General features: G+C 58.9%; 99 protein-coding genes, 2 tRNA genes, 1 pseudogene and 1 riboswitch (2 of these 103 cut by a window edge). Of the genes and pseudogenes, 36 read left to right on the top strand and 66 right to left on the bottom strand.

Annotated features, from left to right (window positions below):
- The 5 genes from AC1EJ1_RS02065 to AC1EJ1_RS02045 form a co-directional block, all read right to left on the bottom strand.
- Positions 1–61: the start of an ABC transporter substrate-binding protein gene (locus AC1EJ1_RS02065; RefSeq protein WP_285014818.1), read on the bottom strand. 1,268 nt of this gene lie to the left of the window's left edge; 61 of the gene's 1,329 nt are visible here — the first part of the coding sequence; the start codon lies at positions 59–61; its stop codon lies off the left edge, out of view.
- A gap of 512 nt (positions 62–573) precedes the next feature.
- Positions 574–646, bottom strand: a tRNA-Arg gene (locus AC1EJ1_RS02060).
- 188 nt (positions 647–834) lie between these two features.
- Positions 835–1,764 (bottom strand): universal stress protein, encoded by a 930-nt coding sequence (locus tag AC1EJ1_RS02055; protein ID WP_092648820.1) that lies wholly within the window; start codon positions 1,762–1,764, stop codon positions 835–837.
- A 188-nt stretch (positions 1,765–1,952) separates the two neighbouring features.
- On the bottom strand, positions 1,953–2,621 hold the full coding sequence (locus AC1EJ1_RS02050) for a C40 family peptidase (RefSeq protein ID WP_257590309.1): 669 nt from the start codon (positions 2,619–2,621) through the stop codon (positions 1,953–1,955).
- A gap of 110 nt (positions 2,622–2,731) precedes the next feature.
- A riboswitch (cyclic di-AMP (ydaO/yuaA leader) is annotated at positions 2,732–2,903 on the bottom strand.
- Between the two features lie 96 nt (positions 2,904–2,999).
- Positions 3,000–3,689 carry a metal-dependent transcriptional regulator gene (locus AC1EJ1_RS02045; protein WP_092649147.1) on the bottom strand — a complete coding sequence of 230 codons (690 nt, stop codon included), beginning with the start codon at positions 3,687–3,689 and terminating at the stop codon, positions 3,000–3,002.
- Between the two features lie 262 nt (positions 3,690–3,951).
- Between AC1EJ1_RS02045 and serC the strand changes: the two genes are divergently transcribed.
- Positions 3,952–5,109 carry a phosphoserine transaminase gene (gene serC, locus AC1EJ1_RS02040; RefSeq protein ID WP_285014823.1) on the top strand — a complete coding sequence of 386 codons (1,158 nt, stop codon included), beginning with the start codon at positions 3,952–3,954 and terminating at the stop codon, positions 5,107–5,109.
- Positions 5,110–5,125: 16 nt separating this feature from the next.
- Here serC and AC1EJ1_RS02035 read toward each other — a convergent pair whose 3' ends face one another.
- From AC1EJ1_RS02035 to AC1EJ1_RS02020, 4 genes are all read right to left on the bottom strand, one after another.
- A complete protein-coding gene (locus tag AC1EJ1_RS02035) occupies positions 5,126–6,442 on the bottom strand; it encodes an MFS transporter (protein ID WP_092648822.1) in 1,317 nt (438 codons plus the stop codon).
- Between the two features lie 30 nt (positions 6,443–6,472).
- A complete protein-coding gene (locus tag AC1EJ1_RS02030) occupies positions 6,473–7,846 on the bottom strand; it encodes an NCS2 family permease (protein ID WP_257590441.1) in 1,374 nt (457 codons plus the stop codon).
- A 225-nt stretch (positions 7,847–8,071) separates the two neighbouring features.
- Positions 8,072–8,884 carry a DUF3027 domain-containing protein gene (locus AC1EJ1_RS02025; RefSeq protein ID WP_092648824.1) on the bottom strand — a complete coding sequence of 271 codons (813 nt, stop codon included), beginning with the start codon at positions 8,882–8,884 and terminating at the stop codon, positions 8,072–8,074.
- Positions 8,877–9,254 (bottom strand): cold-shock protein, encoded by a 378-nt coding sequence (locus AC1EJ1_RS02020; RefSeq protein ID WP_058237249.1) that lies wholly within the window; start codon positions 9,252–9,254, stop codon positions 8,877–8,879. The genes AC1EJ1_RS02025 and AC1EJ1_RS02020 overlap by 8 nt, the downstream gene beginning before the upstream one ends.
- A gap of 271 nt (positions 9,255–9,525) precedes the next feature.
- On the opposite strand from AC1EJ1_RS02020, the gene AC1EJ1_RS02015 reads away from it, so the two are divergent.
- Positions 9,526–11,601 carry a hypothetical protein gene (locus AC1EJ1_RS02015; RefSeq protein WP_480295267.1) on the top strand — a complete coding sequence of 692 codons (2,076 nt, stop codon included), beginning with the start codon at positions 9,526–9,528 and terminating at the stop codon, positions 11,599–11,601.
- A gap of 101 nt (positions 11,602–11,702) precedes the next feature.
- Here the strand turns inward: AC1EJ1_RS02015 and AC1EJ1_RS02010 are convergent, their stop codons facing one another.
- Positions 11,703–12,809, bottom strand: a complete 1,107-nt coding sequence (locus AC1EJ1_RS02010) for an alpha/beta fold hydrolase (RefSeq protein WP_480295266.1) — start codon at positions 12,807–12,809, stop codon at positions 11,703–11,705.
- A gap of 139 nt (positions 12,810–12,948) precedes the next feature.
- Between AC1EJ1_RS02010 and AC1EJ1_RS02005 the strand changes: the two genes are divergently transcribed.
- Complete coding sequence (locus tag AC1EJ1_RS02005) at positions 12,949–13,665, top strand: PspA/IM30 family protein (RefSeq protein ID WP_070727629.1); 717 nt, start codon at positions 12,949–12,951, stop codon at positions 13,663–13,665.
- 138 nt (positions 13,666–13,803) lie between these two features.
- Entirely contained in the window at positions 13,804–14,367 is a 564-nt protein-coding gene (locus AC1EJ1_RS02000) for an NYN domain-containing protein (RefSeq protein ID WP_058237253.1), read from the top strand.
- Between the two features lie 692 nt (positions 14,368–15,059).
- Here AC1EJ1_RS02000 and AC1EJ1_RS01995 read toward each other — a convergent pair.
- Positions 15,060–16,808: a glycerol-3-phosphate dehydrogenase/oxidase gene (locus AC1EJ1_RS01995; protein WP_058237254.1), complete on the bottom strand. Its 1,749-nt coding sequence runs from the start codon at positions 16,806–16,808 to the stop codon at positions 15,060–15,062.
- Positions 16,809–17,041: 233 nt separating this feature from the next.
- On the opposite strand from AC1EJ1_RS01995, the gene AC1EJ1_RS01990 reads away from it, so the two are divergent.
- A complete protein-coding gene (locus AC1EJ1_RS01990; RefSeq protein WP_480295292.1) occupies positions 17,042–17,980 on the top strand; it encodes a sugar-binding transcriptional regulator in 939 nt (312 codons plus the stop codon).
- Here the strand turns inward: AC1EJ1_RS01990 and AC1EJ1_RS01985 are convergent.
- The 7 genes from AC1EJ1_RS01985 to AC1EJ1_RS01955 form a co-directional block, all read right to left on the bottom strand.
- The gene (locus AC1EJ1_RS01985; protein ID WP_480295265.1) at positions 17,977–18,993 is read right to left on the bottom strand and encodes an ADP-ribosylglycohydrolase family protein; all 1,017 of its coding nucleotides are present in this window, start codon (positions 18,991–18,993) and stop codon (positions 17,977–17,979) included. The two genes, AC1EJ1_RS01990 and AC1EJ1_RS01985, sit on opposite strands and share 4 nt — an antisense overlap.
- Before the next feature lie 501 nt (positions 18,994–19,494).
- Positions 19,495–21,102 (bottom strand): lysine--tRNA ligase, encoded by a 1,608-nt coding sequence (gene lysS, locus AC1EJ1_RS01980; RefSeq protein ID WP_082628583.1) that lies wholly within the window; start codon positions 21,100–21,102, stop codon positions 19,495–19,497.
- Positions 21,103–21,112: 10 nt separating this feature from the next.
- A complete protein-coding gene (gene panD / locus AC1EJ1_RS01975; RefSeq protein ID WP_371935775.1) occupies positions 21,113–21,637 on the bottom strand; it encodes an aspartate 1-decarboxylase in 525 nt (174 codons plus the stop codon).
- A complete protein-coding gene (gene panC, locus AC1EJ1_RS01970; protein WP_058237255.1) occupies positions 21,630–22,544 on the bottom strand; it encodes a pantoate--beta-alanine ligase in 915 nt (304 codons plus the stop codon). The genes panD and panC overlap by 8 nt, the downstream gene beginning before the upstream one ends.
- 145 nt (positions 22,545–22,689) lie before the next feature.
- Entirely contained in the window at positions 22,690–23,679 is a 990-nt protein-coding gene (locus AC1EJ1_RS01965) for a Rossmann-like and DUF2520 domain-containing protein (protein ID WP_285014830.1), read from the bottom strand.
- An 11-nt stretch (positions 23,680–23,690) separates the two neighbouring features.
- On the bottom strand, positions 23,691–25,610 hold the full coding sequence (locus tag AC1EJ1_RS01960) for a PH domain-containing protein (protein WP_154955712.1): 1,920 nt from the start codon (positions 25,608–25,610) through the stop codon (positions 23,691–23,693).
- Between the two features lie 5 nt (positions 25,611–25,615).
- Positions 25,616–26,098: a PH domain-containing protein gene (locus AC1EJ1_RS01955; RefSeq protein WP_058237886.1), complete on the bottom strand. Its 483-nt coding sequence runs from the start codon at positions 26,096–26,098 to the stop codon at positions 25,616–25,618.
- 125 nt (positions 26,099–26,223) lie between these two features.
- Between AC1EJ1_RS01955 and AC1EJ1_RS01950 the strand changes: the two genes are divergently transcribed.
- The 4 genes from AC1EJ1_RS01950 to AC1EJ1_RS01935 all read left to right on the top strand — a co-directional run bounded on the left by AC1EJ1_RS01950 (position 26,224) and on the right by AC1EJ1_RS01935 (position 30,123).
- Positions 26,224–26,946 carry a response regulator transcription factor gene (locus AC1EJ1_RS01950; RefSeq protein ID WP_058237257.1) on the top strand — a complete coding sequence of 241 codons (723 nt, stop codon included), beginning with the start codon at positions 26,224–26,226 and terminating at the stop codon, positions 26,944–26,946.
- A gap of 59 nt (positions 26,947–27,005) precedes the next feature.
- Entirely contained in the window at positions 27,006–28,448 is a 1,443-nt protein-coding gene (locus tag AC1EJ1_RS01945; protein ID WP_285015084.1) for a sensor histidine kinase, read from the top strand.
- A gap of 132 nt (positions 28,449–28,580) precedes the next feature.
- Positions 28,581–29,615 carry an HD domain-containing protein gene (locus tag AC1EJ1_RS01940; protein ID WP_285014834.1) on the top strand — a complete coding sequence of 345 codons (1,035 nt, stop codon included), beginning with the start codon at positions 28,581–28,583 and terminating at the stop codon, positions 29,613–29,615.
- 220 nt (positions 29,616–29,835) lie between these two features.
- Complete coding sequence (locus AC1EJ1_RS01935; RefSeq protein WP_058237260.1) at positions 29,836–30,123, top strand: WXG100 family type VII secretion target; 288 nt, start codon at positions 29,836–29,838, stop codon at positions 30,121–30,123.
- Between the two features lie 126 nt (positions 30,124–30,249).
- Here AC1EJ1_RS01935 and groL read toward each other — a convergent pair whose 3' ends face one another.
- The 3 genes from groL to AC1EJ1_RS01920 all read right to left on the bottom strand — a co-directional run bounded on the left by groL (position 30,250) and on the right by AC1EJ1_RS01920 (position 33,890).
- Positions 30,250–31,872, bottom strand: a complete 1,623-nt coding sequence (gene groL, locus AC1EJ1_RS01930) for a chaperonin GroEL (RefSeq protein WP_058237261.1) — start codon at positions 31,870–31,872, stop codon at positions 30,250–30,252.
- A 289-nt stretch (positions 31,873–32,161) separates the two neighbouring features.
- Positions 32,162–33,238, bottom strand: a complete 1,077-nt coding sequence (locus tag AC1EJ1_RS01925) for a glutathione S-transferase C-terminal domain-containing protein (RefSeq protein ID WP_092648832.1) — start codon at positions 33,236–33,238, stop codon at positions 32,162–32,164.
- 28 nt (positions 33,239–33,266) lie between these two features.
- Entirely contained in the window at positions 33,267–33,890 is a 624-nt protein-coding gene (locus AC1EJ1_RS01920; protein ID WP_480295264.1) for a LytR C-terminal domain-containing protein, read from the bottom strand.
- A 146-nt stretch (positions 33,891–34,036) separates the two neighbouring features.
- Here AC1EJ1_RS01920 and AC1EJ1_RS01915 point away from each other — a divergent pair, with 146 nt between their 5' ends.
- Both AC1EJ1_RS01915 and AC1EJ1_RS01910 read left to right on the top strand, forming a co-directional pair.
- Positions 34,037–34,732, top strand: a complete 696-nt coding sequence (locus tag AC1EJ1_RS01915; RefSeq protein ID WP_480295263.1) for a uracil-DNA glycosylase — start codon at positions 34,037–34,039, stop codon at positions 34,730–34,732.
- Between the two features lie 489 nt (positions 34,733–35,221).
- Entirely contained in the window at positions 35,222–35,614 is a 393-nt protein-coding gene (locus AC1EJ1_RS01910; RefSeq protein ID WP_480295262.1) for a hypothetical protein, read from the top strand.
- A gap of 498 nt (positions 35,615–36,112) precedes the next feature.
- On the opposite strand, the gene AC1EJ1_RS01905 is transcribed toward AC1EJ1_RS01910, so the two are convergent.
- From AC1EJ1_RS01905 to AC1EJ1_RS01895, 3 genes are all read right to left on the bottom strand, one after another.
- Positions 36,113–36,188 (bottom strand) — tRNA-Thr (locus AC1EJ1_RS01905).
- Positions 36,189–36,296: 108 nt separating this feature from the next.
- Positions 36,297–37,103 (bottom strand): DsbA family protein, encoded by an 807-nt coding sequence (locus AC1EJ1_RS01900; protein WP_285014846.1) that lies wholly within the window; start codon positions 37,101–37,103, stop codon positions 36,297–36,299.
- A 134-nt stretch (positions 37,104–37,237) separates the two neighbouring features.
- Complete coding sequence (locus AC1EJ1_RS01895; RefSeq protein ID WP_480295261.1) at positions 37,238–39,208, bottom strand: serine/threonine-protein kinase; 1,971 nt, start codon at positions 39,206–39,208, stop codon at positions 37,238–37,240.
- 367 nt (positions 39,209–39,575) lie between these two features.
- On the opposite strand from AC1EJ1_RS01895, the gene AC1EJ1_RS01890 reads away from it, so the two are divergent.
- Together AC1EJ1_RS01890 and AC1EJ1_RS01885 are read left to right on the top strand one after the other, a co-directional pair.
- Complete coding sequence (locus AC1EJ1_RS01890; protein WP_285014849.1) at positions 39,576–40,730, top strand: ABC transporter ATP-binding protein; 1,155 nt, start codon at positions 39,576–39,578, stop codon at positions 40,728–40,730.
- Between the two features lie 752 nt (positions 40,731–41,482).
- A complete protein-coding gene (locus tag AC1EJ1_RS01885) occupies positions 41,483–44,413 on the top strand; it encodes a Cna B-type domain-containing protein (protein WP_480295260.1) in 2,931 nt (976 codons plus the stop codon).
- A gap of 133 nt (positions 44,414–44,546) precedes the next feature.
- On the opposite strand, the gene AC1EJ1_RS01880 is transcribed toward AC1EJ1_RS01885, so the two are convergent.
- Positions 44,547–44,840 (bottom strand): putative quinol monooxygenase, encoded by a 294-nt coding sequence (locus AC1EJ1_RS01880; RefSeq protein WP_285014852.1) that lies wholly within the window; start codon positions 44,838–44,840, stop codon positions 44,547–44,549.
- A 149-nt stretch (positions 44,841–44,989) separates the two neighbouring features.
- Here AC1EJ1_RS01880 and AC1EJ1_RS01875 point away from each other — a divergent pair, with 149 nt between their 5' ends.
- From AC1EJ1_RS01875 to AC1EJ1_RS01860, 4 genes are all read left to right on the top strand, one after another.
- Positions 44,990–46,075 (top strand): SGNH/GDSL hydrolase family protein, encoded by a 1,086-nt coding sequence (locus tag AC1EJ1_RS01875; protein ID WP_480295259.1) that lies wholly within the window; start codon positions 44,990–44,992, stop codon positions 46,073–46,075.
- Between the two features lie 157 nt (positions 46,076–46,232).
- Positions 46,233–47,498: a DUF4032 domain-containing protein gene (locus AC1EJ1_RS01870; protein ID WP_257525571.1), complete on the top strand. Its 1,266-nt coding sequence runs from the start codon at positions 46,233–46,235 to the stop codon at positions 47,496–47,498.
- A 46-nt stretch (positions 47,499–47,544) separates the two neighbouring features.
- The gene (locus AC1EJ1_RS01865) at positions 47,545–48,345 is read left to right on the top strand and encodes a glycerophosphodiester phosphodiesterase family protein (protein ID WP_480295258.1); all 801 of its coding nucleotides are present in this window, start codon (positions 47,545–47,547) and stop codon (positions 48,343–48,345) included.
- Positions 48,251–50,467: a glycoside hydrolase family 127 protein gene (locus AC1EJ1_RS01860; RefSeq protein WP_480295257.1), complete on the top strand. Its 2,217-nt coding sequence runs from the start codon at positions 48,251–48,253 to the stop codon at positions 50,465–50,467. Before AC1EJ1_RS01865 ends, AC1EJ1_RS01860 begins: the two co-directional genes overlap by 95 nt.
- 57 nt (positions 50,468–50,524) lie before the next feature.
- Here the strand turns inward: AC1EJ1_RS01860 and AC1EJ1_RS01855 are convergent, their stop codons facing one another.
- The 4 genes from AC1EJ1_RS01855 to AC1EJ1_RS01840 all read right to left on the bottom strand — a co-directional run bounded on the left by AC1EJ1_RS01855 (position 50,525) and on the right by AC1EJ1_RS01840 (position 54,061).
- Positions 50,525–51,832 (bottom strand): hypothetical protein, encoded by a 1,308-nt coding sequence (locus tag AC1EJ1_RS01855; protein WP_480295256.1) that lies wholly within the window; start codon positions 51,830–51,832, stop codon positions 50,525–50,527.
- A gap of 214 nt (positions 51,833–52,046) precedes the next feature.
- Positions 52,047–53,072: a class II fructose-bisphosphate aldolase gene (gene fbaA, locus AC1EJ1_RS01850; RefSeq protein WP_285014864.1), complete on the bottom strand. Its 1,026-nt coding sequence runs from the start codon at positions 53,070–53,072 to the stop codon at positions 52,047–52,049.
- 138 nt (positions 53,073–53,210) lie between these two features.
- Positions 53,211–53,855, bottom strand: a complete 645-nt coding sequence (locus tag AC1EJ1_RS01845; RefSeq protein ID WP_480295255.1) for a TrmH family RNA methyltransferase — start codon at positions 53,853–53,855, stop codon at positions 53,211–53,213.
- A 5-nt stretch (positions 53,856–53,860) separates the two neighbouring features.
- Complete coding sequence (locus AC1EJ1_RS01840) at positions 53,861–54,061, bottom strand: hypothetical protein (RefSeq protein WP_285014870.1); 201 nt, start codon at positions 54,059–54,061, stop codon at positions 53,861–53,863.
- On the opposite strand from AC1EJ1_RS01840, the gene AC1EJ1_RS01835 reads away from it, so the two are divergent.
- Positions 54,060–54,884 carry an HAD-IIA family hydrolase gene (locus tag AC1EJ1_RS01835; RefSeq protein ID WP_058237281.1) on the top strand — a complete coding sequence of 275 codons (825 nt, stop codon included), beginning with the start codon at positions 54,060–54,062 and terminating at the stop codon, positions 54,882–54,884. The genes AC1EJ1_RS01840 and AC1EJ1_RS01835 overlap by 2 nt on opposite strands.
- A gap of 93 nt (positions 54,885–54,977) precedes the next feature.
- Here the strand turns inward: AC1EJ1_RS01835 and pyrE are convergent, their stop codons facing one another.
- From pyrE to AC1EJ1_RS01810, 5 genes are all read right to left on the bottom strand, one after another.
- Positions 54,978–55,544, bottom strand: a complete 567-nt coding sequence (pyrE, locus tag AC1EJ1_RS01830) for an orotate phosphoribosyltransferase (protein WP_480295254.1) — start codon at positions 55,542–55,544, stop codon at positions 54,978–54,980.
- 152 nt (positions 55,545–55,696) lie between these two features.
- Positions 55,697–56,542: a carbohydrate ABC transporter permease gene (locus AC1EJ1_RS01825; protein ID WP_058237283.1), complete on the bottom strand. Its 846-nt coding sequence runs from the start codon at positions 56,540–56,542 to the stop codon at positions 55,697–55,699.
- Positions 56,539–57,618 (bottom strand): carbohydrate ABC transporter permease, encoded by a 1,080-nt coding sequence (locus AC1EJ1_RS01820; RefSeq protein ID WP_070727678.1) that lies wholly within the window; start codon positions 57,616–57,618, stop codon positions 56,539–56,541. The genes AC1EJ1_RS01825 and AC1EJ1_RS01820 overlap by 4 nt, the downstream gene beginning before the upstream one ends.
- A gap of 77 nt (positions 57,619–57,695) precedes the next feature.
- Positions 57,696–59,018, bottom strand: a complete 1,323-nt coding sequence (locus AC1EJ1_RS01815; RefSeq protein ID WP_070727680.1) for an ABC transporter substrate-binding protein — start codon at positions 59,016–59,018, stop codon at positions 57,696–57,698.
- Between the two features lie 215 nt (positions 59,019–59,233).
- Positions 59,234–60,013, bottom strand: a complete 780-nt coding sequence (locus AC1EJ1_RS01810) for an SDR family NAD(P)-dependent oxidoreductase (RefSeq protein ID WP_070727946.1) — start codon at positions 60,011–60,013, stop codon at positions 59,234–59,236.
- Positions 60,014–60,119: 106 nt separating this feature from the next.
- Between AC1EJ1_RS01810 and AC1EJ1_RS01805 the strand changes: the two genes are divergently transcribed.
- Entirely contained in the window at positions 60,120–61,007 is an 888-nt protein-coding gene (locus AC1EJ1_RS01805) for an exodeoxyribonuclease III (RefSeq protein ID WP_285014873.1), read from the top strand.
- Between the two features lie 133 nt (positions 61,008–61,140).
- Here the strand turns inward: AC1EJ1_RS01805 and AC1EJ1_RS01800 are convergent, their stop codons facing one another.
- The 9 genes from AC1EJ1_RS01800 to dnaK all read right to left on the bottom strand — a co-directional run bounded on the left by AC1EJ1_RS01800 (position 61,141) and on the right by dnaK (position 72,435).
- Complete coding sequence (locus AC1EJ1_RS01800) at positions 61,141–61,935, bottom strand: serine hydrolase domain-containing protein (RefSeq protein ID WP_285015087.1); 795 nt, start codon at positions 61,933–61,935, stop codon at positions 61,141–61,143.
- 21 nt (positions 61,936–61,956) lie between these two features.
- The gene (locus AC1EJ1_RS01795) at positions 61,957–62,697 is read right to left on the bottom strand and encodes a TetR/AcrR family transcriptional regulator (protein WP_285014876.1); all 741 of its coding nucleotides are present in this window, start codon (positions 62,695–62,697) and stop codon (positions 61,957–61,959) included.
- A gap of 197 nt (positions 62,698–62,894) precedes the next feature.
- The gene (clpB, locus tag AC1EJ1_RS01790) at positions 62,895–65,594 is read right to left on the bottom strand and encodes an ATP-dependent chaperone ClpB (RefSeq protein ID WP_480295253.1); all 2,700 of its coding nucleotides are present in this window, start codon (positions 65,592–65,594) and stop codon (positions 62,895–62,897) included.
- A 149-nt stretch (positions 65,595–65,743) separates the two neighbouring features.
- On the bottom strand, positions 65,744–66,490 hold the full coding sequence (locus tag AC1EJ1_RS01785; protein ID WP_058237289.1) for a type 1 glutamine amidotransferase: 747 nt from the start codon (positions 66,488–66,490) through the stop codon (positions 65,744–65,746).
- A complete protein-coding gene (locus AC1EJ1_RS01780) occupies positions 66,483–67,847 on the bottom strand; it encodes a MurT ligase domain-containing protein (RefSeq protein ID WP_480295252.1) in 1,365 nt (454 codons plus the stop codon). The genes AC1EJ1_RS01785 and AC1EJ1_RS01780 overlap by 8 nt, the downstream gene beginning before the upstream one ends.
- 172 nt (positions 67,848–68,019) lie before the next feature.
- A complete protein-coding gene (locus tag AC1EJ1_RS01775) occupies positions 68,020–68,553 on the bottom strand; it encodes a heat shock protein transcriptional repressor HspR (RefSeq protein WP_058237290.1) in 534 nt (177 codons plus the stop codon).
- Positions 68,554–68,556: 3 nt separating this feature from the next.
- Positions 68,557–69,609: a DnaJ C-terminal domain-containing protein gene (locus tag AC1EJ1_RS01770; RefSeq protein WP_480295251.1), complete on the bottom strand. Its 1,053-nt coding sequence runs from the start codon at positions 69,607–69,609 to the stop codon at positions 68,557–68,559.
- 79 nt (positions 69,610–69,688) lie between these two features.
- The gene (locus AC1EJ1_RS01765) at positions 69,689–70,555 is read right to left on the bottom strand and encodes a nucleotide exchange factor GrpE (protein WP_480295250.1); all 867 of its coding nucleotides are present in this window, start codon (positions 70,553–70,555) and stop codon (positions 69,689–69,691) included.
- The gene (gene dnaK / locus AC1EJ1_RS01760; protein ID WP_480295249.1) at positions 70,552–72,435 is read right to left on the bottom strand and encodes a molecular chaperone DnaK; all 1,884 of its coding nucleotides are present in this window, start codon (positions 72,433–72,435) and stop codon (positions 70,552–70,554) included. Before dnaK ends, AC1EJ1_RS01765 begins: the two co-directional genes overlap by 4 nt.
- Before the next feature lie 213 nt (positions 72,436–72,648).
- Between dnaK and AC1EJ1_RS01755 the strand changes: the two genes are divergently transcribed.
- The 3 genes from AC1EJ1_RS01755 (at position 72,649) to AC1EJ1_RS01745 (ending at position 75,505) form a co-directional block, all read left to right on the top strand.
- The gene (locus AC1EJ1_RS01755) at positions 72,649–73,800 is read left to right on the top strand and encodes an RsmD family RNA methyltransferase (protein ID WP_480295248.1); all 1,152 of its coding nucleotides are present in this window, start codon (positions 72,649–72,651) and stop codon (positions 73,798–73,800) included.
- Between the two features lie 315 nt (positions 73,801–74,115).
- A complete protein-coding gene (locus AC1EJ1_RS01750; RefSeq protein ID WP_285014895.1) occupies positions 74,116–74,898 on the top strand; it encodes a CPBP family intramembrane glutamic endopeptidase in 783 nt (260 codons plus the stop codon).
- Positions 74,899–75,049: 151 nt separating this feature from the next.
- Complete coding sequence (locus AC1EJ1_RS01745) at positions 75,050–75,505, top strand: GNAT family N-acetyltransferase (RefSeq protein WP_285014897.1); 456 nt, start codon at positions 75,050–75,052, stop codon at positions 75,503–75,505.
- A 33-nt stretch (positions 75,506–75,538) separates the two neighbouring features.
- On the opposite strand, the gene AC1EJ1_RS01740 is transcribed toward AC1EJ1_RS01745, so the two are convergent.
- Positions 75,539–76,066 carry a MarR family winged helix-turn-helix transcriptional regulator gene (locus AC1EJ1_RS01740; protein ID WP_285014899.1) on the bottom strand — a complete coding sequence of 176 codons (528 nt, stop codon included), beginning with the start codon at positions 76,064–76,066 and terminating at the stop codon, positions 75,539–75,541.
- Between the two features lie 6 nt (positions 76,067–76,072).
- On the opposite strand from AC1EJ1_RS01740, the gene AC1EJ1_RS01735 reads away from it, so the two are divergent.
- A complete protein-coding gene (locus AC1EJ1_RS01735) occupies positions 76,073–77,383 on the top strand; it encodes a M18 family aminopeptidase (protein WP_285014901.1) in 1,311 nt (436 codons plus the stop codon).
- Positions 77,384–77,700: 317 nt separating this feature from the next.
- On the opposite strand, the gene AC1EJ1_RS01730 is transcribed toward AC1EJ1_RS01735, so the two are convergent.
- The 3 genes from AC1EJ1_RS01730 to AC1EJ1_RS01720 all read right to left on the bottom strand — a co-directional run bounded on the left by AC1EJ1_RS01730 (position 77,701) and on the right by AC1EJ1_RS01720 (position 79,407).
- Positions 77,701–78,138: an Ohr family peroxiredoxin gene (locus tag AC1EJ1_RS01730; RefSeq protein WP_285014904.1), complete on the bottom strand. Its 438-nt coding sequence runs from the start codon at positions 78,136–78,138 to the stop codon at positions 77,701–77,703.
- A gap of 238 nt (positions 78,139–78,376) precedes the next feature.
- Positions 78,377–78,901 (bottom strand): NUDIX hydrolase, encoded by a 525-nt coding sequence (locus tag AC1EJ1_RS01725; RefSeq protein WP_285014908.1) that lies wholly within the window; start codon positions 78,899–78,901, stop codon positions 78,377–78,379.
- 29 nt (positions 78,902–78,930) lie between these two features.
- On the bottom strand, positions 78,931–79,407 hold the full coding sequence (locus AC1EJ1_RS01720; protein WP_480295247.1) for a ribose-5-phosphate isomerase: 477 nt from the start codon (positions 79,405–79,407) through the stop codon (positions 78,931–78,933).
- 177 nt (positions 79,408–79,584) lie between these two features.
- Between AC1EJ1_RS01720 and AC1EJ1_RS01715 the strand changes: the two genes are divergently transcribed.
- Positions 79,585–80,055, top strand: a complete 471-nt coding sequence (locus AC1EJ1_RS01715; RefSeq protein ID WP_082628591.1) for an RNA-binding S4 domain-containing protein — start codon at positions 79,585–79,587, stop codon at positions 80,053–80,055.
- 34 nt (positions 80,056–80,089) lie between these two features.
- Here the strand turns inward: AC1EJ1_RS01715 and AC1EJ1_RS01710 are convergent, their stop codons facing one another.
- A complete protein-coding gene (locus tag AC1EJ1_RS01710; RefSeq protein ID WP_285014917.1) occupies positions 80,090–80,851 on the bottom strand; it encodes a hypothetical protein in 762 nt (253 codons plus the stop codon).
- A 142-nt stretch (positions 80,852–80,993) separates the two neighbouring features.
- On the opposite strand from AC1EJ1_RS01710, the gene AC1EJ1_RS01705 reads away from it, so the two are divergent.
- The 4 genes from AC1EJ1_RS01705 to AC1EJ1_RS01690 all read left to right on the top strand — a co-directional run bounded on the left by AC1EJ1_RS01705 (position 80,994) and on the right by AC1EJ1_RS01690 (position 86,647).
- Positions 80,994–82,823, top strand: a complete 1,830-nt coding sequence (locus tag AC1EJ1_RS01705; protein ID WP_285014921.1) for an ABC transporter ATP-binding protein — start codon at positions 80,994–80,996, stop codon at positions 82,821–82,823.
- Positions 82,820–84,883 carry an ABC transporter ATP-binding protein gene (locus AC1EJ1_RS01700; protein WP_285014924.1) on the top strand — a complete coding sequence of 688 codons (2,064 nt, stop codon included), beginning with the start codon at positions 82,820–82,822 and terminating at the stop codon, positions 84,881–84,883. The genes AC1EJ1_RS01705 and AC1EJ1_RS01700 overlap by 4 nt, the downstream gene beginning before the upstream one ends.
- Positions 84,884–84,968: 85 nt before the next feature.
- Positions 84,969–85,847: an aldo/keto reductase gene (locus AC1EJ1_RS01695; protein WP_285014927.1), complete on the top strand. Its 879-nt coding sequence runs from the start codon at positions 84,969–84,971 to the stop codon at positions 85,845–85,847.
- Positions 85,844–86,647: an LmeA family phospholipid-binding protein gene (locus AC1EJ1_RS01690; RefSeq protein WP_285014929.1), complete on the top strand. Its 804-nt coding sequence runs from the start codon at positions 85,844–85,846 to the stop codon at positions 86,645–86,647. The genes AC1EJ1_RS01695 and AC1EJ1_RS01690 overlap by 4 nt, the downstream gene beginning before the upstream one ends.
- A gap of 171 nt (positions 86,648–86,818) precedes the next feature.
- Here the strand turns inward: AC1EJ1_RS01690 and AC1EJ1_RS01685 are convergent, their stop codons facing one another.
- On the bottom strand, positions 86,819–87,277 hold the full coding sequence (locus AC1EJ1_RS01685; RefSeq protein ID WP_285014932.1) for an Hsp20/alpha crystallin family protein: 459 nt from the start codon (positions 87,275–87,277) through the stop codon (positions 86,819–86,821).
- 208 nt (positions 87,278–87,485) lie between these two features.
- Here AC1EJ1_RS01685 and AC1EJ1_RS01680 point away from each other — a divergent pair, with 208 nt between their 5' ends.
- Positions 87,486–88,016 (top strand): ACT domain-containing protein, encoded by a 531-nt coding sequence (locus AC1EJ1_RS01680; RefSeq protein WP_285014935.1) that lies wholly within the window; start codon positions 87,486–87,488, stop codon positions 88,014–88,016.
- Here the strand turns inward: AC1EJ1_RS01680 and AC1EJ1_RS01675 are convergent.
- Complete coding sequence (locus AC1EJ1_RS01675) at positions 88,013–89,221, bottom strand: oxidoreductase (protein WP_285014936.1); 1,209 nt, start codon at positions 89,219–89,221, stop codon at positions 88,013–88,015. The genes AC1EJ1_RS01680 and AC1EJ1_RS01675 overlap by 4 nt on opposite strands.
- Before the next feature lie 224 nt (positions 89,222–89,445).
- On the opposite strand from AC1EJ1_RS01675, the gene AC1EJ1_RS01670 reads away from it, so the two are divergent.
- Both AC1EJ1_RS01670 and AC1EJ1_RS01665 read left to right on the top strand, forming a co-directional pair.
- Positions 89,446–90,771 carry a DUF4921 family protein gene (locus AC1EJ1_RS01670; RefSeq protein ID WP_070727727.1) on the top strand — a complete coding sequence of 442 codons (1,326 nt, stop codon included), beginning with the start codon at positions 89,446–89,448 and terminating at the stop codon, positions 90,769–90,771.
- A 367-nt stretch (positions 90,772–91,138) separates the two neighbouring features.
- On the top strand, positions 91,139–91,294 hold the full coding sequence (locus AC1EJ1_RS01665; protein WP_480295246.1) for a hypothetical protein: 156 nt from the start codon (positions 91,139–91,141) through the stop codon (positions 91,292–91,294).
- Positions 91,295–92,220: 926 nt separating this feature from the next.
- On the opposite strand, the gene AC1EJ1_RS01660 is transcribed toward AC1EJ1_RS01665, so the two are convergent.
- Complete coding sequence (locus AC1EJ1_RS01660) at positions 92,221–93,780, bottom strand: type 2 periplasmic-binding domain-containing protein (RefSeq protein WP_480295245.1); 1,560 nt, start codon at positions 93,778–93,780, stop codon at positions 92,221–92,223.
- A 214-nt stretch (positions 93,781–93,994) separates the two neighbouring features.
- Here AC1EJ1_RS01660 and AC1EJ1_RS01655 point away from each other — a divergent pair, with 214 nt between their 5' ends.
- Together AC1EJ1_RS01655 and AC1EJ1_RS01650 are read left to right on the top strand one after the other, a co-directional pair.
- Positions 93,995–94,243, top strand: coding sequence for a DUF4235 domain-containing protein (locus tag AC1EJ1_RS01655; RefSeq protein WP_058237309.1), 249 nt, complete (start codon positions 93,995–93,997; stop codon positions 94,241–94,243).
- A gap of 71 nt (positions 94,244–94,314) precedes the next feature.
- Complete coding sequence (locus AC1EJ1_RS01650; protein WP_480295244.1) at positions 94,315–96,051, top strand: phosphoenolpyruvate--protein phosphotransferase; 1,737 nt, start codon at positions 94,315–94,317, stop codon at positions 96,049–96,051.
- On the opposite strand, the gene AC1EJ1_RS01645 is transcribed toward AC1EJ1_RS01650, so the two are convergent.
- The 3 genes and pseudogenes from AC1EJ1_RS01645 to AC1EJ1_RS01635 form a co-directional block, all read right to left on the bottom strand.
- Positions 95,973–98,390, bottom strand: coding sequence for an AAA family ATPase (locus AC1EJ1_RS01645; RefSeq protein WP_480295243.1), 2,418 nt, complete (start codon positions 98,388–98,390; stop codon positions 95,973–95,975). The two genes, AC1EJ1_RS01650 and AC1EJ1_RS01645, sit on opposite strands and share 79 nt — an antisense overlap.
- Before the next feature lie 12 nt (positions 98,391–98,402).
- A complete protein-coding gene (locus tag AC1EJ1_RS01640; RefSeq protein ID WP_480293880.1) occupies positions 98,403–98,816 on the bottom strand; it encodes a sterol carrier family protein in 414 nt (137 codons plus the stop codon).
- Between the two features lie 42 nt (positions 98,817–98,858).
- Positions 98,859–99,065: pseudogene (locus tag AC1EJ1_RS01635) on the bottom strand (NAD(P)H-dependent oxidoreductase); the annotation flags it as partial.
- A 157-nt stretch (positions 99,066–99,222) separates the two neighbouring features.
- On the opposite strand from AC1EJ1_RS01635, the gene AC1EJ1_RS01630 reads away from it, so the two are divergent.
- Together AC1EJ1_RS01630 and AC1EJ1_RS01625 are read left to right on the top strand one after the other, a co-directional pair.
- Complete coding sequence (locus AC1EJ1_RS01630; RefSeq protein WP_480295242.1) at positions 99,223–100,272, top strand: zinc-binding dehydrogenase; 1,050 nt, start codon at positions 99,223–99,225, stop codon at positions 100,270–100,272.
- A gap of 457 nt (positions 100,273–100,729) precedes the next feature.
- The gene (locus AC1EJ1_RS01625) at positions 100,730–101,479 is read left to right on the top strand and encodes a GntR family transcriptional regulator (protein WP_480295241.1); all 750 of its coding nucleotides are present in this window, start codon (positions 100,730–100,732) and stop codon (positions 101,477–101,479) included.
- A 93-nt stretch (positions 101,480–101,572) separates the two neighbouring features.
- Here the strand turns inward: AC1EJ1_RS01625 and purL are convergent, their stop codons facing one another.
- From purL to AC1EJ1_RS01595, 6 genes are all read right to left on the bottom strand, one after another.
- Positions 101,573–103,972: a phosphoribosylformylglycinamidine synthase subunit PurL gene (gene purL, locus AC1EJ1_RS01620; protein WP_480295240.1), complete on the bottom strand. Its 2,400-nt coding sequence runs from the start codon at positions 103,970–103,972 to the stop codon at positions 101,573–101,575.
- Between the two features lie 156 nt (positions 103,973–104,128).
- A complete protein-coding gene (purQ, locus tag AC1EJ1_RS01615) occupies positions 104,129–104,875 on the bottom strand; it encodes a phosphoribosylformylglycinamidine synthase subunit PurQ (RefSeq protein ID WP_480295239.1) in 747 nt (248 codons plus the stop codon).
- Positions 104,872–105,150, bottom strand: coding sequence for a phosphoribosylformylglycinamidine synthase subunit PurS (locus AC1EJ1_RS01610; RefSeq protein WP_058237317.1), 279 nt, complete (start codon positions 105,148–105,150; stop codon positions 104,872–104,874). Before AC1EJ1_RS01610 ends, purQ begins: the two co-directional genes overlap by 4 nt.
- Positions 105,151–105,208: 58 nt before the next feature.
- Positions 105,209–106,108, bottom strand: coding sequence for a phosphoribosylaminoimidazolesuccinocarboxamide synthase (locus AC1EJ1_RS01605; protein ID WP_480295238.1), 900 nt, complete (start codon positions 106,106–106,108; stop codon positions 105,209–105,211).
- Between the two features lie 46 nt (positions 106,109–106,154).
- Positions 106,155–107,492 carry a phosphoribosylamine--glycine ligase gene (gene purD, locus AC1EJ1_RS01600; RefSeq protein ID WP_480295237.1) on the bottom strand — a complete coding sequence of 446 codons (1,338 nt, stop codon included), beginning with the start codon at positions 107,490–107,492 and terminating at the stop codon, positions 106,155–106,157.
- Between the two features lie 164 nt (positions 107,493–107,656).
- On the bottom strand, positions 107,657–107,869 hold the full coding sequence (locus AC1EJ1_RS01595; protein ID WP_480295236.1) for a hypothetical protein: 213 nt from the start codon (positions 107,867–107,869) through the stop codon (positions 107,657–107,659).
- A gap of 712 nt (positions 107,870–108,581) precedes the next feature.
- Here AC1EJ1_RS01595 and AC1EJ1_RS01590 point away from each other — a divergent pair.
- Positions 108,582–109,604 carry a LacI family DNA-binding transcriptional regulator gene (locus AC1EJ1_RS01590; RefSeq protein WP_480295235.1) on the top strand — a complete coding sequence of 341 codons (1,023 nt, stop codon included), beginning with the start codon at positions 108,582–108,584 and terminating at the stop codon, positions 109,602–109,604.
- Positions 109,605–109,617: 13 nt separating this feature from the next.
- Here the strand turns inward: AC1EJ1_RS01590 and AC1EJ1_RS01585 are convergent, their stop codons facing one another.
- From AC1EJ1_RS01585 to AC1EJ1_RS01560, 6 genes are all read right to left on the bottom strand, one after another.
- On the bottom strand, positions 109,618–110,538 hold the full coding sequence (locus AC1EJ1_RS01585) for a ribokinase (RefSeq protein ID WP_480295234.1): 921 nt from the start codon (positions 110,536–110,538) through the stop codon (positions 109,618–109,620).
- 7 nt (positions 110,539–110,545) lie between these two features.
- Positions 110,546–111,157 (bottom strand): carbohydrate ABC transporter permease, encoded by a 612-nt coding sequence (locus AC1EJ1_RS01580; RefSeq protein WP_480295233.1) that lies wholly within the window; start codon positions 111,155–111,157, stop codon positions 110,546–110,548.
- Positions 111,158–111,398: 241 nt separating this feature from the next.
- The gene (locus AC1EJ1_RS01575; protein WP_480295232.1) at positions 111,399–112,346 is read right to left on the bottom strand and encodes a carbohydrate ABC transporter permease; all 948 of its coding nucleotides are present in this window, start codon (positions 112,344–112,346) and stop codon (positions 111,399–111,401) included.
- Positions 112,339–113,646, bottom strand: coding sequence for an ABC transporter substrate-binding protein (locus AC1EJ1_RS01570; RefSeq protein ID WP_480295291.1), 1,308 nt, complete (start codon positions 113,644–113,646; stop codon positions 112,339–112,341). Before AC1EJ1_RS01570 ends, AC1EJ1_RS01575 begins: the two co-directional genes overlap by 8 nt.
- 16 nt (positions 113,647–113,662) lie before the next feature.
- Positions 113,663–114,616, bottom strand: a complete 954-nt coding sequence (locus AC1EJ1_RS01565; RefSeq protein ID WP_480295231.1) for a nucleoside hydrolase — start codon at positions 114,614–114,616, stop codon at positions 113,663–113,665.
- A 562-nt stretch (positions 114,617–115,178) separates the two neighbouring features.
- Positions 115,179–115,343: the final stretch of a tetratricopeptide repeat protein gene (locus tag AC1EJ1_RS01560; RefSeq protein ID WP_480295230.1), read on the bottom strand. 1,038 nt of this gene lie beyond the right edge of the window; 165 of the gene's 1,203 nt are visible here — the last part of the coding sequence; the start codon falls outside the window, past its right edge; the stop codon is at positions 115,179–115,181.

Here is a 115,343-nt window from a genome sequence, read left to right as displayed (position 1 = left end):
AAGCAAAGGCACCAACTGTCAAAAGCGACACTGGCACAGAAAAACTTCTCGATACACGCATTCTGTAGGATCCTCCCTATCTACGTATCTATTTGGTAGCGTTACCAGCCGGAGAACTCAGCGAAGATTTAAGTCAATAAGCCACTACTGCGTGACCTTAATGAATCGATTTTGAGTTCTACTGCTAAAAGAATGCTAGCTCACGTGCCTTCATAAACCAAATTGACCGAATGGTCTAAACTCTTGGCGTAAGGATCAGGCTTGCAAACCCCTAGCCCTTTGTAACCGCATGCATCAACACTATTTCACTTCACACAGCTGGCTTCAGCCGCAACTCTTCTGTTCACCATCTTGTTCATAATCAAGAGTGACCTCACAACAGTGAGAAAGTACCCGTAGCAGAACAGGCGCCAATCCAAGGAGCACGCGCTACGCGCTCCACATTTTCTGCACAACTCTGGCCGTGGGCGCTTAAAAGAGCAGGGGACGAAGCACTACGAAATGTCCCCAGCAACAAGCTCACGCCCCAAAGCTAAGGTCGCCTCCGTGGCAGAAAATTCCCAGAGCATTTTGTGCCCCCGAGACGATTCGAACGTCCGACACCCGCTTTAGGAGAGCGGTGCTCTATCCCCTGAGCTACGAGGGCAGTGCGCCAAGGCGCAAGGAATAGAGTATCACCCTCGTTTTGGTTCGCCACATCGCGGCCGCATGCGACTTAGGTCGTCTCAGCTACCTTGCCGCGCTCAGCACTGGCTAGCGCACTACCGTCATCTGTATTGAGACGCTCGGAACTGACCAGCGGCACGCTAGGTACCGTGCGCCGCTCCGAACTGACTAGCGGCGCTCCCAAGTGCCTTGCGGCGCGGGTGAGTCATCTGTGCGTTCAGAGGGGACGATCATGACCGGGCAGGTTGAATGGCCCAGAACCGTCTGAGAAGTCGATCCCAGCAAGACCCCTGCAAACCCACCGCGCCCACGTGTTCCCACAACCACTAAGTCAACGGCTGTTGAGAACTCGATGAGAAGCGACGCGGGCGATCCGTCCAACGCGTGACGCGCCACATGGATGTCACGGCCAGCCAGCGCAGAATCAATCGCCATGTTCAGTCCCTGACGCACGTCGGCCAGCAGCGCTTCGCGGTCAATTGACGTCGGCATCCACGCCATCATCGAGTTGCCCTGCGCGATCGGTACCGCCGAAATTGCCGTCAGTTCAGCATCCCACGCTTCAGCTTCATCAATGGAGCGCTTCAAGGCGGCAGAGGCAACCTCGGAGCCATCACTGCCGACCACGATTCGCTCCACAGGGGTGAACGACTTGCCGCTGGTATGGCGCGGCACGACAACCACAGGGCACTTCGCGTGAGCCGGCAAGGCGCTGGAAACTGTTCCCAGCAGTCGATCGGCAAACCCGCCACCGCCGCGCGACCCGACAACGATCATGTCCACTTCTTTGGACATGTCAACCAGGACGCCTGCAGGATCCCCCGGCTCAATCGAACTGGAAACGTGGATGTCTCCCTGCTTCTTCGCATGTTCGACAGCTTCATCGACGACAGTTTGTGCCCCACGCTTGAGAGCTTCGTCGTCCAGCATGGCGTACCCGCCGTCGAGGGCGGCCGCAGAATACGAGGCAAGCGCATAGGTACAGATCACATGGACTCGCGCACCCGTTCGAACCGCGCGGTCACTCGCCCACTTCACAGCAGCCAGAGACTCAGTGGAACCATCCGTTCCGACGAGGATAACTTCCTTGGACCCCATATTGTCCTCCTTCATGAAGTGTTACCACCATTGTGCCTTGAAGTTGGCCTTTGTGGGGCGAATAGAGATCGAAACGGCGTAAAACGATTCCTGCTCGCATGAAAACGTGGGCCTCACCTTACGGTGAGACCCACGCGTGACAATCAGGTCAGAGCCCGCATCCAAGGAGCCCTGCCGCCTTGCTGAGGTCAGTGAGCGACGCGGATGAACTCGTAGCTTCCCCACAGACCCTGGACCTTGGTAACGGATCCAGGTGTGGTGGCTTCGATAACCATTCCGTTTCCGGCGTAGATGCCGACGTGGCCGTATGCGTGCCACACGAGGTCACCAGGCTGAGCTTCCGATGCAGGAACCGACACGCCGGCCGCTCCCTGCGCTCCGGAGGTGCGGGGAATGGAAATGCCCGCCAGGCCGTAGACGTACTGTGTGAAGCCCGAGCAGTCGAATCCAGCCGGTGAGGAACCACCGTAGACGTAGGGCACACCCAGCAGAGACATGGCGATCGAAACGATATCGCCAGAAGCAGCGTTCACTGCGATCGGAGCCTGCTCACCGTCGGTAAGTTCCGCGCGCGCCTCATCGCGGTTGGCGGCCTCCATCCCGTCAGCTTCTTCAGTAGCTGGCGCTGCCTCTTCAGAGGCTGCTGCCGTGACTGCAGCTTCGTCACCGATCAGGTCAGATGCTTTCCAAGCGATGTTCGGAACGCTCAGGGTCGGTGCTGCTTTTTCAGTGCCAGCAGTAATGCCTTTGACGTGAGTGGAAGGCGCGTCAGCACCTTCCGGGGTTGCCTGAGCGGTGCCGACAACAGCAGCGGTCAAAGCAAGACCCGTCACGGAAACAAAAGCTGTCCCACGCACGGGCTGAAGGGTAACCGACGACACGGCATCAGTAATCGGTGTCAAGGGTGTCAAAGGGCGGCATGCCTTGCGATGCCGCAGAACGGTTTTCGTTCGTTTCACTTCTTTTAAAATCTCCACTTATTCGCTTACGAGGTCAGCTGTCGGGTTCGGACTGGAGTGTCCGGTCCACTTTGGGACTTCACCCCAAGATCGCCAGGCGATCACGTCAGGTTTTGGGTCCCCCGCGCCAAACAGGTGCTTCCCACGCTCACCATTGTTTGGCTTAAGCGGATGGTGTGTGGGTGGATGCGTCGCAACCAAGAGATACATTAGCGCGTCTACCCCTCAAATGTCACGCAATGATAACGGTGATGTACGCAATTATTTGCAGCACCCCTACTTGCGTTCCATCGCAAAGAACAGATGCGGGACGAAAGCCACATCCAGCCGAAGGAAATGAGCGTCCTCACCCTCGTCGCTGAGCGCCCGAATCAGGACATCTCCCGTCTTCTCATCAGCCACGGCAACCGCCATGACCGTGGGAAACAGGCCGAGTTCTTCGAAGCGTGCCAGCACATCAACCTCTGCCTGGATGGGTTCACCAATGCGTGCAATGGGAGCTACAACACGTTCCGATTCTCTGAGCGCAACCTCCACGGACACTTCCGGACGGTCAATCTCAATACCCGGAAGAGGGTTGCCATACGGATCCGTCTGTGGGACACCTAACAGTTTGACCAGGCGCGCTTCGACCTGTTCGGACATCACGTGTTCCCATCGGCATGCTTCCTCGTGGACGTCCGCCCACCCCAGACCGATGATGTCGAGGAGGAGGCGCTCAGCGAGACGATGCTTGCGCATCACTTCCCGGGCCCGGTACCATCCGTCTCGCGTCAGTTCAAGGCGTCGATCCCCCAACACGTGCAGCAAACCATCGCGCTCCATGCGCGACACCGTCTGTGAAACAGTAGGGCCGGAGTGACCGAGCCGGTCGACGATCCGGGCACGCAGAGGTGTGACCCCATCTTCTTCCAATTCAAAGATGGCCTTGAGGTACATCTCCGTCGTGTCGATGAGCTCTCCCACTGTGTCCTCCATCCCCATTTCGTGACGTGGTATTAGCCACAACGTTAATGACTTTAGTGTCGAACAGTGAAAAACGCCGCAGATAGCTGCAGAACGCCGAAAAGTCAAGGTGCCTGCCGGCCGCTGTAAACGCTCGTATTCGGAAGGCGGGCGTTGCCTTATTCGCGGCGGTGCGCATGCAGCGCAGATGCTACGACGGCACGAGTGTCCACCCCGCCAAGGCTGGCACCCTCGAGCCTGAAAAGGGACTACCTTGGGGGCTATGACAGATCAGTTGGACGCTCAGTGCCCTCGCATTCCTGACACGCTCTTGCCTCACGATGGCCGGTTCGGTTGCGGCCCGTCGAAGATTCGCACCCAGCAGCTCGACGCGTTGATGCGTCCACTCATCATGGGAACGTCTCACCGTCGGCAGCCTGTCCGCTCCATAGTGGCATCGATCCGCAGTGGGCTACGCGATCTGTTCTCCCTGCCCGAAGGGTGGGAGGTCGCCCTCGGCAATGGTGGATCCACAACATTTTGGGCCGTCGCTACAACCTCACTGATTCGCAGGCGCAGCGCCCACGCCGTTTTCGGCGAGTTTGGCTCAAAGTTTGCTGACGAGGCCGCCCGCGCGCCCCACCTTGCCGCACCCCTGATTGTGAAAAGTGAGCCTGGCACGGTGGCCACACTCATTGACGAGGGTGCCGTCGTCCATGATTCAGGGGAACCGATCGACGTTGCGGCATACCCGCATCACGAGACTTCCACTGGTGCTCTCAGCCCGCTGTATCGGGTCAACGTTGATGACTGTCTGACCGTTGTGGACGCCACGTCGATCGCCGGTGGTGTACGCGTCGATCTGAACAATGTGGACGTCTACTATTTCAGCCCTCAGAAGTGTTTTGGCTCCGACGGAGGCCTGTGGGTCGCGCTGCTCTCCCCTGCGGCTCAGGAGCGCGCCGAAAGGTTGCACGGCGATGATGCACGCTGGATGCCGCAGATCCTGGATCTGTCAATCGCATGCAGGAATTCGAGCAAGGATCAGACGCTGAATACTCCTGCCATCGCCACGCTCATCATGCTGGATCAGCAGATTCAGTGGATGCTGGCCGGTGGCGGCCTGCAGGTGATGGAAGCTCGCTGCCTCGAATCTTCGGACGTGCTGTACCAGTGGGCGGATGCGCACTCGCACCTGACGCCGTTCGTCTCCAATGCTCAGTGGCGCTCCCCCGTTGTTGTCACGGTGGACTGTGACGACACCGTCGATGCGGCGCGCGTATGCCGGATTCTGCGTGCCAACGGGGTTGTCGATGTCGAACCGTACCGTAAGCTCGGGCGCAATCAGCTGCGCATCGGTACATTCCCCTCGGTGGAAAGCCGGGACGTTCGCGCACTCACACAGTGCGTGGACTGGGTGATCGACAATACCCTCGCCTAGCGCCTGAACCAGGTCGCTATCCACCTTCGGATGCGCGTCGGGTGGCCTCGGCCGCATCCTGAACGGCCCTGGCGCGTTCAACAGGGCCGACCGCTTCGAGCGGGTGGAATGACCAGTGCAGTCGGACGCGGATTTCCCAGTGGATAATCGCCCACACGCCGGCTGCAATAGCGATCAGGAGGGAGAAGATTCCTCCGATCAGGATTGACCAGCGGGCACCGAACTGCTGCCCTATCCAGCCGATCAGCGGGGCTCCCAGCGGAGTGGATCCCATGAAGATCATCGAGTACAGTGCCATGACCCGTCCGCGCATCTCCTCAGCAGTGGAGATCTGGATGGCGGCATTGGCCGCGGTAATCATGGTGAGCATCGCCAGGCCAGTCGGAATCGAAATGAGAGCGAACGACCAGTAGTTGGGTGCAAGTCCCAGAATGATTTCAACCAGTCCGAATGCTGCTGCAGCCAGAACAATCAGGCGAAGGCGCGGTACGCGTCGACGTGCTGCGATAAGGGCGCCGGTCAGCGCTCCGATCGCCATGAAGGAACCAAGAATTCCGTAGTCGCCGGCCTGACGGTGGTAGACCTCTGTGGCCATCATGGCGGAGGTCATCTGGAAGTTCATGCCAAGGGCTGACACCACGGACACGACGATGAGGATCAGGATGATGTCTGGGCGCGAGCGCACGTAGGCGAGACCTTCGCGGATCTGACCCTTCTCGCGCTTGACGTGGCGCTGAGCGTTCAACTCATCTGTGCGCATCAGTGCCAGCGCAATCACAGGCGCCGCAAACAACGCACCGTTGATGATGAAGACCCAGCCCGGACCCACCCAATCAATGACCAGGCCAGATAGTGCCGGTCCGATGAGGCGGGCCGAGTTGAAAGCAGTTGAATTCAGTCCCACTGCGTTCGGCAGTGATTCAGCGGGAACAAGTTCGGACACGAATGCCTGGCGGGCAGGTGAATCGAGGGTCGATCCGATTCCACCGATCAGGGCCAGCACGTAGACGTGCCACAGTTGGGCGGTGCCCGTCAGCACGAGGGCACCCAGGATCAGCCCGAGAGCCGCAGTCAAGACCTGCATGGCCTGAATGAGGTGTCTGCGGTTGAGGCGGTCTGCCAGGACACCGGCCCATGGTGACAGCACCAGCAGTGGTATGAACTGCAGTGCTGTCACCACGCCGACCTGGAACCCTTCGTTATCCGTCAGGACGGTGAGAACCAGCCAGTCCTGAGCCACACGCTGCATCCACGTACCGGTCGAGGCAATGATGTTGCCGATGAACCAGTAGCGGAAGTTGGTATAGCGCAGCGAGTGGAAGGTCCGGGACACCTGACGAACTACTCCTTAAAGGTTGAGCGTTCAGCCAAGCAGTGCGCGCTGAATCGGGCCCAAGGCGAAGTAGGCCACGAACAGAATCGACACGACCCACATGAGCGGGTGAATCCTGCGTGCTTTGCCGATCGCTATTTGAATGGCTGTGTAAGCGATGAATCCAACGCCGATACCTACCGAAATCGAGTAGGCGAACGGCATGAAGGCAATCGTCAAGAATGCCGGAATCGCTATTTCGGGCTTGTGCCACTCCATGTCGGTGACCTGCACCATCATGAGGAACCCGACGAAGACCAGAGCCGTTGAGGCAGCCTCGGTCGGCACCAGGTTGACGATCGGTGCAAGGAAGGTCGAGACGAGGAACAGACATCCCGTCACTACCGATGCTAGACCAGTTCGTGCGCCTTCGCCCACGCCGGCCGCTGATTCGATGAAGGACGTGTTCGAGGAGACGCCACCCATACCGCCAGCCATTGCTGAAACGGAGTCGATGAGCAGAATCTGCTTGGATCGCGGCGGGTTGCCCTTTTCGTCCAGCAGGTCACCCTCGGCGCCCACGGCCACCATCGTTCCCATCGTGTCGAAGAAGTCAGCCAGCATCAGCGAGAAGACCAGCAGAATCACTGCGAGGGGTCCCAGCTTGCCGAATGCGCCGAACATGTCGACCTGGAAGAGGGAGGAGAACTGAGGAAAAGCCACCGGTGCGCCATCGATTTCAGGAACTGACTGTCCCCAGCCGGTCGGGTTTTCGTCGGACTTCTGCCCGATCTTCACGAACGCCTGGATGATGATGGCCAGAACGGTCGATGAGAGGATGCCGATCAGGATGGCGCCACGCACCTTGCGCACGTACAGGATGATCGTCAGGAACAGGCCAAAGACGAAGATTACTGCGGGCCACCCGTCGAGGGAGCCGTCAACACCGAGCTGGACGGGTGTTCCGCCCGGACGGATGATGCCGGCGTTCAGCAGACCGACAAAAGCGATGAACAGACCGATGCCCACAGAAATAGCGGTCTTCAACTGGCGCGGAACCGCCTTGAAGACCGCTTCCCTGAAGCCTGTCAGCACCAGGATCGTGATGAGGATACCTTCCCACACGATCAGGCCCATTGCTTCCTGGAAGGTCAGACCTGATGCGCCGACCAGGGTGAATGCCACCATAGCGTTCAACCCCATGCCTGCTGCCAGGCCCAACGGGTAGTTGGCGACGACACCCATCAGGACGGTCATGATGCCTGCGACAAGCGCGGTGCCGGCGGCGACTGCCTGGGTCGAGATGTTCTCAGGAAGAGCTGACGACAAGATGATCGGGTTAATCACCAGGATGTAGGCCATCGAGAAGAAGGTGACGAAGCCGCCGCGGATTTCCCGGCCCACCGTGGAACCACGTTCAGTGATGTGGAAGAAACGATCGAGACCGTTTTGTGCAACACCGCTGCTTGCAGAACGCTGTGACTGAGCTGCGGCGTTTTTCTGATTCTTTACACTGTGATTGCGCGCATTGTTGCGCTGCTTGGAATTTTTGGAGCTCACCTGAAAATGGTGCCCCGCTCGACATGACTTTTTCAAGCTGGGTAGCGCTGAAAGAGACCGATATAACGCCGCGCCACCTCGTCAGGCACCTTAAGGCCTCGTCACGGGCACAAATTGACGAGGGAGACCTGCCTGGTTCGCCTGCCCCAGCTCGACCGTTTCCACTCCAAAATCGTTGACGTGAGATGGGCGCACAGGCCACTGAGTTTTCCGATTCGGTGTATCGGTTTCCGAGTGTGCACCACACGCATGGTCGAGGCTGACAACCTTTCCATCGTCCTGAGCCCACTCATTGGCACACACACCAAATACTGTGCGGAACTCCCCTGGCAGCTTCACCAGGAATCCACAGGTCGAACACGGATTTTTCGCCAGGCGGCCTCGTGCCGGACCCTGCTGAGAGTGGTACCAGCGTTCACTGGCACTGCGACGGCCCTCGGTTGAAAGGACGCGCGCACGGCCCAGGCCAAGTTCACGCGTCGTCGGCAGGTCTGGATTCTCCCCGGCGTCCTCGTAGGACTGATCGAGGCGCTCATCATCTGCGCGATACGGCAGGACATCTGAGCGTGAAAGGTCGTCGGGAGTCAGACGCTCAGCCCACGGCACCCACGGCGGTGCAAGCAGCGAGTCGTCACCGGGGATAAGGTCGACTTCGCAGATCGTTGCTTTGCGTCCACGCGGAACGCGGGCAACTGTCACTGCCCATGTCCACCCGCGGTAACCGGGATCGAGGTTGTCGAACAGATGGGTGAGCAAGCGGTCACCGTCAACGCGGATGCCGACGTGTTCACCAACTGTGCCGGGGCGTGCGACGTCTTCAGCGGCTTGGCGCGCAATCTCAACCGCGCCTTCCAGCACGACGTCTTTCTTGCGACTCCTGGGTCGCGTTGTCTTTTCAGGCATCGAAATCCTCTGCGACAGCTTGCAGCATTTTGGCTACCTGTCGCGCATTTTCTGGGTAGTGGCCACGTCGAAGTGAGTTCGACGCGTCATCGAGCAGTTTGATGAGGTCCTCAACAACGGGAACCATGGCTTGGGGACGGCGACGGTGCGCTTTTGCGATGGAGTGAGCTTCCTTAATGACGCGCACGGAAAGAGCCTGGGGCCCTTTACGTCCGTCAGCAACCGAGTACTCAACGCGGGTTCCTGATTTGAGCGTAGGTGTCTCGGGTGGCAGCGCAGAGGCATGGAGGAAAACCTCAACTCCATCGTCTCCACCAATGAAGCCGAAGCCACGGTCAGCATCGAAGAACTTCACTTTGCCGGTCGGCACGATCGCGCTCCTTTTAAAGTAGAGTCCCTCAGGGCAGCTGTGCCGCCCTTCGGGGTCGGTGTGCGCGCCGCGGTGGCGCGCATGTGTCCTGTCTATGATAAGCCGGGAACCTGTCCCGGGCGATTCTCCAGGCTGTTTTTCGCCAGCCGCGCAGCGAGGCGACCGACGGACACCCTCATAAATCTATCGAAGAAACGTCGAAAACAGTAGGCTATCAAGAGAAAGAATTATGCCGACATTCTGATGAAGCGGCAACCCGTGAGGAGCAGCGATGAAGACGTTGAAACGAGCATGGATGCTGGCGATCGGGTTGATTGCCGCTTGCGTGATTGCCTCACCTTCGTGGGCAGTATCTCCCGATGAGCTGGATTTTGAGTCAGGATCGTGGGTGGTGGATCCGTCTTCGATGCTCTCGCCAGATCAGCACTCCACCCTGCAAGAACGTGCATCTGCGGCGCAGAGCGACGGCCACCCGGTGCTTTTTGCCGCTATCTCCTCATTTGATTCACTTTCTCCTGAAGACTGGTGTGAGGACGCCCTCGACAATTTCATCGACGCGACCGGGCAGGACAAAGCGAGCCTGTACGTGCTGGCCTTGGATGACCAGCTTCAGGGCATGTGCGGGCATTCCGAAGCCAACTCAAACCTGTCTGCAGCATTCGACGCGGCAACTGACGTCATCAATCAGGGCAGTGGGGCCATTACGAGCGATGAGTTCGTCGCCGCAAGTACCGCGGTTGCTGATGCCTTGACCAGGTCGGGTGCACTGTCACCGTCAGATTCCTCGTCAGGCTCGCCGTCGCAGTCCGGGTCGGGCACCTCGTTCTGGGCGATCGCGGTGGTGATCGCGGGTTTTCCCGTGCTGTTCATTGCCCTGTATTGGCTCAGGCGCCGCAACAGGCCGCAGCAGAGGCAGCAGGGGCAGCAGGGTGCGCGTGGTCAGTATGCGGATATGAGCACCGAGGAGCTGGTATCGCTGGCGGGTCAACGCCTGCTCGCCGCTGACGAAACTGTTCGCAGTGCCACCGATGAGCTGTCGTATTCTCGCGCCCAGTTTGGTCGCAACCGCACTCAGGACTACGACGAGGCGATCCGCCGCGCGCGCAAGACTGTAGACGCTCAATTCGCGAATCAGCAGAAACTGCTCGAATCAGATGACGAGGGCACGAAGCGACAAGCCGCATTGACTATCCTCCAGGCGCTCGAAGAAGCGATGGGGCCACTCGCTCAACAGCACGACGAGTTCGCTGTGATGCGTGAGAAAGAGGCCAGCGCTGATGAGCGTGAACGCGCTGTTCGCGAACGCATCAACCAGATCGAAGGCAATATTCGCGTTGCCGAGGGTGAATTGCGCACCCTGACGGCTGCATATTCGCACACGATGATCGCCTCGCTGCTCGACAACCCTGAGCAGGCGCGCACCTTGATCGAATCGGCTCGCACTTCTGCCGATGAGGCTCACGGACTGTTGAATACGGACCGCGGGCGCGCCAACCAGCTTCTCGATATTGCCGAGCGCGCGCTGGGTCTTGCGCAGGTGCAGGTTGACGCGATTTTGAAGGCGCAGGAAAATGTGGCGCATGCTGCGGACAATCTGTCACGCGCGATTGCCTCGATCAGCTCGGATCTTGCGGACGTGACGAAGTTGGGTGCCGACCAGGAGGCCTTTGCGCCGATGCTTGCCGATGCGCATGAGGCGGTGGATAAGGGCAGGCTGGCGCTGAAGAAGCAGGCGGATCCGCTGGAAGCCCTGGAGTCGCTGCATCTGGCAGAAAGTGCACTCGACGCCGCGTTGGATCCATTGCGCTCCCAGGCTGAGCAGAGCGAGCGCGCAATTGAGCGTGCCCACAAGCAGCTGTCCAGTGCACGACTTTGGGTTGAGCGTGCGCGTCAATTTGTGCGCTCCTCGGGCGCTTATTCGCCTGAGGATGCTCGCTCAGCTCTCGCCCGTGCCGAAGAAGCCTTGCGGCGCGCTGAAGAGCTGGTTGACTCCGACCCCGCTCAATCCGAGGAAGCGTCCAAGACTGCCTATCAGGCGGCGCATCAGGCCATCGAGGCGAGTAAGTGTGGCAATCAGGATAATCTCTTCGATTCCGATTCGTTGCTGAGCAATCCCTTCTTGTGGACCCTGTTCGGCTCCACCCTGGGTTCTAACCGCGGCGGAGGCTACTGGGGCGGTTCCGGTTCACGCTACGGTGGCGGAAAGTTTACGCGTCGCGGCGGTGTGGGTGGCTCTGTCGGTGGCAGTTTCACGCGTCGTGGCTCTAGCGGCCTCGGCGGAGGATTCGGCGGCGGCTTCAGTCGCGGCGGTTTTGGTGGGAGCTTTGGCGGCGGCTTTAGCCGCTGACGTCTTGGCAGCGCCTTTGGCGGCGATTTCAGCCGCTGGCCCCTCCGGTTCACTGACGACACCGGCTCGCTGGCAGGGAGCCTTCCTGGCGCGCGATTCACTTACTCGCTCGAGCCAGCCGGGCCTTCAGCCACGTCACCGCCCACTCGCGTCGACCAGTGATTTCCTCCCCCCTTACCACTGGCCTCTATGCGCGCGATAAACGGGAGGACCGCATCAAAGTAACCCTGCGGCCGCGAGCGCCGCACATTGTGCACTCCGCCGTGCACGATCACGCATTCCACACACCGGTTGCCGATTTGGCGCAGGATCTCCATCCCCTCGAGCCCGACCCGCGATTCACCCACAACATCGCCAGTGACAACCAGGGTCGGCACCTTCAGTCCTGCCATGACTTCTTCCCATTTGATTTCGGGCGCGACGACTCCCGTCTGAAGAAGCCGCGGGTCACACTGCTGGCTCGCCCACAGACCCGGTAAAATCTCACTGCTCGGCGCGGACCCTGCCGCCAGCTCACGCGTCAGTGCACCGACCAGGTCATTCGCAGTTTCTTGAATCTTAGCTGCGCGCAGTTTCCCTCGTTCATGAAGTTCTTCCAGCGAGCGCGTCCCAAAACGTGCGGGGTCTTCAGCCACGACTGCGTCCACCAGGTCCGGTCTGCGCAGCGCGACTGCCGCCGCCGTCGCTGCTCCCATCGAATGCCCGATCAGGATTGTTCGCGGCCCACGATTTGTGCCCGAGGGGGACGCTGCTTGGTGAAAGATCTGGTGCGAGGGAGATCGTCTGCACGCCCGGTCCCGTTCGATCGCGTTCACAACATCGTCGATCAGCTGGTCGCCTGCTCGCGCAAGTTGATCGTCACTCCAGCGAGGCGATAAACCGTGTCCCCTGGCATCCAAGGCGATAATGCGACGCGAAGGATGCGCCAAGCGAAGCTGAAGGTCGGCCATCGCACCGGCGCAGCTCGTGATGCCGTGGAGCAGGTAGATCGTGGTGGGGGCCGAGGGATTGCCGGTTTCAATGCGCGCGAGCGGCTGGCTGTCTTCATCTGAGTGCTCAGGTGCACCAACCGTGGGTGAGGGCGCGCCCCAGCTGGGAGCGCCGTTCGCAGGTGCGGGCGCACCCTGGTCAGGTGTACCCCGGTCAAGAGCATCGTTCTTCGGTATGGGTGAGCCCTGGTCAGAGTCACGTGTGTGCCTGCTCAGCATTTCTTGCCCCTTCCATGGCATCGCTGAGAGCCGAAAAGTAACTGAGTTGTCGTCGTCACCAGGCAGCGGATGCCACAGATCTATAGTATTGAATCGAAGCGTGAGACGAATCACGCCATGAGATACGGGAGGAGCCCCGATGGCAGAGAAGCAGACAATTCTAGGACGGATGGCACAGCTGGCGAAAGCCAACATTAACGCTTTGCTGGATCGTGCCGAAGACCCCCAAAAGATGCTTGATCAGCTGATTCGCGACTACACCAACTCGATTGCGGAAGCTGAGAATGCTGTCGCACAAACAGTTGGAAACCTGCGTCTGGCCGAACGCGACCATGAGCAGGACACCAAGCTTGCTGCTGACTGGGGTCAGAAGGCGGCTGCTGCCTCGAACAAGGCTGATCAGGAACGCGAAGCTGGCAACCAGGAGGAAGCCGACCGCTGGGACAAGCTCGCGCGAGTCGCAATCGGCAAGCAGATCCAGTTCGAGAACGAAGCCAAGCAGGCTGAGCCGATGATCGCCTCGCAGACCGAGGTTGTCAACAAGCTCAAGGACGGCCTGGCTGTCATGAAGGACAAGCTGTCTGAGCTGAAGTCGAAGCGCGATTCTCTGGTCGCTCGTCAGCGCACCGCCGAAGCACAGACGAAGGTCAACGATGCGCTTGGCACAATCAACGTGCTGGATCCGACGTCTGAATTGTCACGCTACGAGGATCGCGTCCGCCGCGCCGAGGCGCTCGCTCAGGGCAAGATGGAAGTCGCATCCTCCAGCATTGAGGACCAGTTCGCAGAGCTGGAAACCGATTCGTCGCAGATTGAGATCGAGCAGCGTCTGGCTGCATTGAAGAAGCACGAGTAGTTCGCCGCGTGCACGCCGAGATTCTTCAAACGTCCCATCACCTCTATTGTGATGGGACGTTTTATATGTTGAACTTTTAAAAGACTGAGTATGAAAACACGTTTCCTTTCTGAAACGCCTGGGACTAATCTGTAATCCATGGATGAAATAACATATTTAGTCGTCGATGGCGAAAACATAGATGCAACATTAGGTATGTCAGTTCTGGAACGCCGCCCTAATCCGGAGGAACGTCCCCGCTGGGACCGCGTTCTCGATGCAGCGACCCACACATGGAGTCAGCCAACGAAAGGATTGTTCTTCCTCAACGGCTCCAATGGGCACCTCCCGATGGGTTTCATACAGGCTCTGACCGCCATGAATTACACACCAATCCCTCTGGCGTGCGAGTCCCCCACCGTCAAGGTTGTCGACGTCGGCATTCAAAAAACCCTGTCAGCCATCGCAGAACTCGATGGCGCCTCAGTGATCCTGGCGAGCCATGACGGAGACTTTGTCCCGCAGGTCCGCGAGCTCCTGTCAATGGGGCGCAAGGTCGCGATCGTGTGCTTCAAGGAGTTCCTTTCCGCCCAGCTCCAGGAGCTTGTTGACGAGGGACTTGAGGTGCTCGACCTCGAGCATGACCTCGACGCTTTCCAGGTGGTGCTTCCTCGGCTTCAGATCATCGATCTGGAGGCTTTCGACCCCTTCGCATTCCTGTAAGCCCCTCCCTCAACGCTTTTCGGAAGCAGCACCTTTCCGATGCACTCGTGCCGCGATGGCATGCTGGCGTGGTTGTGCTACAGGCTCGGCTTTCTCAGTGACCAAACCCGCGTGAGGAGTCCCAGATCAGATAGCTCGCAGTGCCCGCTGTCCGCTCACCGCGAGCCTCGTGCACCATGCCCTAGATCTGTCTTTCGCACATACACGATCCCCTGGATCTACCCCTCACACATGCACATACCCCTAGATTCTCCCTGTTTTTTGCACGATCCCCTAGATCTAACGCCCCGTCATTGTGCCGCGTTCCTCAAAACGCAGGTCACAAGACATTCCAATTTTCGAGGGATGTCCTGTCCTCTGTTGATCTAGGGGGTTGTGCACAAATCCTCCTAAGATTTAGGGGTTCGTGCAGGAGAGCATTCAGGATCTAGGGGTTCGTACACGAAAGAGGTTAAGACCTAGGGCATTGTGCAGCGAGCGGTACATGGCCTGATCAACGGAGCACCCACGACAGGCCCAACGAGCAACCGGTCAAGATAGTGCGGACTCGTGGCGACAACCGGTCAAGGTCTTACGAGGCCACGCTATCCGGGGTAAAGCGTGAGGGTGCATCATCCCCGAGCCTCCGCGCAACGCGCCGTTAGCCAAGCGGGGCGACGCGGCGTTGACCGGGGACAAAGCTGAGTGCTGATTCAGCCCTGGACGTCAGGAGCAACGTCCTTGAAGGGCCGGATCGGTTCTACCTGCTCGCGGACGGCCTGCGCTTGCTTCTCATCCCAGATGCCTTCAGCTTCACGCTCAGCATCGCATCGCGCCTGATACGACGCCTTCTCACGCGCGGTCGTTTCTTCATCCCAATCCAGCATTGCAGCCGCGATCTGAGCCACCGCATCCAGGGATTCCACTCCGCGATCCTTGTGCTCATAGTGGATGCGGGTACGACGTGTCAGCAGGTCCTCGATGTGCAGGGCTCCCTCGTACGCAATGCCGAATGCAATTTCCGCCCTGAGATATTCAGGCGCGCCGGGCAACTCGTCTCCGAGAGAAGGATCCTCCTTAATCATTGACAGCACCAACTCGATATCGGCCCCGTATCGATCCAGGAGATCTTCGACGTGGTCGACGCTTAGACCAGACTCTTGCGCCAATTTCTTGCGGGATTCCCACATCGCGAAGTAGCCGTTCGCTCCCTCGAGCGGTGTCTTTTCTGTGACGCACGGCTTGTTCTTCGCCCCAGAGCCGAGCGCAAAGTCCACTGCGTCCTGCGCCATCTGGCGATACGACGTCAGCTTGCCTCCCGCGATCACCGTCAGCCCAGGAGCGGCTTCCGTCACCGTATGTTCACGCGACACTTTCGTGGACTTGGTTTCGTCATTGTCGAGGGTTCCGGGTTGAAGCAGCGGACGCAGACCGGCATACGTGCCGATAATGTCGTCACGCGTCAGCGGGGTCGCCAGCACCGAGTTGGCATGTTCAAGCAGGTAGTCGATATCCTCCCTGTCGGCAACAGGTTCGAGGCGATCCTCATGGTAGGCGGTGTCTGTCGTGCCGATGATCCAGTACCGCTTCCACGGAATAATGAAAAGCACGGATTTCTCGGTACGCAGGAAGATACCGACTTTCGACTTGATCGCATCTTTGGGCACCACGATGTGAATACCTTTCGATGCCAGAACTTTCAGTCCCCCGCCGGTGTGCGCCAGCGACTGCGTTTTCTCAGTCCACACGCCCGTCGCATTGATGACGCTACGGGCTTTGATATGCAAGTCTTCGCCAGTTTCGAGGTCCACCACATGCGCCCCTCGAACCCGGCCGGAGGAATCCTGATCAAGTTCCTGAACCTGAACCCGGTTGGCAGCCAGCGCACCGTAACGCACCGCCGTGCGCACAAGCGTCACCACCAGGCGCGCATCATCTACACGCGCGTCGTAGTAGACGATCGATCCTGTTAACGCATCGGGTTTGATGGCGGGCGCCAGCTTCAGGGACCCTTTCTTCGAGTAATGCTTCTGGATCGGAACAGACCCGCGGTGCGCAAACTGGGCCAGTACGTCGTACATCCCGACACCGATAGCCGAATACGTGCGCTCAATGACCGGAATCTTCAACGGCCACAAGAACGGCTGCGCCTTCACCAGGTGAGGAGCGTTCTGCGTCAGCAGCAGACCGCGTTCCCGCAAGGATTCGTTCACGAGTTTGAAGTCGAGTTGGTACAGGTAGCGCAACCCGCCGTGCACCAGTTTCGAGGAGCGCGACGAGGTACCCGAGGCCCAGTCCTGCGCTTCCACGATTCCCACCCGCAGGCCACGCGTGGCGGCGTCAACGGCGATACCTGCTCCTGTCACTCCGCCACCGATGACGAGTACATCCAGCTCGGGGCCTGACGCCATTTCCTGCAGGGCATCGTGTCGGGCTGTGGGTGATAGAACTGGGATACTCATCTGCGTCTCCATCGATCGTGTTGTTGGACCGTACTTCTTTATCGCGACATTTAGTCGCGCTGCCTGCTCGCGCTAATCGATCACGCTCTTAGACGCGCTTCTCGATCGTGCTTGACGAGTTGTTGCCTTCATTATCTCAGAAATGCACGTCTACCCAAAGGTGTTGGGCATTTGTGCATGAGAGACTGGGAGTCGTGAGCAAACGTGATGAGCTGGCACTGCAAGCGGCCGTTCTGTACTACATCCGCGAAGAAAAGATGGAGGCGATAGCCTCCCAATTGAACATGTCGCGCTCGTCGGTTTCACGCCTGCTGTCCTACGCCAAAGAGGTGGGACTGGTACGCATCCAGGTGCAGGACCTGGCCGGTGCGCGCACCGACCTGGAACGCGAAATTGCGCAGGCGTTCCACGTCAACGCAGTCGTCGTCCCTGTTTCATCCGTAGACACCCCTGTCGCCACGCTTGAATCGGTGGCGCAGGTGGCCGCGGCGCAGCTCGCCAACTTGATGCAACCTGGCGCCACGCTTGGAATCGCCTGGGGCAATACAACGGCAGAAGTCACGCGCCACTTGGCCAGGACTCCCCTGCCCAACGTCACGGTCGTCCAGCTCAACGGGGCCGGTAATGCGGCACAGTCAGGTGTCCCGTACGCGGGTTCAATCATGTCGCGCGCTGCTGAAGCGTTTGGTGGCCAGACGGTCTACTTCCCCGTCCCCGCGTTCTTCGACTATGCCGACACTAAAGAGGCACTGTGGCGCGAACGCTCAATTCGCCAGGTCCTGACGACGATCGAGTCGTCAACCGTGGCACTGTTCGGTGTGGGTTCGCTCGACGCAGCGCTCCCCTCGCACGTGTATTCGGGCGGATATCTTGACGCCACCGAACTTCACGCAGCACGCGCCGACGGAGTAGTGGGCGACGTCTGTACGGTACTGATCCGCGAAGACGGCTCAACGAATATGGAGCTCAACCATCGAGCATCCGGTCCCATGCCCGACGTATTGCGGCGCATCCCCGTGCGGCTGTGCGTCGTTTCTGGCATCTCGAAAGCGATTCCCCTGCTGGGAGCGTTGCGTGCCGGGGTGATGACGCACTTGGTGGTCGACTCCGAAGCGGCACGCGCACTGCTCAACCGGATGAACCGCGAGCACGGTCAGCGATCGTCTCGCTAACGGGCCCGCTCACGCACGTCAAGCAATTCGAGCGCGGGGGTTGCCACATCGATGCCTGACACGCTCATCACCTGCTCGATGACGGTGTTCGGGAAGACACTGACACCGCATGTCGCACCCAGCATTGCGCCGGTGATCGCGCCGATTGTGTCCGTGTCCCCTCCAATATTGGCAGCCTGGATCAGAGCTTTATAGGGCTGCTGCGCGTAGCGGCGCGTTAACGCGAATGCCGCCGGAACAGCTTCATTGGATTCGACGGATGTTCCCACCATTTCGCGCAGCCAGGTTGCGAAGTCTTCCTCGTTCCTCTTGCGGGCATGATTATGGGCGTACTGCGTGCGTGCGACGACGCTGGCTCGCGGACTCCAGTGTCCGGGCGAACCCAGTCGGTCGATTTCGGTCAGCGCAAGTTCAAGTGCTGACAGGGTATCCAACCCGTTGATCCCCAGGCTGACGACTCCGGCGACGAGCGCAGCACTTTCAAAACCCTGCGTCGTATTGTGCGTCACCATGCATGATTCGCGCACTACGCGCGTGAACGCTTCGGCCTCGCGCATGTCGATGGCTATGCCCACCGGCGCCACCCGCATCGCGGCGCCGTTGGTCGTGCCTTCCGTTCCAGTGGTGCCGTATTCGGCGCCGGCACGGATTTCTTCGAGTGCACTCTTGGTGGAGGGGCCGAGCAGGTCGAGGGATCCTCGCGCTCTCATCGTGTCTTCCCACGCGAGCAGGCGGTGCGCCAGTTCAAGCGAATCAATGTGCCCGTCACCGTCGATCAACAGGGAGGCAACCAGGAGGGCCTGTTCGGTGTCGTCGGTGACATGGCCAGCTTTCATGGAGGGCGCGATGGGCTGCGTCGGGCTCGCATCGACGAGGCCGTCCACACGGATGTACGCCTGATGAATCTCCTCATGGCTCATCGATTGCGTGGGCATGCCGAGCGCATCACCGAGAGCAAGTCCAGTCAGAGCGCCGATCGCCCGATCCGCTTTGAGCGCTTGCGTTTGCTTCACGAAGTTCGTCACGAATTACTGCCTTAGTGGTTCTGCGTCGTTTTATTGATGTACGAGGGCATCTTTGGGCGCTGCCACATGAAAGCACATGGGAGCCAGCAGGTGCCTTTCGTTTAATGTAAACACAGAACCTGCATGTTGGCTGAGAAGTTTCGGAGCGTAGGGCTCGTGAGCAGATACGGCCGGCATATATGTGTCCTGCCAGGCAGATGCGCTCAACAGGCGAAAGTCACTGCCAAGCGGGCACGGTCGACGGGCGAAAGTCGCCGGTAAGCAAGTACGTCCAGCAGGTAAATGCCACTAGCAAGCAGTACCCGTATTTGAGCTCCACTGCTTGCGCCTGCGCAGTCGATTGGTCTGCACCGCGGCATCAGGCTGTGAGCAGCGCTGCCATCATCGATCCAACAATGAGCAGTCGCTTCTGGCTCGCCCGGCTCCGATTCATCATGGTCGTGTCCTTCTCATCGATGCAGTGTGGTGGTGCAGGCAGCTCGTAGCGGATCAGATCTTCTTGACCAGCGGGAACGTGATGGTTTCTCTGATTCCCTGCCCCGTCAGAGCCATGAGCAGGCGATCCAGCCCCATTCCCATGCCGCCCGACGGAGGCATGCCGTATTCCATGGCCATCAGGAAGTCCTCGTCCAGCACCATAGCTTCCGGGTCGCCTTCAGCAGCGGCGAGTGCCTGGGCTTCGAAGCGCTGGCGTTGGATCACGGGGTCGACCAGTTCCGAATAGGCTGTGGCCAGTTCAAACCCTCGCACATACAGATCCCACTTTTCCACCACGCCGGGCTTTGAGCGGTGTCCTCGTACCAGCGGTGAGGAATCTTCCGGGAAGTCGCGCACGAAAGTCGGTGCCCACAGACTGTCCCCCACGGTCTTTTCAAAAATGACTTCCGCAATCTTGCCATTGACGTAGTGGTCGGGGATCTCTTCGCCCAGATCCGTTGCGATGCGCACCAAATCCTCGCGAGAAGTCTGCGGGCTGATCGCGGTTCCGACCGCATCCGAAATCGAGTCATACAGGCTGATCGACTCCCACGATCCCGACAGGTCGTAGGTCGAACCGTCGGGCAGGGTGACGACTTCGGTTCCCAGTGCGTCGCGCGCGGCTTTCTGAATGAAATCACGGGTACGCGTGGCCATCGTGTCGTAGGTTCCGTACGCTTCGTACGCTTCCAGCATTGTGAATTCAGGTGAGTGCGACGAGTCAGCGCCTTCATTGCGGAAGTTACGGTTGATCTCGAAGACCTTGTCAACACCACCGACAACTGCGCGCTTGAGATACAGCTCAGGGGCGATACGCAGGTACAACTCCGTGTCGTAGGCATTCATGTGTGTTGAGAACGGGCGTGCTGCCGCACCGCCGTGCAGGACCTGCAGCATCGGCGTCTCAATTTCGATGAACCCTGCGTCATGGAAGTAGTCGCGCAGTGAACGCACAACGTTGGCTCGCATGCGCACCATCTCGCGAGCTGCGGGGCGCACGATCATGTCGAGGTAGCGGCGGCGCACGCGCATGTCCTCCGACAGCGCCATTTCCGTGCCGTCTTCAGCGGTGTAGGTCTTGGGAAGTGGACGCAGTGCCTTGGATGCGATCTTCCATGCGGGGGCATCCTCGCCCTCCCCCGGCTCTGCCATAATCGACAGTTCTCCGCGCCTGGATGAAATCACTCGCCCGTGGACGAAGAGGTGGTCTCCCAGGTCAACCTCGGACTTGTAGGTTGCGAGCGAGTCCGGTCCGACGGAGGCGGCGGACAGCATCACCTGGATGCGCACACCTGCGCCGTCCTGCAAGGTGGCGAAGCAAAGCTTTCCGCCGTTGCGCATCAGCATCACACGGCCGGCGATTCCCACCACATCGTCGGTTTCTTCACCGGCTTCCAGATGTCCATACGCCTCGCGCACCTGAGCGATGGTCGACGTGATCGGCAGTTCAACCGGGTAGGGCTGCTTCCCCTCGTCCAGCATGGTTTGACGTTTACCTGCACGGATCCGCATCTGTTCAGGCGCGTCGTCACGGCCCTGTCCCGCTTCCTTTCGAGGAGCGTTTGAGTCGTTGTGTCCGGCCGGTTTCTGGGGCGTTAGTTCTTCACTCACGTGTGCCATGGTATCTGTTTCAGTCTTTCTTCGAAAAACGAGGGAGGCCTCCACTGTCTTCGTTCATACCTGAACTGTGCAGGTCCAGCTCGCGGGCGCGTTCGGAGTCTTCGGGCACGCGACCAGGATGAGCGCCGCATTCCACGATGTGATTGTCGCGGTCAACGAAGACCACATGAGGCTGCCAGGATTCCAGTCGTGATTCTGGAACGGACACGTACGCCATGATAATGACCAGGTCCCCCACGCCGATTTTTCGGGCTGCGGCACCGTTAAGCTGCACCACGCCCGAACCGGCCGGCCCGGCGATGGTGTACGTCGTCAACCGCTCACCGTTATTGATATCGACGATATCCACCTGCTGGCCTTCACGGATGTCGGCTGCTTCCAGCAGATCCGCATCAATCGTCACCGACCCGACATAGTGCAGGTCGGCATCGGTGACGCGCGCACGATGAATCTTGCCGCATATCATCGGGCGGTACACTTCCGCGGGCGAGCTGGCCGCGCGCGGGCCCATCGCTGGTGCGCTCTGGTCAGTCATTGGCATCCCCCGAGGCGCCCTTTGGGCGGTCAATGATCGTATTGTCGATCAGGCGGGTCGACCCCACGCGCGCTGCCAGCAGCACATATGCGCGGTCGGGCCACTGATCGGTGGTGGGCACCGTTACTCCTGACTGGTCAGAGTCTGCGAGCGCCACGATCTGAAAAGTCGCTTCGTCTGTCAATGCCACATAGTCACGCTCCACGCCTTCGGCTTCGTCGAGCACCTGCGCTGCAGCTTCCACGACTGCGCTGGGCGAGTCACCCTCGTTGGCACGTTGATGAGCGGTGCGCAGGGCGCGCGACAATGTCAACGCGCGTTCACGTTCCTCATCCGAGAGGTACTGGTTGCGGCTGGAAAGTGCCAGGCCGTCTGTATCGCGCGCAATCGGCACGCCTTCGATGCGCACCGGCACGTCGAGTTCGTCCATCAGGTTGCGTACCATCGCGAGCTGTTGCGCGTCCTTTTGGCCAAACAGCGCAACATCGGGGCGGACGCGCTGGATGACCTTGGTGACGACAAGCGCCACGCCAGCCAGGTGCGTGGGCCGGGTCTTGCCTTCCAGAACGCGCGCGATTGGCCCCGGATCAATGGTCACGGCGGGTTCGTGCGGATACACGTCATCGGGCGTCGGGGCGTACACCACGTCCACATCAAGGCCACTGAGCTTGGCGAGGTCGGCGTCAAATGTGCGCGGGTAGGCGTCAAAGTCTTCACCGGGTGCAAACTGCGTCGGATTAACAAAAATCGACACGATCACGTGATCTGCCAGTTCCTTGCCGCGCCGAACGAGCGACAGGTGTCCTTCGTGCAGGGCGCCCATCGTCATGACCAGTGCGCGCGTGCCCGTCAATTGTGCCAGCGCATCATGTAGTTCGGCGCGAGTATGTGCAACGATCGGGGTCATCGTTTCAGCCTCCTTCAGACCCTTCTATTGTTCCCCCGTTTGAGCCTGCTTCCCACCACAATTGGTGCGCAACTGGTCACGATTGACGAGGCTGGCGCACGCGCCGCTGATCGCACGCGACATTGAAGGTGCTGGGGCGAAGCGGTTATGACTCCATCAGGGCGGTGCGCAGCTCGTCGGCTGCGCGTTGGGACAGACGGCCACTGCGCGTGAGCATCGTGATCGTTGCCTGCGCCATATCTGCGTAGTTGTCGGCAGAATCGGTCAGCCGCGCGCCTGCCTGCTCGTTGTCCTCGGCGGCCAGGCGCGCAGCTTTGTGGAGTGCGGTGATGTGTGCGCCGACAGTTCCTGAATCGGCGCGCACGATCGGGCCGGTCAACCCCTGATCTCCTTCGGTCAGTGCGCGATCCAGCGCAGCTTCGACCAGGGGTCGCAGGTACGTGCCGGACTGTTCGACTCCGGCAGCTTCCAGCATGCGTCGGGCGTGCACGATCAGTGTGACGAGGTGGTTGGCACCATGCGCAAGTGCCGCGTGATATAAGGTGCGGTCGTTTTCCTGTACGATCACGGGTTCTCCACCCAACTCCACCACCAGTGCCTGCGCAATCGGCACCAGCGCAGCAGGCGAGGTCACGGCGAATGGTGTGCCCACCAGGCGGGACACATCGATGGACGTGCCGGTGAACGTCATTGCCGGATGCAGTGCGATCGGCAGTGCGCCTGCCTGTTGGGCTTTGTTCAAGATGGCGACGCCGTGCGTTCCGCACGTGTGCGCGACGATCTGGCCAGGACGGAACGCTCCCAGATCTGCCAGTCCGCTCACCAGTGGTTCGATCGCATCGTCAGGGATGGCGATGAGGACCAGGTCGGCGGCGGAGATGACGTCAGGAATATCCATGATCGGCACTCCCGGCAGCATGACCTCTGCACGTTCGCGCGCCTGGGGTGACGACGCATTCACCGCGACGATATCGTGACCGGCTGCACGCAGCGCGGATCCCAGGGGAGGACCGACATGCCCCATCCCAATGATTCCGATATGGAGCTGGTCAGGGCGCGGACGACGCGACGGTTCGCCCGCATGCTCATGCGCGCTGCGCCTCGGGCGCTCATGCGCGTCGTGCAAGGGATTCACAAGTGTTTACCCTACCGCTCGTCAGAGCCCGCTGCGGGCAAGGCGCCGGCAGCAGGTGCACTAGCTGCGGGCGGGGCGTCAGTGTCAGCTCCAGCTGCGGGCGAAACATCCTCAGGTGAATCCTCGTAAGCATTGGCACTGTGTTCAATCTGCTCGGCAACCTTCGGATCGGACACTGACTGGGCCACGCGACGCATCCAGCGTTCAGGCGGCTCATGGTCACGGCGAAGTCGCCCTCGTTCCATCAGGGTTGCAACCATCGTGGTGGCGAATTCCAGGTCAAGATGGTGAGCAGCAATCGGTGCCTGACCGTTGACCAGTTTCGGATTGACCACAGCGAGCTTGCGTCTGCGCAACCACGGCCCCTGGTAGATGCTCACAGACTGGAAACGCTCATAGGGCATGATCGTCAAGGTGTGAGTGACGCGCCCATCGCGCACCGCCATCACCCGTTCGGTCAAAGCCGAGCCGCGCCTGCGCCAGACAATCGGATCCATGACTTTTGAGCGCTCCGGGTTGGGCACAAAGTAGCGGCTGGAACTGCGGTTATCCCCATGCAGGCCGTCGTGGATCAGGGCGAGGGGGTCATCCACACCCAGGTCCTGGATCACCATCCACACAGCCAGTTCAGCTTCTTCGCGCGTGCCGACCGGGAGCAGCACGTAGGAGGCGTCAGCCATTTCCGATCCGTTGGAAGAATTGCCTGCGTAGCCGGCCATCGAGACGGTGACGCGGTACCAGTCTTTGGTGCGCCACAGGAAGGGTTGCGTGATGCGCACGGAGTGGACGCGTCGCGGCGGAATGGTTTGGGAACGCGTCGAAGTCAGGCCCTTGCGAATACGGATGCCCGAAGCTGAGATGCCTGCGCGGAAGTCAAACGCGCCGGCAAAACGGCTCCACACAACACTGCCGATGGGCAGAATACCGACGATGATCGGGATGAAACCTGACACGCCTGCCAGCCCCTCCGTCAGTATCAAGGCGATCATGCCGATCATGGCGGCCAGGAACACCAGGAAGGAGATAATCAGGCCAACCGACATGAACAATGAGGCAATGAGACGTCCAGATGGCACACGGAAGACTTCATTTTCCTGTGCCTCCGGAGCAGGAGCACCAGTGCCGATACTGTCACTTACGGCGACCTGTTCACCGAAGTCAACGTCGGGAGCTTCCGCGGCAGCTTCACGTGCCTGACGCGCCAGTGCAGCGGATGCTGATCCGGATGTGACACCCGCAGCCAGTGCGAGGATTTCGGCGCGCAGATTGTGGAGTGTTTCAGTTTTCAGGTAACCGAACTCCAGGTTCGAATGTGACCCGCCTGCCACTTCGATGGTGACTTTGCCCAGACCGAAAATCCTGCCAAGCAGAGGCTGGACGATGTCAACCGCCTGGATTTTTTCCAGTCGGGCGTGGCGTTGTACTCGGAAGATGATGCCCGACCGGTACCAGACGGCTTCATCTGTGAGAGCGTAGGCTGTGCGCTTCCACGCACAATAGGAGTACACGCCCACCAGCACCGAAAAGAGCGCGATTGCTCCCAGAATGTAGCCCGCGATATGGAGGGCCGGCATGTGGGAGATGACGTCCGAGTCAAGCAGCTCAGAGATCACACCGGTGCCTTGGTAGGCCAGGAATGCCACCAGGGCAGCAAAGAACTGCCACGTGTTGAGGACCGGTGAAATGCGGTGGACTTTACGCCAGCCTTCCTCCGGCAGCGCATTGTCGAGGGCGCTCGCCGTGCGCTTCTTTCGCTCGGACTGTGACGGCGTGTGTGAAGCGGGCAGAGTCGCCCCCGTATGCGGAGTCGATGCAGCGGACGAAGGTGACTGCGAAGGCGAGCATGGCTGTGCGGGCGTCGTTCGCATTGTCGGCTCTACTGGTTCTGTGGGCGCAGGTGCGCCCGATGGGTCTGCGGTCTCGTTGCTCATATCGCTCACAGTCCCGTCAGTTCTTCAGAGCCACGCTTAGCCAGCATGTCGCGCAGCTGGGCTGCCTGGTCGGTCGGCAGGCCATCAATCGAGCCGGCCGTTTCGTTGGACGCTGTGTTGATCTTGATGGACGCAATGCCGTAGTGACGGGCTATCGGCCCCTCGGACACATCGACATACTGGATTCGACCGTAGGGGATAATGCTGAGATTGCGGAACATGATGCCGGAACGGATCATGAATTCGTCGTTGCTGAATGCGAATCCCAGCGCGCGCACCTGCCGCTGGATCAGCCAGATCTGCCAGATGCTGTACGCAATGATGACTCCGGTGCCGATCCACCACCAGGGAAACGACACGATAGCCAGCACTGCGAAGATCAGGGCAAGCGGAATGACGAAGATCAGAACTCCAATTGTGCGCACTCGAGCCAGCGCCGGCGACACCGGCGTAAATGTGATGCCTTCCGGACTCATTGGATCTGTCATCACGGTCTCCCTCATCATTCGTTCAATTTTCATCGTCAATAGTGGCACATCGTTGGGGCGAAGAACATGCTGAACTCTCACGCGTCGTTCAGCCAACTTTCAGGATGAACCGCCACACTAACTGTATGGCTGTTCATATCCCGACTTCATCCGACTCCGCTGAAGCACGTCTGCTCGTCGTCGATGACGAGCCGAATATCCGCGACCTTCTCGCATCATCATTGCGTTTTGCTGGATTCGAAGTGATCGCTGCTGCGGATGGTGCCAGCGCTTTTCACGAGGCCACTCAATCCCACCCTGATCTCATCGTGCTGGATGTGATGCTGCCCGACATGGATGGCTTCACGGTGACGCGGCGTTTACGCGAAGCGGGTATCACGGTTCCGGTCCTGTTCCTGACTGCGCGTGACGATATGCGCGACAAAATCCAGGGGCTGACAGTGGGCGGAGACGACTATGTCACCAAACCTTTCGGCCTGGAGGAAGTCGTCGCTCGCATCCGCGCCATCCTGCGCCGCACTCGCCACAGCGGCGAAGATGACGGCATGCTGCGTGTGGGGGATTTGGAACTGGACGAGGATGCTCACGAGGTTCGCCGCGCGGGCGTCGATATCGAGCTATCCCCCACCGAGTTCAAGCTCTTACGCTACCTGATGATCAACGAGGGGCGCGTCGTCTCCAAGATGCAGATCCTTGATCACGTGTGGGAATACGACTGGGATGGTGAAGCAGCCATCGTTGAGTCGTATATTTCCTACCTGCGTCGCAAATTGTCAGTCGAAGGATCGTCGGGCGAGCTCATCCACACTCGCCGCGGCGTGGGCTACATGCTGAGGGAAGACAGCTGACAGTGCAACCCGTCCAATCTGCCCGGCAGATATGGGAACACCGGCCCCTGTCATCACGCATGGTGATCTTGACAGTGGCCTTGCTGGCCCTCGGCCTGACAATGGCTGGAGCAGCAATGATCGGCCTGCTTCAGCGTCACCTGACCTCACAGATCGACGCGCAACTGGTCTCGTCAGCATCACCCCTGGCCCGGCAATCCCTCACCGAATTGACGAACACCAACGCTTATGTTCCAACCCGATTTTTCATTCGCGCGGTGCACGCCGACGGGCAGACCTGGACCTATACGTCGCCTGAAACCTTAGAGTACTCGGGCACGCCGAATATTCCCGACCTGCTCGAGCCGGGCGAATTTGCCAATACTGAATCCGGGTGGACGCGGCCCGTCACCGTCTCATCGTCACTGCCCGGCTCCACGTGGCGGGCAATGGCGATTCCGCTGGGAGTGCGAGGCAGTCAGGATCCCGTTGGGGTCATGACCATTGCACTTCCACTCACTGACGTCCAGCGCACACTGTCAGACACCGCTTTCTACTTCCTGCTGACCTCCATGATTATCGTCATCGCAGGAGGGACGATCGGCCAGTACCTGGTGCGCAAGTCTCTCAAACCGCTGCGCAATATTGAGGTCGTTGCCGGTCGCATCGCTGCCGGAGACCTGAGTCAGCGCATCCCACCCGAACCGCCAACCACTGAAGTCGGATCGCTGGCATTGTCACTCAACACGATGCTCAGTCAGGTCGAACAGTCATTCCATACGCGCGCCGAGTCTGACCGTAAGATCCGTCGTTTCGTCTCTGACGCGTCACACGAGCTGCGCACTCCTCTTGCCGCCATCCGCGGGTACGGCGAGCTCTATCAGATGGGAGGCGTGCCCGGCAACCAGGTTCCAGAAGTCATCAATCGTATTCACTCCGAGGCCACGCGCATGGGAAACCTCGTGGAGGATCTGCTGACGCTGGCACGAATTGACGAGGGGCGACCTCTTGCCCTGACTCCGGTGGACCTCGTCAAAATTGCTGACAATGCTGCCTCCGACCTTGAGGCGCTCGATCCTACACGCGACATCACCGTCAGGTCACTGTCCGGGCGTAAAGCTCCGATGACGTTGACGGTCAATGTGGACCGTGACCGCATTCAGCAGGTTTTCACGAATCTGGTAGGCAACATCAACCGCTACACGTCCAGCGATACGCCAGTGGAGCTGGCTCTGGGGCTCAACGACGGCATGGCGATCGTGGAATTCCGTGACCACGGTCCCGGCATTGCTGAAGACGAACAAAAACGCGTCTTTGAGCGCTTCTACCGCACTGAGGATTCACGCGCGCGTACGACGGGCGGATCTGGCCTGGGATTGGCGATCGTTGCTTCGATTATTGGGGCGCACAACGGCACCACTGAGCTGAAAACGACCCCTGGTGGCGGCTTGACGGTGCGTATTGAACTGCCCACACATTTGACTGCGGAGGACCTCACAAACGAGGCAGATCAAGGCATGTGAGGCGCTGTGCGCTGGGCGCGCGATGCTATTTCGCCCACACATCCGCCTTTTTTGGGACTCTCGGGTAGGAATATGACACCAAGTGCGGCTACCATAGCTCGGTATCATCCCTTTCAAGGAGTGTGAATCGTCATGGGTGCTGAAGCACCTCAGTGGCTGTTCAGTTCATTTGTCCAGTCGATGGAGGAGTTGGGGGCTACCGCAACGCCCGCTCAACTTGACGCCGAGGCTCGTGAACTCCTCAGCCGGTGGAATGAGCCGGGTCGAACGCTGCACAATGTGCGGCACCTGATCGATGTACTGGCGCATCTCGATGAGCTGTCGGGGTCAACACACGATCCCGATGTTCTTCGTATCGCAGCGTGGTACCACGGTTTGATCCTGAACCGCGCTGTGCAGGCGGCTTTGTGGGGTTCAAGCCCGCAGGCCGTCAGCGCCGAGTGCGCCGAATTGACTCACGAGCACTTGACCGGACTGGGAATCAGCGACGACGTGGCAATGCGGGTTGCCGACCTGATTCGCATGGTCGCCATCCACACCGCCCCGCGTGATGACGTGGACGCGCAGGTCCTGGTGGACGCTGACCTCGCTTCGATCGCTGCCGCGCCACAGGAGTACAAGAAATTCCGTCAGTCGCTGCGTGAAGAATACGAACAAGTCGATGATTTGGCCTACTTGCGTGCCCGCCGGATCGTGGTGCGCCGCCTGCTGGCTCGCGATTCGGTCTTTCACTCCCCTGGCGCTGCTGATTGGGAGTCGCGTGCCCGCGAAAACCTGGAAGCTGAGCTGGCCAAGCTCGATGAAGCAATTCTTGAGAAGGATCCTTCTGATATCTCATCGGCCAGTGACAACACCTCCGGCATCGAAGTGGTGGATGGACCCACAACCGGTCAGTTTGACGATGCGCAAGTAACATCGTCGGGTGCCATCATCATTCGCCGCAAGCATTTGAAGCGGAATAACTGCTCGCAGATGCAGGATGAGGCTGACGACGATGACGTCGAGACGACATCCACCATCCCTGCGCTGGCTCCCGAGGCAGCGGATGGTTACGCGGCGCGCCCCGGTTCCGATGGGGATGACGACTCCGACAACGAAGATGCTTCCTCACTGGAAACAGCTATCGAGACGCTGGATGTGCCCAGCCGCCCCAGTTCTCAGTCCTGAAGACGCTCGTCAGGCTCCCCCTCGACGCGCGTTCACAGGAGGAGGCGTTCTTCCCGCGCGTCCACAGAAAAAAAGCTTTCTCCCCGCGCATCCACAGGAGGAGGTATTCTCTGCGCGCATCCACAGGTTCCAGGCGCGATGTTTTCGAGGGTGGCTGGCCTTCCTACGGTATGTGTGACGAGCCCACCGCGGGTTCGCGCAACCGAAAGGATGATCCCCGATGGCAACATATAACGTCGACTCAGATCTAGTTGCTGCATCTGCGGCCAATATCGGCGCCACCGCCGAACGTATTCGAACAGAAGTGGCATCCATGATGGCTGATCTTCTGGCCCTGCAGGACACATGGACGGGAGTTGCGTCAGCTAATTTCGCTGAGTTGACCGCCTCCTGGCGCGCAACTCAAACGCAGGTTGAATCGTCATTGGATTCGATCAGCACGCAGCTATCCGCTGCTGCCAACGTCTACGCTGATGCCGAGTCGCAGACCGTGTCGTTGTTCGCGTAAGTGACGATGTCGCGAACATGCGAGGAAGCCCCGCCGAGCACGTGTGCTCAACGGGACTTCCTCGCGCTTAACTGGATATGCGGTCAGCGCCTTCCAGTCAATTGGTGTCTGTAGATCAGATGCGGCTTAGTACATTCCGCCCATGTCATCGCCACCGGCAGCGGGCGCTGCTGGCGGTTCTGGCTTGTCGGCCACAACGGCCTCAGTGGTCAGGAACATTCCGGCGATGGATGCTGCGTTCTGCAGTGCGGAACGAGTCACCTTGACCGGGTCGGAGATTCCTTCAGCCATCAGGTCACCGTATTCGCCGCTGTCAGCGTTCAGGCCTTCGCCCGGCTTCATGGAGGACACGCGATCCACCACGACGCCGCCTTCGAGTCCGGCGTTCTCAGCGATCTGCTTGATAGGAGCTGCAACAGCCAGGCGCACAATGCCCACGCCTGTTGCCACGTCACCTTCGACCTTGAGGTCGTCCAGCGCTGCGTGTGCGGCGTGGAGCAGTGCCACACCACCACCGGCCACGATGCCTTCTTCAGAGGCTGCGCGGGCGTTACGGATAGCATCTTCGATGCGGTGCTTACGCTCCTTCAGCTCAACCTCGGTTGCGGCGCCGGACTTGATAACGGCGACACCACCGGAAAGCTTGGCGAGGCGTTCTTGCAGCTTCTCGCGGTCGTAATCGGAATCGGTGTTCTCGATCTCGGTCTTGATCTGGCGGATGCGACCATCGATGGCGTCCTTTTCACCGGCGCCGTCCACAATGGTGGTCTCGTCCTTGGTGACGACAACCTTGCGGGCGCGACCCAGCAGTTCCAGATCGGCGTTCTCGAGGGAAAGGCCAACGGTCTCGGAGATGACCTGACCGCCGGTCAGGATGGCCATATCCTGCAGCATTGCCTTGCGGCGATCGCCAAAGCCGGGAGCCTTGACGGCCACTGACTTGAAGGTTCCGCGGATCTTGTTGACGACCAGTGTAGCCAGCGCTTCACCTTCGATGTCCTCAGCAACAATCAGCAGGGACTTGCCGGACTGCATGACCTTCTCAAGCAGGGGCAGCAGATCCTTGACATTGGAGATCTTGGATTCCATGAGCAGAACGTAAGGGTCCTCAAGGACTGCTTCCTGACGCTCAGTGTCGGTGACGAAGTACGCGGACAGGTAGCCCTTGTCGAAACGCATGCCTTCGGTGGTCTCCAAGGTGGTGTCGAAGGAGTTGGTCTCTTCAACAGTCACAACACCTTCGGCTCCGACCTTTTCGAAAGCTTCAGCGATGAGCTTGCCGATGGCCGGATCATTTGCCGAGATCGACGCGGTTGCAGCGATCTGGTCGGTGGTTTCGATCGGCTTGGCGTCCTTGTGCAGCTGCTCAACGATTGCTTCAACTGCCTGGTCGATGCCGCGCTTGATTCCAATCGGGTTGGCGCCGGCTGCGACGTTACGCAAACCTTCGTGTACGAGTGCCTGGGCAAGAACGGTTGCGGTCGTGGTGCCATCACCGGCGACGTCATCGGTCTTCTTGGCAACTTCCTTCACCAGTTCGGCGCCGATGCGCTCGAACGGATCTTCGAGGTCGATTTCCTTGGCGACAGACACGCCGTCTTTGGTGATCGTGGGAGCTCCCCACTTCTTGTCGAGGACAACGTTGCGGCCCTTGGGGCCAAGCGTGACCTTGACGGTGTCAGCCAGAAGATTCAGACCGCGCTCCATGCCACGGCGCGCTTCCTCATCAAAATGAATGAGCTTGGACATGCTATGTATATTCCTTCCGCATTGCGGATCGTAGGGACGGTGCCCGCGACGGACGATTCCACTGGCAACGTTCTTGTCTCGTTGCCGGTGTAACCTCACCAGCCCTAAGGTCTTTTATCACTCTGCCTTGGCGAGTGCTAATCTAATTTTGGCACTCTCGACCCGAGAGTGCAAGGCGGGCATAGTCGCTCATAGCGAACAGTCATGAAGCGGGTTGTACCGGCGGATAGCCCGTCCAGCGGCCACCTTGCCCGGCAGCTGTGACCGACGGCGCTGAGCTGCGCGTTCTTTAACATTCAGTCAGTGCGGGAGGGCGCTCGTCTTCTCGCACAGGGCCAGGCGCTGTTCCTTGTCCGAACGGTTGGCCGCCCAGCTGCTCGCGATCATGTTCTTCCAGAAGGTACGACAGATCCGGTCCCACAGGGACAACGCGGGTGGGGTTGATTTCCTCGTGCACGATGTAGTAGTGCTCTTTGATCTGTTGGATGTCCACCGTGTCACCGAAACCCGGTGTTTGGAATAGGTCCTGCAGGTAGGCACGCAGTACCGGCATGTCACGGATCATCATCCGATTGGCTTTGAAGTGCCCGAAATAGACTGCATCGAAACGCACAAGGGTGGTGAACAGTCGCACGTCAGCCAGCGTGATGTGGTCACCGACCAGGTAGCGGCGGGAGGTGAGCCGATCACTAACCCAGTCCATTGCGCGCCACAGATCTCGATAGGCGTCCTCGTAGCTGGATTGGTCAGCGGCGAAACCGCACCGATAGACACCGTTGTTGATGTTCGGGTAGACCTCGTCGTTGACGGCTTCGATTTCGTCCACTAACGACTCTGGATACAGGTCCGGAGCGCCGTCACGCTGCACGCCTGACCACTGTGTGCACATGTCGATGGTCATCTGGTTAAAGTCATTGGTCACCACGGCACCACTGGGGACATCCACAATCGCAGGGACGGTGATCCCTTTCGGATAGTCGGGCACGCGCGCAAAGTATGCGTCCTGGAGGCGCTCGATGCCAAGCACCGGATCACGGTCGTCGGGGTACATCCCACTGTAGTTCCATGACCGGGCATCGTGGGTGGGGCCTGCCAGACTCAGTGTCAGAGCGTCCTCCAGACCCATGAGTCGGCGGATGATGACAGCGCGGTGTGCCCACGGGCAAGCTCGGGCGGCCATGAGGCGGTAGCGGCCAGACTCGACCGGCCACAACATGTTCCCCACTTCACGTGCATCGCCTGATCGCGGTTGCGGAGCGGATCCTGGCGGGATCGACGACACAATCCTGTCAGCAATGTAGGCGGTGTCGCGTACGTACGCGCCTTCGGTTGCGGCGTTGTGAGCTTTCTGAGCGTCGTCAGCCATATTTCCGCCTCTTCTTGAGGGGTTCCTCTTATCTGAGCAGGACGACCACGTCGTAGTCACCGACATCATCGAAGTTCTCGCGAACCTCGTCAATTCCCAGGACTCGGGCGATTTCGTGGGCGGATTTTTCGATCTGCGGATCGGCGTAGTACACCACAGAAACGTCGGAGACCCAACCTTCTGCGTTCTCAGCGATAGTTCCGGGGAATCCTGCCTCGTTCAGCGCTGCGGATTTTTCGGCCGCAAGCCCCTCGATACCCGTGCCGTTGAGGACGCCGATCTTGACATGCTTGTCGATGATTTCTTCAGTTGGCTCATCTCCGGACGATTGAGTTTCTTCGCCCGATACCTGTGTGTCGGTTGAGCCAGTTCCCGAAGCTTCTGGCTTCTCATCTGCCTGCTCGCCCGATTGCACATCGCCCGAGGGGGGCGCGGCCGACTGTGCGACCGACTGAGTCGAATCGGACTGTGACGGCGTGATTCCTGCATTGGTGAGGATTCGCGCCAGACCCCATCCGAGCAGCGGGATAACGATGAGAAGAATCAAGAACGGCGCGACTGAGCGCCATTTCGAGGACTGGGCGCGGTGCATACCGACCGGCATATCTTCGCCAGCTCGATCAAATTCATCCTTCGGATACTGTGAGCTCACGCGCTTAGACTATCTGTAACTGTCACTTTTGTGCGACCAATCGGCCGGGTGTCGCATCGACAGCGCCGGTTACGACCGTCTCAACATACCGCTCAGACCGCGGCTCGAGGGGCACCCTCGTCAATAAGACGGGATACGCTAGGTACGTGAGCGAAATTGAAGGCGGCACCGGTCCGCGACCATTGAGTGAGCTGCTTGATCCGGGATGGGCGCGGGCGCTGGCTCCGGTTGAAGAGCGCGTGCATGAGCTTGGACAGATGTTGCGCTCGGAGATTCAATCTGGTCACGGGTACTTTCCAGCCGGACGGGACGTGTTGCGCGCGTTCACATATCCGTTTGATGAGGTCAAGGTGCTCATCGTCGGCCAGGATCCCTATCCGACACCCGGGCACGCCATGGGGCTGTCGTTTTCTGTTGCTCCCGGGGTTCGCCCGCCTCGATCCCTGGAGAATATCTTCACTGAGTTGGTGGAGGATCTGGGTGTGCCTCGTCCGACCAGCGGTGATTTGACTCCCTGGTCACGCGAGGGAGTGTGCCTGCTGAACCGCGCCCTTACTGTGCGCCCTGGCGCGCCGGCTTCGCATCGTGGCCGTGGCTGGGAAGAGGTGACGGATTGTGCGATCGATGCTCTTGTTGGACGAGGGAGGCCTCTGGTCGCTGTTTTATGGGGTCGCGATGCTCAGGGACTGAAGCCGCGACTGGGTGCAACACCTGTGGTGGAGTCTGCTCATCCGTCGCCGCTTTCTGCTCGTCGCGGGTTCTTCGGTTCGCGGCCGTTTTCGCGTGTCAATGCGCTGCTGCAGTCTCAGGGTGCGGAGCCGGTCAACTGGCAGTTGCCGTAGGAATCTTAGGGCCACTCTTTCAGGCGGGACCGCTGGCCGCGGATGCAGATAGCGGCGCAGAGGCCGGCAATCTGAAAGCGGACTTTCGAGGACGGGTTGGTCGCAATTAGGCAGAACTCTGCTCTCACGGCCGTGCTGACCCCTGAAAGTTGGACAGTTATGTGTTCAGTCGTGAGTGCGAGGAGTCAGTTCATTCAAAACGGCAGGAGATACGAGCGCGTCGCTTTTACTCTTTGCTCTTGTCGTATGTTGCGTTGGCGATGTGGAGATTCGCGAGGAAGCGAGGGATCAGACTGAGCCTTTGCCAATTGGCGGAGGCTAGCCCCGTAGCGGCATACCTGATTCGGCAGCATCCCCTGGCAGCCAGCAGTAGCCGCCTTGTATCCACTTCGTACCAGTTCCCGGTCCGGCCTGTGGTAATGTACCGCGGGACGCTGTTGACGCGCCCATACGCATCGTACTAGCAGATAAAGAAACCGAGGACACGCGGTGAAACGTTACGCACTACCACTTCTGACACTTGCAGCAGCTTTGACACTCACTGCGTGTGGCGGAAGCAATGCCGCCGAAGGCGACAAGACAGCGTGCGGGCTGTACAAAGAGGCCGTTGATATCTTCGCCACCATCGAGGATCGCTCGGCGCCGAATGAGGACGCACTGTCGCAGATCACCGACAAGCTCAATAATGCGGAACAAGCAGCGGAAGATCTTCACCTCCAGGACAAGCTCGTGCGGACAAGAAACAACATTGAAAAGTTCGGCGAAACCCAGAATCCTGGCATGCTTGACTCATTTGCCTCCCAGACAACCGGAATTGTCGAAATGTGCCAAGAGCTCGGTGTCACAGTTAAGCTGACTGGGGACCTCCAGCCGCCCAGGTGATCGACACAGGACAGCACTTTGGCGCGTTTCTTAAGGTGTAGTCAAGGCGTCACCAACAAGCGCATCTGCTGTTCACTGCGATAGACGCAATTCCTCTGAAAACGAATGCGTCGAGCATTCAGGGTTAATGCCCGAAATACACCTGTTGAAGCTGCAAATACGGGAACTACCTAAGAAAGCCAACGTCCCGCATACACCACATAGCGGGGATGCCCTCATCGATTCAACGCAATCGGCCACCGATTGGGTCGCGTCGATCACCCCGACACCGCTACGACACGCCTTTTGAGTTCGTAGCCCCGTCACGATGGGCAATCGTGCTGCACCCCTCCGTGTCCATTGTGACAGCGTTCGTCTTACCGTCCACCACGGTGACGCTGATCCAGCACCACCACCAGGCTCACCCTTGCACTCGAGGAATGTTCAGGGGACGGGAGACACCCTCGGCTATATGCACACCAATTATTCGCCGGCCTGACGTCATCCAATTCGAAAGTATGGAGCCACCTGCGAGACTCGAACTCGCGACCGTCCGCTTACAAGGCGGGTGCTCTACCAACTGAGCTAAGGTGGCCAGCTCACATATCTTGCCATGAGCACGCCAGTGAACACCAATCGAATCTATTGAGTGTGAAGAATCCCTCGAGACGACTACTCACCGCTTACGGCAGGCGCGAACCGCTTACTCAGCCATCCCCGAAATAATGTCGGAGGCAAAGTTCTCCAGCGTGAACGGAATAACCTTCGTGCCATCCTTCACGTATTCGGGGGTGCCGTACGAATCGCCGCGACCCGCGAACTTCTTCTCGCCCCATACTTTAGTGGAGTTCGCCAAGTAGGTTTGCACCGCATTGGCGTCGAAGGTCGAGACAACTTCGTCAGGAACTCCCACGGAACGGGCGAGTTCCGCCACCTTGTCAATGGACTGATCCATTGATTTGACGACGCGTGTATCGCCAGACGTCCACTGCTCATTGAAGAAGCCCATCAGCGCGTGGTGGAACGCCACCCAGTGTTCGGGATCCTTCTGTGCAACGATCAGCGATGCTGTGGTCGCGGGTTTCGCGTAGTCCATGCCAACTGTTGTGACGGGCTGGTAGGCAATGTTGAACTTCCCGTCAGTAGCAGCCTGGACGATTTCTTCACCGCCCGCGGTGTCAACCTGCGCACATACGTGGCACGAGTAGTCAAAATAGATCGTCAGCGTCGGCAGGTTGGGATCAGGATCCTCAATGCCGTTGTGGGAGTACACCACCGGCGACGAATCTGCGTAGGGTCCCAGCAGCGCTGCGGCCTCCTCGTCAGGCAGAGCCGAACCTTTCGGGCGATACGTCAGCATCACTGCCGCCACAGCTGCAACCACGGCGACGACAATCAGCACGACCACGCCGATGATGATGACGCGGGTACGCTTTTCCGACTTGAGCTGGGCTTCGCGCATCTCCCGCGCCTTCGTGCGCGTATCACGCGATGATTCTGACTTCGCCATCGGTTATGTGCTCCTCGCTTCGGGCAGATACTGATTTTCACGCAGGATCATTATGACGCGATGACCCACCTGACGCGAACCCAACAGGCCAGAGCATCCACAGCCGCCTTCCTCGAAAACCGCCGTCAGCACATCTAGGAAACCGTCGTCAGCCAGAACGCGACCGGGATCGCCAGGAAAGCCGCACTCAACAGCGCACGCCCCCACCACGGCGGCGACACGGTGCGGAACACGATCGCCATTCCATCACGCACCGATTCAGTAAGCTCGAGGATCCTGAAGCTCATCAGCAGCACCAGTGAGACAGCCATCAGCGCCGTCAGCGGAATCATCTGAGTCGCAACTCCACTGGGATCGGAGAGTACCCCGCCCCATAGCACCAGGTCACCGGGCCATTGAAGGGTTTCCAGAGACATCTCAAGATAATCCCTCAGCACCGTCACAATGGCGATGGCCCACACGATCGCCGCCCATATACATGCGATCACCGAAGCGACGGCTATGCTCAGCACACCGACCACCACCATGATCGGCACTTTGAGAAGTGTCATGGCCGTATCTCCCGGCCCCGGCCCGTTGCGATCCCTCTGCCGGTTGACCTTGCGTTCGCGGAACTGCCCGATCACGCTGAATACCAGGAGGGTTGCGAGCACTGCGACCAGTCCCGACATGCCGTATGCGACAGGCAACAGCGAGAGGGCCGCCATCAGGCAGGTCGACAAGACCCCCGTTCTCTTCAGAGGGGGAGGTCGCCATTCAGGTTCGCCATCGGTTTCCTCGACGTCCCCTTCGCCCGGCTCCGCCAGTTCGAGGGGCGCAGGCTTGTCCACCGTAATTGCCGAGGGTGACTGCGCATCATCCCACGTCGGAAGTTTCTTGAACGACTCGCCACCCTTGTTGACCAGGAAGGGGCCTGCGCTTTGCCACCCTGGTTGCGCCTCATCGGGCGGAAGCGGAGGCACGTCGGTGGGGATGGCAGCCGTCTGGTCGGGAGAAGAAACTGGGTACGGTATCGTGACAGGCGGCTCCCACTGATTGGGCTGCCCGGCAGAGAGCTCTGGCTGGCCGGGTTGCGGTGCGCGATACACGTCAGTGCTCTGAGTCAGAGGCTGGGTGTACGCCTGATTGGTGGTCATATCGGGATACTGTGTTGTCTCAGGCGTGTCGCTCGTGTAGTCGTCCTCGTCAAATGATGAGGGCATGAATGTTGAGCCCAGGTCACCCAGGCTGGACGTGACCAGTGAGCTCCCCGTCCATGTGTCTGAGTACTGATCAGTTTCGTCGTCGCGGCCGGAGCCGTATCCATCGCGAGCGTGCGAATCTGCCGCACCGTTCAGAACGGAGCACAGGCTTTCGAAGCTCATACGGTTGTCGACAGTAGGATCCAGGCATCGTTTCATGGACGATGCCAAGCGAGGAGGCAATCCCGCGATATCCGCATCACCGGCAAGGACGCGCGAAATGATGACGCCGGGTGCTCCGCCTCCAAAAGGTGGTCGGCCGGTCAATGCGTGCAGGATCGTGGCGCTCAGGGACCACCAATCAGCCTGAGGAGTCACCGGACTGCCCGTCATTACTTCCGGTGCGGTGTAGCCCGCAGTGCCGGACACCAGTCCGGTCGCCGTCAGCCGGTCATCCCCATCCCCGACCGCGATACCGAAGTCGATGAGCACGGGGCCGCGTTCGGACAGAATGATGTTCGACGGTTTGATGTCACGGTGAACCACCCCTGCCCCGTGGACACGTTTGAGGATACGGTTCAGTGCTGTGGCCAGGCGCGCCACTTCGCTCAGTTTCATTGTCCCGCTGCGGATGCGCGAGGCGAGGGTTGGGCCGTTCACGTATTCGGTGACAACGAAGGGTTCAGCGGCTTCCGTTTCAACATCGAGGACGCGCACGACGCCGTCTGATCGGATTCGATTGACCGTGGCAGCTTCTCTGCTCAGACGCTGTCGGGCTTCCTCCGTGGCAGCCTGAGCCGGGTGCAGCATTTTCAGGGCGACTTGTGCTCCTCCATCGTCACGAGCCAGCCAGACAGTGCCGGCACCTCCCATGCCCAGACGGCTGACCAGTTCGTAGCCGCCAACGCGTTGCCCGATATCCACATTCTTGAGCGTATCGAATGATGACGCTCTGCAGGACTTAGATTCGAGGAATTTCGACAATCACGTAAGAGCGGGCGCGGGAAAAGCTCCCAGTGAGACTGTGGGCCATGCGCGAGTCCAAGAATGACGAGACCTCTTTCACTCATGGCTGATTCTTGCACTGTCATAGCTGATGATGCTGGTCAGTGACATGCGCAACAGGACTGATTCACTATCTCAGGTATCCCCCGCTGTCGATCTCATGGTATTTTTAATCCAGTGCTTTCGTTCACAGGGGGAACGGCAGCATCGGCAGCGGTGAAGACGCCGTTGTCCCGGCTCTCTACTTGGATCGTCCGGCACGTACCTGTCGGTGGAGGTTAAAAACATGGCAACAGTAACGTTTGATAAGGCAACCCGCATTTACCCGGGTTCAGACAAGCCAGCTGTGAAAGAACTGTCCCTGGAAATCGCTGACGGCGAGTTCCTCGTCCTCGTTGGTCCTTCCGGCTGCGGAAAGTCAACGTCACTGCGTATGCTTGCTGGTCTTGAAGACGTCAACTCTGGACGCATTTTCATTGGTGACCGCGATGTCACCGATGTTCAGCCCAAGAACCGCGACATTGCAATGGTCTTCCAGAACTACGCTCTGTACCCGCACATGACTGTGCGCGACAACATGGGCTTTGCTCTGAAGATCGCTGGCACGGATAAGAACGAAATCCGTGAGCGCGTGAACGAAGCAGCACGCATCCTTGACCTGGAGCCCTACCTGGACCGCAAGCCGAAGGCTCTGTCCGGTGGTCAGCGTCAGCGAGTCGCAATGGGACGTGCAATTGTTCGTAAACCGCAGGTGTTCCTGATGGACGAGCCGCTATCCAACCTGGATGCCAAGCTGCGTGTGCAGACTCGTACCCAGATTGCATCTCTGCAGCGCGAACTCGGTGTTACAACCGTGTACGTGACCCACGACCAGACCGAAGCTCTGACAATGGGTGACCGCATCGCGGTTCTCAACAACGGCATCCTTCAGCAGGTTGGCACACCTCAGGAAATGTACGAACGCCCCGCCAACGAATTCGTCGCAGGATTCATCGGTTCACCTGCAATGAACCTGGGTCGTTTCAAGGTCGAAGGCAACTGGGGCGTCCTCGGAACTGCTCGCGTTGCCCTGTCGGATGCCACCATTGCGGCTCTGAAGCCAGAAGACAACAACACGGTCGTCATCGGTTTCCGTCCTGAGGGACTTGAGCTGGTTGGTGAAGATGTCGAAGGCACCATTCCGATCGAAGTCGACTTCGTTGAGGAACTCGGCTCTGACGCCTACATCTACGGACACCTTGCAGGTGTCGAGGGAGGCCACGGCCTTGGATCGGGTACCGACGAGAATCCTGATGAGAATAAGGAAGACAAGAGCGATCAGTTGATCGTTCGCGTTCCTCCGCGTACCGCTCCGAAGCCGGGATCTGTGATCCACGCTCGCGTCATTCCTGCGCAGCAACACAACTTCTCGGCGGCAACTGGCGAGCGTCTGCCTGCCTAAGTCAAGACTCACGAGGGTCAGCTGACGATGCAAATCTGATGCTGTTCCCCCACTGAAATATCACCGGTGGCTCGCCCCAACATGGGGCGAGCCACCTTTTCGTATCTCTTCTAGACACAAATTTTACACTCTGTCAAATTTGGATCGAACACTTTGCTCTTCACTGGTGCAGTTGAGGGCTTGGTGGAGGCAAGCAGCGTTCTACCAGGGGCTCTAGCTCTCGTGGGGAGTACGACAAGGTGGAGCGGTCCCAAAAATTTGCTTGCATATCGGTTCAGCTTCGAACAGGCCGTTGATGGTTTCAGGCGAGGGCTTCCGCGTCAGAATCATATACATTACCCGTTGCCGGTTTATTCCTGTACGTCAGCGACGTTTGTCGTTTGAGAAAACACACGCTGCCATCGGCCCACCATCGGCAGGACGATCCGCAACCATCCTGACCTCGCAGTACCTCAACTCCCGCCAATACCTCCCAACCACATTCCCAAACCTCCGAAACACGTAGAACAAAACCGCAACGCTTCGTTTCAAGACCACTGAGGGAATCTTCAGCGCACTATTTGCCTGACTCATCCTCCCACGAGCACTTGTCACGACCCGTGGCTGGTGAGGCGGGCGATGTGGTGGTGGACATCCTTCCACGAGCACTTGTCACGACCCCCTTTTTCTTTACTCCAACCTAGTGGTAAGCTTTCGTTGATTGTCTCTCACAGTTGCACGGCAATAACTCAAACCCATTGACAGGTGATCACATGTTTCTTGCACCCTCTCGTCCAGGGCACAGTCCGACACGCACTCGCACATCGGCTTTCACACATTTGGCAGCATTATGCGCAGCTGCGCTCGCGTGTACCTCGAGCCTCGTAGTTGGTTTCGTCTCCCCGACTTGGGCTGATGACGCCGCCTCCGACTCTCCCGAAGCCTCCAATACCATTGCAGATTCACCGCAAAGCGGTACTGAATCGCCCTCAGAGCAGGGAGGCCTTCATATTCCTGAAAATCCGGGGGATCCCGCTGTTGTCGGTACTGTGGGAGATGAAGACTACTCCACAGCAGCCGACGCGCCGATGTCTGGAGCTGCCCCATTGATGACAGCGCCGGCCACCGATTCAGCACGCACCCGTACTCAACGGTCAGCCGCAACCGAATCGGCGCCAGATGCTGAACGCACTGAGGTCTATTGCTACACGCCTCAGCAAGATCTCACGTGCAGCGAGGACCAATTCCGTTCACTGATCACACAGGCTGGCTCCACACCAACTCGCATCGTTCTGGGAATGGTCGGCCCCTATCTCACCGACACTGTCACGATTCCACGCGGAGCTGACATTGAGCTGGTCAATTATCCTGCCAATGCGTGGGGAGCCAATTCCTCGTCGCTCATCGCTGAGGACGGGTTCAGGGGTTCTGCTCTGTTCAACGTCGAGGAAGGCGCTACCCTGACCATTTCTGCTCAACCCGAAGGCGGCGAGATCGAGATGGGCGCTCGCGGCGAGTACGTTAAGAATGGGCAGATCCTTGTCCACTCACGAGGAGCATTTGTCCTCAATCAAGGCACGCTCAGCGGCGTACGCGACCACTCAGGATTTCACATCGGTGCAGTGACCGTCACGGGTTCCAAAGCTTCGTTCACCATGAATGGCGGCACCATCACCGATAACCACAGGCGACAAGATACCACCACTACTCAAAGGGGTGCAGGCAATATCGCAGTCAGCGATGGTGCAACGTTCATCATGAATGGAGGACTCATCACCGACGGTTGGGGCTCCGGCGTCAGTGAGCACTCACCGTACGGCTTCGGTGAAGCAGGAGGGGTCGGCCTGTACAACGGTGGCCACATGGTGATGAATGGCGGTGAGATCTCCAGCAACAACGGCTTCGCCGGAGGCATTCTCGCATTCTCTTGGCCTGACAACAAGGATGATGCCGAACGCACCAAAGACTCAGCGCGTAACACAGTTGACATCAACGGCGGGACGATTGCCAACAACGTCGGTCTATTCAGCGGCGGCGGCGTCTTTTCATTCGGCAACTCCGTTGTGACGATGAACGGTGGGACGATCACCGATAACACCGCTCCCAATGGAGGCGGCGTAGGAACATTCGATGACTACGTACAAGGCGCTGAAGGGACATGGGCAGAGATCCCCAGCACAGGAAAGCGATCTGGCCTGACTGGCGACGAGTGGGGCAATCTTTCCCCAGCCGCATTCATCATGAATGGTGGAACGATTTCCCACAATAGCGCGGACCGCACCGGTGGCGGAATTAACGTCGTCAGCAACCGCGTTACTTTACGCGGCGGAAACATCGAAGCGAACACGGCGAAGCAAATGGGGGGCGGTGTCTACGTGGCCACCAAGTCCTACTCAGCGCACTTTGAAAACGTTGCAGTCAACCGTAATGAGGCTAAGCATATCGGTGGCGGAGTGTGGGTCTGCCCGACCGGCTCCATCGACTTATACGTGACAGAAGGTGCCGGGATTTTCAATAACTCTGCCAGCCATTTCGGTTCCGATATCGCCCATGACAATTACGGTTCCGCCGGGTCGATCAATTTACGCTTGGCCAATCGTATGCTGGGTGGCGGCGACGTCACCTACTACTTCGATAACGAAGACCAACGTTTCTCCCCAGAGGCTCCAGGAGATCCGCAAAATTTCTGGGATCGGCCGCTCCGAAATGAGGGTCTCCACTCAGAGGCTACAGATCACACGAAGAATGATGCATCAACGCTGGCCAAGCTCACAATCACGAAAAACAGTGCCGAACGAGGTGCAGGAATCGGTTCAAACGGTAACGTCACTTTCGGAAAACCCGACACAGTTGATCTGGAAGTCGCTAAGCAGTGGCATGACAGTGAAGGCACCGAGATTCCCGGTGCGTCGCCCTCGTTGCCCTCAAGCATCACGATCCAGTTGATGCGCCAAATCGGGCAGCACGATCCGACTCAGCTCGGCGATCCCGTCACCATCGCTCCAGATAAGGACGGCAACTGGCGTCACACGTTTAAAGGTCTTCCAACAACCCTCGTCAACGCTGGCAGCGACGAGGCTGAAGAGGTTACATATTCAATTCACGAGTTGCACGTCGACGGCTATGATTCAGTCATTTCCCCCATCACCATGATTTCGGATGCCCCGCAGGTGCGCGCACTCACCATCACGAATACGCAGACTCCAATGACTGTGACGGTCAACAAGATCTGGCAAGATGTTGATGGCGAAACGCTTGAAGGCACCTCCCCCGCCATCCCGGACAGCATCACGGTCCAGCTCACTCGCCAAATTGGCAAGGGCGACCCAACCAACGTGGGCGACCCCGTCACCATCACCCCAGATGCTGACGGCAATTGGACTTACATCTTTACGAACTTGCCACGAACCGTTGCAGGCGAGCCGGTCCGGTACGCAGTGGTCGAGACGCCAATCGAAGGATTTGACTCAGCTGCGCAGCAGGCAGCAACGCAGGAGGGCTCTCACGATGTGGTGGTGACACTGACGAACAGGCAGAAGCCACCGACACCGCCTACTCCACCAACCCCGCCGACACCCCCGGCACCACCTCGTCTGGTGAAAACGGGAGCTGATCCCACGGCGCTGTGGTTGTTCGGCGCACTGGGCGCTGCAGGAGTCGCTGTCAGGGCTGGAGCGCGTTTACGGCGCAGGGCTGAGAGATGAGAAGCTGCCCTGATGGCGAAGACCACGCCCCTGCACGGTTTTCACCATCAGGGCTGATCACCTGATCGTACAGCTTTCGCTGGAAGGCAGGGCGATATCGAGGACGACACGGATCGCCGTCAGGCCCCCATGGTCAGTGATCGTCGCGATAGCGTTCGACCCGCAGATGCAGCGCGTACTTCTCACGTAGCTGCGCGATCTGCGTCATCATCTCAGAATGGTGATGCTGGTCAAGGGCTTCTTGGTCATGCCAACGGTCGATCAACAGAACCGTCTCCGGATCATTCATCGGGAAGAAATACTCGTAACGTTCATTACCTTCCTGGGCGCGAACTCGATCAACAATGCCGCTGGTTACCATCTCCTGAGCAAATGCGCGGGCGCTCCCATTGTGTCCTGTGTAATACAGATTAACCGTTAGGCTCATCGTGACCCCCTGTGTCGCTACGTCCAGCGATTTACCGACCAGCCTATTCCTGGCGGCCTGTTCACGCGTTCTGTCCCCTTCACAAGGTATTGTCATGACAGGAGGGGCCAGCTGCGGCCGCTCCTCAGGCCATCATGGAAGGATGTCAAATGCGTCGTCTAGTTGCATCAGGCATTGCAGTGGCATGCCTCAGTCTCCTCGCACCGCTTACCGCGCACGCTGAGAGCGCCACCGCATCTGAGTCACCCTCGACCCCGCACAATATTCTGCAGCTGGGCGACTCCTACTCGGCCGGGAACGGCGCGCAGAACTACACGGAAACGAACTGTTACCGCTCGCCCAATAATTACGGTGCTGTCACCGCTGAACGCCTTGGCGCCTCGTACACAAACCGTGCCTGCTCAGGTGCACAGTCGAAGGACTTCTACTCCTCACAGTCCCTGGGGTGGAAGAAGTCGGTGACGAAGACCTACGTTCTACCCAAGTCGACCTACCCTGACCAGCCCGCTGAATGGCAGCGCCGCGTCGAAGAATCCCAGATCTGCGGCGCACTGCCCGAGGGGAACTTCACGTGGGATATTCGCCAGGTCGCACCCGCACCGGCGGGCTCTCTCTACACAGCCACCGCCGAATGCCACCTGTACGCGCTCCCTCAGCTCGACGCCGTCACCCCCGACTATGACTCCGTGTTCCTGACAATTGGCGGCAACGATGCCAACTTCTTCGGCATCATCGTGTCCTGCTTCATCGGGCGTGATGCCTCGTCCTGCCAGCAGCGCATGAACGAGACTGCCGTCACCGTCGACACCTTCCGCACGCGCCTCACCACCCTTCTGAGAGATATTGACGAGCGTGCCGCCGGCAACGCTGACATCTATCTGCTGTCCTACCCGGATCTGCTGAGCACGCCGTCCTACATGCTTCCCGAAGGTCCTGCAGGTTGGTTCGATGCCGGCACCACGCTGCGCACCCTCCAGGCTCGCTACACCGACCTGCAGTCCAGCATCATCAGCGATCTGAACAAGGCCAATGGGACGACCCGCTTCCACCTTGTTGACATTCGAGACGCCTTCGACGGGCACGGCCTCGATCCGCACATGGCGGCGTCCCAGGATCATTCCTGGATCTCAGCACCTTTCGCCTCCACCGACCTTATGGGCTACATGCATCCCACGCCCAGTGGCTGGGCAGCGGAAGCCGACACGCTCACCGACGCGATTCTTGCGCAGCGTTAAACTCGCGCACAAGGCAGGAGCCGGGCTGGCCAGTTGCCCCTCGTGATGCTTCACTTTTGCCGAGGGGGCGACCCCACCCCGCGCATCTGCAAGCCGGCGTCCGCCGGTCCATCCATGCGTCCCACATGACACGCCAATAAAGTGCGAGAATAGACCTATGCCTCAGTCCATGGAGATCACTGCTGCACGCGTCGATCCTGCGTTGCTGGACCTTCCGTGGGAAGTTCCGCTGGAAGACTGGCCCAGTGAGATTCTGGCCGCGCTGCCGCGAGGAATTTCGCGACACATCGTGCGTTTCGTCAACCTGTCCGGGCGCGTGATCGCCGTCAAGGAGATTGGCGAGTCGGTTGCCCACCACGAATATCAACTCCTGCGCGATCTCGTGCGTCTGGATGCTCCGTCCGTCCAACCTACAGCTGTCATTACTGGCAGACGCGACCCGCAGGGCGAAGAGCTCAACGCCGCACTGGTTACAGAGCACCTGCAGTTTTCACTGCCCTACCGCGCATTGTTCAGCCAGTTCATGACTCCCGACACGGCGACTCGTCTCATCGACGCGCTTGCCGTGCTGCTCGTTCGCCTCCACCTGCTCGGCTTCTACTGGGGCGACGTGTCCCTGTCGAATACACTGTTCCGCCGCGATGCCGGGGCATTTTCGGCGTACCTGGTGGACGCGGAAACCGGCGAGCTGCACCCGAACCTGACGCCCGGTCAGCGTGACTACGACGTTGACCTGGCGCGCACGAACATTATCGGTGAACTGATGGACCTGCAGGCTGGCGGTTTCTTTCCGGAGGACGAAGACCCGATCATCGTGGGTGACCGCATCCGTTCGCGCTACGAGGACCTGTGGCACGAACTGACCGCATCCGAATCCATCGAGCTGAATCAGCGGTGGAAGGTCGCTGAGCGCATCGAACGCCTCAACGACCTGGGTTTCAATGTGGGCGAACTGCAGATGGTGTCAGATATTGACGGCACGCACCTGACGATCACGCCAAAAGTGGTGGATGCAGGGCACTATCATCGACAGATCATGCGTTTGACGGGAATGGATGTGGGCGAACAGCAGGCACGCCGCATGCTGAATGATCTGCAAACGTATCGTGCGATCACCGGTCGTCAGAACATGCCCATTGAAATCGTGGCGCACGAATGGATGCGTGACGTGTTCGAACCGATCGTCACCGGCGTGCCGCCCGAGATGACCCGGAAACTCGAGCCGGCGCAGATTTTCCATGAAGTTCTGGAGCACCGCTGGTACCTCGCTCAGCAAGCCGGACATGATATCCCGCTCGCTGACGTCATCGATTCCTATACGCGTTCCGTTCTGCCTCAAAAGCGTGACGAGGCTGTGCTTCTCGATCCTGACCCGCTCGATACTGCAGAGTTGCCTGCCTTCCACAATGAGGATATGTATTAACGAGGGCGACATTGCACCGCCCCTGACTACGTCTGAAGGAGAATCCGTGTCTGAGTTTCCTCACCTTTTCGCCCATCGCGGGGCCTCATCCCTTGCGCCCGAAAACACGATGGGAGCGTTCGTCAAGGCAATGGAAGTCGGGGCTCGTCGAATCGAGTTCGATGTCGACATCATGGGCGATGGAACATTACTGGTCATGCACGACCAGACTTTCGACCGCACCACGTCCGGTACCGGCGGCTACTACGACAAAGGTTTCAAGGACCTGCGTCGCCTGGATGCGGGCGCGTGGTTTTCTGACACCTATCGCTTTGAGCGGGTTCCTGAGCTGAGCGAGGTGCTCACGTTCCTGGACGCCAATCAGATGATCGGCAACCTGGAGATCAAGCCGTGCCAGGGTGGGCAGACGCTGCGCAGCGAGCTGATCGACCGCATTTGTGTGCTCGTTGCCAGTATGAAGAATCCGTCGCAGATCCTGGTGTCCTCCTTTGATCACGCCCTCCTCTGCGACTTTTCCGTCGCATGGCAGGCACATCACCAGGGCGGCCAGGCCAGCGCCTTCGGTACGGTGCATCGATCCCTCGATCTGGGCTGGCTCGTTGACCCCGAATCCGAGTCGATCACCAGTGCCGTCGATGCCGCCGCCAAACTGGGGTGCACAGCGGTTCACCCTGCAAATAAGGCTGTCACACATCGCGACGTGGAGTATGCCCGTCAGGCTGGCCTGGAAGTGAACGTGTGGACTGTCAACGATGTTGATCGCGCACGCGAACTGGCCGCATGGGGTGTCACGGGTATTTTCACTGACCGGGTTCAGGACTTCCCGGCTGAGGCTCTGCGCGCCTAGAAGACGTTGTGGCGCGTCGGCCGTATGCCGGTCGACGCGCCGTCTCCTTCTGGCAGTTTCTGATACGCCAGGTGCGCAGCGTATCAACGCACATTCGACGAATGGCCATCAGGCTACTACCATCAAAGAAAACCGGTTCGGAAGGATTCACACTGCCGTGATTTATGAACGTTCACATTTATCGTTTTTTTCTCCGTTACCCGGCGCACTGCCTCTCAAGTCAGTCACAGTTACTGATGATTTCTGGTCTCCACGTCGCGAAATCGTCCGCACGCGCTCACTTTCCCATCAGCAGGCTCAGATGAGCGAACCGGGGCATCATTTTGATGCGCTAAAAATGGCATGGAAACCTGGCCAGACACCAGAACCTCACATCTTCTGGGATTCAGATATCGCCAAATGGATCGAAGCTGCATCGAATTCTCTGGCCTCCCATCCAGATCCCACCCTCGAAAAAGCCGTTGATTCCACGATTGAACTGCTTGCCGGCGCCCAGCAGGACGACGGCTATCTCAATACCCATTTCACGCTGGTCGAGCCTGACAAGCGCTGGACAAACTTGCGAGATCAACACGAGCTGTATTGCGCCGGCCATCTCATTGAGGCTGCCGTCGCGCATACGTATGCAACCGGCTCGACAAAACTGCTGGGTGTTGTCACCCGCTATGTCGACCTGATTGACCGTGTGTTTGCAGATGATGGACCCTGCAGTGGCGGCTACCCAGGTCACGAGGAAATTGAACTCGCTTTGGTAAAGTTGGCTCGTCTTACGAACCAGACACGCTATCTTGAATTGGCGCAACGCTTTATTGATCGGCGCGGCCAGAAACCCCCATACTTCGCACTCGAAGAACGCGCGCGGACAGGCGTGCAGCCAGATGACACATACGAATATCATCAGGCGCATCGACCCGTACGCGAGCAGGATGAAGCTGTCGGGCACGCAGTGCGAGCCATGTACCTTTATACCGCAATGGCTGACCTCGCAATCGCCACTCACGATCAGCGTCTGCGCGACGCATGCGAGACCCTGTGGAATGACGTGACGACACGCAAAATGTATGTCACGGGCGGAGTGGGATCCGAACCAGCACTCGAATCCTTCGGGCCTGCCTATCATCTGCCGAACGAACACGGCTACGCCGAAACATGCGCAGCTATCGGCCTCGTTTTCTGGGCACAACGCATGGCGTACATGACCGGTCAAGCACGTTACATTGATGTTCTTGAGCGCGCACTGTACAACGGGGTGCTTTCCGGAGCCTCACTCGATGGCATGAGCTATTTCTACGATAATCCTCTTGAGTCCGATGGGACGCGTTCGCGCTCACCGTGGTTTGGGTGCGCATGCTGCCCGCCGAATTTCGCACGTCTGCTCACTTCGCTCGAACACTTTATTTACTCCATCGACGAGGGCGACTCTCCTGCCACTTTTTCCGCAGATACCACGTGTCACACTGCTGACGATCACAAGGCTGAAGTGATGACCGTCAATCTCTATATCAGCAGTGAGGCATCGTGGCCTGTTGCAAACGGCAGCATGAAAATCCAGCAGACGAGCAACATGCCATGGGATGGCGACGTCAGTCTCACTGTCAGTGCCAGTTCCCCGACAGAGCACATGCTGCGTTTACGAATTCCGCAATGGGCTTCGTCATTCACACTGGCCATCAATGGCGAGTCCGTTACCCCTGCGATGCGCGACGGGTACGCGTGCATCGAACGAACGTGGCACGACTCGACGCAGTTGGACCTTCGTCTTGCGATGGACACAACCCGCGTGTGGGCAAATCCCCGCGTAGGAGACTGCGCCGGCAAGGTGGCAATTGAACGTGGACCTCTGGTGTATTGCGCTGAAGAGATTGACAACGATGCACCCATACCATGCATTGCCATAGCCGATTGCTCTGACGCCGATACTTCTTTCAACAATGAGCTCGGTCTCTACGAGCTTCATCTTTCTGCCGCCGCGGCCACCTCCTCGGACAACGCGGCACTGTACTCGCATCACTCGCCGTCATTGACAAGCACTCGCGCAACATTGGTGCCGTACTACGCATGGAATAACCGCGGCCAGGGCGCAATGGCCGTATGGCTCCTGGATGCAGAAAGACTGCGGTAACAGCCTCAACATCCCATGCCGTCTCCGCCCACAACGCTCAGTTCCCCACGAAAGAAACTACTGTGCGGCAGCGTCCGTGCGCCGGTCGGCTCGCAGTGCCAGCATTTTCGCCAGTGACACTTCAGCAACGGAGTCAATGATGAGCAGTGAACCGAGGACACCGGCGACCTTGCTCCATCCGGATCGGGGTTTCGAGGTGCGGATCGCCGTTGCCACCAGCATCGCACCGGTTGCAGCTTCTACCGCTGCGCCGACGCGCACAATCCAGGGCTTTTCAAGCGCGGTCGAGTGGTAAGCCTCCCAGATGTTGTGGCCGGTTGCTTCCGGTTCCCGCAGCAGAATGTCAACGCTTCGACCAATTGCATTGGAAATTCCGCGCGCCATGTGAGGCTGCGTTCCCTCAACTGCTTCAGCCTTGCACCTGCCGAGCAGGAAGTCGGCGGCACTATCCGGCAGGCCAACTGCCGCCACGACGGCTTTCACTGCCTCGTCACCGCTCTTTGTGGTGGCGTCAATGAGTGCGTCGGCGTCGGCACCGGGAATCATCGCGGCAATTTCTTTCATATTCGTGTTTTCGCCGGCGAGCGCGTCGATTTCGTCGGTGCTTTTCCCGCTGACACCGCGTTTGCCGGGGACCATCAGGTATCGCATTGCCCAGTTGAAGGAAATGACATGTTCAAGATGGTCGTCAGTCACCAGGAATATCTGGAATTCGTCATCTGCCATAGACAGCGTGACCAGCGGCAAATCGCCGAAGTTCCAGCCCAAACGTTCCGGGGGCAGTTCGGCAAAGAGTGCGCGTGCATCGCCGGGCAGCTCGAGATCTGCAATATCGACACCTTCGAGTGCCGCCAGCAGTGGGACGGACGATGCGGGAGTCCGTCCGATTTCGATAATGCGCGATTTCACTGCATCGAGCGGTTCGTTCATGTCGCCATTGAATTGGGCGCGCAGTTCGTCCTGGCTTAATGAGGCTGTTTCGTCGGCCGTATCTGGTGCGTCCTTGTCGGAAACGTCGTCGCCTGCCTCGTCCGCCCGCGCATCGTCGTGCGATCCGTCAACAACTTCATCCAGGTGGTCTGACTGGCCGGCGCCAAGTCGCACCTCAGCCTTGTAGGTGGCGGCAAGTTCGTCAGCGAGTTCCTGTTCGGTCGGTCCCGGTTTGAGGATCTCGGAGCGAGGTCCGATGGTGGCGAGCTTGCCATCATCGTTGGATGCCATGACAAAGCCCAGCAGCCGCGTGCTGCGGTCAAACCACTCCAGTCGCGCGACGATTCCTCTCTTGGACAAGTCTTCAGCGACTTCTTCAGGATTGAGTGTCTGGGCAATCATCATGCCGTCAATCCGATTCCACTGTTGCGTCATTGGATCCTCCCACGTTGATTTCACTACCAGTATCTCATCACGAGCAGACGTCTTGCGCCCCATTTTGAGCGGTCAGGCGCCGTTTTCTGCCTTTGCACAGCGAAAAGGCTCGGATGGTCACGCTCGACAGCGCGCCCATCCGAGCCTTCTTCACGTCAGTCACCGGCAAGGTGACCGTTCGCGGATGCTGTCAGTGACAGCGGCTCGCGAATGCTTACTTCATCTTGGTGCCGGTGGAGCCCAGACGCTCACATGCCTCGACAACGCGAGCAGCCATGCCAGCTTCAGCAGCCTTGCCCCATGAACGAGGATCGTACTGCTTCTTCACGCCGACCTCGCCGTCGATCTTCAGAACGCCTTCGACGTTCTGCATCATCCAGGCGGCAACGGGACGGGTGAATGCGTACTGCGTGTCGGTGTCGACGTTCATCTTGATGACGCCGTTTTCGACAGCGGTGGCGATTTCCTCAGCGGTCGAACCGGATCCGCCGTGCATCACCAGGTCGAAGGGTCGGTTGCCAGCATCGAACTTCTTGCCCACAGCTTCCTGGATCTCTCCGAGGATCTCCGGGCGCAGCTTGACGAAACCAGGCTTGTACGCACCGTGGACGTTACCGAAGGTCAGCGCTGTGATGTAGCGGCCCTTTTCACCCAGACCCAGCGCCTCGACGGTCTTGATGCCGTCTTCAGGAGTGGTGTAGAGCTTTTCGTTGATCTCGCCCTTGATGCCGTCTTCTTCGCCGCCGACAACACCGATCTCAACTTCAAGAATGGTGTTGGACTTCTGCGACAGCTCCAGCAGTTCCTGAGCGATCTTCAGGTTCTCGTCCAACGGAACGGATGAGCCGTCCCACATGTGGGACTGGTAGAAGGGCAGACGTCCTGCCTTGACTTCTTCGGCTTCCAGTTCCATGAGCGGACGAATCCAGGAATCAATGTTCTGCTTGGCGCAGTGGTCAGTGTGCAGCGCGACGGTGACTGGGTAGTTCTTGGCAACCTCGCGTGCGTATGCAGCCATAGCGAGTGAGCCGGCAACGCGATCCTTGATCGTCGAGCCGGACCAGTATTCTGCGCCGCCCACAGAAACCTGGATGATGCCATCGGATTCTGCTTCCGCGAAGCCTCGCAGAGCTGCAGTCAGAGTTTGGGATGAGGTCACGTTGATCGCAGGGTAAGCAAACTTGCCCTTCTTGGCGCGATCGAACATTTCGTTGTAGACCTCAGGTGTTGCGATAGGCACAGGAGCCTCCTCTTTGAACGACAGTCGGTCAATCAGTATTATCTCATGTTTTGCTCGGCCGTGGAGGGGAGAAAGTCCCGTCCGACCATTGCACACTTATTGGCAGCAGGCCCAGCGCATGAGTGTTGACAATGGCCTCTAGCTCGTCGCCTTTGTTTGCACAACCCATGCCCACATAGCAATGGCAGCGGCATGACCCACATTCATCGACCGGGTCGACCCATACTGCGTGATGTGCAGGATCTGGGAACAAGCCCGCCGCATAGCTTCGCTCAGCCCGCCGCGTTCGGCACCAAAAACCAGGCATGCCCGCTCGGGAATCACGGCCCCTTCGAGCGGGCGCGAGCCCTCCACATTATCGATACCGATAAGCGTGATTCCCTGCTCGACGCACTGGCGAGCGAGTGCCTGACAGTCGTCAACATGCGCTACATCCAGGTAGCGATCAGTGACCATCGCGCCTCGACGATTCCACCGCTTACGCCCCACAATCCACACACGTCTGGCGCCAAGAGCGTTTGCGGTGCGCACAATCGAGCCGATATTGAAATCATGCTCGACGTTTTCAATCGCCACATGCAGCCCGGTGGAGCGCTGTGCCATGTCGGCACGGATGGCATCCATGGTCCAGTAACGGTACTGGTCTTCAACGTTTCGCGTATCGCCGTTCGCCAACAAGTCGGGGTCGAGTCGCTCGTCATCGGGCCATGCATTTGATCCCCCTGGCCACGGCCCTACCCCTGCAGGAGCGTTGGATGCTGTTGAACGATTCGTATCCCCCACGGCGACTAGGGTACACGGATAATGAGCACCTCGGTTTCACAGGTCGCCTTGACACTGCACTCCAGCTTGCCCCTCGCCTCGTCTTGCCACTTCTCGACCTGAATACCGCGCACCGCCATACACGCAGACACATGTCGCGACAGCATCTGCACCTTCTTGCCCCGCATCTGCCCACTAACGGTTGATCCTCGATACATTAGAGCCATGAACGAAAACCTCTACGACACGGTGCCGCTCTCGCAGATGCCACCGGCCACTGCCTGGCTGTCCGACATGGATGGCGTCCTGGTCAAGGAAAACCGCGCGCTTCCCGGCGCGCAGGAGTTCCTCGACGCATTGAAATCGCACAACATGCCGTTCCTGGTGCTGACGAATAATTCAACGTTCACGAACCGCGACCTGTCCGCCCGACTGGCTCGTTCCGGCCTGGACGTTCCGGAAGACCGTATCTGGACGTCTGCCAACGCGACCGCTGCGTTCCTGTCGCAGCAGTCCCCGCAATCATCGGCTTACATTATTGGCGAGGCCGGCCTGACCACTGCGCTGCACAATGCGGGCTACATCATGACCGACACGGATCCTGAATTCGTGATTCTGGGCGAAACACGCTCCTACGACTTCAACGCCCTGACTCGCGCGATCCGTTTGATCGAAAAAGGCGCGAAGTTCATCGCCACCAACCCCGATGCAACCGGGCCTTCCGACGAGGGCACCCTTCCGGCAACCGGCTCCATTGCCGCGATGATCGAGCGTGCAACAAACCGCTCGCCCTACTACGTAGGTAAACCGAACCCCATTATGATCCGGGCCGCGCTCAATAAAATCGGCGCACACTCCGAGACCGCGGCGATGGTCGGTGACCGTATGGATACCGATATTCAGGCCGGTGTGGAGGCCGGACTGCGCACACACCTCGTGCTCACTGGCTCAACCGATGAACACGAAATTCAGAATTTCCCGTACCGCCCGTTTGGTGTTCACCAAGGCATTGGCGATCTGGTCGAATTGGTCGAAGCCGGGCGCGGCTAAGCTCCGGCCAATCCGCGCGCGGTTGGGATCAATGCGCAGGCTACCCTCGTGAATCGACCTTCCGGTCGGCACTCACTGAGATCGAGGTAGAAACTAGTCGAGGTCGAGGTCGGCCAGTCCGAGGGCACTGAAATACGGCAGTCCTTCTGCTTCGATACGCTCTTTGGCGCCCGTGGCGCGATCCACAACAACGGCAACTGCCAGGACTTCTGCCCCGGCTTCACGCAGAGCATGGACAGCTTCGGTCGGTGAGCCACCCGTGGTGGATGTATCTTCCAGGACGATCACGCGCCTGCCCTGAACGTCTGGGCCTTCGATGCGGCGCTTCATGCCGTGGTCCTTGGCTGCTTTGCGCACCACGAATGCGTCCAGGTTCAGGCCGCGAGAGGCGGCTGCGTGCATCATGGCGGTGGCCACCGGGTCGGCGCCCATCGTCAGACCGCCCACCGCGTCGTAGTCTTCAGGGCCGAAACCAGCTTCTTCCAGCATGTCCAGCATGACGTGGCCGATCAGGGGACCCGCCTCGTGATGGAGGGTGGCTCGGCGCATATCGACGTAGAAATCAGATTCTTTGCCCGATGCCAGCGTGACGTGCTCGTGGATCACGGCGAGTTCACGTACCAGTTCGGCCAGGCGCGATTTATGGGAGTCATTAGTCATGGGGCAAGCCTACCGCGTGCAGTGCCGGCGCGGAGAGCTTGCCCCATGACATCACATTGGGCATTTCACCTGGGGAGTATTCGCGTGTAGTGAAGTACCCTGGCGCCTCGGTTGCCCGTTCCGTCTGGCGTTCCGCGGCGCCTGTGCCTCCTTTACTGTTTGACGCCACCTGCTGCCAGGCCGGCAACGATGCGGCGCTGGAAGATCAGCACCATGATGACCAGCGGCACGGTGACCACCACGCCGGCCGCCATCTGGGAGCCGAACGGCGTCTCAAACCCGGATACGCCACCGAACTGGGACACAATGACCGGAGCAGTCTTCATGTCCTGCTTGTTGACCATCGTCACGGCAATGAGGAACTCATTCCACGCATTGATAAAGACGATGATGGCAGTGGTGAAAATGCCAGGAGCGGCGATCGGAATGATGACTTTGCGGAAGGCCTGACCTGGCGTGCAGCCATCGACCATTGCGGCCTGTTCCAGTTCGCGCGGCATCTGCCTGAAGAAGCTGGTCAGATTCCACACGGCCAGCGGCAGTGCGAATGACAGGTCGGGCACAATCATCGACTGATAGGTGTTGATCCATTCCCACTGTGTAAACAGCTTGAGCAACGGCACCACGATGGCGACCAACGGGAACATCGACGAGGCGATGACAATGGTCAGTACCAACGTCTTGCCCGGGAACTCCAGTCGCGCCAGAGCGTACGCGGTGAACGTCGCGACCAGCAGTGCCAGAATCGTCGTCACGCCGGCAACGATCAGCGAGTTCAACAGTGACTGCGTGAACAGGCGGTCTGGCTTGAAGACCTCAACGTAGTTTTCCATGCTCACTTCGCGCGGCCACAGCGTCGTGTCGAAAATGTCGCGCGTGGGACGCAGTGAGGACACGATCATCCAGTAGAACGGAGCTAAACAGAACACCACGATCGCGATGATGCCGATCCATGAGGACGTGTCGAGCAGAGCCGCCTTGACACCTTTGCTTTTCATCGTGACACCTCCGCAGTCAATCCGGCCTGGGCAGGCGCGTCAGCTCCCCCGGTGGTGGACGAGGGTGGCCTTTGGACTTCTTTCGCTTCCTTCGAACGCTTGAAGAACGCGCTCAAACGCAGCTTCGAGCTCTTCTGCGACTGGCCGTCATCTTCAAACAGTTCTGCGCCGAGCAGCTTGATGAAGGCGAAGGATATGAGGAAGACGTAGAGGAACAGGATCACTGCGTACGCAGCACCTGACCCGTATCTCAGGTTTGTTGCCTCATCCTGAACCAGCATGGACAGCGTTTCGACAGATCCTTTACGCGGTCCGATCAGAATGTAGGGCAGGTCGAACATGCGCAGAGCATCGAGAGCGCGGAACAGGACTGCGACAACGAGTGCTGGTTTGACCAGTGGAAGCGTGATGGACAGGAAACGACGCCATGCGTTTGCACCGTCAATCTTGGCTGCCTCGTAGACTTCCTCGGGAATGATCTGCAGACCGGCCAGGGTCAGCAGTCCGATGAACGGCGCCGTCTTCCACGTGTCAGCGATGATGATGGCGAATTTGGCGGGCCATTCAGATGTCGCCCACAGGATCTGCGTATTGAGCAGAGCGTTCGCAGCTCCGTGCGCATCGAAGATCCACTTCCACAGCACGGCCGAGATGGCAGTGGGGATTGCCCATGGCACGAGGATTGCCGCACGGACGAACCCGCGCGCCTTGATGGCCTGGTGCATGATGAGCGCCATGATCACGCCGAGGACAGCTTCGATACTGACTGTGACAAACGCGAAGAATGTCGTGTTCCAGAACGCAGTCCAGAATCGTGCGCCGGTGTCTCCGGCGAAGATGTTGATGTAATTGTCCAGTCCAACGAATGGCTCGGTATCGTTGACGAATCCTGTTTCAGGATCGATTCCCTTGGCGCCGAACAGCGACTGATACAGAGCCGAAATCGTGGGGAACAAAATGACGATTGAAATAACGATGATGGTGGGCGAAACAAGCAACGCCGCCAAGCGACTTTGCTGTTTCTGCGACTCAGATTTTCCGCGACGTTGCGTCTTCTGAGTGGGTGCTTTCGCCATGAGTTCTTCCTCCTGGAAAGCGCGCTAAGGCTCCTGGTTGGGTGGCACAAGCCACCCAACCAGGAGCGGTGACAAACTTACTGCTGGCCAGCCGTGAGCTCGGTGAGCTTGGCGCTCAAATCCTTAAGGGCCTGTTCAGGCGTTGCCTGTCTCTGCAGAACAGGGAAGACGGCATCCTGAATCGCTGCCGACACGTCGCCATAGTTGACAACCTGCGGGCGCGGTGCAGCGCTCTCGATGGAGCCCTTCAGCGCCGGCAGATACGGGTACTGATCGATCAGTTCCGGATCCTCGTACAACGCGGTGTAGATCGGAGCCAGCGTCTGCTCGGTGAGCATGCGCTTTCCGATTTCCTCTGAAGTGAACCACTTGATGAAGTCGTACGCGGTCGCCTTGTTCTTGCAGAAGCTGGAGATGGCGACGTTGTGGCCGCCCAGTGAGGACACGCCTCCTTCAGGCTGATCTGCGGTCAAACCAGGCAGCGGAGCAACTCCGAACTTGTCGCCCAGCTTTTCCTTGGTCAGGGAGTACTGGTATGGCCAGTTGCGGTAGTAGACCAGGCGGTCGGCTTCGAATGCGGCGCGGCCTTCTTCTTCCTTGTAAGTCAAGGCTTCTTCAGGAATGAAGTTATCCTTGAAGGCATTTTCAAGCGTCTGCAGACCCTTGAGGGCTTCAGGCGAGTCGACGACTACTTCGCCCTCGGGGCTGACAATCTGTCCGCCGGCGGAGTGAATGGCTTCGTCAACGTTGACCGTCAGGCCTTCGTACTTGGCCATCTGTCCGCCATAGCACCCGATGTCTGAATGACCGTCGAGGCCGCGCACAGCTTCGCAGCCCTTCTTCATGTCATCCCACGTCTTGGGCGGATCGGTCACACCGGCCTGCTCAAGCAGATCCTTGCGGTAGTACAAAATGCCACCATCAGAGCCATGGGGCATGGCGTAGAGCTGGTCACGGTACAGGCCTGTCTGCCACACAGCCGGCAGAATCTTGTCCTTGGGAAAGTCTGCCTCGTTGAGCGGCTCAACCCAGCGGTGAGCAGCAAATTCGGCGACGTGGATGTTGTCCAGAGAAATAACGCAGTATGCATCTGATTGGGTCTGAGCGTTCTGAACCATCGAGTTGCGCTGCTGATCGGCTTCGGCCGACAACTCGATCATCTCAACCTTTTCGTTCGGGTGGTCCTTGTTCCAATCCTCCAACATGGGAGCCATCAGACCGGAGTTGTCTTTACCCTGCACATAGGTGATGGGGCCGCGCCCCTCGAATTCACCGGTTGCGCCGCCACCAGAGGCACCTGAGTCCCCTGATGCCTGTCCGCCACCACCACTGCTACATGCCGTCATCAGCACCATCGCAGCAGCGCCAGCTGCCAAGGCAATTCCTTTTCTGGTTGCCATTTTCGTTCACTCCTTCGTGTCAAAAACCTGAATTCGGTGGCCTCTCAGATCGAGCCGCCTCTCAGGTGCCGATCAACGATCGACGTTGCTTTTACTCTACAACGTTGTCTCCACAAAATGTATGCAATTGCAGCGCGTTACATTTGTTTACATTTGGTAACAATTTTGGCAAACTTGCCCGCACAACGCCCCGCGATGCTAGCAGCCCCGTCACGCTACATGTGCGGAACGGCGCGCATCACCTTACGCATCAACCACCGCGGAGTCAGCCGAGAGACCACATTCGCGCTCTTATACAGCGCAGTCGCCGTCACCAGCACCCGCCCGCGACGAACGGCCTCAAGAGCTTGCGAGACCACCGTTTCCGCATCCGACCAGATCCATCCCGGTGTGTCGGACACATCAACATCAGCTGCCTTGTGGAAGTTTGTGCGCGTCATGCCCGGTGATACAGCGGTGACAGTCACCCCGGTTCCTTCCAGTTCGAACGCCAATCCTTCGCTGAAGGCTTTCACCCACGCTTTGTGCGCGCTATAGGTACCCATCCCGGTCTCTGCAGCGATGGAGGAGATGTTGCAGATGGCGCCTACTCCTCGTCGGCGCATGGCACGACCAGCGTGGTACGACAGCACCATGACGGCTCGCACCATCACATCCAGGGCCTGCTCTTCCGTCTCCAGTTCGTTGTCGAGGAACTCCTCCCCCAGACCCATCCCTGCGTTATTGACCAGCAGGCCCACCGGTGCACATCCAGATTCATCATCAGGCTGAACGTCGAGACGCTCGGCAACCCGCTGTACGTCCCCGGCTTGCGACAGGTCAGCTGCGATCACCTCGGTCGTGATGTTCGCGATCTGCTCCAGACGATTGGACAGGTCATCGAGTTTTTCCTGCGTGCGGGCAACCAGAACCAGATCATGTCCCGCCTCGGCAAGTTGCCAGCAGAATTCTTCTCCCAGACCTGATGTTGCTCCCGTGACTAAAGCTGTACCCATAACCTCATCGTAAGGTCGCCAGCGCGTGCATGCTCGCTCAGTGACCAGCATGCGCCGACGGATCCGTGCTCGCTCAACGCGTAGCCTGCGCCGGTAGGGTGGAGGCATGAGGATTGGAACGTGGAACATTAACTCAGCCCGTACCCGCGTCGACCGCGTCATCGAGTGCTGCGCGCGGTGGAATCTGGACGTACTGGCAATGCAGGAGATCAAATGCAAGCCGGATCAGTTCCCGATTGACGCGTTCACCGATGCCGGCTACCGCGTGGAGGTTCACGGACTCAACCAGTGGAATGGCGTGGCGATCGCTTCCAGGCTTCCCATTCTCAGCGTATCCCGCGACTTTCCGGGAGCACCCACATGGGGAGATCCTGCGCGCGTCGAAGCGCGTGCCCTGCGAGTGCGGATCGACGATGGAACGCCTGAAGGACTGGATGTGTGGAGTCTGTATGTTCCGAACGGCCGCGAGATTGACCACCCGCACTACCAGTACAAACTCCAGTGGCTCGCCGCACTGCGCGCTGCCGTTTCACCTTACGTTGCAGGCGATTCCAGCGGGGTATCCAAGGGTGATGCCCCGGGTGAGGATACACTGGCCGAGGGCGGCGCTGTCCCACCTGCAACGGCATCGGATGAGGGCGGCTCACCGAGCGCACTGCTGGTGGGCGACTGGAATGTGGCACCGCGCGATGAGGACGTGTGGGATATCGACTTCTTCGACGGCCGCACCCACGTCACACAGCCAGAGCGTTCCGCCTTTGAGGCTTTTGAAGCCGATGGATGGGTGGAAGCGACTCGTCCTCGCGTCACGAACTACACGTACTGGGACTACCAGCAGCTGCGTTTCCCTCGTAACGAAGGAATGCGCATTGACTTCATGTATGCGACGCCTGCACTTGACGCCCGCATCACGCAGGCGTGGATTGATCGCGATGAACGCAAAGGCAAGGGAGCCTCTGACCACGTGCCGGTCATCGTTGAGATCGCACATTAGGGTCCCTCTGCCCGAGGTGGCCGCACGACGCATACTCTCGATGCGTGGAGCGCAGACAAATGGGCCGGCAGCAGAGCGTTATCGGAGGCTGTCGCCAGCAGGGCACCGTTGCAAGGCGTCGCCAGCAGTGCCCTTATGCGAAGCGCTCAAGAATCTGATCATTGAGCAGGCACCAATTCTTCTTGTGCCAACTGCCAAACTTCTCTGTGCCGACGAATACAGCCGCCAGGTCTCGACCACGGTCAACCCAGATGAACGAGCCGGACACTCCGAAGTGCCCAAACGTGGCGGGGTCGGCATGCTGAGATGTCCAATGCGGCGATTTGTGGCCGCGGATCTCCACGCCCAGCCCCCAGGGGCACGGGCGGTGCTTACGGTATCCAGGCACGAAGCCATCCAGATCAGGGAACTGCACTGACACGGATTGTTGATCAAGGTCCTCGCTGATCAGCGTGGGAGCGAGGAGCTCCTGAGCCAGAGCAATCAGATCAGCCGCACTTCCAACCGCGGAATAAGCAGGAGATCCGGGCGCATCTGCTGTTGTCATTCCCAGCGGCTCCAGGACACTCAGCTCGATCCAGCGACTGAGTTCTTCACCTGTGGCCTCGCTTGTTGCCTCCCCTAAGATGTCGAAGCCTGCGTTGGAATAGATCCGCTCCGTTTCTGGGGGCACCTGCGCCTCGCGCGAGTCGGCTGCAATTCCGGAGGCGTGAGCCAGCAGGTGACGCACGGTAGATCCTGTCGGCCCCAGCGGATCATCAAGGTTCATCAGGTGCTGGTCAATTGCCACAAGGATGGCGCGTGAGGCGATGACTTTCGTGACCGATGCCAGAGGGTAGACCACTGACTCATCGCCTTGCACATACAGCGTGCGGTCGCTGCGCACCACTGCGAGCGCGTGTCCGAACGGGACGGGGTACAGATCCATGTCAGCCACTATGCCTCCAGGTTACGAACTGAGAGTCCCTGCCACTCGCAGGAAACGTGCATAAACGTCACCGACTTCTTCAGGGATCGCCTGGCCCACTTTCAGTGTTGTGTCCGAATCCAGTCCGAGGAGTCGGTGGGTCTGTGCCAGGAAGATAGCCACTGTTTGGCGCCCCGCCTGCTCATCGTCGGAGTAGCGGGCCTGCAGAGACAGGCCGAACCATATCTGCATAAGGGTTTTCGCCAGGAACGCCGGACTGAGATCGGTCTTGGCAATGCCCTCAGATGCCAAGCGGGTCACCTCGTCGCGCAGGAAATCGTGGATCGCATAGATCCTCGCGACGAAGTGATCGTGAACAGGGTGCGTCGTTGATGCTGCTTCGACTGCAAGAATGCACTCCAGGTCAATAATCATCGAGACATCCGGGTTGTTCGCCAATCTCATCATGGCGATCGCAAAGTCGAACAGCGTTTCGGGAATGACGCGCGCCTGAACGGTCCGGCCATTTTCGGCGTCTTCCACGAAATCAACCAGCCCCGCTCGTTCCTCCATGCGGTTGATCACAGAACCCAGCAGCGCTTCTTTTGATGGGAAGTGGTAGATGACCGCAGGATGGGATATTCCCACTTCACGACCGATGTCACGCAATGATATGCCGGCGAAGCCACGGCGCGAGATGAGCGACATCGCCGCGTTCAGGATAGATTCGCGGGTGGCCAGGCCAGTCGAGTATGAACCGCGATTCTTGCGCCCTGTCGTCACGATTGCCACCTCAACATGTCTTTGATCCGGTGCTTTGAATGCGCCACGGATAGATCCGTCCCCAGTCTATCTGCAACTCGGCATCAAACTGAGCCGCCCTCGCCAAACTAGACGAAGGCGGCACCAGTGATCACCCCACCAATTATTCACTTGCGATTTTACCTGTCAGGAACGGCGGGTGCAGGATTTCCCGACGCTTACTCGGCGCTGTCGTCCGGCGTGTATTCGCTTTGCTCGGCGCTGTGGTCCGGCGAATGATCGCCATACTCGTCGCCATCAGGCTCGGATGGCCCGACGCGCTGCATCGTCAGGGATCTGAGATCCTCGCTGACATCCACGCGCACTTCGTCACCGTCATGCACCTGGCCGGACAGAATCATCGTGGCCAGTCGGTCCCCCACCTCGCGCTGAACAGTGCGACGCAACGGACGGGCACCATAGGCCGGATCGTATCCTGCACGAGTCAGCCATCGGCGTGCCGGTTCGGTCACCGTCAGCGCGATGCGCCGGTCAGCCAGTCGACGGGCAAGCGCCGCAACCTGAAGGTCCGCGATCTGCGCCAGCTCTTCACTGGTGAGCGGTTCAAACATGAGGACCTCATCAAGACGGTTGAGGAACTCAGGTTTAAATGCCATCCGCACCTGCTGCATGACCGCGTCATGGCGTTCCTGCTGTGACAGCGCGCTGTCGGCGAGGAACTGTGAGCCCAGGTTCGATGTCAGAATAAGGATCGTGTTGCGGAAGTCAACCGTGCGTCCCTGTCCGTCGGTCAGTCGCCCGTCGTCCAGGACCTGCAACAGGATGTTGAAGATCTCAGGATCGGCCTTCTCGACCTCGTCCAACAGAATGACGCAGTACGGGCGGCGGCGAACGGCCTCGGTGAGCTGACCGCCTTCCTCGTATCCGACATATCCGGGCGGAGATCCGACCAGGCGGGCAACCGAATGCTTCTCGGAATACTCGCTCATGTCGATTCGCACCATGGCGCGCTCATCGTCGAAGAGGAAGTCCGCCAGGGAGCGTGCCAGCTCGGTCTTACCGACACCAGTGGGTCCGAGGAACAGGAATGATCCATCGGGACGGTTCGGGTCAGACAGCCCGGCGCGCGAACGACGCACCGCATCGGCTACGGCGCGAACAGCCTTCTTCTGACCGATCAGTCGCTTGCCGATCACGTCTTCCATCTCAAGCAGTTTCTCGGTTTCCCCCTGGAGCAGGCGCCCCACAGGAATTCCGGTCCATGACTCGACAACTTCCGCGATGGTGGTGGCATCGACTTTCTCCGCGATCATCGGCTCAGGCGTGCTGCCGTCTGCCGCGTCACGTTCGGCCTCCGACTCGGCTTGCTCGATCTGGTGTTCGACAGCGGGGATCTCGCCGTTTTGCAAGCGACCGGCTTCCTCCCATTTGTTCTGGCGGATCGCCAGCTCCAGTTGAGTGCGCAGGTCATCGAGCGTGACACGCAGGTCACCGACCTTGTTGTGCCCGGCCTTTTCAGCCTCCCACCGGCTGGTCAGCGCGTTGAGTTCTTCCTGCCGGTCAGCCAGGTCCTTGCGCAGCTTCACCAGGCGTTCCTGCGTGGCAGCATCCCCCTGATCGGGGTCGGACTCGGCAAGGTAGGATTCCTCCATGCGCAGCCTGTCCACCTGGCGACGCAGCTGATCAATTTCCACGGGGCTGGAATCCAGTTCCATACGCAGCCTGGATGCGGCCTCGTCAATCAGGTCAATCGCCTTGTCGGGTAGTTGCCTCCCGGTAATGTAGCGGTCGGACAGTTGCGCAGCAGCGACGAGGGCACCGTCGGAAATCGTGACTTTGTGGTGCGCTTCGTACTTGGGTGCAATGCCGCGCAGAACGGCGATGGTGTCCTCCACTGACGGCTCCCCGATAAAGACCTGCTGGAAACGGCGTTCCAGCGCAGGGTCCTTTTCGATGTTTTCGCGGTACTCGTCCAGCGTGGTGGCACCCACCATCCGCAGCTCGCCGCGCGCCAGCATGGGTTTAAGCATGTTGCCCGCATCCATTGACCCTTCAGCGGCACCGGCGCCAACAACTGTGTGCAGCTCATCAATGAAGGTGATGATCTGCCCGTCCGAACGTGCGATTTCGTTGAGAACGGCTTTGAATCGCTCCTCGAAGTCGCCACGATACTTGGCACCTGCCACCATCGATGAGATGTCCAGTGACACGACTCGTTTGTCTTTGAGCGAGTCGGGCACGTCACCGGCAACAATTCGTTGCGCCAAGCCTTCGACCACAGCGGTCTTGCCGACACCGGGTTCACCGATCAGCACAGGGTTATTCTTCGTGCGTCGTGACAGGACCTGAATGATGCGGCGGATCTCGTTGTCACGGCCGATGACCGGGTCGAGTTTTCCTTCACGCGCCACCTGCGTCAGGTCGCGACCGTATTTCTCGAGTGCTTCAAATGAGCCTTCGGGGTTGGCCGACGTGATCGGGTCAGGGCGCAGCTGCGAAAGTGCACGGGTCAGCGCTTCTTCCGTCGCCCCCTGATCGGTCAGGATCTTTCCTGCATCCGTGCCCGAGGCTGCGAGCGCGATGAGCAGGTGTTCGGTTGACGTGTACTGGTCCCCACCCTCTTTCGCCCTGCGCTGCGCGTCGGTGATGACGGTGAGCAGCGTGCGGGATGTGGCGGGCTGAGTGGTCGTGGCACCTTGTGTGGAGGGCAGTTTCACCAAAGCGCTGCGGGTGCGTGCGCCCACGACCTTCCGGTCTGCTCCAACGCTTGCCAGCAGGGACAGGGCGATACCCTCGTTTTGTTCGAGCAGTGCGCCCAGCAGATGCAGGGGCTCGACCTGCGGATTGGATGCGGCTGCCGCTGACTGCAGCGCCGATCCGATGGCTTCCTGAGCCTTCGTTGTGAACTCTTCGCTCACGTGTACCTCCTAAAGTGTTGCCCCTCAGCCACCTTCCGGACCGTTAGTTTTCGGTCGACGAGGGAGTCTGACGGGCTTCGTTGTCTGATCTACTCATTACAACGACACACGCCTTGAGTCTATTCCACTCAACTTTGTGATTCAGGAGTTCAGTTGCCGACCTCACTGTGCACAGCCTGCAGGCGTTCTTCGCGCAGGCGCTGCACGCCGGGAACAGTCAGTTCAGACAGGTCTGTCATCGCTATTCCCATTGCCTGGCTCAGCAGGTAGTCAGCCAGCTGCGGGTTGCGCGCCAGGACGGGGCCGTGCATATAGGTGGCGATGATAGATCCCTGGTGGACACCGTCGCATGCTCCGTCGCCAGTATTGACGCCGTTGCCCGTTCCGCGGATGACGGTTCCCAGTGGCGTGGCATCCGGTCCGCATGTTGTGGCACCGCCATGATTTTCAAATCCTGTGAGCAGGTCGGTCAGCCCGTCGATTCGGGGAGTGGTGAGAATCTCACCGATAGTTCTGCTGCCCTGAGGTGCGGTGGTGACGTCCAGGAATCCCAAACCGGGCACGCGCACTGCGTTAGCATCCTCGTACCATTGGCCCAGCACCTGCAGGGAGGCGCAGATCGCCAGAATGGGGGCACCCCGCTCAACAGCGCGTTTCAACCCGGTGCCGTCACTCATTTTTCGAGCGGCGAGAGCCTGGGCGGTGTCCTCTCCCCCACCCAGGGTGTACAGGTCAAGGTCTTCAGGCACGCATGTGTCCAGGTCGACGCTGATGATGTCAGCATCAATTCCGCGCCTGCGTGCACGTTCGCACAGCACCACCGCGTTGCCGGTATCGCCGTACGTGCCCAGCACTTCGGGGTAGAGCACACCGATCCGCAAGGTTGATTCACTCATCGCGTCCTCCCTCGGCCGTCGTGTGCGTGCTCTGCGTGCCGGCGTGGCGTTCTTTTTCGCGCCGGTCGATTTCACGTTTCGTGTCACGGAATGACGTGTAGTTTGCCAGGAATTCGATGCGTCCTTCAGCACAGCGCGTCAATGCCTCGATCGTGTCGGGTACGCACTCGCAATGGATACCTGCATATTCGAGGCGCACAGCCAGATCCGCCGCTCGTTCCCCCGACGCCACGACGCGTTCGGCGCACGGATACTGTTGGAGCACTGAAAAGTCCACGTCCCACAGCCATGACAGGTCTTCGCCATCAGGGATCTGCCCGTTCACCGCGATGACCAGTCCGTTCGCAGTGGAATCCACCATCGTCATGGCTTCCTGCCATCCGGCCGGGTTCTTCGCCAGCATCATACGCACGCGGCGACCATTGACCTCGTGAGTGGAATACCTCCCTGCTACTTCTCTGACCTCACCGATCGCCCGACTTGCGTCCCCAATGTCGACGCCCAATTGATGCGCAGCCACGATTGCGTGCGCCGCGTTGCCGAGGTTCGCTGCTCCAGGCAGATTCAGTTTCACGTCGGTGGCGTGGCCCTCGTGCGAACACAGTGTCGCCTCGCCGGACGCGTCGACCTTTTCCAGCCACCAGTCGGGTTCGGGACGCCGATAGGGGTGGTCGGCCCCGACTACATGCCAATCATCGCCTTGACGCACGAGCCTGCCGCCGCGGGGAAATCCTGCTGAGTCCGCCCCCCACGTGGTACCGGCTGCCACCCAGATCACCGACTTCGCATCCCATGCGGCTGAAGCGATCAGGGGATCATCACAGTTCGCAACAATGGTTGCATCGGGGTGGGCGTTGACTGCCTGGCGCAGCCGCCGCTCCACTGTGCCGATTTCACCGACACGGTCCAGTTGGTCGCGTGACAAGTTGAGCAGCACCATCACTGCAGGGTTGACCTGTCCGGCAACGATCGGCAGGTGCATTTCATCGACTTCCAGAGCGGCGAATTGTGCGCGAGGCGCCATCATGAACGCACTGACAATGCCGGGCGGCATGTTGTCGCCGTTCACGTTCGAGGCAACCTGCCCGCGTGTGGACAGCGCCGCGCGAATCATTCGCGTCGTCGTGGATTTACCGTTCGTGCCGGTGACTGTGACGCAATGGCACCCTCGGGACACTTCTGAAAGAACGTTTGGAGCCAGTGCGAGGGCGACTCGACCACCGATCATTCCGCCTGAACCTCGTCCCAGAGCACGAGAGGCGGTGCGAGCCAGCGATCCGAATCCCGTTGCCACGCGGGAGCGAAGGGATCGCGACGAGTTCGACGATGGTCGGGTCGAATCATGAGGCACTGTCATGAGGTCACATTAGCGCGGCAAAGGCCCGCACCTCCACTTTCAGCTGGTGTGGTGCGGACCTTGAAAAAGCACATGCGCTTCCATGTCGATCTTGTGGGGCATATCGCTGAGGCTCGCCTCGTGGGGCGCATCGGTCGGGTCCTGCCCGTCCCGAGAGGCGTAGAGGTTGAGCCTAGCCGTCGCGACGCGCTTGCCAGTCATTCATCCAGAAACTCACCAGGTCCATCAGCTGAGTAGGCGCCCATCTGACCAGTGCTCCACCGTGGAACGTCAGTTCAGTCCCTGTTGATGCGCCTGTGTCCACCGGCGTGTCAGCACCTCGCCGGGCCGAACCCGGACGCTCGCCACGACGCAGTGAAGAGACTTCACCTGTCGGTGAGGCGGCAAAGACACGGTCGCGTCGCCGCCTGACTTCATCGAGCTGATGTTCGAGCGCGTCACGTTCACCTTCAAGCTGTTCGAGTGCCCGCTCCAGGTCGAGGATTCTGCGAATTCCCGCCAGATTAATGCCCTCTTCCTGGGACATGACCTGGACGGCGCGCAAACGTTGGATGTCACGGTGCGTGTAGCGCCGCCCTCGTCCCTTGGTGCGGGCAGGCGTCACCAGGCCCAGGCGGTCATACTGCCGAAGCGTCTGCGGATGCATGCCTGCCAGTTCTGCCGCCACAGAAATCACGAACGTCGTTTGCGAGTGAGAAGGCAGCATGTCTTACACCTCCGCACGCTTTGCAAGGTCAGCGCGTGGATCCCAGTCACCCAGCGACGCGCTGAAGGCATCGAGCGCCTCGCGCTGCTGTTTCGTGAGCTTCGTGGGGACAGCGACCTGGACCTCCACCAGCAGGTCACCACGACGCTTCCCGTTGGGCGCTCCACGGTGGCGCAGCCTCAACACGGCGCCTGACTGCGTGCCTGCAGGGATCTTCATGGCGACATGTGATCCGTCAGGAAGGGGCACGCTGACTTTGGCACCCAGCGCTGCCTCCGACATAGTCACCGGCAGCTGCATCCGCAGGTTGTCACCGTCGCGCGAATAAACAGGGTGCCTGGCCACGTTGATCGTGACGATCAGGTCACCGTTCTTCCCGCCATTTGAGCCGGGACGCCCCTTGCCGCGCAGACGGATCTTCTGACCGTCCTTCACGCCAGCAGGGATGCGCACCGTCATCGAATGGCCGTCAACGGTCATCCGCACGGTGGTGTCTTCCATGGACTGACGGAACGTCAGTGTGGTGGAGGCACGCAGGTCGTTTCCGCGTTGGGGTCGAGGACCGCCAAAGCCTGCTCCGGGCGCTCCCTGACCGAATGAGCCCGACCCGTAGGGGCCAGACTGTCCGCCGGCGCTGCCGCCAAACAGGTTCGAGAACATATCCTCAAAGCCTGCTCCGCCGCCACCCTGAGTGCTGTAGCGCACTCGGGTCTGGCCGCCCGGCCCACCAGCACCGCCGCCGAACAGGTTGGAGAACAGGTCTTCAAAGCCTGCTCCGCCTGCCGCACCGCCGGGGCCTGCCTGGAATCGTGCCCCGCCACCTGCCATTGAGCGCAGCGCATCGTATTGTTTGCGCTGTTCAGGGTCTGACAGGACGGCGTAGGCTTCACCGATTTCCTTGAAACGCTCTTCGGCTTTCGCATCTCCAGGATTCTGATCGGGGTGCCACTTTCGGGCAAGCTTGCGGTAGGCCTTCTTAATGGCTGCCGCGTCGGCGTCTTTCCCGACTCCCAGAGTCTTGTAGAAATCTTTTTCCAACCAATCTTGTCCGCTCATGTCACCTCATCTCCCGGTTGTCTGCCTGTGAGCAGTTCGTTTTCTCGTGGGCATCGATTTATGCCCGTCCTTGTACGTGTCACTGTGGGTTGTGAACCATCACTTTCGTGGGGCGCAGAACCTTCTCACCCATGCGGTATCCGGGCTGCAGAACCTGGCCGATCACAGGGTGGTCGACATCCTCACTGGCTTGTGCCATCAGCGCCTCGTGCAGCGAGGGGTCGAAGTCGTCCCCTTCCACGCCGTAGCGTTCCATCGCGAACTGACTCTTGAGAACTTCTTCAAGTTTGTTAGCGATCGCTGCGAAAGGTCCGTCTTCGAGGTCGCCGTGCTGACGCGCTGCGTGAATATCATCGAGGACGGAAATCAGCGCTTCTGCCACTTCCTGCTGACCGCTCACGCGGTGGGCGGATGCAGCTTCCTTGGAACGGCGCACGTAGTTGCCGTACTCCTGGTTCAGGTTGTACAGGTCGGCGCGTGCCCGAGCCAGGTCGTCATCCAGTTCTCCGATTCGTGCCATTGCCTTGGCCAGCTCGGTATCTTCGACATCATCCTCAAATGCGGACATATCGTCGGTACTTGCTGGCGCAGCATTGGCGCCATCAGTCAATTCGCTGTTTACATCGTCTGCGCAGACATCGGAGGTGCCGTCAGATTCATTGGACGTGGTGCCATCGCGAGGGGCGGTCGAAGCTGAATCGTCTGCATCTGAGTTTTCGCGTGCTGAGCCTGCTGGTTCAGACGCATCACCTGTGTGCGACGCATCGGCCTCACGGGCGGCAGCGCCATGCTGTGAGGCGCTGCCGGTGCCGTTGCCCTCGGCGTGTGCATCTGACTGTTTGCCGGATGCACACGCGTTCTGGTCGGTGGGACCCGATGGCGACACGCGCGGATCAGACTCGGAGGGCCCGGTCTGGCTCTTGTCGTTCATCGGTGTCTCACTCACTTGTCGTCGTCCTCCTCATCAACGATTTCAGCGTCAATGACGTCGTCATCGCTCGATGATGCATCTGCCTGGCCGGCGCCGGCTTGCGGACCGTCTGCCTGAGCCTGGGCCTGGTCACCCTCGGCCTGCTGCGCGGCGTAGATTTCCTGACCGATCTTCAGTGATGATTCGTCGAGCTTGGTCATAGCCGACTTCACTGCTTCAATGTCGTCACCCTCGAGCGCCTTCTTGACCGCGTCGATATCCGTCTGGACCTCGTTGCGCGTACCTTCTGACACCTTGTCGCCGTCATCCTTGAGGAACTTCTCGGTCATGTAGACCTTCTGCTCGGCCGTGTTGCGTGTTTCAGCTTCCTCACGACGCTTCTTGTCATCGGCGGCGTGCGCTTCAGCTTCCTTCACCATGCGGTCGATCTCATCCTTAGGCAGGGCAGATCCACCGGTAATGGTCACCGACTGTTCCTTGCCTGTGCCACGATCCTTTGCGGAGACGTGCACGATGCCGTTGGCGTCGATGTCGAAGGTGACCTCGATCTGCGGCTTGCCGCGAGGTGCCGGGGCGATGCCGCCCAGTTCGAAGGTTCCCAGCAGCTTGTTGTCGCGGGCGAACTCGCGCTCACCCTGGTAGACCTGAACCAGCACGGATGTCTGGCCGTCTTCCGCTGTGGAGAACAGCTCCGAGGACTTCGTCGGGATCGCGGTGTTACGTTCGATCAGCTTGGTCATGAACCCGCCCTTGGTTTCAATGCCGAGGGACAGCGGGGTCACGTCGATGAGCAGAACGTCCTTACGGTCGCCCTGGATGACGCCGGCCTGCAGGGCTGCGCCGATTGCCACAACTTCGTCGGGGTTGACACCCTTGTTCGGTTCGCGACCGTCGGTCAGCTTGCGGACCTCTTCAGCCACTGCCGGCATACGGGTGGAGCCACCGACCAGCACAACGTGGTCAATGTCGGAGACCTGGATACCTGCGTCACGAATCACGTCGTGGAACGGCTGCTTCGTGCGGTCAAGCAGATCAGAGGTCATTTCCTCGAACTTGGCGCGCGAAAGCGATTCGTTCAGGTGGATAGGACCGTCAGCCGTCATCGACAGGTACTGCAGTGAAATGTTCGTGGTCGAGGCCGAGGACAGCTCCTTCTTGGCCTGCTCGGCTGCTTCCTTGAGGCGCTGCAGCGCGACGGTGTCCTTCGACAGGTCAGCGCCTGACTTGGACTTGACTTGCTGGATGAGCCAGTCAACGATGCGCTGATCCCAGTCGTCACCACCGAGCTTGTTGTCACCGGCAGTTGCACGCACCTGAATGGTGGAGAAGCCGTCATCATCCTTGCCGATTTCCAGCAGGGACACGTCGAACGTGCCACCGCCAAGGTCGAAGACCAGAATCAGTTCATCTTCCTTGCCTTTTTCCAGGCCATACGCCAGAGCTGCTGCGGTTGGCTCGTTGACGATGCGCTGAACGTTCAGTCCGGCGATCTGGCCGGCTTCCTTCGTGGCCTGACGCTGCGCATCAGAGAAGTATGCGGGGACGGTGATGACCGCATCGGTCACCGGTTCACCGAGGTATTCTTCCGCGTCATGCTTGAGTTTGCCGAGGATACGCGCGGAGATTTCCTGCGCGGTGTATTCCTTATCGTCGATGGACACTTTCCAGTCGGTGCCCATGTGGCGCTTGACTGACGAGATGGTGCGGTCAACGTTTGTGACGGCCTGCCGCTTGGCCAGTTCTCCGACGAGGACTTCGCCGGTGCTTGAAAATGCGACGACCGAGGGAGTGGTGCGCGCGCCTTCGGCGTTGGCAATAATGGTGGGCTCGCCACCTTCCAACACCGCAATAGCGGAGTTCGTTGTTCCCAGGTCAATGCCAATTGCTCGTGCCATTGAATCTATCCTTCCAAGTTGAGTCTGTTGCACTCAAGTTTAGAGGGAGGATGACGTCATGGCAAGTCCTACGTCCTCAAACTTGAGTCTAATATGCTCAACTTCATCGCGGTGAGGCTTATTCCCTCGTCACATGTGAGCAAGCCGACACAGCCTCCGGACACATCACCTTGCGATCGGGCACCCTCGCAGGCACCGTGACACAATTCCCCTATGCAATGTGGGTATTTCGAGGCCGGGCTGTGCCATTCGTGCACCCTGCTACCCACACCGTACGAACGTCAACTTGCAGACAAGGATGCGAAGGTTCGTCGCGCCCTCACTGAATTCGGCACGCCCGATCTGCAGTGGCTGGCACCTGCTGCATCGCATCAGAAGGATTTTCGCTCCAAGGTGAAACTCGTGGCAGGAGGGACACCCTCGGACATGCGGCTGGGAATACTGGGGGCGGATTTGAACGTGCAGGACCTGCGAGACTGCCCGATCGTCGTGCCTGCAATCCGCGATCAGCTCCCCCGACTTGCCCGTTTGATCGAGCGCATGCGCATCGAACCGTACAGCGTCAAACGGCGTCGAGGCGACCTTAAGTACGTCATCGTGACGGCAGGCGATGACAGACAACTAATGGTGCGCTTCGTGTTGCGCTCGCGCCGCCACATGTCGACTCTGCGCACTCATCTTGATGCAATCAGACAGGCGGTGCCGACCATTCGAGTGGTGACGGCCAACATTCATCCCACGCACGCAGCATTGGTCGAAGGGCCAGATGAGTACGTCCTCACCGACGAGGTAACACTGCCGATGACGGTTGGACGGACGCGACTGCAGGTTGGGCCGCGCTCCTTCACTCAGACCAACACGCGGGTGGCTTCAGCACTGTACATGCAGGTGGCGAGCTGGCTGACGGATGTAGATGCTCGCAGCGTGTGGGATCTGTATTGCGGCGTGGGCGGGTTTGCGTTAAATGCTGCAGCCGCGGGTGTCCAGGATGTGACGGGCGTGGAGATTTCCGGCGATGCTGTCGAGGCTGCGAAGAACGCTGCGCAGCACCTGGAGGTGGCAGCAAGGCGTGTGCGCACGCGTTTCATTGCGGCGGATGCGACCAAGTGGGCGCGAGAGCAGTCCGAACGCACGGTTCCAGATGCTATCGTGGTCAACCCTCCCCGACGCGGGCTGGGTGAGGAGCTTGCGACATGGCTCAACGGGTGCGGAGCACACCACATCGTGTACTCGTCATGTAATCCGGAAACACTGGTTCAGGATCTTGCGCACATGCCGTCGTATCAAGTGAGTCAGGGACGCATTTTTGACATGTTCGCGCACACCCGCCATGTCGAGTGTGCGGTTTTGCTTGAAAGATGTTAAGAGCGAAAGTTTGCTCGATATACGATAAGGGAGCAGACCTGCTTGAAACACGTTTGACTGCTCAATTCTGCTCGATAGGAGCGCGGACGCCCCCTGAAATATACACAACCCCCACAAGGAGCGACACAACTTCCCCATCCACATGAGCCGACGCGCATTTATCATTTTGTTACCGACGGCCTGATTCGCGCTGGTTACACTGAAAACACCAGTGAGATTAGCGGCTTTGTGAGAACTTCATGTCATGCTCTTTCAGGTTCATACGTGAGGTCGTTCAGCTCCTCGATCCCCGCGTCCACGAAACGAGGCGTCACGATGAAGGCGTTGTATCAGAAAAGTGAAATGACGTTCGCAATCGTCATGATTGTCCTCTACGTCGGTGGGACCCTCGTTGCGCAGCAAGTCACCGATCAGATCGGGGTCACAGCGCTGATCCCGGCGATCTTCCATATCGCACTTGTCGCAATTCTTGCGTACTGGATTATCTCCAATGGCCTGGCGAGAAAGTACGGGCTCATCAAACCGCCCTACCCCTCAAGTAAAGCCTGGTTCTTCATTCCCCTGCTGATCGTTGCCACAAGCGGACTGATCACGGGTTTCCACTTCATGTACAGCCCTGCGCCAACTCTTTTCCTGATCATCAGCATGCTGTGCACCGGCTTTTTGGAAGAAGTCATTTTCAGAGGATTCCTTTTCCTGGCAATGGCGAAAAGCAATTTGATGGCAGCGATTGTCGTATCGTCGTTGACGTTCGGACTGGGGCATATCGTCAACCTGCTCAATGGCGCGCCACTGATGAATACGCTCATGCAGATCATTTTTGCGATCGCCGTCGGCTTCACCCTTGTATTGCTGTTCTACAACGGTAAGAGTCTGATTCCGTGCGTCATCTTCCACAGCCTGAATAATTCTCTGGCCGTCATCGAAAAGACGAGCGCCGATGCTGCTTCCTCCTTGTCGATGACTGAGACAGCTTTTAACGCAGCGCTTGTGTCGTTCTGCGTTGTGCTCTTGGTGGTGTACTGCATCTTCTGTCTGAAGAACCTGCGTGTACACCAGGATCAGGGCGTACACGAAGAACCGAGCATCGCCCAGTAGAAGGGCCGCTTCGCATCTCTGATTGCTGCATATCGCCCACAGTCATCACGTATGCGGCGGATTACCGACACCTGCCCGAGCGTCACGCGCACGCATCGGTGGCTGATCGTGTCACAATGCTAGGGAGATTGCGCAACCCACAGGAGGCCTCATGGCGATCGAACGCGTCGATGATTTTTCGCCCGAACTGACCGAAGCAATGAAGCTGCTCATCCCTCAGCTATCCCGCTCATCAGCACCGATGGAAGAAGGCGCCATCCGCGACTTTATTGCCCAGCCCGGTGTCCACCTGTTTATCTACCGCACCGATGAGGCAACCGGCGATTTAGCCGCCGGTCAGATCGCCGGAATGCTCACGCTGGCTACTTTCACGATTCCCACCGGTTTGCGCGCCTGGGTAGAAGATGTGGTCGTTGACGGCAGTACGCGCGGCCAAGGTGCCGGCCAGAAGCTGGTTGAAGCAGCGGTTGACTTTGCCCAGGAGCTTGGCGCACGCACGATTGACCTGACATCGCGTCCCTCGCGCGAAGCAGCTAACCGCCTGTACAAGCGGTGCGGTTTCGAGCTGCGCGAGACGAACGTGTACCGCTTCTCCGCCGGCAAGTAGTTCGTCAGCGGTTCTTTGCCGGCAAGTAGATTATCAGCGGCCGCACGGCGAGGCGTCCTCGTCTTCCTGTTTAATCATTTCACTTTGCCGCGCCCCCATCTCTGCGCGCAGATCCAGACCAATCTGCTCAACGCGGCGACGTTCATCGGCAGTGGCGACTGCACCGAATAGCTGAGCGCCGTGCTCCTGAGTGATGACAGCGGCTTCTTGCTGCGTGCGCTTTCCCTCGGGCGTCAACGACACCAGCATTGATCGTTTGTCCGAGGGTGACGGGGTGCGCTCAACAAGGCCAAGCTTTTCCAGACGAGCGATCGCGCGTGTCATTCCTGAGCGGGTGAACACCGACACGCGTTCGGAGGAAACACTGGCTGCGCTCGACCACATGGCTCGCCGCACAGTCGAGATCGCCGACAAGCTGAACTCCTGAGCCTCACTCGCGTGTTCGACGGCGGTTCGCGTCGCCTCGAACACACTGCGACGCAGCTCCTTACTGGTTGTCGCCTGTTCGTTCGGCAGGATTGACGAGGGCGACTCCACCGGCGTTGTTCCATCGCCTACCATGGAGTCATGTCCAACGTGAAACCTGCCGGCACGGCGACGGCCAGTGCCTTTACCTGCGATTATCTGTCTTTTCTGAGCGATTCCCCGTCCTCGTACCACGCCGCTGACCTCATTGCTCAACGTTTGGAGGATGCGGGGTGCGTGCGCCAGCGCGAAACTGACACGTGGGATACAGCACCGGGTGGACACGTGGTTGTCCGCGACGGTGCCGTTATTGCGTATGTGATCCCCGAGTCTGTCACTGACTCGTCTGCGTTCCGCATCGTCGGCGCACATACCGACTCCCCTGCTCTCGTGCTTAAGCCGTCTGTGCAGGCCACCACCGCCGACGGGTGGGGGCAACTGTGCGCAGAGATTTACGGCGGAATGCTGCTGAACTCGTGGCTGGATCGCGAACTCAAAATCGCTGGACGCATTCTCACGCAAGGCGGCGAGCAGCGCCTGGTCGCAACCGGCCCACTCGCACGCATCCCGCAGCTGGCCATCCACCTGGACCGTACAGTGAGTGACAAGGGCCTTGTGCTCGACAAGCAGCAACATATGAAGCCCGTATGGACTGTTGACGAGGACGACGCGTCGGTCCTTGATCTCGTGGCTCAAACGGTCGATCTGGATGACGCCGATCAGATCGCATCCTTTGATCTAATCCTGACTCCCTCGCAGGGGCCTGCCGTCTTCGGATCGCACGGACAGTTTGTCGCTGCTGGCCGTCAGGATAATTTGTCATCGGTGCACAGCGGCCTCACCGCAATAGAGCGCCTACTGGCTGACGGCATCAGCGGCAACGATGTACTGATTTTCGCCTGCTTTGATCATGAGGAAGTAGGATCGTCAACCAGTTCGGGGGCGGCCGGGCCGTTCCTCGAAGACATTCTGCGTCGCACGGCGGCGAGCCTGGGTCGAGACTTTGACGGGACGGCTCGGATGATGGCCGCCTCATCGTGCATCTCTGCTGATGCCGGGCACAGCGTGCATCCCAACTATGCTGATCGGCACGACCCTGACAACCGCCCGGTGATGGGCCGCGGACCACTGTTGAAGTTGAACGCCAACCGCCGGTATTCCTCTGATGCTCCCGGGATCGCGTTGTGGAAACGCGCGGCTCAGGCAGCTGACGCCCCCTGGCAGAATTTCGTGTCCAACAATGCGATGCCGTGCGGGACGACAATTGGACCGATCACGGCTACCCGTCTGGGAATCTGCACGGTTGACGTCGGGATCGGTTTACTGTCGATGCACTCGGCTCGCGAAATGAGCCACGTCGCCGACCTTGAATCGCTCAGTGCAATTCTGGAGGCCTACTGGCGCGGAGCCTGAGGCACGAAAGCGCTCTGCGCAGCGCCCTGCGCTCTGGCTCCCAGCTGCCTTCCTCCAGCTTCCTCTCGCGCCCGGCTGTCTCCACTCCCCCTCTTGTCCCCAACTGTCGATTTGGACGACGCGTCGACTGATTCGCGTGCCGGAAAGAGCTTTTGACCTGCACAAACAGTGGCAGGGTTGCAACACCCTCGCCCTATAGTCGATCGAGATCGACAGTTGGGTCAATGAAAATGGACGTACACAACAGGTACGGGCTACAGCTCACGCGCTGCAGCCCGCACCTGACACACAGTTAGAGAACTGACAAGAACAAGACCTTACTTCGACTTTTGGCCGGTTGTGATCTGAACCGGAACGTTGTCAGCGATGGCCTTGGAATACGGGCACAGCTGGTGCGTGCGAGTCGCCACGCGCTTGACCGTCTCATCGTCGAGGCCAGGGATGTCAACATTGATCATGACTGACAGAGCGAAGGATTCGCCCTCGGGTCCGATGCCTACCGAGCAGGTGACCAGCGAATCAGACGTGTCAACTCCGAGTTCTTTTCCAGCAAGTGCAAGCGCACTTTGAAAACATGCGCCGTAGCCTGCGGCGAACAGCGCTTCTGGGTTCAGTCCCCCACCGGGGCCACCCATCTTTTCCGGGGTACGCAGATCGGCCTGGAAGTCCAGCGTCGGAATCGTGACGGCTCCGTCGCGACCTCCCGTGCAATCGGCTTCAACTCTGTAGACGATTTTTTGAGGTGTATGTGCCATGAGCTCAATCTCACCACGTCCCCGATCTGTCGGCAAGTGCCGTTCCAGTCGGTGAAACAGTGCCACACGCTATCTACCCTGCTGGCCAAGCGCGCTCTCCACTAATCCCCGATCTCTCCACTAATCCCCCATAACCGGCACGCACGGAGAATCTGCACGCCTCGGGCGGGAGTTGCTGTGTCTTACACTGTCCTATCTATGAACGGTTAGAAGCTGCACGTTTTGGGCCTATGGAGTACTACCGATTGAACACCGCCGGCCCGTTTTTGCCTGACAGTGCCCGCTTAATCGCAGTTCGGAAGCGCTCATTAGTGGGAGGCAGGTCGTTGGCAGGGAAAAATGCCGCTTCTGTGTTTTCACCATCGGCAGGCCACGGCTCGCCCTGCTTCCATTCACACACGAATGAGCAGTCCAGATAGCTCGACACATCACCATTCGGGTAGGTCACAGGCCCCACGACCTCCACCGACAAGAGGCGCTGCGCAACCGCTTCAACACCGGCTTCTTCACGGATTTCACGTTCAGCTGCAACAGCCGGTTCCTCACCTGGATCCACGATTCCTGTCACGGGCGTCCACTGACCGTTGTCAGCGCGCTTGACCATCAGCACTTCAATATCAGCCAGGTCAACGCTCGCGCCGGTCACCCTCGTCAATGAGGAAGACGCAGCGGGACGCAATACGACTGCCGTGCACCCTGGTATCCACAGCGGTGCGTGTCCGATTTTGGAGCGTAATTCAAGGATGAAAGGAGGAGTTGCCATGCATCTACCCTAGTGGCTCGTGACGCAGGTCAGGCTCGGTCGGCCTCGAACTGGCTGATTTGGCCGATGCGACGGACGTGACGCTCCTCGTTGGAGAAAGGCTCGTCGAGGAAGAGGTCGATCAGGTGAATCATTTCCTCCTCGGGGTGTTGACGGGCTCCGAGCGCGACAACATTCGCATCGTTGTGCTGGCGGGCCAGCAGCGCGGTCGATTCGTTCCAGACGAGGGCGGCTCGTACACCATCGACCTTGTTGGCGGCGATCTGTTCACCATTTCCGGATCCACCCAGTACGATGCCGAGGGCGTCTTTTCCTGCCTGCCGGTCCGCGACAACGGCCTGCGCGGCGTGAATGCAGAAAGCGGGGTAGTCGTCTTGCGGATCGTAGGACTGAGGGCCATGGTCGTGAACCTCGAATCCGCGCTCCCGCAGGTGTTCCTGAATCGCATGCGACGCATCGAGCCCCGCGTGATCTGTAGCAATGTGGACGATACGAGGAGTGCTCATGTCGAGTCCTTTCATCATGGTGAAGCGGCGTTGCTGACGTGAGGTCTGTACAGTGACCTGTTCCAATCGTAGCCATCGCATCGGCCAGATCCCAATTGGTTCGCACCTGTGTGCGTCGTCCGCCACCCGCTCAAGGTGCGGAAGGTAGAGCGGCTCTTCTCGTTCTAGGATCTGTCTATGAGCAACCACGATGCTGAATACGGTTTTCCGGCTGAGAGCGCTGATCCTGCGCACGCGGAAGTGCCGATCCCTGCGGGCGCACTCAGCGACCAGCCCTTCGTGCGGGTCGATACGTGGTTGTGGGCGACTCGGCAGGTGAAATCGCGTTCGGCTGCGACGGCTGCCGCTCGCGCCGGTCACGTGAAAGTCAACGGTGAGGCAGCGAAAGCCGCACAGAAAGTCAGAGTCGGCGACGAAGTGCGCCTGCGCGTCGAAGGATTCGATCGCGTGCTGGAGGTGCGTCACCTCCTGGCTAAACGGATGGGCGCCCCTATTGCGCGGCAGTGCTACGTTGATTTGTCGCTTCCTCGGCCTCGCCTCTCAATTCCGGTGGCTCGGCGCGAAAAGGGTACAGGTCGCCCCACCAAGAAAGAGCGTCGCGAACTTGATCGCCTGCGCGGACGCGACTCATCGATCCGCTGGCGTTAGCCACCCTCGCTCAGCTGAGCACGCCGCGCCGCGCTCAGCCCTCCTGCTCAAAGGCCTCATGCAGTGCCTTTTTCCACGACCGGTAGCGCTGGCGAATCGTGGCGCCTGACACGATCCGCTCGCCCGCAGCCCGCTGCTCAGAGGCCCACTCGCAGTAGTTCTGATAGGTCAGACGATCCGACACCTGCGAGCTGGAGGATTCCTCACCAGATTCTTCGCGCAGTTCGTCGTTAAATTTGCGCAACGCCTTCATGATGTCCTCATCACTGAAGCGCGTGGCTCCAACCCGCCTGCCTGAATACGTCGCAACTCCCAGACGGGACAGAGCTGTGTTCCACCTGCCGTCGCCAACACGCGTGGCGACAGTGCGGGCGGTCGGTGGCCACAGCGCCATTCCGGCGATCGATCCTACGTTCCAGGCTTCCAGCAGAGCCGAGCGGGCGCGGTCAAAATCAGCCACAGAGATCGACGCCTGAGAGGCCTCACCAGGCACCTTGTCATTCACCTGTGTGACCCACCACACAGTACGAACGATGTTTTGTGCGATCTTCTCCGCAAGTTCATCCGGGTGGTCGAGACCATGATGACGGATAACAGGCTCAACAATATCGTCGATTTCGTGCCAGGTGTGAGGCGTGCCACCCTCGGTCAGAGGAACAGCTTCAGTCGGTTCACCATTATTCGCAACATATTCAGCCACTTTTCCGGCATGAACATAGGCGAGCACCAACCAAAAACCTGCAATAAGCTCATCAGGTGAAAACGCAGGTGTTCTGTATGACGTAAACATGGGCACGTCGGAAGTTTACTCGATTAACCTGAAATGTCCATCGGTCACGCAACAGCGCAAAAACGCCATCGTGAGCATGATGACACAGCGTCTCTTACCATATGTGAGTGCGTGAAAACGTCACGCACTTCGATGGAATGGAAAACGCGTGCTTTTTCGTTTTGTTTGGCGCTATCTGCGTACACGCCTTCTTGAAGTGATCGGCATTATCGTGCTGCAGGTAATCGCAACCATAGCCGCACTGAATCTGCCGAGCCTCAACGCCCGCATCATCGATGAAGGCGTCGCACAAGGTGACACTGACCTGATCTGGAAACTCGGCGCAATCATGATGGGGATCACTCTCGTCCAGGTGGTCACCACTGCGTTCGCTGTCTACTTCGGCGCCCGTACGGCGATGGGTCTGGGCGCCTGGGCACGTCACCGGCTCTTCACTCATGTGCAGTCGTTCTCCGCTCAGAACATGCATGACTTCGGTGCCCCTTCCCTGATCACGCGTTCCACCAACGATGTGCAGCAAATCCAGATGGTCACCCTGATGACCTTCCTTATCATGGTGCAGGCACCCATTAACGGCATCGGTGGAGTCCTGATGGCTGTGCGCCAAAATCAACGCCTCTCACTATTGCTCTTGGTCGTCGTCCCCATCCTCGCGGTCGTTGTCGGCGTCATCATGGCGTTCCTCGCACCGCAGTTCGCCCGCCTGCAAAAACGCATCGACACGATGAACACCGTCCTGCGCGAAGAGCTCACCGGCATCCGCGTCATCCGCGCATTCGTGCGTCAGCCGTTTATCCGCGAGCGCTACGACTCGGTCAACGCGTCTGTACGGTCAGTCTACCTGCGCATCGGTATCCTCTTTTCGATCATGTTCCCCTCGGTGACGCTGATCATTTCGATCTCATCGGTTGCAGTGGTGTGGTTCGGCGGATTCCTGATCGACAGCGGCAACATGCAGATCGGTGCGCTCTTCGCCTTCATCAATTACCTCGGCATGATCTTCATGGCCGTCATGATGGCCGCCATGATGTTCGTGATGGTGCCTCGTGCCGGCGTCGCCGCACACCGTGTCACCGAAGTTCTTGACGCAGCTCCCACAGTCGTCACGCCCGCGGAAGCCCAGTCCCCCTCGAACATGGCGACGCACATTGACGAGGGCGACGCCGCCGCATCCGAGGATTCTCACCACGACACCGCGCCTGACCCGGGCCAATGGGTGTTCAGTCTTGACCACGTCAGCGTGCATTACGACGGGGCACTCTCACCAGTCCTGGATGACATCTCGATCACTCTGAAACCAGGAACGACAACTGCAATCATCGGCTCAACTGCTTCAGGCAAGACCACGCTGGTGAACCTGTTGCCGCGCCTGATGGATCCCACAGGCGGAACTGTCCGGGTCAATGGCGTCGATGCGCGCGACATAGACCTGGCTCAGCTACGCCAGCGCATCGCGATGGTGCCACAGCATGCGTACCTGTTTTCCGGCACCATTGCGCAGACAGTGTCCGGTTTGTTGGACGTGACACGAACCGACAACCTGACAGACGAGCAGCTTTCCAGGGTGGAGCGCGCACTCGAGGGCGCTCAGGCCACGGAGTTCGTCTCCAAGCTTGATGGCGGTGTGAATTATGACGTCGATCCGGGCGGGTCGAACTTCTCCGGCGGTCAGCGCCAGCGCCTGTCGATTGCGCGTGCCCTGTACCGCGATGCCGACCTGTATATCTTTGACGATTCTTTTTCCGCGCTGGACTACGCCACAGATGCGCGCCTGCGGGCAGGTTTATCTGATCACACCGGCAACGCAGCGATCGTGGTGGTCGCCCAACGCGTCGCGTCGATTCGGCACGCCGACACGATCATCGTGCTGGAAGATGGTCACATCGCCGGTCGCGGCACGCATGAGGACCTGATGAAGAGCTGTACGACGTATCAGGAAATTGTTGCCTCACAGCTCAGCGAGGAGGAGGCAGCATGAGCACTGATTCTCAGCCACAGCGCCGGCGCCGCGGCGGGCAGTCCAACCGTCCTCGCGGCAACCGCGGGGTCGCACCTGGAGGCAAGTCGAAGAACTTCTCCGGCTCGTTGAAACGCCTGATCAAGTCACTGCGACCCGATGCATTCATCATTTTCATCACGTTGCTGGCATCTGCAACATCGGTGGTTCTGTCAGTGATTGCACCGAAGATTCTCGGCCGCGGCACAGACATTATCTTTAACGGCGTCATCGGGAAGATGATGGCGGACGCGCCCTCGAAAGAAGCGGCAATCGAGGCGATGCGCGCCTCGGGTCATGATCGTTTCGCTGACATGCTTTCTGCGATGGACGTCGTGCCCGGCCAGGGAATCGACATGAGCCAGTTGGGCAAGGTCCTGCTGACGGTGTGCGCAATCTACGCCGCCTCAGCGTTGGTGGGGCTGGTCGGTGAGATTCTGCTGCGCATTGCCGTTCAGAACGCCGGGTGGCGGATGCGCGATGAGATTCAGCGCAAGATCGAACGGCTGCCGCTGAGCTACCTCGATCAGCATTCGCGCGGTGATCTGATCTCTCGCGTCTCCAACGACGTCGACAACGTCACGCAGGTCATGAACCAGACGCTCTCCCAGTTCTTCCAGTCAGTCCTCACCGTCGTTGGCATTGTCGCCATGATGGTGTCGATGTCGTGGAAGCTCACGTTGTTGGCGATGGTGATCATTCCCTTCGGTGCAGCGATCGCCGTCTACCTGATGAAGAAGGCGCAGCCGCAGTTCGTTGAGCAGTGGAATGCGACCGGCGAGGTTTCCGGCGTCGTGGAGGAAGCGATGACGGGGCACGAGGTCGTTGCGCTGTACGGATTGGAAGAGCGTTTCACCGACGAATTCAACGACGCCAATACGCGGCTGTATCACTCATCGTTCAAGGCGCAGTTCATCTCCAACCTGATGATGCCGTTGATGGGGTTACTGTCCAACGGGTCGTACGTGGTGGTCGCCGTGGGTGGCGGGCTGATGGTCGCCAACGGTGGAATGACGTTAGGCCAGGTTCAGGCCTTCATCCAGTATTCGCGTCAGTTCTCGCAGCCTCTGGGCCAGTTGGCGTCGATGGCGAACTCCCTGCAGTCCGGTATCGCTTCGGCTGAACGCGTCTTTGAGTTCCTCGATGCACCTGAGATGGAGCCGGATAACGGGGCGTCCTCGTTCGCGCTGGCCCATGTGGAGGGCACTGACGAAACGCCAGAAGCTGCCAGCAGCCAGACATCCTGGGACGGTCAGGCAAGCACGGCAGAAAATGAGCACGTGCGCGGGCACATCGTCTTTGACCACGTGCGCTTCGGCTATTCGCCAGATAAGCCCGTTATCAAGGATCTGTCGGTGGAGGTACAGCCTGGCCAAACTGTCGCGATCATCGGGCCAACGGGTGCCGGAAAGACCACGCTGGTGAACCTGCTCATGCGCTTCTACGAGCTGGACTCCGGTGCGATTCGGATCGACGGCGTGGATATTTCGACGATCAACAAGGATGTTCTGCGCTCCCATATGGGGATGGTGCTGCAGGATACATGGCTGTTCGAAGGCACGATTGAGAAGAATATCGCGTTTGGGCGTGAGGGCTCCACACCTGAGGACGTCAGGCAAGCCGCGAAGGAGACGGCGGCGCATCGCCTCATTACGCAACTTCCCAATGGGTATGACACGAAGGTTGCCGACCAGGACGACCAGATTTCGGCCGGTGAGCGCCAGCTTTTGACAATTGCCCGTGCATTCATCGCGCACCCGGACCTGATGATCCTCGATGAGGCAACATCCTCGGTTGATACGCGCACCGAGGCACTGGTACAAAAGGCGATGGATCAAATCAGCCAGGATCGCACCTCGTTTGTCATTGCGCACCGCCTGTCAACGATTCGCGATGCGGACCTCATTTTGGTGATGGAAGACGGCGACGTGGTGGAAACTGGCCGTCACGTGGAACTGTTGGAACGCGGCGGCGCGTATGCCCGCCTCTACCAGGCTCAGTTTGCGGGCCCAGCAGTGACGGACGAGGACGATATCGCATAGGCTCATGAATGGACGCTTGGGCACGTAAGCTGAAGTGGAGCACGTGCCCGAGCATGTTGACAGATCATGAGAGGAGCCAGCCATCATGGCGACCGCATCGGCAGACATTCCACAGATCCCCACGCTTTCCCTGGCCACAGGAGCCACGATTCCTCAGCTGGGTTTTGGAACCTACAAGATCACTGAGCATGTCGTCGAAGCAGTGTCCAACGCGCTTGCCCTGGGGTACCGCCATCTCGACACGGCACAGATGTACCACAACGAGGCCGAAGTCGGACAGGCCTGGGCACAGTCAGGCGTTGCGCGTGAAGAATTGTTCATCACGACCAAGCTGGACAACCCCAACCACGAGCCTGATGTGGCGCGCGCCGCGTTCGCACAGTCACTGAAGGATCTGCGCACCGATTATGTGGACCTGTTCCTGATCCACTGGCCACTGCCCACGCTCTACGGCGGCGACTTTGTCACTACGTGGAAGGTGCTCGAGGAGTTCTACGAGGACGGCCGCGCCCGCGCCATTGGTGTGTCCAACTTTGAGCCACACCACCTGGAGGTACTGCTGGAGCAGTCCAGCGTCGTCCCGATGGTCAACCAGATCGAGTCACACCCCTACCTGCTCAACCAGGAGGTGCATGACTTCGATGACAAGCATTCGATCATCACTGAAGCGTGGTCGCCGCTGGCGCGTGGCCGGGCAGCATCTGATGACCGCCTCAGTGAAATCGCGCGCGAGGTCAGTGAGCAGGCGGAGCGCGACGTGTCAGCTGCTCAGGTGGCTCTTCGCTGGGCTTTGCAGCGCGGCGATGTTATTTTTCCGAAGTCCGTGACACCGGAGCGACAGCGTGCCAACATGATGCTCTTTGATTTCGAGCTCACCGATCAGCAGATGGCTGCGGTGACTGCCCTCGACGAAGGGGAAGAAGGCCGCACGGGTGCTCATCCTGACGTGATGGATCGTCTGTGAGCGCGCCACCCCCCTACGCGCCGGAAAAGTCACGTTCGCACACAGGCCTGTGGATCACGCTGGTAGTGATCGTCGTGCTCGCCGCCGCCCTGGTGGGTGCAGACCGCTACCTGGCGCACCGCGTCGAAAGTGACCTCGCGTCCAGGGTTGAAAGCGCGCCTGGTGCCGTCACTGCCCCTCAGGGAACCACGGACGAGGGGGACGCTGCTGACGGCGAGGATGGTGTTGACGTGTCAGTTGTTGACATCCCGTTCCTCACGCAGGTTCTGGGTGGGGCGATTTCGACGCTGGATGTGCATGTGCCCGGATGGGACGTGGATGTGTCCGGGAGCCAGTTACGGCTGAACGATATCGACATCAGCGTGCACAATGTCGGGACGTCCTCGCCCTACCACGCGCAGTCGGTTGAAGGCACCGGGCGGGTCAATCAGGATTCGTTGCAGCAGGTCCTCGATGACCAGCTGCCTCAGTACATCTCAATGCCCGCTACTGTCAGCGTCACCGATGAAGGCGTGAGCCTCGGCATGGAAATCCTGGGCCAGCAGGTCACGGCGATGGCAACACTGGCGATCGGTGACAACGGTCGATCCTTGGTGATCACGCCCACCACCATTCAGGCCGGAGCGCTCAATCTTCCGCTGGATGACCTGCTGACGGAATTCAATCTGGACGATCTGCGCGTTCCACTGGATCCGCTGCCATCCGGGCTCATGATTTCGTCACTGCAGACCTCGGACAGCGGCCAGATCACCGCAACGCTGACCGGCGCTGATATCGATCTGGAAACGCTCTTCCGATAATTGCAAAACCGCATAAGAAACCACCCGCCTGCCGGACTTATTTCAGATCCCAGCAAGCGGGTGGTTCTGTACCGCGCTAATCGCCGGATCTATGCGGACCCCGACCTAGCAAGGCGTCAGTGCCGCAGCCTTCTGGCCTCAGCACTTCGGCTCCTCGTGCAGAAGCCGACCTCAGTTTTCCTCGGAGTCGCGCGCGTCAGCTTCGATGGTCTGCGCTTCGTCATGAGCACTGTCCTCCACCGCAACAGCGATCTTGCGCGGTTTGGCAGCTTCTGCGACCGGAATGGTCAGCGTCAGAACACCGTCACGGTACGAAGCGGAAATTCCGTCCAGAGCCACTCCGTTGCCCAGTGTCAGCTGACGGGCAAACGCACCGGATGGGCGCTCGTGAGAGAGCCACTGAATATCTTTGACTGTCTCCGCCTTACGCTCAGCGCTGATGGTCAGCGTGCGCTCTTCCACGTCAATGTCAATCGTGGAGGGGTCAACACCGGGCAGATCCATCTTCGCGATGAACTCATCGCCGCTGCGGTACAAATCCAGCGGCATGCCGGGGTTGGCCGGAGCCTCACGCATCACTGAGTTGAAAATACGGTCCATGTCACGCATGGGATCAAAACGAGTCACCATAACAATCTCCTTCACTTGTCCAAGGCTCTCGGCCCCCTCGTGACCGCACCTTGGTGGCTCTTTCCAGAGCCTCTATTCGCTTGATGGTTCTAGTCTGCATCGACGAGGGTGACTCCGCAAGCAAAGTTGAGTCTCTTTCACTCAAGGCTGAAAGTTGACACACCTAGACTCAACTTTCAAAAGTAGCTGCACTTGTCGATGACTCACTGTGACGATCACCGAATTGCAGGCCAATGTCCCCCAACAGAAGTCCCTTCAACTCGCAGGTCTTCATTGTGAGACACCCTCGCAAACAGACGACGCGATCGGTATCGTCGAAGACATGTCCGGATTAAAAGATCTTGATTCAGTTCTTGCATCGCTTGACGCCACCCCACAGGGTGTCTACGTCTTTGCGTCAGTTCACTCCATTCCCGAAGGGCTACAGCCTTTCGCAACAATCCAGGAAGACGAAGGCATCACCGTTGTCGTCGCTGAAGACGATGCGCGCGAGGCTGGCCTGCCGACGGACGAACGCTATGCTCTGATCACGTTGGGCGTGCATTCCGCACTGGATTCAGTGGGCATGACCGCCACCATCACCCAGACGCTCGCATCGCGATCCATCAGCTGCAACGTAATCGCCGGCTACTACCACGACCACCTTTTTGTTCACGTGGATCGAGCAACGGAAGCGGCATCCATCCTCGACAATCTGGCACGTCAGGCACGAGGCTGGCTACCGCCAGCTCAGGCCTAGTACCGCGCGGTGCCGCGCAGATACGGATCTGGCCACGCCATCTCGGAGCGAAGACGCACCGCCCATACGTGCGGCAGCATCGGATCAGTCAGAAGCGGGCGCCCCACTTCGATCATGTCGGCGCGACCGTCCACCAAAACCTGTTCAGCCTGCTCAGCTCCCGTAATAAGGCCCGCGGCTGACACCGGCACATCGGTAATTCCTGCATCATGCAGGCCTGTGCGGACAGCCTCCGCGGCGAACACCTGATATCCCACACCACCGTGGATACGGGCATCCGGCACGTTCCCACCCGTTGACATATTGATCATGTCCACGCCGCGAGCGTCTTCGTGAGCACTGAACTCAGTGCCGGGGCGTGCCAGTTCACGGGCAAGACGTACTGTTTCTTCCAGTGTCCAGCCGTCGCGACCATCCTCGGGGTATTCCTTCGTCCAGTCAGTGCCCGACAGGCGCACGCCCAGGACGGCCTCGTCACCAATACGTGAACGGATTTCCTGTGCAATGCGGCGCAGGAAACGCGTGCGACCCTCGAAGTCACCGCCCCACTTGTCAGTGCGTGTGTTGGAAAATGGTGAGAGAAACTCGTGAATCAGGTAGCCGTGAGCGCCGTGGATCTGCACGCCGTCGAAACCTGCGCGCATGGCCCGCTCTGCCGCGTCACTAAACGCGCGGATCAGGCCGTCAATTTCTTCGCCTGTTAACTCACGAGGCGTCCCCAACCGCTCATTGAACGCCACGGCCGACGGGGCAACGGTTTGCCACTCAAGTTCATGGTCGCGTTGATCCGAGATCGGAAGGTCACGCCCTGCCTGGCGTGCCCAGCGGCGAGAATGCTCCACCGCCCAATCCACCGGATCTGACGCCTTACGTCCGGCGTGGCTGAGTTGGATCAGGGCAGTCGAACCGCCAGCGTGGATCGCATCAGCTATGCGCGCAAAGGCCGGGATTTGCTCGTCCGAATGCAGGCTCAGACAGTACGGGGAGATACGCCCCTCGGGCACGACCCCGGTCGCCTCGACAATGACGGCTGCTGCACCGCCGAGCGCCCTCGCACCATAATGCACCACATGCCAGTCGGTCGGCTGCCCCATTGTGGGGCCTGACGGGAGGGCGGAGTATTGACACATCGGAGGCATCCACACGCGGTGTGCAATGCGGCGCGCTCCCACTTCAATCGGTTCAAACAAACGCACACGAGCCATGCCTCCACCCTACCGATGTTCGGCGTCCTCACGATAGCCCGACAGCAGTGCACCACTGAATTCACTGAGCGCATACATGGAATCGGGGAGCTGCCGCCACGAAGCGGCGTCTGCCTCGTTACCCCTGATGAGAGGGCGAACATACGCCGCAAGAGAACAGGAAATTGCTGTCGAGCCTGTGCCGGGCCCGTCAGATGAGGGCGAGTGCGACTACGCTAGGAGGTATGGCGAAGGAGCAAGAGACCCACGACCGGGCCATTGTGCGGCTAGCTGATGGCACCGTCAAACAGACGAACCTGCTGTCCGGCACTGAAGTGTGGACCGTTCCCGGCCGGGGACACCGCCCTTTATCCGTGCCAGTTGAGACGCCCGAGCAGCTCGACCCAGATCAGCACGGCAAATACTGCGCCTTCTGTGAGCAGCGCTATCTGGAGACTCCACCCGAAAAGGCTCGTCTGATTCGCGACGAGGACGGCAACTGGAAACAGCTCGAAGCACTGCCAGCCGATGAGCTGACGTCGACTGTCGCTGAGTTCCGCCGCATCCCAAACCTCTTCGAAATCGTGTCCTACAACTACTGGCACCTCAACCACGGTCACGTTCCATCTGAAGCTGAGCACCGTCGAATGGCTGAATACCTGGCTTCCTCGACAGGCTATGACCACGTGATGCGGGTTGTGCGCGCGCGGATGATGGCGGGCGGCATGTCCGAGGAGGACTTCGATGCTCTGTCCGATTCAGAAAAGCTCCAACAGGCGAACGGGTTTTTCTCCGGTGGTCACGACGTGATCGTTGCGCGCCGACACTATGTTGATGGCGCGACGGATAATACGCAGCTGGCGGGGTCTGGCACCCTCACCCCGGAGGAGCACTATCAGTACACGGCATTCACTACCCGCGCGATGGCTGACCTGTACGGGTTGGATCCTGCTGTCAAGTATGTGGCGGCGTTCCAGAACTGGCTGAAACCCGCCGGCGCGAGTTTCGATCACCTGCATAAACAGCTGGTCGCAATTGACTCTCACGCGGTTCAGACTGAGGCAGAGCTTTCCCGCCTGCGAGCGCAGCCGGATCTATACGACGACATTTTCTCGGTCGGTGTCACGCGACGCCTGCTGATTGCGCAGAATGAGCACGCCATTGCGCTGGCCGGTTTTGGTCACCGCTACCCCACCATTGCGATCTGGCCGCTGGGCGAGCCGGTCAACCCATGGCACGCCTCCGATGAGCAGGTTCGCGGAGTTTCTGACTTGCTGCATGCTGCGCACGTGGCCACCGGGGTCGACGTGCCATGTAACGAGGAGTGGTATCACCGACCGCCCGGGGTGTCGACGCCGATGCGGTGGAGGATTTTGCTCAAGTGGAGAATCTCCACATTGGCCGGGTTCGAGGGCGGCACTCGCATCTACCTCAACACGATCGACCCGTGGACTGTGCGCGAACGCGTTGTGAAGCGCCTGCTCGAAGAGCGCGGAAAGGGCACGATTGCACCGATGAAGATCGGTGATGAATGTTCGGCTGATCCGAGCCTGCTGCACGGCGAGGGGTGACACTCTGCCCGTGCGGGCCTGTTCGCGCGGCGCGGCCCGACCTTGGGCTTCGAGTGCGCGCAGACCTGCTCTGCCGTTCAACGCCTGACGCGCTATCCAACTCGACACCCCGTGTCCGCATCTGCACCGCGCAAACGGAGCAGTGGACACTTCAGCCTCAAGCGCTGGGCACCTCAGCCTCAAGCGCTGGACACCTCAGCCTCAAACGCTGCGCCGCTCGCGTCTCGCAATTTGGGCATATTCCCCCATTAATCTGAGAATTACCTGAAAACTCTTGAGTATGGATTTGATGCCAGCTACTGTGTGGAGAACGTTATTCCGATCAGGGGTGATCCGGTAATCATCCCACCGAAGGAGATGAAACATCATGGCTTCACGTTCACAGATCGCACGAATCGGAGCTGTTTTGGCCATTGCAGGTGTTGCGGTCGCGGGCTGCTCAGGTGGCGGTGCGTCAGACGGTGGCGACACGTCAGTGCCGGGCCAGTCAGAGGTAACTACGGACACCACGACCCAGAGCTGACCCCGTCGCTCTGCGAGTGATCAGCGACTGAGTTATTCGTAACCCCGGTGCCCCTGCTGTTTTTCGAAGCAGCAGGGGCACCTTCTGTCACTATCACCCCATCTCTCGTATCTCCTCCACCCGCTCACGTCCCCTCCCCCACTCGCGATCCGCAAACTGACCGCACCACGCCATCTGCTCGCCTCGCGCCCCCGTTTCGGTTTTCCCACGCAAGACACTCTCTCAGATCTGTCGGCTCGCTCGCCTCGCGCCCCCATTTTCAGCTCTCCGGCAGGCAGTGCTTCCTGGTATCTGCGTGCCTGCGCGCACGATGCCCTGGATTTACCACTCGCGAGCGCACATTCCTCTAGATCTAACCTCCACGGATGCACATTCCCCTAGATCTAGCCTCCACGGGTGCACATTCCCCTAGATTCTCGCTCCTTTTTGCACAATCCCCTAGATCTAACGCCCGCCCATTTCACCGCGTTTGTGAACATGCAGGTCACCGGGCATTCTCATTTTCGAGGGTGGCCCCGCCCGCTGTTGATCTAGGGGTTCGTGCACACACCACCCTCAGATCTAGGGGAATGTGCACGACAGCCCCTTAAATCTAGGGAATGTGCACGACGGACCCTAAGATCTAGGGGTTCGTGCACCACAGCACTTGAGATCTAGGGGTTTGTGCGCGGCGGAGCCTAGAATCCAGGGCATCGTGCAGCACACAGACGATGATCCGATCACTGCTCCGCCCCGCGCCCGGAACCACAACACAACCAGCCAGGCAAGAACCAACCCGCCGCGACAAGAGCCGACCGGTTGACGACATGACGTATTTCGGGGCGGATCGGCACCGTGGCCAAGCACCGCACCGATATTGCAATGCCGGGAAAGCCGCCAAGCGCTGAAAGCTACAGGGAACCGAAAGCCACCCCGAGCTGAAGCCGTCAGGAATCAAAAGCACCCGCCCATTTTGGTTGGAGGATTGATGAGGCCGACCACTGCTCCTCACTCAGTTCCAACGCGCTATCTACGGGAGCTGCCACCCAACTCAATACGCTGTCGCTTGCCAGCGCGGCCGCCTGGTCACCCGGCCATGCAGCCGGCCAGGCAACAGCGTCAAGCGCCATAATGCGCTGTGCCATTGCGCCTTGCACGAAGTCGATCCACGCCTGCGCCCCGGCACTAGGCAGGGAGCTGGTAGTAGGCAGGGTGCTGGCAGTAGGAACAGTGCCCGCAGTAGCTTGAGTCCCGGCAGTAGGCTGGGAACCCCCAGTAGGCTGGGCACCGGCGGTGGGAACAGAGCCCGCAGTAGCTTGAGCCCCGGTCGGAGCTTCGTCACCCGGCCAGGGCGCGACGAACACGGAGCGCTTCACGCAAGTCCCACCGATCAGCGCGCCATATGACTCGACGCCGGTGTTGACCAGCAGCGGCGCATGCGCCAAGTCAGAGGCGGCGACCACGGAATAGTAGGACGGCGCTGCTGTCGACGAGGCTGCTGGGTTGCTTCGCGACGAGGCTGCTTGGTTGCTTCGCGACGCGCCCGGCTGGTTACCTTGCGATCCGGCCGCCTGGCCGCGCGCGCTTTGAGTGCCCGTAGCACTGTCTCCAGCCGCACTGTTTCCCGCAGCACTGCCTCCGGTCGCGCCTTGAGCGTCCGCGGCCTCACGATCCGCACTCACAGGTGCCCCGTGGTCAAGCGCGCTCCACGAGGCGGTCGCGCCGCTCCCCTTGTCGATTCTCACGCCGCGCTTCGCGGCGTCCTTCCACCAGGTCGGAGCTTCGTCCCCTTTCACGCTCGCCGTTGCCAGCATGAACGCCCTACCGGCAGCAGAGGTCACCGGGTCGGGAACAGTAAACAGCGCGGCATGCGCGTCATCAATCAGCTCATCAAAGGAGGCGGCAGCTTTCCCGCGATTAGCCTCAATAAACAGTCGGTCGACCGCTGCGCACACATCATCACGGCCATAGACCGTTGCATCTTTCAGTCCCAGATCGGCCAGGTCGGCCGGATCCAGTCCCATCAGCACGTCGGGGGTTCCCTCGTCAATAGCGGACAACAGGCTGCCAGCTTCACCGCTGCGGCTGATGGGGAGAATTTCGGCCTTGAAACCGCTGCGTTCGGTGAATTCCTCAAGTAGACGCGGGGGCAGCGAAGCCTTGCTATCTGCTACCACGCCGATGCGCACGGTTCCCGATCCGCGTGTGACGGCAGGGCCTTCGTCAGGTCCAGGGGCACCCTCGGGCCACGACTGGCGCAGCGAATCAGCGGACTGGCTGGTATCGCCTGCTGCGCCCGACATTGACGAGGGGGACGCGCCATCGGCCGACCCGACTGACTGGCTCGACGCGAACGGGTCGGTCACCGCGGTTGGATCGACTGAGGCGGTGCAAGCGCTCAGTGCAAGGGCGACGCTCACGCACGCTGCCGCGCCTAGATACATGGGTCGGCGCGCGGATGGGTGTCGGCGCGCTGTGCTGAAGCGTCCTTGTGGCGCAGTGTTCATCGCGGCAGCCTCCCTTGTCGTTTCTGGTTCCATTGTCGCCTGTGCGCGGGCGGTGGCGGCGCATCCGGAGCGTATTTTGCGAACGCGATATTCTTTTTATCACGCGCCGCGCACGCAAATGGGGCATGATTACATCAGAGCCACGCCGCCACGCGTTGAGCTGGCGCTGCGTTGTTCGCCTTTTTGACAACACGTTGAGGAAACGGAGAACACTATGGATATCGGGTGGAAGATTGCAAGCGCCGGGTCAATGGCTCTGTCGGCAATGGTGGCGAACAAGCTGGTCGAAGGCGGTTGGAAGCTTGTCACCGGCAAGCCGATTCCACGCGAAGACGATGACAATGTCCAGATTGTGCAGCTTCTGGCGTTTGCAGCCCTGTCAGCGGTGTGCGTGTCGTTCATTCAGCGTTACGCCATCAAGGGTGCGAAGAAGTGGTACGGACCTGGTCAGATTGACGACTGATCACCACGACGATGTGTGGGCACGACGAATGGTGAATAATGCGTAGTCCCGCATGGTGATCGGAGTTTTCAGTGAGTGAGTTTCATGAGGGGTCGCCGTGCGTTCACTACGGCACTCCGGTTGTCTCTGGTGTGGCGTGGGCGCCCTCGGCGTGGGCCAGGCGCCCGACGCTGCCTGCGCAGGACGAGGCGGAGCTGACGCCTGATCAGCGGCCAGGCGCAATCGACGCGTACATGACGGCAACTGACGTGGTGGCGCAGCGCCTGTTTGAGCGTGCCGAGCACTCTGAAGGCAGCGCGGCCGAGGTTCTTGCCGTCACCGCGTCAATGGCGACCGACAAATCATGGCGCAAGGAGACGGTCAGGTACATCGAGGCAGGCGTTCCCGCTGTTCAGGCAGTGGTACGTGCTACCGCGAAACTGATTGATTCCTTTGAACGCGCCGGCGGCATTTTGGCCGAACGCACCACTGACCTGCGCGATGTGCGTGACCGCGTCATCGCTGAGCTGCGCGGGGAGCCCGAGCCAGGCATTCCGCGCACTGATCACCCGGTAGTGTTACTGGCTGATGATCTCTCTCCTGCTGATACCGCAGGGCTTGACCCCTCGATGTATTCCGCGATCGTCACAGAGTTCGGCGGCCCGACCTCGCACACGTCGATCATTGCTCGCCAGCTGGGCATCCCGTGCATCGTGGCGGCCCGCACCATTGGGCAAATTGCCGAGGGTGTCCATGTGCTTGTCGATGCGCATACCGGAACAATTACGACGGGCGCCCGCCACTGTGACGCTCATGACGCAGTTGCTCATGAAGCTGAACGCCTGGCGGCGATCCGTGCCTGGCACGGGCCGGGACGCACGCGCGACGATGTGCGTGTTGAACTGTTGGCAAATGTGCAGGACGATGTGACGACGAGGTTGGCGGCACACTCTGGCGATGCGGAAGGTATCGGCCTGTTCCGCACAGAGTTGTACTTCCTCAACACTCAGGTCGAGCCCAGCGTGGACGATCAGGCTGTGCTGTACGGGAAGGTGATGCAGGAGTTCCCTGAGTCAAAGGTTGTGGTGCGCACGTTGGATTCCGGCTCCGATAAGCCTGTTCCATTCGCCCCGCTGCTGGAGGAAGCAAACCCGGCTCTGGGTGTGCGCGGTATCCGCACCACTGGCCACAACCAGGAATTTCTGCCCCGCCAACTCGACGCGATTAGATTGGCAGCTTCTTCTGTTGGGCATGAGCATGTGCGCGTGATGGCACCGATGATTTCCACAGTTGCGGAAACCCAGTGGTTTGCCGGCCTTGTCCATGATCGCGGCCTGAAAGCCGGCATCATGGTGGAGGTTCCCTCCGTTGCCATCATGATTGACAAGTTTGCGCCACTGGTAGATTTCGTGTCGATCGGGACGAATGATCTGACGCAGTATGTGATGGCTGCTGACAGAATGTCGCCCCACCTGGCCGAGTACACCGACCCGTGGCAGCCGTCGGTGCTGCGCCTCATTGCCCACACTGCGAAGGTGTGCCGCGAGACCGGCACAGATGTATGCGTGTGTGGTGAGGCTGCTGCTGACCCCTTGCTTGCATGTGTCTTGGTCGGCATGGGTGTGCAGTCTCTGTCGATGGCATGCCCGGCTATCCCACCGGTGGGTGCTCGTCTGGCGTCAGTGACACTCGAGCAGTGCCAGGCAGCTTCTGTAGCCATCCGTGAGGCAACCAGCCCAGGAGAGGCGCGTCATTTTGCCCGTACCCAACTACCCCCGCTCGCATCATCTCCTGAGCGCGCCCAGGAGATGAACTCGTCGGCCGAGTAGACGGGCTTACCCCACTTTGCGGCGTTCCTGGCTTTGCCGGACATACTGGTCACGTCCGCAGCGATCAGAACGTCACATCGCGTCTTTGACACATTGGGCGCGACAGCCAGGCCACAGGTGTGTGCGAGGTTTTCCATCTGCTCGCGCGACCAGACCTCACCGTCACAAACAGCCGTGCCGGTGAAGCACACGCGCATGGGCATGGCCGCATCACCGCTGTGTTCCTCAATGAACCGCGCCCACGTGGTCTGCTCGCCCCGAGTGCGGTAGCTGATCGCCACTGCGTACCGCCTGCAAAAATCGTCAATGAGCTGCGCGGCGCTGTCACCAAGCGTAAGCCCAGCGACGCGTTCTTCGATCAGTGCGGCCACTTTCACCGGATCCCCGTAGGGCACGATTTGTCGAAGCGATCGCGGCAGGAGCCATGCGGCTCGAGGCTCGTCGACCGGCGTGTATGCCGGTGCACGTTCGGGCAGGTTCGCACCTGCTGCATGTGCTGCGTCGCGCAGCTTTTCGGCTCGTGTGAGCGCGCTTGCTGCGCTTTGGGGCACCTGAACCGTGAGCACTGATTCGAGGGGTGCGACGATGCCGGTACGTTTGAGCTCATCATCCCAGATTCGCAACATGTCGTCGTGTGCCTGTGCGACGAGGGTGTGGCCGGAAATGCGTTCTTCAACGGCTGGCCATATATCAGCCAGGCGCGGCGCTACCTGCAGGTCAGCGGCACGAATGTCATAGGTCGCTGCGGCATCTCCGATGTCACGCGTCGGATTGATCAGTGAGGTGAGTGGGGCACCCTCGTCAAATGTGAAGGCGATTTCGAGGGGGCGTATGAATCCGTCGCCGTGACCGCAGGTGAGCGCGCCGCAGTATGCACGACGGCCAGTGGGCAGGCCGGTTGTGTCTGCCAGGAATGCGCGGATGCGGTGATCGATTTTCACGTCGCGCGGGTAGATGGGGCGTGTCAGCACGAGGCCGTCGAGGCTGCGGCACCGTGACAGCGCTACGTAGAGTTGGCCGGCGGCGAATGTGCCTCCCGACAGGTCGATGACGGCACGGTCGAGGGTTTGGCCCTGAGATTTGTGGATCGTGATGGCCCACGCCAGTTTGAACGGCATCTGCGTGAAGGAGCCGACGATGCTGTGGCGCAGGACTCCACGTTCAACTGTGGGTTGGGTGATCTCCCATGCGTGTGGTTCAACGCTGACTGTAGACCCGTCGCGCAGTTCAACGAGCACTTCAATGTCGTCATCGACACTGCATTCGATCGAGTCAGTCGCGGCGGTCGCGGCGGTGGGGTCGAAAGTGGGAACGCGGCCGGGCACCGTAGGGGCAGTATCGGACACGGTACCTGCAGCGATGGGGTCGGACGCGGCCTGGTCGATCCCGTCGCTTCCTCCGATCCCTTCGATCCCGACGATGCGCCCGAGCGAGCCGTTCACCCACCTGTCAGCCGGGTCGTTGGTCAGCATCATGACCTGGGCGCCAACTTTGAATGACAGCACGGGGTCGGTCGGCGGCTCGAACTTGTCGAGGTTGCCTGATTGCGCTCCGTGGCACTGGATGAGTGGTGTCGGCAAATCGTCAAGGTGTCGCCGGTTGCGCGCACCGACGATCCGGTTTGTCGTGGCGAGCGTGAGCCAAAACTCGTCCTCTGGTGGCGTGAAATCGTGGTTGACCTTGCTGTTCAGGACGCTGGTGATCGAGCGTGTCATGCGCCCCGACCTGATCGCGTTGAGCATCTGCGTCATCTGAGAATCACCGAGCTGGCGAAAAACCTTCGTCAGGTTGACGGTCGGGAACCGCTCGGCACTGTACGCACTGGCAGAGAAGAAATACGGGGTGCCAAAAGCGGACGCGAAGTAGTCTTCTTCTCCCGTGTTGACCACGGGCGGCAGCTGGTAGAGGTCTCCGACCAGGACCAGTTGGACTCCTCCAAGAGGCTCCCCAGGGTGTGGCCCGTATTTTTCGAGGGCGAGGCACACCTTGTCTAACAGGTCGGCTCGCACCATCGACGCTTCATCAATGATGAGTGTGTCGATTGAGGCCAGCGTGCGCGAGAACCGCGAAGGCTTATACGTGCCGTTTCGCACGTCGTCGATCGTGGTATGCGGGGTGAATGAGAACAGGCGGTGCAGGGTGTAGCCGTCGACGTTGAGCGCTGCCACTCCGGTGGGCGCGGCGACCACGACTTTACGCTCAGTTGAGGCCATGAAGTAGCGGATCAGGGTGGATTTGCCCGTGCCGGCGTTGCCGGTCAGGAACAGGGACCTGCCGGCTTCCAACATGTCGAGTGCCCGACGGAATTCGTCGGTGATCTCGATGGGTGGGGTGCTCACAGGGTCATGGTCTCACAGCCCACCGGCATCTGCGGACTGCGAGTGTACGGCAAGGTCGCGGCCATCGAACAGCGGCAACAGCGCGGCGAGATCTGTTCGCTGGCCGGATGCCTGGATCAGGCCGGCGGCGTCCCCCTCGTCCCACGACAGGTCGCCGGTTGCGAGGCGCAGCCACGTGGGCATCGACATTTCGACAACGGCAGGTGGGGTACCTCGGCGGTGAGTGGTACCTTTCAGAATCTGGACGGCTCCGGCAGGAGGGACGCGCACTTCGACCGCGCGACCGGGGTGACGCTGTTCGAGCTCCTCCAGACAGAAACGCACTGCCGTCATCTGCTGACGGCGCGGGGTGTCATCGCCCTGTCCGCACCACGTGCGCAGCGCGTCCATGCCGGCATCGAAGTCGATTTTTCGTCGAGGCGTCATGGCGACCATTCTAGGCGCTGATATACAGCTCGGGCCGTGTCATCAGGTATGCGCTGAAGTATGCGAGCTGTGAGCGCAGGTTTTTTTGTGCCATCGCTGCGCCGTAGGGCGATTCTCTGGCTCCGGCAATGATGGTGGGCTTGTTCCCCAGGGGTTTGATCCGTAGAGTCGCGACATCCAGTCGAGGGCGTTCCTGAGAGCTCCGGGAATGGATCGGTTGTACTCCGGGGTCACGATCAGTACGGCGCCTGCTCTCTCAACATAGGACTTTCTACCTAGACTGCGCTAAAATGAACCTGCACAGCGAGTTTCACAGTTGAGACGCAGGGGGCATGAAAGCAACGATGCATACCTGATTGCACCGTCGCCTCGTCGCTGAGCTGAGAACAACCAGAAAGGTATCAACATGGACGGAACAATGCGCGCCCAGCGCTTCTACGCCGACAGCAAGACCATGAAGGTTGAAGACATCCCGATCCCCTCTCCCGGACCAGGCGAGGTCCTCATTAAAGTTGCCTACTGCGGCATCTGCCACTCTGACCTGTCACTGATCGACGGGAACTTTCCACCACAAGTTGACGTGGTGACGCAGGGCCATGAATGCTCGGGTGAAATCGCAGAGCTGGGCGAAGGTGTCACCGGGTGGGAAGTAGGCGACAAGGTTATTCCCGTGTCCGGCAGGTCGTGCGGCGAGTGCCGTGAATGTCGCCGCGGCAACGAGGGAGCCTGCCAGAATCTTGAGCTGATGGCATTCGCCTATGACGGCGCCTGGGCGCAGTACGCCATCACTCCTGCTGCTGGCCTCACGCGAGTTCCCGAGGGCGTCCCGATGGATCAGGCAGCGATTCTGGCTGACGCTGTTGCTACACCTTTTAGCGCGGTCAAGCGCACAGGGCGGGTGTCGATCGGCAATGCGGTTGCGGTGTGGGGCCTGGGCGGCGTGGGAACGCATATCGTTCAGCTCGCCAAGCTCGCCGGCGCTATCCCGGTCATCGGGATTGACATTAACGACGCGGTCTTGGAACGTGCGAAGGAGTTGGGTGCTGACTATACGTTCCGGTCAGATGATCCGGACTTGATGGAGAAGATTACGGAAGCGACGGGCGGGCGAAAAATCGATGTCGCGTTCGACGCCGTTGGTTTGCAGTCCACGTTCAAGCAGGCCATTGCCTCGTTGGATTTCAATGGGCGAGCTGTCCTCGTTGGCCTGTCAGGTCAGGAAATTGACGCTGGCCCCATCTTGTCTTTCGGTTTGCAGCGCAAGCAGGCGTTCGGCCACCTGGGCTACAAACCTGTCGACATTTACCTGTTGGCAGAGCTGTTGAAGGACGGGCGTCTTGACCTGTCGCAATCGATCTCTGGTGTGGTCCCATTGTCTGAGATCGAACGCGGTATTGAAATGATGGAATCGAAGGAGGGCAACCCGATTCGAATCCTCGTCGATCCGTGGAAATAGTTCCGCCTCGAACGGGGGAGGCGACGCTGACACTTGGCGGCCATTTTTCGAGATCTGGGCAGGAGATGCGCCAGATCCTTTGGAGCAGCCTCGCCTAGCGAGAGTCCCGCATAAGTTGTGCCCGTCGGTTTTGCTTTCGCGATACCGACGGGCACACCCTCACCCTGATAGGTCCGCTCCCCTGCCTCAGCCCGGGAGCAGACCTACAGTGTTACTTCACATCACTGCGCTTGCGGCGCGTTGTCAACGCAACATCTCCCAGCAAGAACACTCCAGCAAGAACATCCGTGTTGAGCGTGTACACGTGGCTTCCGCGAGACCTAGGCACGTCGGTTTTGCACACGAAATTTATTAAAACTGGCCTGAGCTGCATGAAGATTCACAGAGGTGCTAACCTGCGGTGTGCCCGACCGACGCCACAGGGAAAAAACCGCCGTACTGCAATAAGATGACCCTGATGCAAGAAACACACTTGTCGGCCAGAACATGCCAGGAACTGCGATCTCACATCGACCAGCATCTGAAGCCCGGTGACCGTCTTCCCTCGGAAAAAGACCTCGCCACACTGCTGTCGGTGTCGCGTACCACTGTGCGCGCAGCCCTCGAACAGCTCTGGCTTGAAGGCAAGGTGGAACGCCGCTGGGGTGCCGGTACATTCGTGCGCAAATCCGCAGAGCTCCCCCAACATATTGACCAGGTCTTCGTCGACGTCCAGCCGATCGACACAGTGTTCGGCACATTCGTCCAGCGTGGCCACCAAGTTTCCTACCTGGAAACCGCATGCGAAAAAACCACGCCACCACCAGTCGTACGTCAACTGCTGCCACCGGCCACCGACGGGAAATGCTGGCGCATCACGCGCGTCATCGGTGTGGATGGGGCTCCCGCAATGCTGGTCTACGATCACATTCCGCTCAGCATTGACGGCGTTGACCTGGATCCGAGCCCGCTGATCGAGTCAGTGACCACGCTGACCAAACTCACCGACGAATGGGGGATCCGCATCGAACGCAACGACGCGACCGTGGAAGCCATATGCGCTCCACTGGCAGTTGCCGAAACGCTCGGCATCAAACTGCGCACTCCCATCCTGCGATCCACTCAAACCGCCGAAGTGCGCGACGGCCTGGCCGTTGCCGTCACGCTGATCTATCAGAACCCGACAGTGATGAGCGCACGCGTCGTCCGCGCGCAGCGATCCAACTGACGCCCGAAGATTCGATCAACACACGGCGACGCCCTCGCCAATTCTCCAAAAAGAGTTATTGACGAGGGCGCCCGACCGCCGCGAACCGGCGACCTAGAAACGCGAACGCAGCGCGCTTTCCTGCATGTCGCGAAGCTCGGTGATGTCAGCCATCCAGCCGTTGCCGTTGCCTGAATCAGTCAGTACGTCACCGCCGGTGATCGCCACCATGTCGCCACCGGTCGTACCGATGCGCGCCGCCTGCACGCCCTCAGCCTCTGCAGCTGCGTACACCGCCGGCAGGGATTCTTCGGCCACAGCCACCATCGCTCGGCCCTGCGACTCAGACAGCAACATGACGAAGTCATCCACGCCAGCAATGCCGGCTGCCTGCGCGATGTCGAAACTGCCGCCGATGCCGAAACGAAGCGCCGAATCCACCAGCGACTGGATCAGACCACCATTCGACAGGTCGTGAGCCGCATGAATCAGCGGCTTCCCGTCAGGGCCGTCAGCGGCGGACAGAGCTGCCAGAACCCGTCCCAGCGCCATCTCCACTTCCAGATCAACCTTCGGGGGCAGGCCACCGAGGTGGTCATGCACGATGCGTGCCCACGCCGACCCGTCCAGCTCATCACGGGTGGAGCCGAGCAGCACCACAGCCAGCCCTTCAGCGGTCCAGCCAGACGGATTCGCACGACGCACGTCATCCATCACACCCAGCATGCCGACCACCGGGGTGGGGTTGATCGAGGAATCAAACTGACCTTTTTCCGTTCCCGAGGAGTTGTACAGGGAGACGTTTCCACCGGTCACCGGCACACCCATCTCCACGCAGCCGTCAGCCAGGCCTTCCATCGCGGTGACCAGCTGCCACATCGCGTCCGTATCCTCCGGATTACCGAAGTTCAGGCAGTTCGTGATTGCCACGGGGCGAGCACCCACCGTCGCGACATTGCGGTAGGCTTCCGCGAGCGCCTGGCGGGCACCCTCGTACGGGTCAAGTTTGGTGAACCAGCCGTTCGCATCGGTCGCCAGCGCCACGCCCGCACCGGTTTCTTCATCGACGCGCACCACGCCGGCATCATCGGGCTGTGCGAGCGCCGTGTTGCCCTGCACGTAACGGTCGTATTGATCTGTCACCCACGCTTTCGACCCCTGGTTGACGTCCGACAGCACGGTGCGCAGCGCCTCATCCAGCTCGGCGGCGGTTTCGGGGCGGGCAAGACCTGCTGCTTCCACAGTGTTGTCCTGCAGCTCGTCCTGCCATGCGGGACGCGCGTACGGGCGGTCGTACACCGGGCCTTCATTTGCCACGGTCTTGGGATCCACATCCACGATGCGCTGGCCGAAGTGGTCGATCGTCAGGCGGCCATCACCGGTGACCGTGCCGATCACGGCGGCTTCCACGTCCCACTTGTCGATGATTTCGAAGAAGCGCTCACGATCTTCAGGGGTCGCGATCGCCATCATGCGTTCCTGCGATTCGGACATGAGGATTTCACCGGCCGTCAGGGTCGGATCGCGCAGCAGCACGTTCTCAAGATCCACGTGCATACCGGAATCGCCGTTGGCCGCCAGTTCCGAGGTGGCGCACGAGATTCCCGCCGCGCCCAGGTCCTGAATGGCCTGCACCACGCCTGCGTCGAACAGCTCGAGGCAGCATTCGATCAGCACTTTTTCCATGAAGGGGTCACCGACCTGCACCGAGGGACGCTTGGTGGGCATGCCGTCGTCGAAGGTTTCCGACGCCAGAATCGAGGCGCCGCCGATGCCGTCGCCACCGGTGCGTGCACCGAACAGCACCACCAGGTTGCCTTCACCGGACGCGTTCGCCAGGTGGATATCGTCGTGACGCAGCACGCCCAGGCACAGGGCGTTGACCAGCGGGTTGCCCTGGTAGGACGGGTCGAACTCGGTTTCGCCGCCGATGTTCGGCAGGCCCAGGCAGTTGCCGTATCCGCCAACACCGGCCACCACGCCGTGCACGACACGGGCGGTGTCCGGGTGGTCGAGTGCGCCGAAACGCAGCTGGTCCATCACGGCAACCGGGCGTGCACCCATCGACATGATGTCGCGGACGATGCCGCCCACACCCGTAGCAGCACCTTGGTAGGGTTCCACGAATGAGGGGTGGTTGTGTGATTCGACTTTGAATGTCACAGCCCAGCCGTTGCCGACGTCGACGACGCCGGCGTTCTGTCCCATGCCAACCAGCAGGTGTTCGCGCATGTCGTCAGTGGTTTTCTTGCCGAACTGTTCGCCCAGGTGTTTCTTCGAGGACTTGTATGAGCAGTGCTCGGACCACATCACCGAGTACATGGCCAGTTCCGCGTTGGTGGGGCGGCGTCCCAGGATCTCGCAGATGCGCTGGTATTCGTCGTCTTTCAGGCCGAGTTCACGGTAGGGCATCGCTGTGTCGGGCGTGCGCGCGGCGTCCTCAACGGTGTCGGGGGTTTCGACCGGGATAGGCGCGCCTGCCGCGCCGCGGTCAGCGTCATGTGTGGGGGTCATGTCAAGCTCCAGATTCTCAGTTGTCCACAGGCTGCGTCCACATGCTTGTGGACGGTGGCACCGTCGTGCCTGTTTCCCTGTGGATCAAATTGTGTATGGGTTGTGGATAGCGGGGTCATGGACGAGGGCGAACGCCGCTGCGTCGTCATGCCTCGCTTACCCCACCAACGTGTTGATTGCTGAGGCGAACAGTGTCAGGCCGTCGGTGCCGCCATGTCCGGAAACCTCAACGGAGCCGTCCCCGCCGAATGATTTCGAGCGCTGCGCGCGACGAACCGGGCCGAAACCGCTTTCCACGGCGTGCTCGGGGTGCGGCATGAGCCCAACAACGTTGCCCTGCTTATTCGTGATGCCGGCAATGTCGTGAGCCGACCCGTTCGGATTGACATCCACGTAGCGGAACACGACGCGACCCTCATCCTCAAGCCGCTTGATCGTGTCGGCGTCAGCCTGGAAGCAGCCTTCGCCATTCTTGAGCGGAACTGTGATCGTCTGCCCCTGCGTCAGGCTCGAAGTCCACGCGGTGTCAGCGTTCTCCACACGCAGCGTCTGATCGCGGCAAATGAACTTCTGATGCGTGTTGCGGATCAGCGCGCCTTCCAGCAGGTGTGATTCGCACAGAACCTGGAAACCGTTGCAGATGCCCAGCACCGGCATGCCTGTGCGGGCCGCATCAACGATCGGTCCCATAATGGCGGACACCGCTGCAATGGCGCCGCACCGCAGGTAGTCACCGTAGGAAAAACCACCGGGCAGAATTACTGCGCCCACGCCCTGCAGGTCCGTGTCCTTATGCCACAGGCGCACCGGCTCACCTCCGGCCAAGCGCACAGCGCGAGCCGCATCCTGGTCATCGAGCGTGCCCGGGAAGGTCACGACTCCGATTTTCACCTTCGGACTCATTGCGCATCACCGTGAGCGCCCTCGTCAACGAGAAGTTCTTCGACGCGCACGACGTCCTCAATAATCGGGTTTGACAGGACTTCTTCAGCGGCGCGGCGTGCCTGGGCGAGGTGCTCATCCGTGACGGCGCCCTCCACATCCAGGTGGAAGCACTTGCCCTGACGCACAGATGTGAAGCTGGAAATTCCCAGTCGCGGCAGTGCGGATCCGACTGCTTTTCCTTGCGGGTCAAGGATTTCTGGTTTCGGCATCACTTCAACAATGATTCGGCCCACTGGGTCCTCCTGGTTTCTTAAGGTGTCGGCGGTTAATGTGGTAGCTCTGTCAAACGGTTCACTGACGTGGCTGGTTACCCGGTTCCGGTGCCTGACCGGTGAGCAGCGTGTACGCATCAACGTAGCGTTGACGTGTCGCCTCAACGATCCGGTCAGGCAGGCGCGGCGGCTGCTCGCCACTGGCGCGATCCCACCCGGATTCTTTGGAGGTCAGCCAGTCGCGCACATACTGTTTGTCGAAGCTGGGAGTCACCTGGCCTTCAACCCACTGGTCGGCGGGCCAAAAACGCGACGAGTCCGGCGTGAGTGCCTCATCAGCCAGGACCAGCTCACCGCTGTCCGGGTCAACACCGAACTCGAACTTGGTGTCAGCGATGATGACGCCGCGCTCGCGAGCGATGCGCGCCGCCTCCGAATACAGCTTGATGGACGTGTCGCGCAGCGCTGCCGCTACGTCGCGCCCCACCATGTCGGCTGCACGCTCGAAGGAGATGTTTTCGTCGTGTTCACCCAGTTCAGCCTTAGCTGCGGGAGTGAAGATCGGTTCAGGCAGTTTCGAAGCTTCGGTCAGGCCTTCCGGCAGGTGGATCTCGCACACTGTGCCGGACTGCTTATATTCCGCCAGACCGGAGCCGGTCAGGTATCCACGCACCACGCATTCGATGGGATACATGGTGAGCTTCTTGCACACTACTGCGCGCCCTGCGACCTGGGCGGGCACCGGCTCATCAAGCAGGTGGTTCCCCACAATCGAATCGAGCTTGTTCATCCACCACGTCGACAGTCCTGTCAGCACCAGGCCCTTGCCGGGGATTTCGGTGGGCAGAATATAGTCGTAGGCGCTGATACGGTCCGACGTGACCATCAGGAGTACGCGCCCGTCCTCACTTTGGTACAGGTCACGCACCTTGCCAGAATTAACGTGTGTCCACCCGTCCAGTTCGACTGCCTCACTCATTTTCTTCTCCCTCACTCCTTGCGCTGAACTGCTGATATGCGTGTGCCTAGGCGCTGAGTCCGTCTGGCCATTGCGCGATGTCACGCCGAAATTGGCATTCAGGGAAGTCAATGCGTTCGATTGCCTCATACGCTGCGCGGCGTGCCTCATCAATGGTTGCTGCACGCGCCACGACGTCCAGTACGCGTCCCCCATCAGCGACGAGGGTGGCGTGCGCTTCACTGTCCTGCGCTGCGCCGACACTTTTTGTGCCGGCGTGGATGAGGTGGACTCCAGGCAGTTCCTCTGCGGCTTCGGCTCCGCGGATCGTTTGGCCGGTGCGCGCACGAACGGGGTATCCAGGTGAGGCCAGGACGACGGTGACTGCCGCATCGTCACTCCAGGTCGGGGCCGCTGCCTGGTCAAGGGTGCCGCGCGATGCTGCGTCGAGCAGGTCAAGCAGTGGGGATTCGAGACGCTCCAGGACGACCTGTGTTTCCGGGTCACCGAAGCGGACGTTGAATTCGACGACGCGCACTCCACTCGAGGTCATCGCCAGCCCGCAGTACAGCAGACCGGTGAACGGTATGCCGCGCTGCGCCATGCGGCGCACCGTTGGTTCTGCGATGGTGCGAACAACCTCGTCGGCAAGTCCGTCGTGGAGCCACGGCAGCGGCGAGTAGGCACCCATTCCACCGGTGTTCGGCCCTTCGTTGGCGTCCTGAAGGCGTTTGAAGTCCTGTGCCGGGACCAGTGGGACGACGTGTGTGCCGTCGCTGATGCAGAACAGGGAGACTTCCGGCCCATCGAGGTAGTCCTCGATGACGACGGCACCGTCGGGACGGTCCAGGCAGTGGCGCGCATGTTCGCGTGCAGCGTCAGTGTCAGCGGTGACCAACACACCTTTGCCTGCGGCCAGTTGGTCGTCTTTGACAACGTGAGGGGTGGTGCATGTGCGGAGCGCCTGGTCAACCTCGTCCATCGTATGACAGGTGAAGGAGCGGGCAGTGGCGACGCCGGCCTCGTCCATGACAGTTTTGGCAAAAGATTTTGATGCTTCGAGGCGGGCGGCTTCCTTGCCTGGGCCGAAGCATGCGATGCCCTGCGCGCGAACCGCGTCAGCCAGTCCGGCGACGAGGGGGGCTTCCGGTCCGATGATGACTAGGTCAGCGTTCAGGTCGCGTGCGCGCTGCGCGATGGCGTCGGAATCGTTGGGGTCAGCGGGGTTGGCACCAGCGAAGTCCACAGGCGTGGCGATGCGGTCAATTCCGGGGTTTCCGGCTTGAGCGAACAGTTCAAGCGGTGTGCCGCGTTCAGCCAGAACACGGGAGTGTGCGCCAGTACGGATCAGTGCGCGCGCGATGGCATGTTCGCGCCCACCATTGCCAATGAGCAGAACCTTCACACCTTCAGCCTACCGAACTGTCAGGCCGTAAACGACGCCTCAGTCCCCTACTTTCGGTTAGACCAGTCACCCCCACAGGCTTTGTCATGTCCTATGTCGAGTACATATGACCGGACAAATACTGCGGAGCCTGTGCGCGATCTGTGCTGTCTAAGCCGGTCGTGTCACCACTTGCCATTCGGCCTGGTGTCGCGGCTGCCATCCAACGGGTCGACGTCGCTGTTGGTTTCCTTCGAGCGTCGGTTGAGTTCCTCGCGGCGGCCCTTTTCCTCCTGCGTTTCCCCCGCATAGGGGTCATCGCGCGTTTCCGGTGGCGCCGCGGGGTTCAGATCACTGCCCGGATCGGGTGGCGGCTCGGCGCATATAATACGACTCACGTTTCACCATCGTTAGTCTATGTAAAAGTGGCAAGATGATGAGATTTGACTAAATTCAGATAGAGAGCCCTTGACGAAAATTACAAATCACATCCGTTAAGCGGTTTCGCAGCTTTACTCCAAAGGATAGATCATTTTTAAAGCATCTTACAATTTTCGGTAGATTAGTCCACAGATTTTACACAATTCGAAAGCCTTTTAGTAGCAAGCATATCTTGAGTAGAAGAGATTCTACAACATAGATACTCATAGCTAGAATACACGAATTCCACCCAAGACAGTTGGAATTCAAAGTCACAAAATCCAAAGAAACCCGCGCACATCAATGAAAATGCTGTATGACCGCCTGATTCTATAGTTCGATGACGAGGCAGACTATTCACGTTAAGGGCATAAAGTATGCCTGTCACAGGCAGGAGATGACCGTCTATTTCTACGAACTATAACCTCACACGACTCGAGTACTGAACGCCACTCGGACGATGCGTAGATCTAGGTAACTGCCGAATAGAGCTTTCTCTTCCACAGTTTACGAAATTTACTTCTCTACGGAGAAGCAGCCCTACCACTATTAGGTCCTCACTACGCATCACAAAGGGGTGGGGCTTTGCTGTGGTGCAAAATCGACCTCTAACTCCACGGAGAAACAAAACCACATAACTCGAGTTAATCTAGTAAAGATTCCCCACCGGTAGGCAACGAAAAGATCGATATGAAACCAACACGAGCCGACGTGGCTAAGCTGGCAGACGTTTCTCCGGCCCTTGTGAGTTACGTTGTCAATGGCGGCCCCCGCGCGGTCTCTCCCCAAGCTCGGAAGCGCATCGAGGACGCAATAGAGCTTCTCGACTATCACCCCAACCCCATTGCCCGCGCTCTACAAAGTGGCTCAACCAAAATGATAGGTTTAATCACCCCATCCCCAACCAATCTTTACTTCGCCGAATTAGCACAACTGATTGAGGAAGAGGTCTCAGCCTCATCCAACTTACTCGTCATGGGTATTACTAATGAGGACCCCTCTCGCGAGTTGCGTTACGTAAAAGCATTTGCAAGCAGGCACCTAGACGGCTTGCTCATTGTCTCGAGTCGTGCAGCCGACCTGGTGGAGGAAGCTTCAAAAGAGCTGCCGATAGTCACTCTAGACAGAACTTCAAGACTCTCGGGCGCCTCCAGCGTTTTCATCGATAACAAAAATGGCGCCGAAATAGCTGTAAGGCATTTACAAGAACACGGTATTGGGACGATCGCATGCATTGGAGGTCCCAAGGGACTCCTTCTGTCAGAAGAGAGAATCTCCGGATGGAAGACTCAACAGGAAACTGCGAATCTAGAGGCTACACCTGCCTTGATATCGAGAGGCACCTTCACGCCTCTAGGCGGATACAGAGCTTTCCGCGACTTAGTCTCAACTCCTGAATTTAAAGAGAAGTTATCAAACTCGAAGGGACCTATTGGGCTCTTCATTAGTTCTGATGCGCAAGCGATTGGGGTGCTTCGTGCCTGCCATGAACTAAAATTACGGATACCAGAGGACATAAGTTTCACGTCATTCGACGGTGCAGGCAATAGATTTAATCAAGTTCCGGAGTTCACCTCGCTCAGACAGCCACTAAAAAAACTCGCCAAGACATCTATCGAAGAGCTATTTCGTCTCATAGCTGAACCAAAACAATCTCCCCGAGAGATACTCCTCGAGGGGAGTCTCAGAATTGGCGAAACCTGCGGATGCTAGTTCATTTCACCTCCTAAACTCCTAGCCCCTTCTCCGGCACATTCAAATGCTGCGCGCCTTCCACTTGGACCATCTCGGTTCCAAGGTCCACTCCTTTTCGCACAGCCTCTTGGAGTTGCACACCCGATGCCAAAGCAGCTGCGAATGCGCCAACAAAAGCATCTCCCGCTCCGGTGGTATCAACGACCGCTACCTTTTCAGCTGGTACCACTGCTACTTCACCCGAAGTTCTACAGAGCAATGCCCCATTGCTACCACCCGTGATAATCGCAGCTCTCGCCACTAAGGATGCTAGAGCCGGAGCAAGCTGCTTCGTCTCTGTCCAATTCACAAATTTCTCATCCAAAACTTGGCAAGCTTCGATCTCATTCACAATGAGATAATCCACCTTCTTGAGCACCGCAGTCGGCAACATAGCAAAAGGCGCCAAATTAAGAACAATGACTGCTGAAATCTCATAAGCATATTCGATAGCCGCTATCAAGGTGTCTCTTGGGATCTCGGCTTGGCATACCAAGACTTCGCCCTCGTGCAGATAAGTGGACAAAACAGTGCTCACAGTCGCCGAATCGAGACTGGAATTTGCCCCGCTGTCGACGAGGATATAATTCTCTCCCGTTCGGTCTATGACCACTGTTGCATTCCCAGTTTTCATGCCACCAACATGCTGCACAGACCCGTAGGTCTCCACTCCAGCCGAAGTCAAAACTTCGAGAATCTTCTTAGCGGCACTATCTCTACCCAAACATCCGACAAAAACGGCAGACGCGTTCTGGCCAGCTATCGCAAGCGCCTGATTAGCACCTTTTCCTCCACAAGTTGAACTAGCACTACGAACAAGTAAAGTCTCGCCAGGTTCGGGGAACTTATCGACTGCCAAAGTTAAGTCCCAATTTGCAGATCCGACTACGACTATTTTCTTCTTGTTCAACATGTAAACTCTACTTCTCCTCTGCCAATGAGGCATCCATGGAGAAAAAACGCTGGAGTACAAACATCATCAATGCCGGTACTAATGACAAAAGAACGGTTCCAGCAAAATTCTGACCATAATTAATACCGTGCTCACCAGCGGTGTTCGCTAGCGCCACAGGCGCCACCTGCTTATCCCCATCTGAAATAATCAGCAATGGCCACAGATACGACGACCACTGCCCAAGAAAAATCAAGATAGATGCATTTATCATCGCAGGAACGCCCAAAGGAGCATAAACCTGAAAGAGAATCCTCGGCTCTGATGCGCCGTCGAGCATCGCTGCCTCTCGATACGAATCTGGAATCCCAAGAAAGAACTGTCGCATGTTAAAAATCGCCAATCCATTCCCTATCCCAGGCAAAATAAGACCAATATATGTATTTGCAAGTCCCCAATCGGTAAAAAGGGATGAGAGAGGAATGGCAACTGCTTCAAACGGGACCATGAAACCGATCACCACAACAGCAAACAATGCTGTCCTTCCGCGAAAACGCAGGACTGCTAGTGCGTATGCAGCCATTAGCGATAGTATCAATCCAATACAAACAGAACCGATACAAACGATCGCAGAATTCATTAGGTTCCGAGCAAATTGTCGCACAAATAGGAGCACCGAATAATTCTCGAGAGTGAATTTTGACGGTATTAGACTCTTTATACTCAGAGGACGCAAAGAAGACATAACCTCTATAGAGGGTCTAAATGAACCGAGGGCCATCCAAAGCGCCGGCAACAAAAAGACCATGCAAAGAACAATAACGGTCAGAAGCAGAACCGCTCTTTTTACTCTTCCCCTCCCATTCTTCACATTTCTAAGTTTATACATCTTTGCGATCCCTCAATAGCCAGAATTGTAATCCAACAAAAATAAGCATAATCAAAGTTAAAATTACGACTTCCGCTGCACCCAAGTTTCGGTTTCCGTACCCGTAAGTTGTCCGATACGCATCAAACATCAACAGGGTGGTGGTATTTTCAGGCCCGCCATTCGTGAGCATCTGAATCGGGACAAATAACACAAAATTAGCGACTGTGTCAGCCACCAGCACAAATAACAATTGTCGCTTCAATAGCGGCAACGTAATCGACCAAAATGTGCGAAGAGGACCAGCTCTGTCGATACTCGCGGCCTCGTAGTACTCACGAGGGATGTTCTCAATTCCTGTGATTAGAAAAATCATCCAGTAGCCAACGCCAATCCATGTGGCAATCAGCATTATGGATGCTAAAGCCTGAGATGGACTCGTTAGAAATGGTTGGGTCGTTACACCTAATACCGACAAGATCGCGTTCATGGGTCCGTCTTGCCGCAATATGGCGCCCCACGCGATGGAGGAACCAACAATTGGGATTGTTGCCGGTATGAACAGTAGAGTTCTCCACAGCCCCGTTAGCGCGAGCTTCCGCGTCATCAAGATCGCCAACAATAGCGCTATAGCGACCTGTAGCGGATTTATTACGAGGTTGAACACCAAGGTGCGAAGAAACGTTTCTAAGAATTCTGGATTGCCGAACAAGTGACGATAATTTGCGCCACCTGCAAAAAATGGTACTGAAAGTCCCCCAGGAAGAGCCTTAAAGAAACTACTCCACAAAGCCTGTAAAGCCGGCGCTATCCTTAGAGAAAAAATCGCAACGAGAGCCGGAGCTAAGAAGACGACCGCCCAGATGGCGTCACGTTTCTTACCGTTAAAGCTCGGCTTCCTAGCCCCGCGCCTCGTTGTTGTTCGGCTGAGCAACTTCCTCACGCCTTTTGAACTACTCATAAACAGCCCAAGCTGTTTCTAGTTGCTGCTGCGCAGTCTCTAATGCACTTCGAGGATCTCCACCGTTTCGTACATCAGCAAAAGCACGGTTAAGAATCTCTTCGAATTCAACATACCCAATAGTACTTGGGCGTGTTACAGCAGTATTAGCGAGCTCATAGTCAATGATTTTGATTGCATCTTGCCCTGCTGGTCCTTGGAATATCTCCCTGTTAAAGTATGTCTCTCGCCCTGTGGAAGTAGCAGCGAGGTCGGGTGTAGGACGGTACTTCGTGTACCCATCTTCGCTAGACATCCAGTCCATGAAGATTGCCGAAGCCTCTTTCGCCTTTGAATAGGGATTCATTCCTAGCGACCATGAACCAGTCGGAGTAATCGGATCTTTACCCTCGAATGTCGGGCTAAGCGCTGCACCCCACTCAAAATCGATATCTGCCATCCCGTCAACAAGCCAAGTTCCCTGCTCAATATATGCGATATTACCGGCGATAAAATCATCTTGGACTTCTTCTTCTCCTCGGGGAGCAACCCCATCAGAGAACAACGATCCATACCACTCCAAAGCAGAAATCCAATTTTCGTCGACAACGTCAGGAGTCAGATTGTCCTCGCCAGTCACGCCTGTACCGCCGCCAGTTCCCATCAAAATTGGCTGCATTTGATAATATCTATCGAATTGTCCTAAAGCCATCCCCCACTGAACGCCCGTTTTTTCTTGAACAGTTTTTGCATCCGCCGTTAGCTGTTCCCATGTGATGCGGTGTTCCGGATCTGCTGATGGAGCGTCCACACCCGCCTTATCTAGAAGAGTCTTGTTGTAATAAAGAATCTGTGTCGACGTTGCAATTGGCGTGGACCATAATTTCCCATCATACGAACTTGCTTCCTTAGAAGGCTCATCCCACTTGTCAGTTCGGCCAGCGAATTGATCAGTTATGTCTTCCAAATATCCTCGTGAAGCTAAAGAAGCGACGCGCGGTTGATCGACCCAGTAAACGTCAATCGATCCATTTTTCTGGCTCACACGAGAATCAACTACTGAATTAAGGTCAGAGAAGGGGACAGTTTCCCATTCGACATTGATGGAAGGGTGTTCTTCCTCAAATTTATCGACAACGCTCTGCATTCCCTCCACATCCAAAGATAAAATGCTAAGGACCTTAATTGTCGCCGTTGGATCCTCTGAAGGAAATTCCCATCCTCCAGAAGCTGAGTGACCATCGCCACCAGAACATGCGGTACACACAAGTGCGCCCGAGACCAGCGCAGCTACGACTGCTCCAGTTCTTCTCTGAAACATCACGATTCACCTTTTCCTAACTAATTCTTGACAAAGTTGAGTAGAAATATTTCTTAAACTTATCGACGTCTACGTCGACCGCCACTTTACAGTTCGGCGATCGCGTGGTCTTTGACTCGAGAAAATCTGCAATCGCCATTCCCCGGAATGACTCCGAGCCACAGCAAAACTTCACGTACGCGTCCCGCCATTGAATAACGCTACTGTCACTTAGGGCTGCAACTGCAAGCGGATCATGCATCGCACAAGAATCCTGATCTTCAACAACTCCAGGATTTTCCGTAGCTATGTATTTGATCCACTCTCGGGTGTATTTCCCTGCATACCGAACAAAACTCACCTCAGACTTTTCCATCTCCTCAACCTCATCAAGCCCAAGACGAGTTTTGAGTGTCACGTCGAGGCCCACAAACCGGACTCTGATGCCCGAATCAACGACAATTTGCGCCGACTCAGGGTCGACCCAAATGTTAAATTCTCCTGGCATATTTGCCCTATGCGTGCTCTCAGAGAAAACGCCACCCATCACCACTATTTCACTGATGCAATCCACTATTCCTGGATCGAGACGTAGAGCGAGAGCAAGATTAGTTAAAGGTCCAATCGCAAGGATTACAAGTTTTCCTTTCGAACGCCTAGCAATTTCCACAATCTTAACCGCAGCGGAGGAAGCAGCCGTCGCATCGCTAAGTACGCACTCCCCTTGCTCTCGCAACACATGATTCGGCTCGCGCAAGAGAGGACGATCAGCACCTCTAAATACCGGAATATCGGAAGCTGTCAACTTCTCGAGCAATTTAACTGCCAACTCCGTGGCAGTACATACATCAGTATTTCCATTTACCGTAGTAATGGCATTTATCTGAATCGAGGGATCGGCTACAGCCAAGGCTAGAGCAAACCCATCGTCAATATCCGATCCAGGAGCCCCCATGGCAAGATCAGTATCCAAGATCACCTGTGTCGTCACTGTACCTCCTCGTCAGATCAACACGTGTTGATTATTGTGACATCATACCTATAGGGATGTCAATCTCAGAATCGCCAGAAGGGTTCTAAACGAGTCTTTCTGTCAGCAGGGCCTCACCTCCGTGACAACTAGAGGATCCATCCCCTCAAGTTTCGTCTCTTTCGCCCCGCGAGAAGCTGATCTTTATTTCCAACAGCGCTCAGCGTTGACAAGCTATCTACCGGACTTCCAATGCCGACAGTCTTTTCGCGCTATACTCCACTTCTAATTTAAGAAGTAGGGCTACTTTCGACCCAAAGGAAGATTTCTTACAAACGCCAGAGAGCAAACGTGGAATATTCGCTGCCCCAACGAGACACAGATTTTTGCGTTTCTAAAAGAACCTCGCAATACGGCCCCCCCACCCCCCACAAAACTCTTACAGGACACCGCGCCAGTACGTAAGCTCAATCTCGTGGAAAGATCCAAGACAAGATTTCCAACCTTCGAAGCCATAGACCGCAACAGTTCAACAATCGTTGAAGGCTATTTTCCACACCGTGCGGAAGCAAATAATCCAGCGTCACCACTTGCCATTCGGCCTGGTGTCGCGGCTGCCATCCAACGGATCGACGTCACTGTTGGTTTCCTTCGAGCGCCGGTTGAGTTCCTCGCGGCGGTCCTTCTCCTCCTGGGTTTCATCCGCGTACGGATCTTCGCGCTTTTCTGGAGCAGGCGTGGAGTTCGG

It is taken from the genome of Pauljensenia sp. C0170B4 (assembly GCF_056590235.1).
The sequence above is the reverse complement of the archived record's forward strand: the minus strand, read 5'-3'. Positions and strand labels throughout refer to the sequence as shown.

Excerpts from the sequence above, each read along its gene's own strand:
- AC1EJ1_RS01825 (WP_058237283.1), bottom strand. The coding sequence starts at position 56,542 with ATGAAAAGCAAAGGTGTCAAGGCGGCTCTGCTCGACACGTCCTCATGG.
- panC (WP_058237255.1), bottom strand. The coding sequence starts at position 22,544 with ATGACCCCGATCGTTGCACATACTCGCGCCGAACTACATGATGCGCTG.
- AC1EJ1_RS01840 (WP_285014870.1), bottom strand. The coding sequence starts at position 54,061 with ATGGCTCTAATGTATCGAGGATCAACCGTTAGTGGGCAGATGCGGGGC.
- AC1EJ1_RS01805 (WP_285014873.1), top strand. The coding sequence starts at position 60,120 with ATGAGGATTGGAACGTGGAACATTAACTCAGCCCGTACCCGCGTCGAC.
- AC1EJ1_RS01585 (WP_480295234.1), bottom strand. The coding sequence starts at position 110,538 with ATGTTGAACAAGAAGAAAATAGTCGTAGTCGGATCTGCAAATTGGGAC.
- AC1EJ1_RS01730 (WP_285014904.1), bottom strand. The coding sequence starts at position 78,138 with ATGGCACATACACCTCAAAAAATCGTCTACAGAGTTGAAGCCGATTGC.
- AC1EJ1_RS01955 (WP_058237886.1), bottom strand. The coding sequence starts at position 26,098 with ATGACAGATCCAATGAGTCCGGAAGGCATCACATTTACGCCGGTGTCG.
- AC1EJ1_RS01720 (WP_480295247.1), bottom strand. The coding sequence starts at position 79,407 with ATGAGCACTCCTCGTATCGTCCACATTGCTACAGATCACGCGGGGCTC.
- AC1EJ1_RS01640 (WP_480293880.1), bottom strand. The coding sequence starts at position 98,816 with ATGACGCCTCGACGAAAAATCGACTTCGATGCCGGCATGGACGCGCTG.
- serC (WP_285014823.1), top strand. The coding sequence starts at position 3,952 with ATGACAGATCAGTTGGACGCTCAGTGCCCTCGCATTCCTGACACGCTC.
- AC1EJ1_RS01890 (WP_285014849.1), top strand. The coding sequence starts at position 39,576 with ATGGCAACAGTAACGTTTGATAAGGCAACCCGCATTTACCCGGGTTCA.
- AC1EJ1_RS01815 (WP_070727680.1), bottom strand. The coding sequence starts at position 59,018 with ATGGCAACCAGAAAAGGAATTGCCTTGGCAGCTGGCGCTGCTGCGATG.
- AC1EJ1_RS01785 (WP_058237289.1), bottom strand. The coding sequence starts at position 66,490 with ATGAGTGAATCAACCTTGCGGATCGGTGTGCTCTACCCCGAAGTGCTG.
- AC1EJ1_RS02010 (WP_480295266.1), bottom strand. The coding sequence starts at position 12,809 with ATGCTGAGCAGGCACACACGTGACTCTGACCAGGGCTCACCCATACCG.
- AC1EJ1_RS01755 (WP_480295248.1), top strand. The coding sequence starts at position 72,649 with ATGCAATGTGGGTATTTCGAGGCCGGGCTGTGCCATTCGTGCACCCTG.
- AC1EJ1_RS01855 (WP_480295256.1), bottom strand. The coding sequence starts at position 51,832 with ATGACGCAACAGTGGAATCGGATTGACGGCATGATGATTGCCCAGACA.
- AC1EJ1_RS01670 (WP_070727727.1), top strand. The coding sequence starts at position 89,446 with ATGGCGAAGGAGCAAGAGACCCACGACCGGGCCATTGTGCGGCTAGCT.
- pyrE (WP_480295254.1), bottom strand. The coding sequence starts at position 55,544 with ATGACTAATGACTCCCATAAATCGCGCCTGGCCGAACTGGTACGTGAA.
- lysS (WP_082628583.1), bottom strand. The coding sequence starts at position 21,102 with ATGGCACACGTGAGTGAAGAACTAACGCCCCAGAAACCGGCCGGACAC.
- AC1EJ1_RS01675 (WP_285014936.1), bottom strand. The coding sequence starts at position 89,221 with ATGGCTCGTGTGCGTTTGTTTGAACCGATTGAAGTGGGAGCGCGCCGC.
- purQ (WP_480295239.1), bottom strand. The coding sequence starts at position 104,875 with ATGAGTCCGAAGGTGAAAATCGGAGTCGTGACCTTCCCGGGCACGCTC.
- AC1EJ1_RS01750 (WP_285014895.1), top strand. The coding sequence starts at position 74,116 with ATGAAGGCGTTGTATCAGAAAAGTGAAATGACGTTCGCAATCGTCATG.
- AC1EJ1_RS01880 (WP_285014852.1), bottom strand. The coding sequence starts at position 44,840 with ATGAGCCTAACGGTTAATCTGTATTACACAGGACACAATGGGAGCGCC.
- AC1EJ1_RS02025 (WP_092648824.1), bottom strand. The coding sequence starts at position 8,884 with ATGCCTGAAAAGACAACGCGACCCAGGAGTCGCAAGAAAGACGTCGTG.
- AC1EJ1_RS02000 (WP_058237253.1), top strand. The coding sequence starts at position 13,804 with ATGGATGAAATAACATATTTAGTCGTCGATGGCGAAAACATAGATGCA.
- AC1EJ1_RS01835 (WP_058237281.1), top strand. The coding sequence starts at position 54,060 with ATGAACGAAAACCTCTACGACACGGTGCCGCTCTCGCAGATGCCACCG.
- AC1EJ1_RS01605 (WP_480295238.1), bottom strand. The coding sequence starts at position 106,108 with ATGAGTGAGGCAGTCGAACTGGACGGGTGGACACACGTTAATTCTGGC.
- AC1EJ1_RS01580 (WP_480295233.1), bottom strand. The coding sequence starts at position 111,157 with ATGAATTCTGCGATCGTTTGTATCGGTTCTGTTTGTATTGGATTGATA.
- AC1EJ1_RS01770 (WP_480295251.1), bottom strand. The coding sequence starts at position 69,609 with ATGAGCGGACAAGATTGGTTGGAAAAAGATTTCTACAAGACTCTGGGA.
- AC1EJ1_RS01735 (WP_285014901.1), top strand. The coding sequence starts at position 76,073 with ATGTCCAACGTGAAACCTGCCGGCACGGCGACGGCCAGTGCCTTTACC.
- AC1EJ1_RS01700 (WP_285014924.1), top strand. The coding sequence starts at position 82,820 with ATGAGCACTGATTCTCAGCCACAGCGCCGGCGCCGCGGCGGGCAGTCC.
- AC1EJ1_RS01860 (WP_480295257.1), top strand. The coding sequence starts at position 48,251 with ATGTTGATCGCGCACGCGAACTGGCCGCATGGGGTGTCACGGGTATTT.
- AC1EJ1_RS01590 (WP_480295235.1), top strand. The coding sequence starts at position 108,582 with ATGAAACCAACACGAGCCGACGTGGCTAAGCTGGCAGACGTTTCTCCG.
- AC1EJ1_RS01995 (WP_058237254.1), bottom strand. The coding sequence starts at position 16,808 with ATGAGTATCCCAGTTCTATCACCCACAGCCCGACACGATGCCCTGCAG.
- AC1EJ1_RS01950 (WP_058237257.1), top strand. The coding sequence starts at position 26,224 with ATGGCTGTTCATATCCCGACTTCATCCGACTCCGCTGAAGCACGTCTG.
- AC1EJ1_RS01885 (WP_480295260.1), top strand. The coding sequence starts at position 41,483 with ATGTTTCTTGCACCCTCTCGTCCAGGGCACAGTCCGACACGCACTCGC.
- AC1EJ1_RS01625 (WP_480295241.1), top strand. The coding sequence starts at position 100,730 with ATGCAAGAAACACACTTGTCGGCCAGAACATGCCAGGAACTGCGATCT.
- AC1EJ1_RS01925 (WP_092648832.1), bottom strand. The coding sequence starts at position 33,238 with ATGGCTGACGACGCTCAGAAAGCTCACAACGCCGCAACCGAAGGCGCG.
- AC1EJ1_RS01900 (WP_285014846.1), bottom strand. The coding sequence starts at position 37,103 with ATGGCGAAGTCAGAATCATCGCGTGATACGCGCACGAAGGCGCGGGAG.
- AC1EJ1_RS02005 (WP_070727629.1), top strand. The coding sequence starts at position 12,949 with ATGGCAGAGAAGCAGACAATTCTAGGACGGATGGCACAGCTGGCGAAA.
- purL (WP_480295240.1), bottom strand. The coding sequence starts at position 103,972 with ATGACCCCCACACATGACGCTGACCGCGGCGCGGCAGGCGCGCCTATC.
- dnaK (WP_480295249.1), bottom strand. The coding sequence starts at position 72,435 with ATGGCACGAGCAATTGGCATTGACCTGGGAACAACGAACTCCGCTATT.
- AC1EJ1_RS01945 (WP_285015084.1), top strand. The coding sequence starts at position 27,006 with ATGGTGATCTTGACAGTGGCCTTGCTGGCCCTCGGCCTGACAATGGCT.
- AC1EJ1_RS02015 (WP_480295267.1), top strand. The coding sequence starts at position 9,526 with ATGAAGACGTTGAAACGAGCATGGATGCTGGCGATCGGGTTGATTGCC.
- AC1EJ1_RS01780 (WP_480295252.1), bottom strand. The coding sequence starts at position 67,847 with ATGACAGTGCCTCATGATTCGACCCGACCATCGTCGAACTCGTCGCGA.
- AC1EJ1_RS01660 (WP_480295245.1), bottom strand. The coding sequence starts at position 93,780 with ATGAACACTGCGCCACAAGGACGCTTCAGCACAGCGCGCCGACACCCA.
- AC1EJ1_RS01630 (WP_480295242.1), top strand. The coding sequence starts at position 99,223 with ATGGACGGAACAATGCGCGCCCAGCGCTTCTACGCCGACAGCAAGACC.
- AC1EJ1_RS01745 (WP_285014897.1), top strand. The coding sequence starts at position 75,050 with ATGGCGATCGAACGCGTCGATGATTTTTCGCCCGAACTGACCGAAGCA.
- AC1EJ1_RS01870 (WP_257525571.1), top strand. The coding sequence starts at position 46,233 with ATGCCTCAGTCCATGGAGATCACTGCTGCACGCGTCGATCCTGCGTTG.
- AC1EJ1_RS01935 (WP_058237260.1), top strand. The coding sequence starts at position 29,836 with ATGGCAACATATAACGTCGACTCAGATCTAGTTGCTGCATCTGCGGCC.
- AC1EJ1_RS01725 (WP_285014908.1), bottom strand. The coding sequence starts at position 78,901 with ATGGCAACTCCTCCTTTCATCCTTGAATTACGCTCCAAAATCGGACAC.
- AC1EJ1_RS01685 (WP_285014932.1), bottom strand. The coding sequence starts at position 87,277 with ATGGTGACTCGTTTTGATCCCATGCGTGACATGGACCGTATTTTCAAC.
- AC1EJ1_RS01960 (WP_154955712.1), bottom strand. The coding sequence starts at position 25,610 with ATGAGCAACGAGACCGCAGACCCATCGGGCGCACCTGCGCCCACAGAA.
- AC1EJ1_RS01810 (WP_070727946.1), bottom strand. The coding sequence starts at position 60,013 with ATGGGTACAGCTTTAGTCACGGGAGCAACATCAGGTCTGGGAGAAGAA.
- AC1EJ1_RS01655 (WP_058237309.1), top strand. The coding sequence starts at position 93,995 with ATGGATATCGGGTGGAAGATTGCAAGCGCCGGGTCAATGGCTCTGTCG.
- AC1EJ1_RS01775 (WP_058237290.1), bottom strand. The coding sequence starts at position 68,553 with ATGCTGCCTTCTCACTCGCAAACGACGTTCGTGATTTCTGTGGCGGCA.
- panD (WP_371935775.1), bottom strand. The coding sequence starts at position 21,637 with ATGACTGACCAGAGCGCACCAGCGATGGGCCCGCGCGCGGCCAGCTCG.
- AC1EJ1_RS01940 (WP_285014834.1), top strand. The coding sequence starts at position 28,581 with ATGGGTGCTGAAGCACCTCAGTGGCTGTTCAGTTCATTTGTCCAGTCG.
- AC1EJ1_RS01820 (WP_070727678.1), bottom strand. The coding sequence starts at position 57,618 with ATGGCGAAAGCACCCACTCAGAAGACGCAACGTCGCGGAAAATCTGAG.
- AC1EJ1_RS01575 (WP_480295232.1), bottom strand. The coding sequence starts at position 112,346 with ATGAGTAGTTCAAAAGGCGTGAGGAAGTTGCTCAGCCGAACAACAACG.
- AC1EJ1_RS01695 (WP_285014927.1), top strand. The coding sequence starts at position 84,969 with ATGGCGACCGCATCGGCAGACATTCCACAGATCCCCACGCTTTCCCTG.
- AC1EJ1_RS01570 (WP_480295291.1), bottom strand. The coding sequence starts at position 113,646 with ATGTTTCAGAGAAGAACTGGAGCAGTCGTAGCTGCGCTGGTCTCGGGC.
- AC1EJ1_RS01740 (WP_285014899.1), bottom strand. The coding sequence starts at position 76,066 with ATGGTAGGCGATGGAACAACGCCGGTGGAGTCGCCCTCGTCAATCCTG.
- groL (WP_058237261.1), bottom strand. The coding sequence starts at position 31,872 with ATGTCCAAGCTCATTCATTTTGATGAGGAAGCGCGCCGTGGCATGGAG.
- AC1EJ1_RS01875 (WP_480295259.1), top strand. The coding sequence starts at position 44,990 with ATGCGTCGTCTAGTTGCATCAGGCATTGCAGTGGCATGCCTCAGTCTC.
- AC1EJ1_RS01665 (WP_480295246.1), top strand. The coding sequence starts at position 91,139 with ATGGCTTCACGTTCACAGATCGCACGAATCGGAGCTGTTTTGGCCATT.
- AC1EJ1_RS01715 (WP_082628591.1), top strand. The coding sequence starts at position 79,585 with ATGAGCAACCACGATGCTGAATACGGTTTTCCGGCTGAGAGCGCTGAT.
- AC1EJ1_RS02055 (WP_092648820.1), bottom strand. The coding sequence starts at position 1,764 with ATGGGGTCCAAGGAAGTTATCCTCGTCGGAACGGATGGTTCCACTGAG.
- AC1EJ1_RS01800 (WP_285015087.1), bottom strand. The coding sequence starts at position 61,935 with ATGGATCTGTACCCCGTCCCGTTCGGACACGCGCTCGCAGTGGTGCGC.